The organism is Pseudohongiella sp. (assembly GCF_011050365.1).
In the GTDB taxonomy this organism is placed as follows: Bacteria; Pseudomonadota; Gammaproteobacteria; order Pseudomonadales; family Pseudohongiellaceae; genus Pseudohongiella.
Genome location: NZ_DRFV01000009.1, coordinates 1 through 115,343 on the forward strand (window position 1 = coordinate 1; position 115,343 = coordinate 115,343).

The window sequence follows — 115,343 nt, forward strand, 5'->3', positions numbered from 1 at the left end:
AAAAACACGTCAACGCCAGCAAACCCGCCGGCAAAACCCGGCACCCGAAAATGAAACAGCAGCACCGCCACCACGGCGATGGCGCGCAACGCGTTGATGTCGTGTCTGAAATCCTTGTCCACCACAGCTCCTTGGTTTTGTTAAAGGGGACGGAGGGATTTAGCACGCAAAATCCCTCCGTCCCCTTTAACAGCGCCTTTGCCGACCTTGCGTTATACTACCTTTATGAGACTGCTCCTGGCATCCACAATATTGCTCTTCCTCACCGCTTGCGTGAGCACGCGCCCGGCCAACCCCGGCAACGTGTGTGACATGTTTGAGGAGCGGCGCTCCTGGTATCGCGCGGCGGAGCGCACTGAGGAGCGCTGGGACGTGCCGGTGCCGGTGACCATGGCTTTTATCAACCAGGAGTCCGGATTTCAGGCTCGCGCCCGACCCCAGCGTACCCGCTTGCTGGGTTTTATCCCCTGGACCCGGCCATCCACGGCGCGCGGTTATGCCCAGGCGTTAAACACGACCTGGGATGAGTACCGGCGCGAGACGGGCAATATGCTGGCCCGGCGCAGCAATTTTGGTGACGCGGTCGACTTTGTCGGCTGGTACAACCAGCACAGTTACCGCCGCAACAGCATTCAGCGTGACGATGCCCGCAACCTGTACCTGGCCTATCATGAGGGTCATGCGGGTTTTAATCGGGGCACTTACCGCGACAAGGCCTGGCTGATGCCTGTGGCCGAGCGCGTGCAGCAAAACGCCAACCGCTACCAGCTGCAATATGCCAGCTGCCGCGAAGAGCTGGGGCGAAGCTGGATCCGCCGGGTACTGGGGTTCTAATCTGTAAAGGGGACGGAGGGATTTACGGATAAATCCCTCCGTCCCCTTTACGACAGCAGGTCGATCAGACCCTGTTCGTCGATGACCTTGACGCCCAGTTCATTGGCTTTGTCGAGCTTGGAGCCGGCGCCGGGGCCAGCCACCACACAACTGGTTTTTTTGGAGACGCTGCCTGACACTTTGGCGCCCAGCGCCTGCAGTGCCGCCCGGGCTTCGTCGCGGGTCATGGTTTCCAGCGTGCCGGTCAGTACCCAGGTTTGTCCGGCCAGTTCGTCCGAGACGCTCTGTGCCTGATGCTCGGGCCAGGTGACACCGCGCTCGCGCAGCTGGGCGATGACCTTGTCGTTTTCTTCATTGGCAAAGAAATGTGCAATATGTTCGGCCATGATCGGCCCGACATCGGCGACCTGCTCCAGCGCTTCCTGGTCGGCCTGCATCAGTTTTTCCAGGCTGCCGAAATGTGTGGCCAGCGACAGCGCTGTTGCCTCGCCCACTTCCCGGATGCCCAGTCCATACAACAATCGCGGCAAGGTGGTGGACCTGGATTTATCGATTGCGGCCAGCAAATTATCGGCAGATTTTTCCCCCATGCGCTCCAGGCTGAGCAGATCTTCTTTGTTCAGCGTGAACACATCGGCCACGGTTTTGACCATGTCGGCGTCCACCAGTTGCTCCACCAGTTTTTCGCCCAGACCTTCAATGTCCAGTGCCGCGCGTGAGCAGAAGTGCCGCAGAGACTCCTTGCGCTGTGCCGGGCAGATCAGGCCGCCGGTGCAGCGGTACAGCACGTCGCCGTCTTTTTCGACCGGGGAATCGCAGGCCGGACAGGTGCTGAGCATGGTTATTTCTGTAAAGGGGACGGAGGGATTTAGCTCGGTAAATCCCTCCGTCCCCTTTAACGACGTCCCCTTTACCACTGACACGATTTTGGGAATCACATCACCGGCGCGGCGCAGAATGACCCGATCACCGATGCGCAGGCCCAGGCGTTCGATCTCGTCCATATTGTGCAGGGTGGCATTGCTGACGGTAACGCCACCGACAAACACCGGTTCCAGGCGCGCCACCGGCGTGATGGTGCCCGTGCGACCAACCTGAAACTCCACATCGTTGACGGTGGTGGATGCTTCTTCGGCGGGAAATTTGTAAGCCATGGCCCAGCGCGGCGTGCGGGCGTTGCTGCCCAGCTCGTTCTGCAGCCGGATGTTGTCGACCTTGATCACCGCACCGTCGATTTCATAGTCAAGCTGGTCGCGCTTGGCGAGCAACTGGTTGGCGTAAGCCAGACAGGCCTGATAACCAGAGACCACGGCGCGTTCGGGGTTCAGCGGCAGGCCCCACTGCCCCAACAGTTCGAGGATACCACTGTGCGTAAAGGGGACGGAGGGATTTAGCTCGCTAAATCCCTCCGTCCCCTTTACCAGCGCTGAGTAGGTGAAGAAACGCAATGGCCGTTTGGCGGCAATGCGCGGATCCAGCTGACGCAAGGCACCGGAGGCAGCATTGCGGGGATTGACGAAAGTGCGTCCGTCTTCGCTGCGTTCGGCCTCTTCATTCATGGCGGCAAACCCGGAGCGGGTCATGTAAATCTCGCCGCGCACCTCCAACCGGTCCGGCACTTCCAGGCGCTCAGGGCTGTCGCCGGTGCCCAGCCTCAGCGGTATGCTGCCGATGGTTCGCACATTGTGCGTGATATCTTCACCGGTGACACCATCGCCGCGGGTAGCCGCGCGCACCAGCAGGCCCTGCTCATACAGCAGGCTGACCGCCACCCCGTCGATCTTCGGTTCGCAGCTGTAAACGGGAGGCTCAGCGTCTTCGTCCTCAATCTCCAGCCGCTTGAGGATGCGGGTTTCAAAGTCAGCCAGATCGCTGTCATTGAACACCTTGGCCAGTGACATCATTGGCACGTCATGCTTCACCTGGGTAAAACCGGCCAACGGCTTGTCTCCGACTCGTTGCGTGGGGGAGTCAGGTGTCAGCAATTGCGGGAACGCAGTTTCCAGCTCGACCAGCCGATCAAACAGCCTGTCGTAATCCACGTCCGGAATCTCCGGCGCGCTGAACTGGTGATACAGGGAATTATGGTGATTGATCTGGCGACGCAGGCTGTCTATTTCTTGCTTTGCGTGCTCGGGAGAGATGTCGGCCATGGCTGTGGACGCTTACCGTGCGTGGGCGTTTTTTAGTTCCTGCAATTCGAAGTCACGGATGCGCTGGCGATAGTGTTCTACCGTCTGCGCGGTCATGACCGAGCGGTTGTCGTCCTTGAGTTCGGCATCCAGCGCTGCCTGTACCTTGCGTGCGGTTGCCAGCATCTGTTCAAACGCCATCATATTGTTGACCACATTGGGCAGTGTCATGAAGAAACACACACCCAGGGTGGCGAACTCACTGATCCGGTTGAGATCAAAGGTGCCCGGATTGAGCGCATTGGCCACACTGAACATTACCGGGCCGTTTTTGCGGCCACCGATCTTGTCGGTATGACGATGGAAAATCGACATCTCGCCGAACTTCAGGCCGTTGCTCATCAGCACCGGCAGCAGGTCGTCACCGGCCAGTTCTGTGCCCGGACGTGCCAGCACATTGATCACCAGCACTTCGCTGTACTCGGGGGGTTCCTGGGCACGCGGTTCTTCTTCCTGCACTGACAGGTCTTCGTCATTGTCGCCGTCCAGATCCAGCTGACTTTGCCGCAATTGCTCTGCCCGCGCCCGTTCCGCAGCGCCAGGACGCTCTGTTTCACGAACCGACAGGATGCCGTCGTCAAAATCGTCATAGCTGTCATCATCCGCAACCGCTTCGCGTTGCGCCGCCTGGTTTTCTTCCAGCTCGCGCTGGGCTCGCTTTTTCTCGGCCTTGGCGAGTTTCTTGCGAGCTTTTTTATCAGCCTTGTCGGATTTCCCGGCTTTAGCCTGCTCTTCCTGATGCGCTTCTGCCTGCTCTTCCTGCGCCTGCTCACGCACCTTGCTGCTGCCAGCAGTCCGGCCGAAAGCACCGCCCACCCAGGACATGAAACGTTTGGGGGCGGAGTCCTGCTGTTCTTCCAGGGCGGCTATGCGACGTTCACGATCATCGTCGTCAAACAGCACGTCCATGTCATCATCCCGGCTGGCCGTGAAGGAATCATCTTCCTCGGGCTGTGGCTCCGGGTCGGCTATGTATTCATTGTCAAAATCGGGCATATCATCCTCGACCGGTAAGGGGTCGGACTGCGAGTCGTGGTGCGGGTGTTGTGTTGCCTGTTGCTGCTCTTCAGCTTCCATGTCATCCGCGGCATAGTCCAGCAGCGGATCAGCCTGGTACTCTGGCTCTGGCTCAAATTCCGGCTCGGGCTCAGGCGTTGGCTCAAATTCCGGTTTTGGCTCAGGCGTTGGCTCAACCTCGGGTTCCGGCTCATAGTCCGGGTCAATCTCTGGTTCTGGCTCGTAGTCCGGTTCGATCTCCGGCTCTGGCTCATAGTCCGGCTCGATTTCAGGCTCTGGTTCTGGCTCAGGCTCTGACATCGCATCCCAGGTCAGCGCAGGTTCCGAAAACTCTTCGGTATGAACCACGGTCGGGCGCAATGGCTCCACCGGTGTTGCCGATAGCAAAAGCTCGTCGAGCACGTCGTCGAGTTCTGCCTCTTCTTCATCCTCATCTTCGTCGGCGCCGACCTCGACACTGCGCTGCGCTGCGCCGGCGGTATCGTCTTTGACAGTGCGCTGAATCTTTTCCCCGAACACATCGGTATCGTCATCATCATCGGCCCACTCATCGTCAGATGCGTCACCGTCACCGTCATCGTCAGCATAGTCGCTGTCGAACGCTTCGATGTCCTCATGGTCGTCGCGTTCGGCGACAAAACTGAACACCGGCTCCTGAATCTCCGGCGTGTCACTGGTGACATCATCTGCAGGCCTGGTGTCCTCTCCCGGCTCTGACAACATTTCTTCGTCAAAATTGCCGTCGCCGACATTCACCAGCGGTTCTTCATCAAACAGCGGCTCTTCATCGCCGGCGTCCGCCTGCGGTTCGGAAAGTGCTGCCTCGTAATCTGCCGGATCGTCCTGATCCTCATGGCGCGGCTGTTCGGTGACGCCCTGCTCGGCATCCAGGCCTTCATCAATCAGCATGGGTTCGTCGGCCGGGGCAAAATCCAGTTCGGGTGCTGACTGCGCGTCGCGCGCCGCTGCTGACTCAGGCGCAGCTGTGGACTTGACCGCTTCATCGGCCCGGGGCTGGGCTGCCGCCGACATCGCCGCCGTGCGCGTGCCGGTGCGCGACAGATTGGTCTTCAGGCCTTTGGCGCCCCGTCGCAGGGTGGAGGGTTTGCCGGTGGCGGTGGCATTGGCCTTGGCGGCGTGTGCAGAATTCTGCCGCAATACCTCGGCAAAGGACCGCTCGACCTGACGCGCGCCACCGTTGGGCAGCTCGCGCATCTCCAGTTCGTCCAGGTCATATTCGGGGATGTTTTTTTCCAGGGCGATCTTGATCTGCCCGCGACGGGAGCGCAGCGCCACATACAGGCCTCGCAGTACCACGACCACGATAGCCAGAATCAGTATAAGAATCAGCAGTTCCCGTAAACCCATTGTTTACTGTTTCCTGAAAGTTTATTTGTTGATTGTAAGGGCTTGTAAAGGGGACGGAGGGATTTAGCCCGCTAAATCCCTCCGTCCCCTTTACAAGCCCTTACATCGCAGCCAGTTCTGCTGCTTCCTCAATATCTACCGCCACGATCCGCGACACGCCCGGTTCATGCATGGTAACACCCAACAGCTGATTGGCGATTTCCATGGTGAGTTTGTTGTGGGTAATAAACACAAACTGCACGGTGTCGGACATTTCTTTCACCAGTCGACCATAACGCCCTACGTTGGCATCATCAAGCGGCGCGTCAACCTCATCGAGCATACAGAACGGTGAGGGGTTGAGGCGGAAGATGGAGAATACCAGCGCAATCGCGGTCATCGCCTTCTCACCACCTGACAGCAAGTGAATGGTGCTGTTGCGCTTGCCCGGGGGCCGCGCCATGATTGCCACCCCGGTATCCAGCAGGTCGTCGCCGGTCATGTCCAGATAGGCGTGACCGCCACCGAACACTTTGGGGAACAGCTCCTGCAGGCCAGCGTTGATCTTGTCGAAGGTCTCTTTAAAACGCGTGCGGGTTTCCCGGTCGATCTTGCGGATGGCGTTTTCCAGGGTCAGCAGCGCGCGTTCCAGGTCGTCGTTCTGGGCATCCAGATACACCTTGCGCTCGGACTGCTGCTCGTATTCCTCGATTGCCGCCAGGTTGATGGCGCCCAGACGCTGGACGCGGTTGCCGATGGCTTCCAGTTCATCCTCGCAGCTTTGCTGGGTCAGATCATCGGGCAGATTGGCCAGCACCGTATCCAGGTCGTAGCGGGCGTCCTTTAACTGCTCGGACAGCGCTTCACGTTTGACCAGGTCACCTTCGGTCTTCAGGCGATGCTCCATGAGCTGCTCACGCAGGCCGCCGGCTTTGCGTTCGAACCCTGCTCTTTCTTGTTCCAGCGCGCGCAGCTGATGCTCGTTCTCATCGGCGGCGGCCTTGGCGGCATTCATTTTGTCTTCCACTTCCAGGCGGTTCTGCAGCAGCGTTTCCAGCTCGGTGCGTTTGCCTTCCAGCGGCATGTCGGATTCATTGAGCTGCTTTTCGATGGACTCGATGCGCTCTTTGGCCCGCAACACCTGGGTGTTCATGCGGGCCATGGTGTCGCGCATGGAGGTGATCTGCGAGCGTAACAACTGTTCGCGCACGCTCAACTGGTGGCTTTGATCCTTGTCATGGCGGGCCTGCTGACGGATCTGATCGAGGCTCCCGCGCAAAGAGTCGCGCTGCTGCATCAGGGTCTCGCGGCGCTCAATGTCCTGCTCCATGGCATCCAGCGCATTCTGCAGGTTTTCGCGCGAGCGGGCGATGTTCTCCTGCTCGACCTCAAGCTGCTTTTCCAGCTCTTCCAGCTCGTGCTGCAGACGCTGACGACGCTGGGTGGTCTGCTCTTCCTTCATGATCTTGGCGCTGAGCCGGGATTTCAGTTCGCTGTATTCGCGGCTGATCTGGGCGATTTCGCGCTGCACGTTTTCACGCTCGCCTTCCAGGTCACGGAGTGCCTCGCGGCTGGCCTGCTGGTTTTCCAGTAGCTCGTCAGCCTGCTGCTGCAGAATCTCCATCTGCTCGCTCAGGCGGCTCATCTCGCCCTTGCGTGCCAGCAGCCCTTCGCTGGCATCCACCGATTTACGCACCCGGATCCAGTTGCGACCCAGCCACAGACCCTGCGGCGTCACCACTGAATCGGCGCCGCTCAGCGATTTGCGTGCCGCCAGCGCCTGATCCAGCGTGTCGGCGGTGTAAATGCCCTGCAGCAAGGCGCTGATGTCGAAATCAGCGGTGATCTTGCCCGATAATGGGGACGGAGGAGATACTTTGGCCCCCGTCTCCTTTGACGCCGAAAGTATCTCCTCCGTCCCCATTAAAGGCCCCGTTTCCAGCAACGACAACACACCCGACGGCAGTTCAGCCATCGCACCTGCCACCGAATCCAGGTCGTCGACGCACACCGCTTGCAGGGTGTCGCCGAGCACAGCTTCCACCGCCGGTTCCCAGCCAGACGCTACTTTTATACGCTCGCCCAGACGACTGCGCTCGCTCAGGGATTTGTCCTTCAGCCAGCGGTTGAGTTTGTCGTCGGTCTGGCCAAGGGCGGATTTCTGCAGGGCATCCAGCGACGAGAACTGGCCCTTTTGGCGCTGCAGCTCGCTGCGCGCCTGATCAAGCTCGTGACCGAGCTGCTGACCCTGGCCGCGCTCCTGCTCAATCTGCGAGGCGAGCTCGGAGTTCCGTGTCTGTTTACTGTCGAGCTGATCTTCCATGGCAGTGATCTGCACGGATAGTTCGTCGATGGCATCCTGCTCGGGGTTTTCACCCAGTGTCTGGCGCTCTTCACGCAGCCGGCTGCGACGCTCAACGCCGCGCTCGACAATCTTCTCCAGCTGCTGGATGCGGGACTGCTCTACTTCGGCCAATTGCCGGGGCTCTTCCGAGCGCTGACTGAACTCATCCCAGGTCTGCTGCCAGCCCTGCATCTGCTCTTCAGCGTCTTCCAGCTTGATGGCGGATTCTTCCTGCGCATGCTCGGCCAGCTCCAGCTCCGGCTCAAGCACAGCAAGTTCTTCCTCCAGCGCCGCCATTTTCTGCACGTCGACCTGGGCTTCAGTTTGCGACTGCTGGAAGTTGCGCTGGTTCTCATCGAGATCCTGGCGCAACTGTTTCAGGCGCTCAATGTGATGCTCAATGGACTGTTCAATGCGGGCAATGTCGCCGCCCAGACTGTAATACCGGCCCTGCACTTCACTGAGCTCATCGTTGAGATCGGTGTGCTTGAGCAGCAGCTCTTCATGTTTGGCATCCAGACCGCGCTGTTCGGCAACGACCGACTCGATCTGCAGCTCCAGATCCTTGATCACCCCCTGCTTGGACTGCACTTCGGTGTCCAGCGCGCGCCAGCGCAGCGCGTCATATTGCGCCTTAAGATCACGCTCTTGAGCCTTGTATTCTTTGTACTTTTCAGCTGCCTGCGCCTGCCGGTGCAGGTGCGCCAACTGCCGCGTCAATTCATCACGGATGTCGGTCAGACGCTCCATGTTTTCGCGGGTACGCTTGATGCGGTTCTCGGTGTCGCGGCGGCGCTCCTTATACTTGGAGATGCCGGCGGCCTCTTCGATGAAGATGCGCAGCTCTTCCGGTTTGGACTCGATCAGGCGTGACACCATGCCCTGCTCAATAATGGAATAACTGCGCGGGCCCAGGCCGGTGCCGAGAAAAATATCGGTGATGTCACGACGGCGGCACTTGGTGCCGTTCAACATGTACATGTTGGTGCCGTCGCGGGAAACTTTGCGTTTGATGGAAATCTCGGCGAAGCTGGCGTATTCGCCTTTAATGCGGTTGTCGCTGTTATCAAACACCAGCTCAATGCTGGCCTGGCCGACCGGTTTGCGATTACCTGAGCCATTAAAAATGACATCGGTCATGTTCTCGCCGCGCAGGTTCTTGGCCGAGCTTTCGCCCATGACCCAGCGCACCGCGTCGATGATATTGGATTTGCCGCAGCCGTTGGGGCCGACGACCGCTGCCAGATTGCTGGGGAAGTTGACCGTTGTAGGGTCCACAAAGGATTTAAAGCCAGCGAGTTTGATACTTTTTAAACGCATTTAGAGGTCTGCCAACGATCCGTTGTTTGTTGTTCTGATCAAAGACGGAAGTGTAGCTGATTTTTGCCCGCAGCGTACACCCGCTTGAACAGGTAAAGGGCATGTCGCGGGCGCGCGGGAACTTACAGGTAAATCTCCCCGCCCCCTGGTACAGAAATGTGGTAGTCTTTTTTCCGCCAATAAACAGGGAGAATTTCATGCGCAAGGTGTCTGCTCTTTTGCTGAGTGCGTCAGCACTCCTGGCCAGTGGCGTAAACGCTGAGCAGCCTTTTGGCTGGATTGGCAACGGCCACACCAGTGCCTATACGCTGGGCCCGGGGGAGACAGAACTAAGTGGCAACCTGCTGCTGGTTGATGACACCATTGACGTGCTCAATTTCCGCGACGAATTTCTGGCAGGCAACAGCCGGCTTATCGATAACAGTGGCGACCTGGATGGCTGGCGTGGCGAACTGAGACTCGGTATCTGGCGCGGTCTGGAGCTGTTCTACCGGCAACAGGATCAGGACCTGACTCTCAAGGTAAACCAGCCGGCCAGCGTTAACATACTGGATCTCAGCCAGGGGCTCTCCACCCGAAGTACCGACTGGGGCGCCAAATGGGTGTTTTTTGAAAGCACCGCCATTGATCAGACCCGGCCCTGGACCAGCGCAGCGCTTGAGTTAACGCACACGGAGAATATCAGCGACGACTTTGATGGCTACCTTGAAAGCTTTCAATTCAATGCCAGTACCAATATCCGTTTTGAGCCGCCCCAGCGCTTTGCCATGGATCGCCTGCGTGACGAGGGCTGGCGCGCGCGCATCATCATGACCCGACCCATTCTGCCCAATGTCGCCCTGAGTGCCTGGGCCGGTTATGGCAAATCGGAGTCGTCGTCGGGGACCAGCACGGAGATCGATTTGCAATTTCTGCGCGATCAGTTTCTGCAGACCTTTGACCTGGAAGAGAACTATCTGCTGCTGGGCGCCAGTCTGAGCTGGCAATTGCTGCCGCGCCTGCCATTGCAGGCAGGTTATGAATACATACGCATCAACGCCCGGCGGCAGGATATAAACAGCAGCGACAGTAGCCTGATCCCCTCTTTTTTGCGTGGCAATGATCTGGGCAACTCTGCCACCACCAACCACACGGTGTACGCCAATATCAACTGGTGGGTAACCCCGCGAATCCATATCGGCCTGGGCGGCAAACTGTTTGCTAACCAATTTGTGGGTGTCATTCCACACTACAACAATCCACTGAGCGGCAGTTTTTCGGACATACCATATGGTTATGCCGAGCTGAAACTGGGCATACGCCTGTCTGTGGCGGACTTCGCGCGACGCTGATTAGCCAAATAGCTAATAGACCTGCACGGTGAAAATGCTAATATTTGGGCTCGAGTGGCTTTTATGTCACAAAAATCAGGCATTCGCGCGATAAAATTGACTTTACAACTATAAATTCTTGTGGTTTTAGTGCTAACCTACTGCCAAATACCTGCGCCGACAGGCCCAACACTATGCTTCATGGGCGAAACTCGCGACATTTTCTGCTTTATTTAAACCATCGCTGCTTCGAGAGGGATACGCAATGAAAAACAAGAGCCGTTACAAAACGCGCGTCGGCCAGCTGGTCGTCGCAGGTGTCATCTCCGGATTTGGTGTTTACGCCAACGCCAATGACTTCACCATCGAGTCATCAAGTGGCACTCAGGGGCAATTCACGCTCAGTAACGGCTCTGGCTTTTCCGCCACACCGGCAGTGGATAACACAGGCACGGTAGCAGCGATCAACAACGTGCCCCTGACTGCCAGTTTTGGTATTCCCAACTTCGCCTTTACGCTGGGCAATGCCGCGACGCCAACAGACACAACATATTCGTTCAGAGTGGGTGTCTCTATAACCGAGTTGAACACCAACCGCCGCCTGGAAGCCTATATTGGCACACTGAACCTGAACGTTAATAACACAACTGTAACGGGCTCTATTCCGGGATCGCAAGACATGACGGTTTTGGCGCGGGCAGGCTCACTGAACGCGACTACCACCTTAACCAACAATGCCAATAATGGCCCAATCACCATCAGCGGTGGCGGTGTCAGCTTCAGCGGCAGCAACCTGGTCAATCGCCTATCGCCAGATTCCCTCTTTGAAAACATTCTGGGTGAGTTCAACACCGGAGGCAACACATACGATTACAATATCGTCATTCAGCAATCCGGCAGTACAAATGGCGCGGCTCCCGCCGCCGAATTCGGCATCAACAATGGCGGATTTACCTCGTTCACCCCTGCAGCTCTGGGTGGTAGCGAATTCGACCTGAACAGCGATCAGATTCAGAACTTTTTTGGTGGCAATAACGTCTACAAAGTCAGCGGTCGTTTCACCACAGCGGCTACCTCCTCAGGTGGCGGCGGCGGCGGTGGCGGCACACCCGCCACTCAGGTGCCCGCCGAAACGGTTACCGGCACGGAGACTGCGGCCAACAACCTGAACAACGCCATCACCAGTGGCACACCCGCAGAGGCACAAACGGCGCTGGGCAATGTCGCCACTTCACTGGAAACCGTGGCCAATTCGGTCACCGGTGGCGCCACGCTTTCAGAGGAACAAACAGCACAGGTACAGACCAACGTACAAGCGGTGTTCAACAACATTACTACCCTGCTGAACAACGTGGGTAACGATGAAGCTGCGTTGACAACAGCGGTCACTACTTTGAACAACACGTTGGCGGCCATGCAGCGAGCCAACGTACCGGCAACAGCCGCCATCGTGAACAGCGTCGTGGCAGCGGGTCAGGCATCCGCGCGAATTGAGGCACGCCGTAAGGCAGGTCTGGGAGCTGACGCCACGCCAGCGCAGGTCGCCGCTGCACTGAGCACTGACCCTGACGCACTGGAAGCCTCCATCCGGCAATCCATTCGTATTCCGCCGACCACAGTCCGGACGCAGTCTCAACAGCAGACAACAGTCAATACGGCACTTTCTCTCCGCCCCCAAGGAGGAGGAGCTTCCAGTCAAAAAGTAACAATTGCAGTACCAAAATCGGAATTAGTTACCGTGAGCACAAGCGACTGTGCAACCCCGCAACCGGTTTTTAACGCCATCTTTGGCTTTGCCATAGGACCAGGTAGCGCATGTTTACTCCGCCAATCAGCCGAACTGTCTTTCTCTGACCACCGCATGGGGGGCACGCTGGCGCTGGCGACAGAAGGCACCGCTACGGTCACCACTGATGATGTGACCGGAATCCTGACTATTCAACTTCCCGGCGAAGCCTACGCCGGTTACATCACTGCCGCCCGAGCGGCGCCGGCTGAAGTACCCACCGGCATCCGGATTCTGCGCAATGGCACCGCCATCATGATAAACAATGGCTATTCAATGGAACTGGCCCCGGTACCGGTTGATACCCTTGGTTTCGCGCTGGCAGTCAGTCAGGCGGGCTACAGCGACATGAACTTCAGCGCAGATGACGGTGCCTACCGCATCGACTTTGGCGGCGGTCAACGCTTTGCCGGGGTGTTTGCCTACGACAACCTGAATGGCAAGACGCTGGATTTCAACTGTGGTGGCACATCAATTGTTGAGCCAACCATCGCCCCCACCGACGCTGATTATGGCTTTGCCATCGACTGCGCTAACGGCGTGCGCCAGCGTCTGTTGCCCTACATGGACAACACCAACTTCTTTGCCAGCCTGCAGGCGGCGCAGATCCCCTACCAGGTGGATCGCAGCACCGGCATTATTACTTCGGAAGGCAACGGCCGCTTCAAGCCCAGCTTCTTTATCAGCCCGCTGACCGCTGCTGAAACGGCTTTCCATGCAGCCAACAAGGATGCCAATGGCGTGGCCTTCCAGGCGATGGATGTCAACGGTGATGGCCGCATTGACTTCAAGGTAATAGCACCTAACGGGACACAGGTCCTCTACGGCGTCAATTAAGCAGGCTTAAAAGGGACGGAGAGATTTGCCGAGCAAATCCCTCCGTCCCTTTTAAATCGGCAACCGCGCCATATAACAACAATCACGCTCGAAACGCATGGATTCTGCGATCATGAGCCCAACTGTCTTACTTTTTACATTCTCGTTAACAGCTATGATGTTGCTGGCGTTGCGACCGGTCGCAACGTTAGTCGGTCTGGTAGACCTGCCGGGCGGACGCAAGACCCATAGCCTGCCAACACCTATGATCGGCGGCCTTGGCATTTACCTGGGCACTCTTGCCATTTGTATGCTGTCACCCGTGGTCATGGCAGACTACCAATTTCTGCTGGCGATAGCCGGCTTCGTACTGCTGGTTGGTATCCTTGACGACCTGTTTGAAATACGGGCTTCGCTGCGTATCGCCTGCCATGCGGCTGCGGCGCTGGCCATGGCCACGCTGGCGGGGGTCAAGCTGGATTCGCTTGGCAGCCTGTTGTATCTGGGACCAGTGGAGCTGGGGCTGTTAGCAGTGCCGGTAACGATGTTTGCAACGGTTGGCGTGATCAATGCTGTCAACATGAGCGACGGCCTGGACGGTCTGTCCGGCGGCCTCGTGGTTATTGCCCTGGTCTTCCTGTCGATCGCAGCACTGGTGGCTGGTCATAGCGCTATGCTCAGTTTCAATCAGATTCTTATCGTTGCTGTCCTCGCCTTTCTCGCGTTCAACTTCCGTATGTTGTGGAAAAAAAATGCACTGATTTATCTGGGCGATGCCGGCAGTACCCTGCTGGGCTTCATTCTTGCCTGGCTGGTGATAGCGGCTACACAAGGCACCGATGCATTCATTGCCCCAGTATATGCACTCTGGTTTCTGGCGGTGCCTTTGATGGACACCGTCAGCCTGATGATCAAGCGTCCGCTGCGGGGCCTGTCGCCGTTCACGCCAGGGCGTGATCATTTGCATCACCGACTGCTGAACGCTGGTTTCACACCTCGGCAGACCGTCTTGGGCATGCATGCGGCAGCCGTGCTGTTTGGCAGCATCGGCCTGAGCGGACACATCGCCGGCGTCCGGGAAGGCACCATGTTCCTGTTATTCATGAGCCTGTTTGCCATCTATCTGGTAGCGACCCGGCACCCGGTTGCTCTGGCGAACACCCACCATACTCAGCCGCGACGTTAGAGTAACTAGCCAACCAGCTAATAGTCCGAAGCAAACAAAGATGCTAGTCTAGCGTCAATCCAGTTATTTTCGTCACAAAAACCAAGCATTTGCATGGTAGTATTGACTTTGTAATTGTGAACAAATACAAACTTGGCACTAAAGCTCAACATCGACCTTCAGCCTGGCCCGGAGCACAGTATTGTACTTCGGACCAGGCTTGCCTTTGTTTTGCGGATTATGACCACCAATTTGGCTGCTCATTACATGACGGGCATTTATCAATCTATCGCTGCTTCGAAAGGGATTTACAATGAAAAACAACAGCCGCTACAAAACACGCGTCGGCCAGTTGGTCGTCGCCGGTGTCATCTCCGGATTTGGCGTTTACGCCAACGCCAATGACTTCACCATCACGTCAGGAGGCACTCAGGGGCAGTTCACCCTCAGTAACGGTTCTGGCTTTTCAAGCAGCGCTGCGGTGGACGCAACGGGCCAGGTCGGGGCAATCAACAGTATCCCATTGACCGACAGCTTTGGCATTCCCAATTTTGCCTTCACGCTGGGCAACTCTGCCACACCAACCAACAAGACACACACCTTTAAGGTCGGTGTCTCCATTTCAGAGGTGGGCACCAACCGTCGCCTGGAAGCCTACATTGGCACGCTGAACCTTGTCGTGAACGGGGCCACTGTGACCGGCGACATTCCAACCCAGAATCTGACCGTGCTGGCCCGCGCAGGCTCGCTCAATGCAACCACAACACTGAATAATACCAATGCGAATGGCCCCTACGCCATCAGCGGCGGCGGCATCAGCTTCAGTGGTTCCAATCTGGTCAATGGCCTGCTGCCCGACTCGCTGTTCTCAAACATTCTGGGCGAATTCAACACCGGCGGTAATACCTACGACTACAGTATCGTGATTGAGGAAACAACCGGCGCGCCCAAGGCCCGGTTCGGAATCGACACAGGTACCTTTACATCGTTCACTGCCGCGACGCCACCTACCACCGTGTTTGACCTGAACTCCGACCAGCTGCAAGCAAACTTCGGCGCCGGCTCCTACCGGGTTAACGGTCGCTTCACCACGGCGGCGGCCGGTTCGGGCGCCGGTGGTGGCGGCACTCCGGCAGGCCAGGTTGAGACAGCAACCGTTGAAGCCACAGGCACGGCTGCTGCGGCCGCCAATACCGCCATAACTAGCGGCACTGCCGAAGAAGCACAGAGCGCGCTGAACACGGCAGCAACCTCGCTGGAAACCCTGGCCACCTCCGTCACCAACGGCGACACACTGTCTGCCGAGCAGCAGGCAGCGGTGCAGACCAACGTGGCAACAATATTCAGCAATGTGGTGACGCTGATCAACAAGGTCAGTGGCGACCCGGTTCAGCTGAGCGCTGCTGTTGCCACCCTCAACAAGACGCTTGACGCCATGCAGAAAGCCAAAGTACCGGCCACTGCCGCCATGGTGAACAGCGTTGTCGCAGCCGGCCAGGCGTCGGCGCGCGGCGAGGCTATACGCCAAGCCGGATTGGGCGCTAATGCGACGCCCGAGGAGATTGCGGCGGCACTGGTCGCGAGCCCGGCTGCGCTGGAAGCAACCCTTCGCCAGTCCATTCGTATTCCGTCCAATGACGTGCTTACGGACGCGCAGATTGCCGCAAAGGCCGAGCTTATGCGCGATGGTCAAAATTACACAAACAACATCGTTAACGCAAACATAGCAGCGTTTGACGCAAGTAAAGCATCAGTCGAAGTTAACACTGAGCACCTCCGTGATGCACTCAGCTTCTTCTCCTTTGGTGATGACAGGACCGGCGGCACCTTCGCGCTTGAAAGTAATACCGGGGTCGTCAGGAAGGATGATTCCCTTAGTAAGATCCTGACCTTCGAGTTTCCAGGCGAAGCCTATGCGGCTTATTACATCGACGTCCGTGCAGTCCCGACAGAAGTACCCACCGGCACCCGAATTCTGCGTGATGGCACAGCGGTTATTGTCAATAGAGGGTACGCCATGAGGTTCGCACCCGTCCCCATCGATGTGCTTGGTTTTAGTTTCGCCGTGGTGCAGGCGGGCTACACCAATATGACCATTGGTGTCGACGATGCTGCCTACCGTATCGACTTCGGCGGCGGCCAGCGCTTTGCCGGGGTGTTTGCCTACGACAATCTGACGGGCAAGACACTGGACTTCAGGTGCGGTGGCACCACCATCGTTGAGCCAACCATCGCACCCACGGCTCCCGAGTACAGCTTTGGCGTCAACTGCGCCAACGGTGTGCAGCAGCGCATGGTGCCTTATATGGACAACACCAACTTCTTTGCCAGCCTGGAGGCCGCGCAGATCCCCTACCAGGTGGATCGCAGCACCGGCATTATCACCTCGGAAGGCAATGGCCGCTTCAAGCCCAGCTTCTTTATCAGCCCGCTGACTGCGGCTGAAACGGCGTTCCACGACGCCAATAAGGATGCCAACGGCGTGGCCTTCCAGGCCTTGGACGTCAATGGCGATGGCCGCATTGACTTCAAGGTGATTGCACCGAACGGGACTCAGGTTCTTTACGGCGTCAATTAAACGAGCTTAAAGATGTAAAGAGTACGGAGGATTAAAGGGGACGGAGGGATTTGCGTAGCAAATCTAACCTCCGTCCCCTTTAATCCTCCGTACCATTTACGTTGGCACCACCACCTCAAGTTCCCTGCCCGCCTCTGCCGCCATGGCCTGAAACGCTGCTTTTAAGGTTTCACGCGCCCGGCTCTCGCCATGCACAAGTCGAATCTGCTGCGGCCATGCCTGCATACCCGCCACAAAGTTCAACAAGTCCTGCTGATCTGCATGTGCGCTGTAGCCACCGATGCTGGTGATCGGACAGGCAACCTTCACCCTTTCGCCGTCAATCTCTACCGACGCTTCAGATCCGGCGGGCAGCTGCTGCAACTGATACCCCAGTGTGCCTCTGGCCTGGTAACCGACAAACAGTACATCGTGCACCGGATCAGGCAGCATGGCTTTCAGATAATTGACAATGCGCCCGCCGGCGGCCATGCCACTGGCGGCAATGACCACCGCCGGTTGCCGGGTTTTGGCCAGGTAAGCAACGGTTTGCAGATGCTCTTCATGACTATCAACCGTGTACAGGCTGTCAAAATCCAGCGGATGGCGGCCGGCCCGTAGCGTGTCCTGCGCCTCGTCGTCCCAGAACGGTTTGAGTTCGCGGTAGACGGTGGTGAATCTGGCCGCCAGCGGTGAGTCGACAATCACCTGTAAATCTGCCCAGCCCGAATCACCGTTGTGACGTCCTTGATAAATCAACCCTTCCAGCTCATACAGCAGCTCCTGCGTGCGGCCGATACTGAAAGCCGGGATCATCACCGTACCCCGGTTCTGCAGCGCGTGACTCAATACACTGTGTAAGCGCTGCCGGCGAGTTTCGCGATTTTCATGCACGCGGTTGCCGTAGGTGCTTTCAATCACCAGGGTATCAGCGTATTCGGGGGATTCGGGTGCGTGCAGCAGCGGCGCATGCGGTGCACCAAGATCACCGGAATAGACAGTGCGGTGCCGCCAATCATCAGCCTTGTAACAACTCTCAATTTCGATGTAGGCCGAACCCAGAATATGACCTGCACGCTGCAGGCGGATGCGAACGCTGGCGTCATCGGTTTCGGCAACGGTGTGCCACTGCCGATACGGCAATGCCACCAGCTGTTTGTCGACCGTATCCAGGAAACGCCGGATTAGCGCAGCATCGCGGGTAAACCCCACTTTCAGGGCATCTTCGATTACCAGCGGCAGCAAACGCGCCGAGGGCTCGCTGCAATAGATGGGACCATTGAACCCGGCCGCCAGCAGATACGGCAACCGCCCGATATGGTCAATGTGCACATGCGTCACCAGCAGCGCCCTGACCGCCGAAATATCAAACTCGATGCGATGAATGTCCAGCGTGTCGCCAATGGCATCACGGCCCTGGAACAGCCCGCAATCGATCAGAAAGTGCAGATCCGGCGCCGCCAGGTAGCGATGGCAGCTGCCGGTCACGCCCTGTGTCGCGCCATGATGTTCAAACCCGGGATAATTCTCCATACCCCAAGCTTAGACGACAATGGGGACGGAGGAGATACTTTTTGACCACTTCTCTGGCTCTAATGGGGACGGAGAAGTGGTTAAAAAGTATCTCCTCCGTCCCCATAAAAATTACAGGCTGATGGTGTAGCGCACGAAATAATCGACGTCGTGGCGCTTGCGCACGGCGGAACTTCGCTGGATCAGATCTTCGCGGTCACGCACGCGGATCTGGAACAGATGACCGGACAGGACTTCCCAGTTCCAGCGGATTTCGGTCAGTGACATGTTGTTGGTGAAGTCGGTGGACAGCAGCCAGCCGGCATCGTTTTCACCGTGCACCAGGCCGATGCTGTGACCCGGGGCCATATCCACGACGTTGACGGAGACCTGCCAGGCGTTGCCACCGCTATCACCCAGGCCTGGCAGACCCATGGCCGCCAGAGTCGGCGTGTCCAGCGCATGCGCTATTTCGGCGCCCGCGACAAATCGGCTCTCGCCGCGCAACGCCCACTGCATCGCCAGTCGGGCACCGAAAGTAACGTAATCAGTCTTGTCGCCGGCTGCCACCCCGTTGTAATACAGTGCGGATGGAATCACGGTGACATCGACCGAGCGCTGCAGGAACAGACCATCAGCGTCGGATTTATCAACCGATGCGTAGTAGGTGATCCTGCTGTCTGACGACTGGTAGTTCAGCGGCCCGCGACGCACCAGGCTGGCGCCATCCTCGGTGGAATAATCCAGAACAAAGTTGTATTGCCAACCGTTGGCGGCACGATAACGACTGTGCAGCCCATCGGTCCAGTGCACATTCCAGCTGTTGGAACTGGTGCGTGACATCGATTTTGGCGCCACCACATCCAGCCGGTTCTGGTACTGGAACCGGCCTACGCGATGATCCCAGTTGCCATAACGGGCGCGCACGAACAGCTCATCAAAGGTCATGTCGCCTGCATTGATATTGGAGGAACCGGCAGGTAATTCGGTGTAGAACTTCAGGTTGCCATTGAAGTCACTGTCATTGCCGGTCACGGCAACACGGGCTTTGGCACTGTAAATGTCGGAAATATTCCATTGTGCCCCGGCCCTGACCCGCAAATCCACTTCGGTGTCATCAACCTGTTGACCGTTGCGATCATCCCTGTCCAGTCCAACGACTCCGAGACGCAGGTCTCCGGAAAAATCGATATCCTGCGCGTACGCAGCCGTGCTGAGCATTGGCAGCAGTGCCAACCCCAGCCATGATTTTTGATTCACGTAAATTCTCCCCTTTAGCGTGAGATTTTGAACTGTATATTAATTGTCATGTGTCTGATTAAAGACAATAAAAAGACAACTGCGTGTTACTTGAACAACAGCTTGATGACATTAATGTGACAAAGATTAATCCGCCGAAGTAGGACAGAATTCTCTAAAACCCGAAAAACGTAAGCGAAGCAATGGCAACGACGGTAGTTTTTCAGATCAAACAGGGAAGACCACGAATCCCACAATACCCCTGCGGATTTTTCGCCAGATACTGCTGGTGATATTCCTCAGCGTAGTAGAAATCGGCCAGTGGCGCGATTTCTGTAGTAATAATTCCTGCCCCGGCCTCATCCAGCCGTTTCTGCGCCTCCGTCCGGCTGGCTTCCACCTGCAGACCTTGCTCTTCCGACAGCGTATAGATCGCCGACCGGTACTGTGTGCCCCGGTCGTTGCCCTGGCGCATGCCCTGGGTCGGATCATGCGAGCCCCAGAATACCTTCAACAGTGCTGCATAAGTCACTTTTGCCGGGTCAAAATACACTCGCACCGCTTCGGTATGCCCGGTGGAGCCGCTGCACACTTCCTCATAGGTCGGGTTCGGTGTAAAACCACCGGCGTAGCCGACTGCCGTGCTGTAAACCCCCGGGATTTTCCAGAACACGCGCTCTGCCCCCCAGAAACAGCCCAGGGCAAACACAGCTTCCTGCATATCCGCAGGCAACGGCGGCACCATGGGATTACCATTGACATGATGTTGACCGCTGATGCGTATGGCGGTGTCGCGCCCGCGCAATGCGCGATCTGCCGTTATCATTCTGTCTTTGTCGAATAAACCCATAAATCCTCACTCACGCCGATTGGCACTGTCAGCAAATTGCAGTCTTGCATGTACAAGATCAAACCTGCCGCCTAGAATAACACACCAACGTTTCCACCCATGTCAGGATTGATCAATGACTTCAGCACTAATGGCCAACTACGGTCACCCGGAACTTCAGTTCGCGCGCGGCCAGGGCGTCTACCTGTATACCGCCGACAATGAACGCTATGTGGACTTCACCATGGGCATCGCGGTGAACTGCCTGGGGCATTGCCACCCGCACCTGATCGCGGCCCTGAAGAAACAGGCCGACACGCTGTGGCACACCTCCAACCTGTTCAGCATTGAGCCCACCGAACGTCTGGCCAAGCGCCTGGTCGAGCTGACTTTCGCCGATCGCGTGTTCTTTGCCAATTCCGGCACCGAGGCCGTAGAGTGTGGCTTCAAGATGATGCGGCGATATCATTATCACCACGGCCGCAAGCAGCGCGTACGTATCATTTCACTGACCCAATCTTTTCACGGCCGCACCCTGGCACCCGTTGCCGCCTGCCTGAATCCGGTTCATATCGAGGGATTCCTGGTCGGTGATGCCGGTTTCGACCAGGTGCCCTTTGGCGACCTGGACGCTTTGCGCGCCGCCATCAGCGAAAACACCGCCGGCATCATTCTGGAACCGGTGCAAGGTGAAGGCGGGATTCGCGCGGTACCGGTGGAATATTTGCAGGCCGTTCGTCAGATTTGTGATGAACACGGCATTTTATTGATGTTTGACGAAGTACAATCAGGCGTAGGACGAACCGGTTATCTGTTTGCCCATGAAGTGCTGGGCGTTGAGCCCGACCTGCTGGCGTCAGCCAAAGGACTGGGCGGCGGCTTCCCGATTGGTGCCTGCCTGTCCAAAGAACATGTAGCTGAAGTGATGACCGCAGGCACCCACGGCAGCACCTTTGGCGGTAACCCGCTGGCAACCGCGGTGGCCAATGCGGTGCTGGATGTGCTGACAGCGCCGGGCTTTTTAGTGCAGGTGAACGAACGGGCGACACAGTTGCGGGCCGGCATTGATGAGCTGACCGCGCGTTACCCTGCCGTGCTGGCTGGCCATACCGGTCTGGGCCTGATGGTGGGATTGCGCTGCGCCGGCAGCAACGCCGACCTGCTGAAAGCAATGGCCAAATACAAACTGCTGGCGGTGAAGGCTGGTGGTAACTCGGTACGACTGTTGCCACCGCTGAACATCAGCGCCGCAGAAGTGGATGAAGGTCTTGAATTGCTGGCCGCGGCCTGTGCCGATTTGTCGTGAGCCCGTTACTCGGGGCAGGCTATAGCAGCTGGGAAAATTCGCGGGTTTGCCTCATTGTAACAAAACGTAATAAGCTACAACAAAAATCAGGTGCTTTCATGGAAAGCGCACTGCATAGAAAGCACACTGATAATAATAAAGTGTCGGATCCAAAGAGATCACGGCCAATTGTAGTTGGGAGACTATGCAAACCACAGACCACCTCACCCACCTGGGAGAATCTGACCTGCGCCACACCACACCTGAGGCATTGCAGCAGGTCGTGGAACTGTGCGCGGATTTAAGCTGGCAGGAAGATTCCGCTGGCGTGTGCACCAGTATCAGCAGTTACAGTGATAAGACCTCTGCGGCTGCACAGATACTGTTTCGACACAAATTGAGCGAGCTGGGCGAAGCCGACAGCGCGGCTACCGAAGACTGGCCCCGCTATCAGGCCAGTGTCAGCGCCAGACAGGCTTTCCGTCAGATCAAATGCCGCCTGACCGGTGCCGAACAAAACGTTTACCTGCAGGTCAGTGGCGTGCCTCAGTTCGATGCCCGGGGTACTTTCCTGGGTTATGACTGTGTCGCCATCGACATGAGCCGTGAGCATAACAGCGAGGCCAGCCTGCTGCGCTTCCGCGCAGCCATGGATATGTCCATGGACATGATCTATCTGGTCGATCCGGAGAATCTCACCTTTCTGGATGTCAACGACACCGCTGCCCGCGCCTACGGCTTCACCCGCGAAGAAGTGCTGGCCATGGGGCCATCGGAGGCGCTGGGGTTTACCCCGGAAGAACTCACCCAGCGATACACCCGCCTGATCAACCAGGGCGGCAGCAGCCGCATTGAGCGCCGTGTCACGCTGAAAGGTGACACACCCGGCATCATCGAAGTTTACAGCCGCGCCACCTGCCTGAACGGGCGCTGGATCATCATCGGCGTCAGCCGCGACATTTCAGATCGCAAGATGGCCGAAACCCGCGCCCTGCACCTGCAGCATATCTTCTCCACGCTCAGCCTCATCAACGAAGCCATTCTCCGTGCCGACAGTGTCGACACCCTATACCAGAATGTCTGCGCGGCTGCGGTTAATGCAAATCTGTTTGCCATGTCCATGATCGTAACCCCCGATGGCAACGGCAACTTTCGTGGCCTGGTGGTGATGGGTGATGAGACATTCGAGACTCAGCCGGTGCCGATCAGCACTGAAGCCAATACCCCGTTGGGTCAGGGCCTGGCAGGCGCTGCGTTGCGCGAGGGTGTCGCCATGATCAGCAATGACTACCCCAATGACGAGCGTTCCCTGCCCTGGCGCGATCACCTGCTGGAGCAAAACCTGAACAGTGCTGCTGCCTTCCCGCTGTTTCAGCGCAAGCAGGTGACTGCGGTGATGCTGTTCTTCAGCCACATCAAAGATGCCTTTGACAGCGAGACCCAGGCCGCCATGCAAAGCATGGCCGACAACATCTCCTTTGCCCTCGACAGCTTTGCCAACGCCGAAGAACAGGCCCGCGCCGCCGCCCTGATTCGCGAAAGCGAGGCCCGTTTTCGCAGCCTCACCAATCTGACCTCGGACTTTTACTGGGAGCAGGATGCCCACCTGCGCTTCACCAAGTATGAAGGCCGTGTGGTCGGTGGCAGCAATCAGAAGGCTGTATCAACCCTGTTAGGGCTGCATTTGTGGGAAGTGCCCGGCGTGCGGCCTGACTCGCACAACTGGCGCCAGATTCGTCGCCTGATGAAAAAAGGGCAAGCCTTCAAGGATCTTGAACTATCATTTACCAATGAAGACAAAAGTCGATATCACTTTTCCCTGGCCGGCGAACCCATTGTCGACAGCACCGGCGAATTTGCCGGCTACCGCGGCATATCGCGCGATATTACCGAGAAAAAACGCATTGCCGATCGCATCAAACACCTGGCCACCCATGACACCCTGACCGGGCTGCCCAATCGGGTGATGTTCAGCGAACTGTTACGCCATGCCATCCGCACCGCCAATCGCTACGCCGACCAGCGTTTTGCGGTGATGTTTATTGATCTGGACCGCTTCAAGGCGGTCAATGACACCTACGGCCATCACACCGGCGACGCCCTGCTCACGGAAGTTGCCAAGCGTCTGCGCCACCCTCTGCGTGACAGTGATATCGTGGCGCGACTGGGCGGTGACGAATTTGTTGTATTGCTGCACAAAGTCACCGAAAAACAGCAGGCCGGCCAGATAGCGGAGAATGTGCTGAAAATGCTGAAGCAGCCCATCGCACTGGATGAGCGTGAATTTGCCGTCAGCGGCAGTATTGGCATCAGCCTGTTCGGGCTTGATGCCCAGGATGAAGAAAGCCTGATGAAACACGCCGACACCGCCATGTATGCAGCCAAGGATGATGGTCGCAACAACTACCGCACCTATTCCGCAGACCTGCACCAGTACACGCAGGAACGTGCCAACCTGTCACTGCAGTTGCGGCACGCGCTGGAGCGCGGTGAGTTGAGTCTGCACTATCAGGCCAAAATGTGCACGACCAGCAATACCGTGGTCGGCGTTGAAGCGCTGCTGCGCTGGCATCATCCGGAGCTGGGTGACGTGTCGCCGGTGCAGTTTATTCCGATTGCCGAAGACAATGGCCTGATTATTCCCATTGGCGAATGGGTCATGGAAACCGCCTGTCAGCAGCTCGTAGCCTGGCAGGCACAGGGTCTGCCGGCCCTGACGCTGGCGGTCAACCTGTCCGCGCGCCAGTTCAATCACCCGGACTTGGCCAAACATATCAGCGACGTGCTCACGCGCACCGGCTTTGCCGCCGACATGCTGGAACTGGAGATCACCGAAAGCCTGGTGATGCAAAACCCGGAGCGCGCCATTGAGCTGATGAGCGCTATCAAGCGTCAAGGTGTGCGTTTTGCCATCGATGATTTTGGTACCGGTTATTCCTCACTGGGACAATTGCGCCACTACCCGATCGACACGCTGAAAATTGACCGCGCATTTGTCCGCGACCTGGATCACAGCAAGGAAGACCAGGCCATCAGCAAGGCCATCATTTCCATGGGCAAAACCCTGGGCCTGACCGTGGTCGCCGAAGGCGTGGAAAGCGCCCGGCAACTGGCATTCCTGCGTGAACACCGTTGCGACCAGATTCAGGGATTTTATTATCACCGCCCCTGTGATTCACAAGATTTTGTTGCCTGGTACCTGGGCCTCGGCATGCCATCAGGCGCTGCCTGACAATTTCTTGAACCGATTCCGATTCCGTCTCAAGTTCGTATGACCACCGCCGCTATGGTGTATGAATACCTTTACACGAAAGAGACCCGGTCATGTCACAACGCAAACAGTTCTCCGCCGCCGAAAAACTAGTGTCTACCACTGACCTGAAGAGCCATATCAGGTACGCCAATCCGGAATTCATCAACATCTCCGGGTTTACCGAGAAGGAATTAATGGGCGCGCCGCATAACCTTGTGCGCCATCCGGATATGCCCAAAGATGCCTTCAAGGCGCTGTGGGACACGGTACAGGCGGGCCAGCCGTGGATGGGCATGGTCAAGAACAAATGCAAAAATGGCGACTACTACTGGGTCGACGCCTATGTCACGCCGGTGATAGAAAATGGCAAGGTCACCGGATATCAATCGGTACGCTCCTGCCCGGATGAAAGGCATGTCGCCAATGCCGAATCCATGTACAGGAAACTGCGCGCCGGTGCGTCGATGCGCATGACATCACTATTGTCCTGGCGGCAATCCATGCTCGCTATTCAGGGTGTTGCGCTGGCCGCGGTCATTGCGGCGCTGAGCCTGTTGTCCGGACCACTGGCGTGGGTGCTGGCATTGGTGGCCGCGATCGCTGGCATCGGCGGTTGCGCGCGGCAACTGTCGCAGCTGAGCCCGCTGCTGCGAAGTTGTGAAAACATCAGCAATGATCCGATGGCCCGTGCAGTGTATACCGGTCGCAAGGACGAGCTGGGCAGCATTGAACTGGCGCTGAAATTCCGCAAATCCCAGGTCGACACCATTCTCAAACGCATTGATGAGTCGGCTACCCGTCTCACAGCGCTGGCCAAGCAGGCCACGGACTCGGTACATGTGACTGATCAGGCCATCAATCAGCAGCAGCATGAACTGGCATCGGTGTCATCAGCAGTTACCGAAATGTCCAGCGCCATTGTTGAGGTCTCCAGCAACACGGCACGCACGTCTACTGCTGCCGAGGAGGCCGACAACTCAGTGGAGCAAGGCCATCAATCCATTGAGGAAAGCCTGTCCGCAACCACCCGTCTGGCAGAAAATATCGACGATATCACCCAGCTTATCAACGGCCTGGGTGCTGACAGCAAGGCTATCGGCTCAGTGATTGAAGTGATCAACGCCATTGCCGAACAAACCAACCTGCTGGCCCTGAACGCGGCGATTGAAGCGGCACGCGCCGGTGAGCAAGGCCGCGGTTTTGCCGTGGTGGCCGACGAAGTGCGCACGCTGGCGCAGCGCACACAGAACTCCACAGTCGAGATCAAGGACATCGTATCGCGGATACAAAACAGCACCAACAGCTGCGTCGATAGCATTACCGACGCCCAGGGCAAGGCGCAGGAGTGTGTCAGCTACAACCAGCAGGCCGGCCAGTCCTACACGTCCATCAGTAAAGCGGTGTCGGATATCCGCAATATGACCTTCCAGGTGGCCACCGCCGTCGAGGAACAAAGTGCTGTTGCGGAAGAAGTGAACCGCAATATCGTCAATATCCAGGGCCAGTCCGAGAAGACCAGCGATGCTTCGCGCATCAATGCCGACAGCAGCAAACGCCTGGCCAAGGACATTGCCGACATGCGCGAGATGGTTAAACAATTCAGCGCGTAAGGGTCTGGTTGCCAGTTGCCATTCAGGGTTATCACATGATGTGAATCCATTCACATTTGGTTTAGAATCGGTCTATTGAATCACTCAACAGAGTAGCAAGAGACCGATACCATGCACTACCCGCAATTGAGTTTTGACCTGGACGAAACCCTGACCATGCTGCAACAGCAGGTCGCGCAATTTGCCGCCAGGGAAATTGCGCCGCGCGCCGCCGCAATCGACCAGAGCAACGAATTTCCCGCCGACCTGTGGCGTAAAATGGGCGACATGGGTTTGCTTGGCATTACGGTGTCGGACGAGTACGGCGGCTCAGGCCTGGGCTATCTGGCGCACGTTATTGTCGCGGAAGAAATCAGCCGCGCATCGGCCAGTGTCGGCCTGAGCTACGGCGCCCACTCCAACCTGTGTGTTAACCAGATCTACCGCAATGGCAGTGAGGCGCAAAAACAGCGCTATCTGCCCGGCCTGGTCAGTGGCGAAGCCATTGGCGCGCTGGCGATGAGCGAACACAATGCTGGCTCCGACGTCGTCAGCATGAAGCTCAGCGCGCGCAAGCAGGGTGATGTCTATGTGCTCAACGGCACCAAAATGTGGATTACCAACGGCCCTGATGCGCATGTTTATGTGATCTATGCCCGCACCGACGCCGATGCCGGTGCCCATGGCATCACCGCCTTTCTGGTAGAACGTGATTCCCCCGGCTTCAGCCACTCCCCCAAACTCGACAAGCTCGGTATGCGCGGCTCCAACACCTGCGAGCTGGTGTTTCAGGATTGTGAAGTGCCGGCAGAAAACATTCTGGGCGCGGAAAATGGCGGCGTGCGGGTGTTGATGAGCGGTCTGGACTATGAGCGTGTGGTGTTGTCCGGTGGTCCGCTGGGTATCATGCAGGCCTGTGTTGATGCTGTGCTGCCTTACATTCATGATCGCAAGCAGTTTGGTGAAGCCATCGGCAATTTCCAGTTCATTCAGGGCAAGGTCGCTGATATGTATACCAACCTGAACGCCGCCCGTGCTTATGTGTACGCGGTGGCGCGGGCCTGTGATCGCGGTGAGACCACGCGCAAGGACGCCGCCGGGGCCATTCTGTTCAGCTCGGACAAGGCCACGCAACTGGCGCTGGAAGCGATCCAGATACTGGGCGGCAACGGTTACATCAATGACTACCCTACCGGCCGTCTACTGCGCGATGCCAAGCTCTACGAGATCGGCGCCGGTACCCAGGAAATCCGCCGCATGCTGATTGGCCGTGAACTGTTCCGGGAAACGCGCCCATGACCAGTCTGACCTCCGCCATCAGCGCCCACAGCGAGGCATTTACGCACAATTACCAGCACCATTCAGCGCTGCGCGATGAGCTGCAGGCGCTGACGGCAACCCTGGCACTGGGCGGTGACGAGCGCTCACGACAACGCCATCAGCAACGTGGCAAACTGCTGCCCCGCGAACGGGTTGAGGCCTTGCTGGATACCGGCTCTCCATTTCTGGAATTTTCGGCGCTGGCCGCCTATCAGGTGTACGACGACGATATTCCCGGCGCCGGTCTGATCAGCGGACTGGGCATGGTCTCGGGCCAGTGCTGCGTGATTGTCGCCAATGACGCCACGGTCAAAGGTGGTACCTATTACCCGTTGACGGTGAAGAAGCATCTGCGCGCGCAACAGATTGCCGCCGAAAATCACCTGCCCTGTATTTACCTGGTGGACTCCGGCGGTGCCAACCTGCCCCACCAGGCTGAGGTGTTTCCGGATCGTGAACATTTTGGCCGCATTTTTTACAATCAGGCACGCATGTCAGCCGCAGGTATCCCACAAATAGCAGCGGTGATGGGTTCGTGCACGGCCGGCGGTGCCTATGTGCCGGCGATGGCTGATGAATCGATTATTGTGCGCGAACAGGGCACGATTTTTCTCGGCGGTCCGCCACTGGTGAAAGCGGCCACCGGTGAAGTGGTCAGCGCGGAAGAACTCGGTGGTGGCCACGTGCACAGTCAGATCTCCGGTGTTGCTGATCAGTTGGCCGATGATGACATGCACGCGCTGGCACTGATTCGCCGCAGCATTGCGCGCCTGAATCGTTCGACACCCACATTGAATCTGGCAGCGCCCCCGCCATTGTTTGACAGTGACGAGCTGCTGGGCATTGTGCCGGCGGATGTGCGTCAGCCCTATGATGTGCGCGAGGTGATTGCCCGAGTCGTTGACGGCTCGGTGTTTGACGAGTTCAAACCTTTGTATGGCGCCTCGCTGGTATGTGGTTTTGCCGATATTCTGGGACAGAGTGTCGGTATTATTGCCAACAACGGCATTCTGTTTTCCGAAAGCGCGTTAAAAGGCAGTCACTTTATTCAGCTTTGCTGCCAGCGCAATATTCCCCTGGTATTTCTGCAGAATATCACCGGTTTTATGGTGGGCAAAAAATACGAGCATGAAGGTATCGCCAAGAACGGCGCCAAACTGGTCAATGCCGTCGCCACTGCCAATGTACCCAAGGTCACCGTGCTCATCGGTGGCAGTTTTGGCGCCGGTAACTATGGCATGTGTGGCCGCGCTTACGATCCGCGCTTTCTGTGGACCTGGCCCAATGCCCGAATTTCGGTGATGGGTGGGGCTCAGGCCGCGGGGGTACTGTCCCAGATCAGGGCAGAAACACTGGCTGCCAAAAACCAGCCCTGGAGCGCAGAGGAAGAACAACAGTTCAAGAAACCCATTGAAGACAAGTATGAACGCGAAGGCCATCCCTATTATGCCAGTGCCCGGCTGTGGGACGACGGCGTGATTTCCCCTGCTGACACGCGTTCTGTGTTGGGGTTGTCGCTGTTTGCCGCACGGCACGCACCGCCGCAGGACACTCAGTTTGGCATTTTCAGGATGTAAGGCCTGACTACAGGCCTAAACCCATCTAAAGAAAAAGAATAAGGCATCGTTATGAACACACAAACCGACACCTCCCCCCTGGACATCAGCCGCCCGCACGAAGGCGTTACCGTTGTGTGGCTGAACCGGCCGCAGAAACACAATGCCATGACGCAGGCCCTGATCGCCGAGCTGCAAGAAACCTTTACCACGCTGGCCAAGGATGACAACACGCGGGTGCTGGTGCTGGCCGGACGTGGCAAAAGTTTTTGCTCCGGCGCTGATCTGAATTACATGAAGTCGATGGTGGAATTCAGTCACGAAGAAAATGTTTATGATGCCCAGTGTTTTGCCGCCATGCTGCAGGCCCTGCACCAGTTTCCCAAACCGGTCATCGCGGCCCTGCACGGCAATGTGTTTGCCGGTGCCACCGGACTGGCAGCCTGTTCGGATATCGTGATAGCCGCCGACGACGCCCGTTTCTGTATCAGTGAAGTGAAACTGGGACTGGTGCCGGCAGTGATCAGCCCCTATGTGGTTGCGCGCATCGGGGCACACCAGGCGCGGCGTTATTGCCTGACCGCCGAGGTGTTCAGCGCCGACGACGCCCGGCAGGCCGGGCTGGTGCATCGCTGCGTGCCCGCCGACGCGCTGATGAACGAGGTCATGGCTACGGCCATGCAACTGCTGAACAACGCGCCGCGTGCACTGGCCACCACCAAAAACCTGATCAGTTATCTGGTGCCGGTGCCTGCCGCGCGGGAAATTACCGATTATACCGCAGCACTGATTGCCCGCGTGCGGACCGGCCAGGAAGCCCAGAGCGGTTTGCAGGCGTTTCTGGATAAACAACCGGCACCATGGATACAGGGCACTGCATCGGAACCCAACAAACCATGATCAAACGCCTGTTAGTCATCAACCGCGGCGAGATCGCCTGCCGTATTTTGCGTACCGCACAAGCCCTGGGTATTGACTGCGCTGCCGTGTACTCACCGGCCGACCGCAACGCCCTGCACACCTTGCTGGCTGACCGGGCCTTTGCCCTGCGCGGCAATGCGGCCAGCGACAGCTACCTGGATCAGCAACAGATTCTTGCCATCGCAGCCGATTGGGGCGCCGATGCCATTCATCCCGGATACGGCTTTTTGTCGGAGAACAGTGACTTTGCGCGCGCCGTGGAGAATGCCGGCATTCGCTTTGTGGGTCCCGGCGCCGATGCCATTGCCGCCATGGGCTCCAAGGCCCGGGCCAAGCAGTTAATGGCTGAAGCCGGGGTGCCCATGTTGCCGGGCTACCATGGCGACGCCCAGGATGTGACGCTGTTGCGCGAGGCTGCGCAAAAAGTCGGTTATCCGGTGTTGCTGAAGGCGGTTTCGGGCGGTGGCGGTCGCGGTTTGCGAGTGGTTAACGCCGACGCTGAATTCGATGAGGCACTGGCGGCCGTGCAACGGGAGTCACAGGCAGCGTTTGGCGACCAGCGTGTGCTGCTGGAGAAATACCTGACGCAGGCGCGCCATGTCGAGATTCAGGTGTTCGCCGATGACCATGACAATTGTGTGCATTTACATGAACGTGACTGTTCGGTGCAACGTCGCCATCAAAAACTGATTGAAGAGGCACCTGCCCCCGGCCTTGCTGAACACACCCGCGAAGCCATGGGCGCTGCAGCCGTGCGGGCGGCCACCAGCATCGGATATTCAGGGGCCGGTACCGTGGAGTTCCTGTATCAGGGCGGCGAATTTTATTTTCTGGAAATGAATACCCGTCTGCAGGTAGAGCACCCGGTAACCGAGTGCATTACCGGCCTGGACCTGGTGGAGTGGCAGCTACGCGTTGCCAGTGGCGAAACCCTGCCACTGACGCAGGCGGATATTGCGCGGCGCGGCTGGGCCATTGAGGCGCGCATCAATGCCGAGTCAGGTGCCCCAGATTTCCTGCCTTCCACCGGACTGATTACGGCGCTGGTCTGGCCACAGGGCGAGGCGTTGCGGGTAGACGCCGGTTTCCGCAGTGGCGATCGCGTCAGTGTGTTTTATGACAGTATGCTGGGCAAACTGATCGCATCAGCGCCGACACGCGCCGAAGCGATAGAGGAATTGTCACAGGCACTGGCGCAATTGCGCATTACCGGCATCAGTCACAACGCTGATTTCCTAGGCGCCGTGCTCGATACATCGGCGTTTCGTGCGGCAGAGCTGCACACCGGATTTCTGACCCAGCATGAAGACGCTATTGCCGTGGCATTACGTCGACGCCGCAGCGGCGCCGCTGCCCCGCATGACAGCGGCTGGGCGGCGCTGGCCGGCTGGCGACAGAATCAGGGTCAGAGCAACACCTTCAGCCAGCAATACCACCTGCGCCCTCTGTACGCGGGGGCAGCGGCATCGGCTGCCACTGACATCAACACGTTGACTGGGACTGGTGCGCAGGGGCAGGCACAACAGGCATTAAAAGCCCCCCTGCCCGGTCGCATCATCAAGATCCATGTGGCTGCCGGCGACAGCGTCGTCGCTGGCCAGCCTTTGCTGGTGATGGAGGCGATGAAGATGGAACATACGCTAAAGGCCAGCGCCGACGCCAGCATCGAAGCGGTGCACTGTGACACGGATGACATGGTGCAACCCGATCAGTTGTTGATGGCATTTGTCGCCAGTGATGCGCCCTGATGCGCCAATACCCGAGGGAGAAGCAGCGACGATGAACATGGCAGAGTTGAAAGGTCATCCGGTGAGCATTGTTGAGATGGGGCCGCGTGACGGATTGCAAAATGAAAAAATGCAGCTCAGCACATCGGTCAAGGCCGGCCTGGTTGACCGGCTGGCGGCCTCCGGTTTGCAGCGCATTGAAACCGGCAGCTTTGTGTCACCCCGGTGGATTCCGCAGATGGCCGATTCGGCGGAGGTATTTGCCGGCATTACGCGCCTGCCCGGGGTGCGCTATAGCGCGTTGACCCCCAATATGCAGGGCTTTGACCGTGCCGTGCAGGCAGGCGTAGACGAAGTGGCAGTGTTTGCGGCGGCCTCGGAACTGTTCAGTCAGAAAAACATCAACTGCAGCATCAAAGAAAGTATCCGGCGCTTTACCGACGTCTGTGCTGCGGCCAACGCAGCCGGCATTCCGGTGCGCGGCTATGTGTCCTGTGCCATGGGTTGCCCTTATCAGGGCGACGTACCGGCCGCCGATGTCGCCATGGCGGTGCGCGAACTGATGGCCCTGGGGTGCTACGAGGTATCCATTGGCGATACCATCGGCACCGGCACACCACAGCATGTGCATGACGTGCTGTCACGCTGTCTGCAGGAAGCCAGTGCCGACAAGTTGGCCATGCATTTTCACGACACCTACGGGCAGGCGCTGGCAAACATCATGTCGGGGCTGCAACTGGGGCTGAGCACCATTGATGCCTCGGTCGCGGGTCTGGGCGGCTGTCCCTATGCGCAGGGCGCCAGTGGCAATGTTGCCACCGAAGATGTGATATTTATGCTGCACGGCCTGGGCATGGACACCGGTGTCGATTTGTCGCGGCTGATTGATACCAGCCACTGGATCTGTGCTCAGCTTGAGCGTCACAACCAGTCGCGGGTGGCGTTGGCCGGGTTGCCGGTGGCACGTGGCGCCTGATTTTTTCGCACCCTGTTTGTAAAACCCAAGAACGGAACCTGAACCCATGCCGACCACAACCGACGCATCCATCATGAGTCAGGCGCGTTTTGATCTCAAAACGGCAGCGCCAGGTGACTGCCACCTGGTCGACTTCATCAACTGGATCAACGAGACGCAACGCGTACAGCTTGCCAGCTACGCGGCACTGCATCGCTGGAGCGTGCAAAACCGGGAGACATTCTGGCAGGCGTGCATGACATTCACCAGCATGACGGTCGACGCAGCTGCCGATGCCAAAGTGCTGAAACATGGCCGCCGGTTCTGGCTGGACCAGTGGTTTCCCGAACATCATTTGAATTATGCGGAAAACCTGCTGCGGTTTCGCGATGAGCACACTGCACTGATATTCTGCGATGAGCACAATAACCGGCAGGCACTGAGTTATGCCGGGCTCTATCAACAGGTGTCGTTGCTGCAGCAATGGTTGTTGGCACAAGGCGTACAGGCCGGTGATCGCATTGCCGGTTTTGCCGCCAACCGCATTGAAACGGTGGTAGCCATGCTGGCCAGCGCCTCCCTGGGCGCCATCTGGTCGTCATGTTCCCCGGACTTTGGCGTTGGCGGCATACTGGACCGATTCACCCAGATTGAACCGAAGGTGTTGTTTGCAGTGCCCAGCCATTGTTACGCGGGGCGCGTCAATACCCATCAGGCGGTGCTGGAGAAACTGATGTCGGGACTGCCGTCCCTGCAAACCGTGGTGTTATTGCCCGATCTGTACGGCGCCGCGGGCGACGACCCCAAGGGCGATAGCACGGTCGTCCACTGGCATGACGCAGTGGCCGGTGACCAAAACACCGACATGACGTTTGCCAGCCTGCCGTTTTCACACCCGCTGTTTATCATGTACTCGTCCGGCACGACCGGTGTGCCCAAGTGCATCGTGCACAGTGCGGGCGGGACCTTGTTGCAGCATCGCAAGGAGCAGCATCTGCATCTGAACCTGCAGCGCGACGATGTGCTGTTTTATTTTACTACCTGTGGCTGGATGATGTGGAACTGGCTGGTTAGCGGTCTGGCCTCGGGCGCCACGCTGGTGCTGTACGATGGCTCACCTTTCCACCCGCAGTCGTCGGTGCTGTTTGATCTGGCGGCAGATACCGGTGTCACCATCTTTGGCACCTCCGCCAAGTACCTGTCGGCGGCGGAAAAAGCCGGTGTCCAACCACGGCAGACTCATGATTTGCCGAAGCTGCATACGCTGCTCTCCACCGGCTCGCCGCTGAGCGCAGAAGGTTTTGATTATGTCTATCAGCAGGTCAAAACCGACATCAGTCTGCAGTCGATTTCCGGGGGCACTGACATCATCTCCTGTTTTGTGCTGGGCAACCCGTTGTTGCCGGTGCACCGCGGCGAGATTCAGTGTGCCGGTCTGGGCATGGATGTGAAAGTCTATAACGAGGCGGGCCAGCCGGTGTCGCAGGAGAAAGGTGAGCTGGTGTGCCAGCACTCCTTCCCCTGCATGCCGACCGGTTTCTGGCATGACCCGGACCACAAAAAGTATCAGGCGGCTTATTTTGCGCGCTTCGACAATGTCTGGACTCACGGTGACTATGCCGAGCAGACTGTCCATGGTGGCTGGATTATTTACGGCCGCTCCGACACCGTGCTTAATCCGGGCGGTGTGCGCATCGGCACCGCAGAAATCTACCGCCAGGTAGAGCAGTTACCGCAGGTACTGGAAAGTGTGGCGGTCGGCCAGGAATGGGACAACGATGTACGTATTGTGCTATTCGTGCGCCTGCAGCCCGGCAGCACGCTGGATGAGAAACTGATCGGCGACATCAAACTCAGCATTCGCAATGGCGCCTCACCCCGCCATGTGCCAGCCATCATCCGCCAGGTCAGCGACATCCCCCGCACGCTTAACGGCAAAATCGCCGAAACCGCCGTGCGCGAAACCCTGCATGGCCGCCCTGTCAAAAACCAGGATGCGCTCGCCAATCCCGACTCCCTGACGTTTTTTAAAGGGGACGGAGGAGATACTTTTTGATCAAAGAGAATGGGCGAAAGAATGGGGACGGCGAAAGAATGGGGACGGAGGGAATAAAAAGTATCTCCTCCGTCCCCATTACGCTTTAGTCCAGCTTGATATCGGCGAAGCTGCTGACGATGGGGTGTTTGGACTTTTTCGGCGCCACGGTACCTTCCTGCGGGCGCACCACCCAGGTGGTGTTGATGCCGGCCTCGGCAGCGGCGTCGAGTTCGGCCTCAATATCGGACAGGAACAGGATGTCCCTGGCTGGCAGTGCGATCTGCTCGGCCAGATTGACATAGGACTGCACGTCCTGTTTGGCGCCGATGCTGGTATCGAAATAACCGGCGAACATCAGGCGCAGGTCACCGCAGTTTGAGTAGCGAAAGAACAGGCGCTGGGCTTTTTCTGAACCGGAGGAATACACATAAAGGTTAATGCCTTCGTCCAGCCACTCCTGCAGTTTGGGCGGCACATCGGCGTAGACGTGGGCCTGATACTCCCCACGCTGGTAGCCGCGCTCCCACACCATGCCCTGCAGCGCTTTCAGCTCGGTCACTTTTTTGTCTTCATGCATCCACAGACGTAACTGATCGATCAGCGCTTCGGTGTTCTTTAGCGGAATTCCGGTGCTTTCGCTCATGCTTCGCAGCTGACGTGCCACATCGCGCTCTTCCTTGTGTTTGCGGACAAACTCCGGCAGAAACCGCTCGGCATACACAAACAGGACATCTTTAACGAAGCGGATGGAACTGGTCGTTCCCTCAATATCCGTAACAATAGCAATCGGCTTCATTATGACTCCAGACGGGAAAACGATTCCGCGATCGGACTGCCGGTATAATTGGCAACCCAGCCTTCGGTGTTGTTGAAAAATCGGATCGCCACGAAGGACGGCTTCGGGCCCATGTCGAACCAGTGCGGCGTATTGGCCGGCACGGAAATCAGATCGCCTTTCTGACACAACACTTCGTAGACCTTGTCCTGCAAATGCAGGCTGAACAGGCCGCGTCCATCGACAAAGAAGCGTACCTCGTCTTCGCTGTGTCTGTGCTCGCTTAGAAACTTCTGACGCAACTCCGGCACTTTGGCTTCAACCTCGGGATTGGACGCATCCAGACTGATCACGTCCACGGTCTGGTAGCCCTCTTCCGCCACCAGCTTGTCAATGTCGGACTTGTACGCCGCCATCACCTGATCGCTGCTGTCACCGGCAGACACCGTTGCTGCTGTCTGCCACTGTTCAAAACGAATACCGGCGGCAGCCAGCTGCTCGGCAATTTTCAGCGGGTCGGTTGCCTGCCATTCGATATTGGCCGGGTCCGATTCCGAAAAAATTTTTAACGCGCTCATTTGTTATCCTCGTTCACACTGCTACGACGGCCGTACCGCCAGTCGTGCGTGCCAATAATAATCAAGCAGAAACTCCAGTGCCTCAAGATGGCGCAAGGATTCCGGCAAATCGCGCCCCCAGGTATAAAGGCCATGCCCCCTGATCAGGTATGCATGTCCGGTGCCATGTTGCTGCATCCAGCTTTCCACCTCGGCTGCCAGCGCGGCGATGTCCTGGGTGTTGTCAAACACCGGAATTTGCATCGGCACCTGATGGCTGGTGTTACCGGCAAAGGCTTTGAGAAGCTCCAGGCCGCTGAGTTCCACGGTATCCGGGGCAACCATCGACACCAGCGTCGCTTTCACCGAATGTGTATGCAGGACCGCGCCTATTTCCGGATCACGCCGGTAAAGCTGGGTGTGCAACAGGGTTTCCGCAGAAGGTTTTTTGCCGTCCAGCGCCTGCCCTGACAGATCCACCTGCATGATGTCGTCAGGCTGCAGACTGCCTTTGTCCCGACCCGACACTGTGATGGCACACCTGTCAGCATCCAGCCGCCGGGAAAAATTGCTGCTGGTCGCCGGACACCAGCCCTGTTGCCAGATACGTTGCCCGGCGGCGATCAGACCTGAGACGGCTTGCTGGTAGGATTGTGCTGGATTCATGGTGCGCAATTATAGCCCGAATTGGTCAGTCAAGCACACACACCAGGCCTTTAAGATACAGCGCCTCCGGAAACGGCAACGCCACCGGATGATCTTCTGCCTGATGCAAATAATGCGTGATTCGCCCTTCACGTCCGGCATCAAGCAGGGCGTCGGCGGTGATTTTCTGAAACAGCGCGGGGTCAATGGCACCAGAACAGGAAAAACTGACCAGCGTGCCGCCGGGACTGAGCAATTGAGCCGCCTGCAATGCAATATCCTTGTACGCCCGTGCAGCCTTTTTAAACTGGTGTTTGGTCTCTGCGAATTTGGGCGGATCGAGTACGATCAGATCATATAACGTGTTCTTGCTCTTCAACTCCCGCAGGTATTCAAACACATTGGCCTGCACCAGCTCAGCCTGATCCGTGTCAAAGCCGTTCAGCGCCAGATTCTGCCCGGCCAACTCCAGCGCCGGCCCGGAAGAATCCACATTGGTAACATGGGTGGCGCCGCCATTGAGCGCGGCGATGCCAAAGCCACCGGTGTAGGAAAAACAGTTAAGCACAGTTTTATCCGCGCTCAGACACTGCACCAGACTGCGGTTGTCAAACTGATCGAGATAATAGCCGGTTTTGTGGCCCTGCTGAATGCTCACCATAAACAGGCGATCCTGCTCCTGAATCTGCACCAGCTCCGGCGGCTCCTGCCCGTGAATCAGGCCCTGACGCTGTTCCAGCCCCTCATGTTTACGCACGCTGACGTCAGAGCGCTCATAAATGCCCAAGCAGGGTGAGAATTCGGCCAGCGCGGCAATGATGGCGTCACGCCAGAACTCGGCACCGGCACTGAGAAACTGGCAACTCAGATAGTCGCCGTAGCGATCCACGATCAGGCCGGGAAAACCATCGGCTTCGGCATACACCAGACGACAGGCGGTGCGGGTATCCGACAGCAAACCGGCACGCCGGGCAATGGCACGGCGCAGGCGTTCGCGGATAAAGCCCGCGTCAATCACCGCCTCCGGATCAAAGGACCACATGCGGGCACGAATTTGTGACGCTGGCGACCAGGCAGCAAAACCCAGGGTTTTGCCACTGCTATCGGCGATGGCAACGGTGTCGCCAACTGCCGGTTCGCCTTCGACGGACGCCACAGCGCCGGAGAAAATCCACGGATGACGCCGCAACAGCGAACTGTCACGGCCTTTACTCAATTTAACAACAGTCATGGCAGGGGTATGTGTTCCTTGTCATCCCCCGGCACTCGAGGGAATTCGCCATTGTCCCAGCGTTTGCGCGCGGCATCCAGTGTGTTGCGCTCATAGGCGACAAAATTCCAGTGAATATGGGGCACGCGGGTGAATTTTTCACCGCCCAGCAACAGCAGGCGGCTGTGCTCAAGACTTTCGAATTCCAGATCATCCGCATCCAGCCACACAAAGTCACCGGCGCCAAACTCGTCATCGCCTATTTTAACGCGACCGGTTTCAACAAACAGCGCCGCTTCATGCTTGGGATTGGGATGTTCCAGTTTCGCGTCGGGCTGCGCCAGCACATCCAGAAAAAACATCGGTGAAAACGTACGCACCGGCGAGCTGCGATCGTAAGCCTCACCTACGATCAGCCGCATCATCAGTCCGGGCCGGTTAATGGTCGGCAGCAGCGCCTTGTTGACGTGCTCAAAGTCGGGTTCCACCGTTTCATGTTCCGGCGGCAATGCCACCCACAATTGCAAGCCGTGCAAGGGATGACGCTGGGCCCGCACTTCATGGGTTTCGCGCTCCGAGTGCACAATGCCTTTGCCGGCGATCATCCAGTTCACATCACCGGGAAAAATCTCCTGCACCGAGCCCAGGCTGTCCCGGTGCAGAATGCTGCCTTGAAACAGGTAAGTCACGGTGGCCAGGCCAATATGCGGGTGCGGGCGGACATTGATGCCCTCGCCGGCGGGAAAATCGGCCGGACCGATGTGATCAAAGAAAATAAAGGGGCCGATCATTTTTTTATCGTGATGGGGCAGCACACGACTGACGGTGAAACCGCCCAGGTCTTTGTCGTCTGCTTTTAATATCTTCGCCATTGTGGCACTCCGAATCGGTAATTTAGCTTCCAAAAGGCTGTTAAAAAACGTATTCGAGGCATTGGCAACGCACGACTGCATGGATACAGGAGGCAGAGCGATGCAGGAAGCCAAAGCCGAGATAGTTTTTAAATAGTCTTTTATCTACGCAACACATCGCTCAAGGGTTTACGTGGCGATGGCTTTTCCTTCTCCGCCAACTCATCCGGCAAAGTATCGGGCGCTGCCGCCACTCCAATGGCAAAACCGCACACAACGCGGTGATCGTCATCAAGATTCAGATAGGCAGCGACGTCTTCATGTTTGATGCCGCCCATACCGTGGGTATACAAACCCATCTGTCGTGCCTGCACAGTCATGGCCATCCACGCGGCACCGGCATCGTATTCGGCGTAAATATTGGTTTTACCATTGTGGGGAAAGGTTTTTTTCACCACCACAAAACCCAACACGGACGCTTCGCGGGCCCAAGTCTGATTGCCTTCCAGCAGCAGATCCAGGTAGTCGTCGAAGGATTTTTCGGTGGATACATGAAACACCCAGGGCTGGGCGTTAAAACAGGATGGCGCCCAGCGCGCCGCTTCAAAAAGCAACGCCAGGTCGCTATCGCTGATATCCGTTTTAACAAAAGCACGCGGTGACCAACGATTGACCAGCAAAGGATCAACACCGTCCAGCGCGTCGCGGGCGGAAAAATCGGGTGAAATGGTATCGGGGTACTTCATCTGCAACTCCCTTATACGACACATTTAAGTGACAACAAAAGGATTGAGTGTACCGTCGATACCCCTGAGGTACCAGTTGTAGCGGGCACTGAGGTGGTTGGACAAAATGCACGTCCGTGTGCTCCCTGTCCCAAACCTGGCCAGGCCTTCCTGTCAACCAAGGCCGTCAACAATGGCTGTTAACCTTACCTGCCGCGGGGATCATAATGTGAAATCAGTTTTCACCCCGTTAACTGATACTGAGTAGTCACCGGCCGCCAGTCCGTCGGTCGGCAACGTGGCAATGACATAAAACCGGATCGCCTGTGCGACACAAACGTCGGATGTCGGCTCTGACTCGGGAATGGCAACCACGAAATCACCATTCTTGTAAGACACGGCCTCCGGCTCAATGCTGACACAGGCAGAACGCCAGCCTTTAGCCAGCACATCAACACGATCGGCTTCACGCAGAATCTCGACGGATTCAACACCGGCCAGGCTGCCTGCCTGCGATGCGGTAATGGCAAAAGTGCCGTTGGCGTCCTGGGTTAACTCAACGTTGCGAAAATGGCTGATGTCATCCCCGTCCACCACAACTGCCTGCGGCAGTTTCAGTACGTTGTCGCGCAGCACCATCGGCGTCTGGTCGGCCCATGCCGCGTGTCCGAAACACAGCAGCAGGGCCATGCCCAAATACGTCTTCAAACTCATAGCATTGGTGAAATATTTCATCGTTTTCCTCCATAAAATTACGACTTCCACTCTAGGGTAACAAGCCAAAATGGCAGCTTTAACCCCCCTTCCCCAATACGAGACAAATAATAGTGTGGGATTTATTCCCACGTCAATTGACAAAAAACGCAATCTGCATCCCGTGTGACGGCAATCACAAGCACATGCCGCTGGTGTACCGGGAAGTACCGGAATAGCAAAACAGTCCCCACAGATAACAACACACACAGTACAATCATCGCTGACAACATCATTTTTTGGACGCAACAATCGGGACGCAACACCATGCAAGATCAACCGACACTGGCTACTGAACGCCTGTTATTACGACCATTTCAGGGCACAGACGCCGCGCGCGTGCAATCGCTGGCCGGCAACCCTGCGGTGGCGCGGATGACCAGCAACATTCCGCATCCCTATACCGATGGTGAAGCGGAGAACTGGATCGCGGCACACGCGGATGACTGGCAACGTCGCAGTGCGGCCATTTTTGCCGTGTGTTTACGCTGTGATGCTGAGCTGATCGGTGCCGTCGGCCTGATGAATATCCACCATGGCGACACCGAACTGGGGTACTGGATAGGTGAGCCGCACTGGGGTCAGGGCTATGCCAGCGAAGCAGTCGACGCCGTAATAGGTTTTGGAATGACATCACTTGAACTTGCCCGCGTGCATGCCCATCACTTGTCACGCAATCCGGCATCTGGCAAGGTATTGAGAAATGCAGGCCTGACTCGCACCGGCAAAGGCACAGTGAACGCCCGCGATGGTGTGTCGCAGGAAGACGCCGAATTTTATGAACTGATTTTGATCGAATAACAGGATATTTTATTCACTGTAAGGAGGATCAATCATGTTGCAGCAAAAGACTCTTCTCAATCGTTTCACCCTACTGGCCTCCATACCGTTGGCCTTAGCTGCGTGTGCCTCGTCTGGCTCAGGCACCAACACAGCGATCCTCAACGGCATGCAGGGCGAGGAGGAAAACTCCCTCTGTTTTAATCGCGACATTCGAAGCTGGCATCAGCTGGATGACTCTGCCATCGTGGTTGAGGCGCGCAACGACGAATACTACAAGCTGGAACTGGCCGGCGGCTGTAATACCCGCAACGCCTTCATGCAGATTGCAGTGGAGTCACGCGGCAGCTCGTGTCTGACGCCGGGTGACCGTGTCACCTTTGATCGCGACCTGGGTCTGAGCTGTTCGGTAACACAGATTAATCGCTGGCATCTGGCTGACATGGATGAACGCTGAAGGTTCGTATCGTCAGTCATGGCGTTCGGCGTGAGCGCCTGGCTTGCGGCATCACCCCATGGCGCTCAGTATCACCCAGACTGTGATTGCGGTAGCGCTATATCCGAACAAGGCCAGCAAGCCGTCACGTGACACCAGCGCCACGCCGAACAACATCAGCACGGCGCCGGCGACCGAGGATGAAAACAGAATGAGTTCCATCACCGGTAACAGGCAGGCAATGCTCAGGCAAATCACGGCAATAATATAAATACTGGGTCCACGCACCAATACCCTCAATCGCGGCCTGGTAATGCGGTCAACGAATCGTGCCGACGGCTGCAGCCATCGGAGCGCAGTATGGAGTTTATCGCGGGGCACCCTCACGTTAAGCAGGCGAGCGGGCAACCAGAAGTGCTCACGGCCCAATAACATCTGTGACGTTACCAGTAACACGATGCCAGCCACCATACTGGGAAAGGTCGGCACGCCGCTCAGGGGCGACACCAGCAACATGCCCACCAGCATCAACAGTGGCGCAAACGAGCGATCACCAACAACGTGGATAATGTCACCGACACTGACCTTGCTGACGTCATGAGCTGCGGTGTCCTGGTCTGGGGTGTCCTGGTCTGGAGTATCATGGGCTGTGGAATCGTGCCCTGCGCTGTTATCAGCAGCTGCGTCGTCGCCACGCAGCTCACCCAGATGCTCCAGCAATATCTCCAGCGATACAGCGTCGTGCTGACCCCCCCTTGAATCGGAATTATCTGTGCTCACAAACGTGCAACCAGCACAGTCATCTGTGCCACCCCGGGCGGTAGTTGTAGCCGACGGATGAACGGATCAGGGCCTGACCTGCCTTGCAACACGATCCTTTCAACATTAAGGTAGTTACTATGAATATTAAACCTCTGGTCCTGATTACCGGTTCCAATGGCAATATTGGAACAGCTCTGCGGCGAAAACTCAAATCCGACTATGACGTTGTTGGTATCGACGTCGACGACGGCAAACATACGGATATCGTCGCTGACCTGACCTCGACAGACTCGATGACGCTTGCGTTTCGGGATCTGGCGGACAGGCACGGCAAAAAAATTGCGGCTGTCATTCACCTGGCCGCCTATTTCGATTTCACCGGTGTCAAATCTCCCTTGTACGACAAGGTGAATGTTGAAGGCACGCGAAACCTGCTGTCAGCGCTTACGGATTTTAACGTCGAGCGCTTTATCTATTCCGGCACCATGCTGGTCCACCAGGCAGGTTCACCTGGCGAACGCGTCAACGAAAGCACACCGATAGCGCCAAAATGGGCCTACCCCGAATCGAAGGCAGAAACCGAAGCGGTGATTCGTGAAAACAGCGGTGACATGCCCTTCACTCTGCTGCATCTGGCAGGTTTGTACGATGACAATACCGCTGTGCCCACGCTGGCGCACCAGATCGCACGCATTTACGAACGCGACATGAAAGCGCATCTGCATTCCGGTGACCAGGACGCCGGCCAGTCGTTTATTCATCTCGATGACATGCTTGACCTGTTCAAGCGCTGCATAGACCGCCGCAATGATTTGCCGGCCGACGCCACAGTGCTGGCTGGCGAGCCCGACGTCATGAGTTACCGGCAGTTGCAGGATGAACTGGGCCGGCTTATTCACGGCGCGGAAGTCTGGCGCACACTTTCCCTGCCCGAGCCGATTGCCAAGGCCGGTGCCTGGATGGAAGAAAAATCCGAACCGGTCGTACCCGACGCCATCGACCACGGCGAAAAACCCTTTATCCGCCCTTTCCTCATTGACCTGGCGTCCGATCACTATGCACTGGATATCACCCAGGCCAAACATCTGCTGGGCTGGGAGCCCAGCCATAGCATCGGCAAAAAACTGGAAATAATGGTCAAGAACCTGAAGAAAGATCCGGTGGCCTGGTACAGGAACAATGGCATTCGCCCGCCTGACTGGCTGGTAAATGCGGAAGAGAAAACCGATAAACCTGAAGTCATGCGCCAGCGGCACGAGACCTGGTACCGCGACGAACATGCCCGCAACATCTGGGGCGCGCTGTTCAATATCGCACTGGGTTTCTGGCTGATCGCATCCATACCTCGCCTGGGTTATGAATCCCAGGCGATGGCGGTCAGCGACATTGTGTCAGGCATCGCCATTGTCATCCTGGCTTCATTGTCTTTGTCATGGCGCCTGCCGTTGGCGCGTTGGGCGACGGCCGCCGTCGGTTTATGGGTGATGACAGCGCCGTTGGTGTTCTGGTCGCCGAGCGCAGCGGTTTATCTTAACGGCTCGGTGGTGGGTTTCCTGGTAGTCGCCCTGTCGGTTGCGCTGCGGCCGGCGCCGGGACTGTCACCGCTGGCAGTGATGACCGGCCCCACCGTCCCCCCCGGCTGGAAGTACTCGCCCTCCTCCTGGCTGCAGCGACTGCCGATTATTATTCTGGCGTTTATCGGTTTTTTTATCTCCGCCTACATGGCCGCATACCAGTTGGGTCACGTTGACACCATCTGGGAGCCGTTTTTTGCCGGGGCACTGCCTGGTGATGGTAAAAATGGCACCGGCGAAATCATCACCTCCTCGATCTCCGAAGCCTGGCCGGTGCCCGATGCCGGCGCCGGGGCGATGGTCTATCTGCTGGAGATACTGGTCGGTGTGATCGGCTCATCACAGCGCTGGCGCACCATGCCCTGGCTCACCATCCTGTTTGGCATTCTGATCGTGCCGTTGGGTGCTGTCTCCATTACTTTCATTATCATCCAGCCTATTCTGCTGGATACCTGGTGCACACTGTGTCTGATGGCGGCTGCGGCCATGTTGCTGCAGATTCCGTTTTCGGTTGATGAGCTGGTGGCGACCGGACAGTTTCTGCTGCGCCGCAAACGCGAGGGACACTCGGTGCTGCGCGCGTTCATTTTCGGTGATACGGACGAGGGCAAAAAGGGCCGGCAGGACGACGCGGTGGATGATTTCCAGCGCTCGCCCATCGCCATCATCAAGGACATGTTCACCGGCGGTGTGCGGCTGTGTTATGGCCTGATAGCCTGTATCGCGGTCGGCGCTCTGCTGATGCTCACGCGTTTATTGCTGGGGGCACAAGGGGGCATGGCCGACGCACATCACCTGATCGGTGCATTGATAATGACCGTATCGGTGACCGCTTTGGCCGAGGTGGCCCGTCCACTGCGTTTCCTGAACCTGTTCCTGGCACTGGGCCTGATGATTTGTGCGCTGGTGCTGGAAGGCAGCCTGCTGGTCACTATTGCGACCCTGGTGGCAGGCGTTATCGTCATGGCCGCCAGTATTCCCCGCGGACCGGTTAACGGGGTTTATGGCAGCTGGTCGCGGTTGATTGTCTGACTCTCACCATTACCCTCACCCTGACTCTGCGTTGGCTTTGGCGTTGGCGTTAACAGCCCCAGGCGCTTAAACCAGATCTCCAGGGGTAGCGTGACTAACGGCGGAATGGCGGCAAGAACGGCCAGCGCGGTCGCCCACAGCGGCCAGCGCAGGCGCCAGGCGGCAATAACAGTGACGACCACATAAAACATGAAGGCGGCGCCATGCAGGCGACCGAACAGCCAGACCCCCAACTCAGTGGTTTCGGTGACGTATTTAAGGAACATGCCGATAAGCAATCCGGCCCAGGTAAGCGCCTCAATCAATGCGGCCATGGCGAAGATACGGCCAATCATTTGACGTTCTTGTCCTTCATGCCTTGCCGGCGCAGTTTGATCCTGCTTTTCAGATCCGCCAGGCCGTGCAGGCTATCGCCCTCGCGTGCCAGATGGATGCCAGACAGGTAGCCGGCATAGGCAATACCCACCCAGATAACCACCGACGAACCACCAGCATCAGGCCAGTAGCCAAACCACAGCAATGCGGTGACAATATTGCCCAGTTGCGACACCACCAGATTAACGAACAGAGCAACAATGCCATTGGCCAGCAGTGCCGCCAGATCGAAATTGAGGATGAAACTGAACATCTCACCCACCTCGATCACCAGCAGGGTCCACAGCACCGTCAGACCATAAAAGCCGCCACCAAAAAACAGCCATTGTTTGTACAGGTAGTTGCCGTGTTTGCTTTTGTTGGTTTTGTGCTGCTTTCTGAGTTCGGCAAGACGTTGGCGAATGGCCTGGTGTCCGTCGTCACGCGACAGCTGCCCTGCCCCGTAGAGCCAGTTGAACATGAGCCCGCCCAATACCGCCATGGGTAAACCGAGTTTGATGATGGCCTCTAGCCAGTCAAGAATGGACACGCCTGACGATTCCTTAATTGTGTATTAACCAGTTTGGATGAATCACGGTAATCACATGATAATCCAGAAGGATAACGCTATAACACTGTATTTATGCACAGAATATATTTTTCCTTCAGTGCCTGGAAATGTACGCGAATATTCCCTTTCCGGCTACTGCGCCGACAACTTTTTCGGGCACTGATTTATACCGTGACCCTTATCGTAGCCCGGACTCAACTCCAGACACTGACAATTGAACGCCAAAATCAACGCATGAGCACGTCTATCGATGAATTCACGGCCGTCACCCGGTGGCAGCATGAGCGGATGGACTATTCAATGGCGGCGGCTGGGTTGCAGGACGCAGATTGACAGTGGGATCGGGGCGGGGTTTAACCCAAGGACTACTGGCATTTTTTTCTATTCGATATCATCATGGCAATTGTTCTGCCAATTATCGGCGGTGTAACCGGTAGTTACAGCCCTGAGTCGGGGCACGCTTACAAAAACCCTCTCTACACTGATGCGAAGTCGCTAAAGGAAAATAACATGACCAAGATATCAATCCTGCTGACAAGCCTGACCTCTGTAACGTTGCTAGTAGCCAGCCTGCATGCAACTGCACAGGAAACTCAGCCCGTTTTTATCAATAATGATGGCATAGGCTTCTCCCGCAAGAACGGTGATCTGACGGTGCCCTACGATCCGGTAGCGGCATATGATCAGCACACCATCGCTGTGGCCGACTGTTCCCAGTTCAGGATCGAACTGAATGGGCTAAGCTGGTGCTTTTCATCGGCAGAAAATGCCCAGGCTTTCAGCTCCGCGACAACGTCTGCGGGAGACAACCACTACCTGCCTTTTGGCGGTGGTCATTGCGCGCTGGGTCTGGTGTTTAATAATCTGACAGCACGCGGAGACCCCCGAACTGCCGTTCGCATCGGTGACCATTTGGTACTGAATGGAAACTTTGATGTGCGGGCCCGTTTTCTGACTGACACAGACACAAACATGACGCAGGCAGCCACGAACTTTCGGACTGCAATCAATGAGGGCAAACTGGTCGATTGATCGATGCCGGAAAAGCGGTTTTCGCACTGCCCGGAACTCTATTATCACGCGCCCAACAGAAGCGGTCCAACGGCTGTCAACGAACCGTAATTTGACATGAAGGCCCGAGGACCGATCGAATGTGAAAACCTGCATCGCCGCGCTGAACACTTTTTGAGCGCCGTGAATTGATGCACTATGATAAGCGACTATTCCTGAGCTTCCGGCGTGTCTAAGATGCCGGTATCGATAATCTCGTTGAAAAATCCAGTGAGTTGCAAACTGATAACCACTGGCGTGTCATTGTCATTGCGATAATACCAGCCATGCTGGCCCGACATCGGAGCGACCAGACTCCCCGATGAACTGATTGCAGCCTCGTCTTCGCGATAGCGCAGCCAGTAAGAATCATCGTCCGGCTCGTGCCCATGGAAATCCGCGTACACTGGACTTCCATCCGTAACCCAGTGATAGAGAATTACCTTGTCTTTATCCAGCGCCGCCGTTATCTCCGTTCTTTCCTGCGCCTGAAGAGTAATCTCAACTGAGTGTGTTTTAAAAACCGACTCACCGTGCTGATAGACTGCCGGATTATCCAGCGGACGAGGATCATCTGAACCACCCCCGCTGCACGCAGACAGCGCCAGCACGCAGATCACAACAACAATGGGTTGCGACTCAAATATTTTTCCAGGCATGTTGTTCTCCATTTAATTTTCTGACAACGATAACTTTGCATTTCCACGTACTGTTTTACGCTTTCTTAAACGACGTATGCCTAGCCAGGCGCCGGTGATGCAGACAATGCTGACTCCTAACAGCAGGGGCCAAAGCACCAAATCCCACACCGGACGTACCCGCAACCAATGAAACAGATCACCCCGATGCAAACCATAATGAAGCCATCGATACCACCGGGCATTTCTGTCTACTTTGCTGCGTATCACTCCAGTGAGCGGGTCCAGATAAAAACGCGTGGCCTGCTCGTCCGCTGCGATAACGCGGACGACTGGGAATTCACGGGCAACATGATGGCTGTAGTAATAAGCGTCATCGCTATTCAGCACGGTCACACTGGCGGGCGGACGACCTCTCTGCAGTCGACGAGCAGCCAGCTCCAGGTCCTGCCGACTGAGCGTCGCAGGTATAAAGTTCTGGTCATATCGTTGCCGCACAAACCTGATTTCTGTTTCTGATCGTGCGCCATCTACATTAGTTGGTTCCAGTGCTGTGGTAACGAGATAGGGAGTGCCATTAAACATCCCGCCTTCAATTTGTACGACCCCTTCGGGCAAGGATTGTTGCGGGATGATTGAAACGATTTCCGAGATATCATCCCAGGTAAAATCCCCTCTTCTGATCAGCTGCGATTCCGCCTGCGCACCGGTGCTGCGCAGCATTCCCCAAGGGTTCATGGAAAACAACCCGCTGACTACCCAGCTCAGAACCAACACGCCGAAAATCAAACCCGTGTAGTGGTGCCATAATGCCCAGCCACGATAGGGTGAGCGCCGCCCATTGCGTCGGCGACGAAACTGACGAATTCCTATTACCAGACCCGTCACGGTAAGAAAACAGCCGATTACTGAAAGCCAAATTACGGTCTGCGCCCAAGCGACGGTGTTTTTACGGACAAAAGTAGGATAGAGCCAATGCGTAATAGAACCGGGATAATTCCAGAAACGCTGCCGGGCGCTGGTTGCCTGCACCACCTCTCCGGTGAGACTTGATACGTACCACTGCGTGGCCTGCTCATCATTGGCACCATATTGATATAGAGGTCTATGCGAATTAAAGGATCCGTATACCGTCCACTGATCGACGTCTACCAGTCCCAGAAAGCGGACTTGACCCTTGATTTCTCTACGCTCGGCATAACGACGGGAGACCTGATCGGCAACATCCTGCGATACGCGCGAGAAGGTTCTGCCGTCAGCAAGATTGACAATATGACTGCCGTCTTCACCAGACAGTCGCAGAACCGGCGTATCTGCCATCATCTCAAGCCGAAAGCCGTCAAACTGATACGCCTGCAAGGCACTGCGTTCAGATAATGTGCAACACGATTCGGTTTGCAACTCCGACAGATTGGCAATTCTCTGCTGAGCGGTGATGTCCGGGAATTGCACATACATCATGACAAATCCCGACAAACACCAGAGTGCCATCACTACCCCGATAGCAATGCCCATATACCGGTGTAAAAGAAACAGATAGCGCATCAATTGCAACCAGTAAAACTAGAATTGATAGGTGTATCCCACATGCGCGGTTCTATGCATGCCAAGATTTCCGTACAGGTAAGTGCCACCGGTGTCCCGAGTCGCCCGATCTACCCGGGTGACATATTGCTCATCGGTGATATTTTCCAGTTTCAGCGTCAATCGGTGCTTGTCTCCGGCGCCAAAGTGGTAAAAACCGGAAATGTCCATTGCAGTGTAGTTGCCAGCCGTCGAAGCCTGCCGCTCGTTAATATCGCCTACATAGTTGGCAGCAAGCGTCATCCCCCATGCAGCACCCGACGGCTCGTAGTTCAGGCTCAATTTAGCCTCCCTATCGGGAATACTGGTGAGCTGCCCGCCAGCATTATTCAAACGCGCACGCGTATGGGTGAAACTGACGTTGCCGTGCCAGTCTTCACTGAGCAACATTGCGGCAATCAGCTCAGCGCCACGCACCCGTACCGTATCATCGGAATTTACGAAACTCTCTCCCGTGACACCACTGATAACAATTGGCACATACGAATCAATATAGTCAGTGATTTTTCTGTTGAAGCTTATCAACTCGTATTGCAAGTCGCCAAAAACGCCACCAATACCCACATTGATATTTCTGCTTTTCTCTGGCTTCAGATCGGGATTACCTACGGCGAACCAGCCATCATCAGGTATGCCGTTATTGTCTGCGTCATAGAGCTCATTGAGAAACAACTGCTCAGCATCGGGCAGGCGAAACGAGGTACCCAGATTGGTCGTCAGATACAGCGCATCGCTCAGCTGGTGGCGCGCGCTCAGATTCCAGACCGTAGAATTTTGCACATTGGATGGCCGGTTGCTGCGCACACCCACTGCGATGGAAGTGTTCTCAAGCAGTTGTTCCGTGGTTCGCAACTGCAGGAATGCAGCGTTTACTTTTTCGCGTTGATCGGCGATGCGCCATACGTCATCCTCGCCGGAAAAGCTTTGATGATCCAGACCAGCAATGTATTCCAGACCATTGCCATCGTTGAATTTCGCCACCGCCGTTAGACCGTAGTCATCATATCCCCAATAGGAGCCATCATTGAGCACCTGCAAACCACCGGTCATCTGCCCGCTGTCATCAAGCTCATTGTGTACGCGCGTGTAGCGCGTGTCCCAGGAATGGAAATAGCCTTTAACGTACAGGGAGACATTATCGCCGACATTCAAATCCACTTTTGCCGTTACGATATCCTCAATACGATCATTCACCGTCTCCGCATTTCGGAAAGGTCTTGAGAAATCCAGCTCACTTTCGCCATGCTGATACTGCAGCGACAAACGCGTATCCTGATTGATGGCCCAGCCGTATTTCAGACCCAGCACATTGACTTCGTAGCCACGGCGACGCTGGGTGGCGCTGGGTTGAGCGTCCGCGTCGCTGAAAGGTTGATAGCCTCGCGCCTGGTCGCGGGACGCATAGGCAACAAACTGATGATCACCGACACTGCTTCGGTGATACCCGTTGATATTGCCGCCCCCATTGGAATGGGCACCCACACCCACCGCACTGTCGCTGGAGCGGGTGAAACTTTTGGTGACAATATTGATGACACCACTGACGGCCTGAGTACCATAGAATATTCCCTGGCCGCCTTTGAGAACCTCTATACGCTCAATCATATGAGAGGGGATGGTATCCAGTGGACTGGTTCCATTGTAGAGTCGATTGGTGATCCGCACGCCATCAATCAACCAGAGAATTTCCTGCGCTCTGGACCCCTGCAGAGACGCATCGAAGTAGTCAAAAGGCCCATTTTTCGGCGCAATGTGCAGGCCAGGCACCAGCATCTGCAGGGCCTGGCTGACGTCAGTGAAGCTTTGGCGCTCCAGTTGCTCGGCGGTTATGATTTCAAGGCGACTGCCGTAGTTGCGCAAGTCCTGAGGAACGGTGTCCTCAATACTGTGACCGCGGACCGTAATTTCCTCAACAGACTGAGCCGCGGCCAATGGCGTTTGCAGTGCCAATCCCGGTGCCAATCCCAGTGCCATCGCCAATACCGTGCGCCGAGCTGTAATTCCGTTTTCCACCCTGACTCCCTTCTCTGCTCAGTTGCCAAATAACAATTTAGCGTAGACAATGTGCTGCGAATGCGGCCTGTACACTATGCATGCACAGTGGGCGCAAACACCTTAAGGCGCAAGCAAGCGGCTGTTATATAACTGTTTGTATAACGTTAACGCTAATGTTAACGGCAGCCAGCCCCATTTCCCCGGGCCCGTTAAGCACTGAGTCATCATGAACCGCGACAAGGACACACATATTCTGCCCAGCGACGTGTTTTCGCCTGAGCAACTACAGGATCTCTATCAACGCATCGTTGATAGCGGCGCTCTGGGACGGTCCAGAATTTATGCTGCGCTACTGGAGTACCTGCTGAAAAGTGCGGGAAACGGGCGCTCCCCTAAAGAGATTGAAATTGCTATCGATGTGCTGGGGCGCGGCAGTGATTTCGATGTCAGCAAGGATTCGGTGGTGAGGGTCTACATCCACCAACTACGCAAACGTCTGGACACTTACTATCGCAAACATGAGCGGGAAGCCTCGCATCACATCATCATTCCCAAAGGCGAGTACACGATAGCAGCCGTTCCTACGCAGGCAGCCGCGTCATCAGGGTCGCACTATGTGACTGATGACCACGGCTACTCCGGTCAGACTTCAGAAAACCGACCGCCACGTAGCCGCCTTGCTATAACACTGATGAGCGTGCTGATCGTCTTACTGGCACTCAACGTGATCATCATGAGTTGGCCACAGCCCGATTCAGACGCATCGCTGAGTACTGCAACCAGAATCGATCCGCAAGTTGCCGAACACCCTGTTTGGTCTACCATTCTCAATGATGAGCTACCGATACTGGTGGTCATGGGTGACTATTACATCTTTGGCGAACTGGATGAGTATGGGCGCATTGGCCGCATGGTGCGTGATTTCAATATCAATTCCAGGCGAGACCTGAACACTCTGTTTTTAAATGACAGTACGATGATTGATCAATACATTGATCTGGACATGACATATATGCCTGAAGGCAGTGCCTACGCGCTGGCTCAGATCACACCCATACTCCACAGCTCGGGCAAGCCGGTGGAAGTGACCATGATGTCTCGCTTGAGCACCCACGATCTGCGTAAAAATCACGTCATCTATATTGGCTACGTCAGTGCCATGGATAAGCTGCACAACCTTTACTTTGCAGCCTCGGGTCTGCAAGTTGGCAGAACATATGACGAATTGTACAACAAGGACTCTCAGGCGTTTTACACCAGCGATGCGGGGCTTCCCGAGCAAGGCCAGGCATTTCGTGACATGGGGCTTTTGGCGACTTTCCCGGCCGCCCAAGGGAATCAGTTCCTGATTGTCGCCGGCACGCGTGATGCGGGACTGATGCATGCCGCGCAGGCCGTTGCCAGCACCGAATCTTTGCAGCAGGTTGATAATGCGTTGTCGCTGTCGTCTGAACGCGGACAGGCCAGTCATGAAGCCTTATTCGAAGTGTTCGGAATGGATCGCATGAATTTCGATGCCAATTTGCTCTACACCCGTGAGATCGATCCACGCCAGGTCTGGGGTAACGCCCCCACTTCCACCCGTTAAGTTGGCCGGGGTTCTACATTTGGGAGAAAGTTCTTCGTCCCGTCCGCCAGAGCGAAGGTGCCGTTGCATTGGATCAGCAATGGCACCGCGCAATGGCGACAATAAGCAGCGACGTCAGAAGCTGTAGGCGGCGCGCATCAGGAAGATATTAACGTTCTCGTCGCCGAACCGGCCATCTGTTACATCGGAGAAGATCAGATTGGCCATGAAGCGCAGGTTGGACGAAACATAATAGTTCACACCCAAAGTGACGTTGTCCATCTCCCCGCCGACGATGCCGCTGTCATCCAGGTCCGCGCTGCTGTAACGGGCAGCCACTTCCCACGCGCCACTACTGCCCGACGGACTTATGCCGCCGAAAACACCGCCGCGGTAGCTGCGGGATTCACCGGTCAATACATAGCTGGCCTGCACGTGGTAACCACCGAAGCTTGGGCTGCTGGCACCGTCGCGATCCAGATTCACACTGAGGTACTCCGCCTCGGCTGAAAAAGGACCAGCCTGATAGGCCAGTTCCAGCCCCAACTTGGCCGTGGAACTGACATTGCTGATGGAGCCCGTGTCGATGACTCGGACGCCATTGGCAGGGCGAGACTCGGGACGTTCGCGCAAGCGAATACTGTTCTTCGTGCCCAGGTCCTCAACCGCACCCGACACACCCAAGTGGATCACGCTGCTACCATCATTGACCGGATTGAAGACCACGCGCCCGGCCACGCCTATCGGGTCGTTGCCAGTACTGGACTGGTTAATGGCATTGGTATAGACCATGCTCTGGAAGATGATCGGCCCCTGCGACATGTGATAACTGAGCCCCAGACGGCGTGAATCCACCACCAGATTGCTGGGGGCCGATCGCTCGATGAAGGTGATATTGTTGGAACTGGCAATTTCGCTCAGTCCCATCGGAACCTTCACCTGCCCGATAATCACACGGCCTGGCCCCAGCGATCGGCGCAAGCGCACGTCATTGGCCGAGGCGCTGCCGCCGGCAAAATCGTATTCGATCTGGAAATCCCAGTCATCAGTCAAGGTGCCATCGACGCCAAGACGGCCGCGACGGAGCAAAGTGCCGCTACCCAGTTCCGGGTTATTGTCGGCATCAACGAAGGCGGCATCGAAATGAGCCCGACCGCGGACATCGAACTCAGGCTGGGCCCAAGCAGTTCCGGTTGCCGCGACGCTAATTGCAGTCATAAGGGAAAGCTTTATCCAAGTAGGTTTCGTAGTCACATTAGTCTCCAGATCGCCGGTATCGCCCCGCGCATAGATTTCAGATTTCCGTCCTTTTTGTTAAGGACGGGCGCAGAATATTACCAAAACATGACGGTTTCGTGACAATAAGACATATTAGTGACAAAAAAAAGACTGTTTCGTGACAATGGGCCGTTTAGCGAGCCTGGAATCTAGCCAACCAGGAATTGGCATGCCTGACGGTTCTTTTTTATTTTTGACCCCTTTAACCAAATCACGATCAACACGTGATAATCCAAAGGGACAAGACTATAATACTGTATATATGTACAGTTATCATAATTCCTTCAGGAGGACCGACATGTACGTTGATACGACCATTGAGGCTACTGAACAGGCGAGTTATTCAGGCACTGATTCGGATACGGAAACATGCCCCGATTCATACAACTGTAGCGCGGATCCGACCCCTGTTGTGGCTGGCATAGACATTCCCGCTGACAATGATGCCCTGGTGGCAGCCATCACCACCCTCGCCGGCCACATCAACGCTGCCCAACATCGCTTCCTGAAACTGCTGGCCGCCCTGATCGAACGCAATGCCTGGGGTGCTGGCGGTGGCATCAAATCGCCGGCGCACTGGCTCAATTATTACTGCGGCATTGATCTCGGCGCCGCCCGGGAAAAAGTGCGGGTGGCAAAGTCCCTGGCAGACCTGCCACAGATAGACAGGGCCTTCGCCAGCGGCGCCATCAGCTATTCCAAGGTACGTGCCATGACCCGCAGCGCCACGCCGCAGAACGAGACCCAACTGCTGAATATTGCCCGCCATGGCACCGCCCAGCACATGGAGAATCTGGTACGCAAATATCAGCGCGCAGAACGTCTGGTGCAAGGCCAGAGCCATGCCGGAAGCAACAAGTCGGACGCCGCAGCCGCCCAGTTTGCCGGCCGGGAGCTGCGCTGGTATTTCGATGAAGATGGCATGCTGGTAGTCCGCGGGCGGCTGACACCGGAAGATGGCGCGATGTTCATCAAGGCCATCGACGCGGCATTTGCACAGCTGCAGCTGCCCGACGAGGACAGTGCCTCGCAGGTTGATGTTGATGCAGATGCTTGTGCAGACGCAGACAACGATCCGGCAGACGCGTGCAAAAACGTTTCCGCGGAAACGTTTTCCGACAGCCAGGCACCGGTACACCAGCAAGACGTTTCCGCAGAAACGCTTGATGATTCACAGCACACGGACACCTTCGCGCAGAAACGCGCCGACGCCCTGATGCTGTTAGCTGAGCAGAGCGTTGTATACAGCAAACAGGGACTGTCGCCACTGACCCCGCCACAACGCCATCAACTGATCATCCACATCGAAAAGGACACGCTCAACCAGAGCGCAGGGCATCACTGCAGTATCGAGCAGGGCCCCTTCCTGTCACCCGCCACCGCCCGACGTCTTGCCTGTGACACCGCGCTGACCACGGTGATGGAAGACAGCGACGGCAATGTGCTCAATGTCGGACGCAAGACCCGCAGCATCTCGCCGGCCATGCGCCGCGCTCTCACCCGCCGTGATTGTGGCTGTCGTTTCCCCGGCTGTACCGAAACTCGGTTTGTTGACGCGCACCACATTCACCACTGGTGCGATGGCGGCGAAACCCGGCTGGATAATCTGGTGCTGTTGTGCCGGCGTCACCACCGGCTGGTACACGAACAGAATTTTGCACTGATCAATCACGGTGCGGGCAACATCGAGTTGCGCCGCCCCGACCAGCAGATCCTGCCCAGGGCGCTGTTTCCCCAGTTCAACGAGCAGGCCTGCCAGCTCGAACGACTGGCAATCGAACGCCAGCATCAACACATGGGCATGGATATCGATGAACGCACTGCCGTGACCCGATGGCAAGGGGAGCGGATGGATTATTCCCGGGCGGTGGCGGCGTTGCAACGTGTGGCGGCAGATTGGGCATAGACCGAGCTCTGAAACGCCTGGCCGTAACGGTTAACTATTCAGAATCTTTGACACTTCGCCAAAGGGGCCTGAGAACAAGACGCGCAAACATAAACCCGGCGATTATGAGTGGAAGTATCAAGGACACAAAATAGGGTCCGCTGACCCCTTGATAACCAATGCCAAAGGTATTAGCCAGATTAAGACAAAAGAACAGGAGGCCACTCAGATAAAGCGCAGCGTAAGCTAACTTCGATGACAATTTCTTAACCTTGATTCGACGCATATTTCTAAAAATATAAGCGAAGAACACCACATAGTTCGCAGCCATGAGCGCACTGCTCATTTTCCAGGTCAAGACTTCGCTGAATCCCAAACCAAATAGCATGACTGGCAAAACGGAAAAAAATGCGTCAACCAGGCCAATATTGACCATCATTGCGATGCCCAGTGCATCACCACGCCTGACATGAGCTTCCTGTTTGTGTTGATATGCCGACACAACACCCGCAAACCCAGCCAATGCTACCGAAACCTGGGTAATTGTTAGCAGTTGATCTGTTCCATCCAAAACCTTAGCTCCTGAGACCGCCGAACTTCTGCTTCGCGTGGCCAACAGTTATTGGACAAGAAGTCATTTTTTTCGGATTTTTAATTTTGCCACGAGCGAGTATACCGTTTTCTCGCCAAATGTTTGCTTTTGCGCCAACCGCAGGCTGGGCATAGCTCGAGCGCCAGGATAGCCGCGCCTATCGAACCGGCACGGAGTTCACCTTGCCAGGTATGAGTATGAATCGGATTGTAAGTGGTGCCCGGGACCGGAATCGAACCGGTACGGAGTTTTCCCCGAGGGATTTTAAGTTATTTGCGTCATTTTTTGCTGTTTTTTTATATTGCTTTAAATACAGCAACTTAAGCTACTTTTAGACCTTCCCCTGTTTTAACAAATTTGCCAAAATACCCCGTTTTTTGAAATAATGCGCCTACACTGTGCCTACACGGCGCACACAAGGGACGGAGTCTAAGCGAAATGCCGCAGATAAAAATATCGAATTCCCGTGTAGGCAAGATAGTCCCGCCCACACCAAAACCGGACGGCAAACCCCAACATGTGTTCTATCGGGATGACCAGCTCCAGGGGTTCGGAATCAGGGTCACCAGCAATGGCACCATGTCCTATTTCGTGGAAAAACGGGTCAATGGCAAAAACAAACGCGTGACCATTGGTAAGCATGGCCCGATTACTCCCGAGCAAGCCCGAAAAGAGGCTCAGAAACTACTCGGCCAGATGAGCACCGGCACTGATCCGGTCGTCGAAAAACGGGAACGCAAAATCCAGGCTGTCACTCTTCGCGAAAGCTACAACGCCTACCTGCTCGCCCGCAAAGGACTGAAACCCAACACCCTGCATGACTATAAGCGCTGCATTGAAGGAGCACTTGGCGACTGGCTGGACAAACCCCTGACCAGTATCACCAAAGACATGGTGGAAAAGCGGCACAGTAAACTTGGGGCCAAAAGCCATGCCCGAGCCAACAACACAATGCGGGTGCTGCGAGCCCTGTTCAACTTTGCCAGCGAGAAGTACGAAAGCCAGGACGGAAAGCCAATACTGACCAGCAACCCTGTAGATCGACTCAGCAAAAGCCGCGCCTGGTATGAAGTCAGACGACGCCAGACCCTATTGACGCCTACCCAGCTAAAACCCTGGTACGAAGCCACCATGCTGCTCAACCAGGAGACTACACGCGATTTCCTGCACTTCATCCTGTTTACCGGTCTTAGACGCTCGGAGGCAACGCATCTAACCTGGGAGTATGTTGATTTTAAGGAGCGCACCTTCCTGATACCCGACACCAAAAACAAAGAGCCGCACCGCCTGCCCATGTCCGACTTCCTGGAAGATCTGTTAAAACGCAGATTTCTGATGGCAGAAAAGGTCTGGGTATTCCCCTCCCCTGTGACCAATGGGCCACTAAAGGAACCCCGTACCGCGTTAACCAGGGTAGCCGAGCTTTCCGGCGTCGAATTTCAGCTTCACGACCTGCGGCGAACCTTTATCACCATTGCTGAGAGTCTGGATATACCCGCCTTTGCCCTGAAGCGTCTACTCAATCATAAGTTTTCCAATGATGTGACGGCAGGGTATATAGTGCCGAATACCGAAAGGCTGCGCGAACCTATGCAAAGAATCACGGACTACATAAGGGAAAAGGTGGAAGCAGAAAATGATGATCTGGGATAAATCATACTTTGACAGCTTCGGCGTGACTGACGGTCAGACAGACACCCAGTTTCCGCATTTTGATCAGGCCGACCGGATCATAATCAGGTCTCGCGAAAACCTGGCCTCGCTCACGACCGACACCATACAGTCAGCCATTGAGAAGTTTGATGCCCTTTATACCGACTTTTATGGCGAAAGTTTTCACGAGCATATGGGCACTAGACTCCTTCGTGACGAAACCAGCGAGGACTATCAACGTTACCATCCTGAAGTGTTGGACCTATTATTGATTCAAGACGCCTACCCTATCAAAAACAAACCATTCAACTGGGGCCATTTAGACGCCATTATTGCCTTGAACGTCATTGCCAGGGCTGTCACGGAAGACCTCTCGGCGAGGGACGATCAATCCTCAACTATCCAGATTCGCAACCATGAGGCCAGCGAATACCTTTTGTTGGCAAATGAAGTCCTATCGCTTGCCGAACCAGCGGCCAGGCCAGTTACCGACAACACCCAAACCTTGAACGCCAGAAAGGCTGCTCGCGCCAAACATGCCCCGCGAGACGAATTAAAGCAGGAATTCTTCGATTGGTACGCGCGCCATGATGATAAACGCACCTTTACCAGCAAGAACCAGGCGGCTGAAAAGTTCTACAGAAGCCTACCTGAACACAAAAGAAACCTGATCGCCGAAAGCAATGCAAAGCGCTTCTTCACTGACGCACTTAGAGCATATCTGAAGTAGTTTTGCCCATAATTCGCTACGTCTGCACGCATAAGTAGTACTTCTGCGCGCAGCCGTAATTCCCAAACATAGCAGTTTCGCTCAATTTACGGCCAAGTCCCTCAACCGTAATCGGAGCTGTTATGACCAAACTACTCAATACCAAGCAGGCTGCCGCGTACCTCAATATAAGCGCTGCATTCCTGGAGCGAGACCGCTGGGCTGGCGCAAAAATACCGTTTATCCGGATTGGCACTCGCTCGATACGTTACCGCATCACTGACCTGGACGACTTCATTGAAAATCGGCTGCGACTAAGCACCTGTGACGAAGGCACTTCACATGCCTGATTACAAGCTTTCCGCTACCCTTGGCGAACAACTGACCTGGGATAATAGCGATCCGTCCGGGGATGACAGACGGTGGCGAGCCACTCAGTTCAGCAATTTACCCAGCCTGTTTCATTTCGCTGTCGCCAAACAGTACAACCATCTGTTTGCCACGAAAGGACGATATGAGGCGAACACATTCCTTCGCACGCTGGTAAAGCAGTTTTCCCAGATCAATTTCAAGCTCGCCACTGACAATGACTTTTTACGAAAATTTGCCGCAAATCGGGCAAAGGAGTTCACTCGGGCAATTCGATCAACTCCAGACTCTAAAGACCAATACGACACATTATCCAGGATGCTGATTAATTTCGGCGTCACAGCTCCGGAGGTTAAGCCTCCTGTTACCGTCAGTGGCGCGGCCAAACGAATGCTTGATGAAAGCTGGCTGGCAAGGCGACTCAGACAAGCCAACTTACCCCAGTTTGAAGCCGTAGCCATCAAAGCTGGCTTAGTTCACAAATTCGCCAGCCTCTATATCAGTGAAGAATCCCTGAAAGCATTCAAACAGCGGCAGTCTAACAATCGTCAAGTCATGGAAAGGATGCAACTGGAAAACGAAATCGGGCAAGTCTACGAACTGGCCGACCTGGTAGCTCTGTCAGTGGCAAACCCGAAGAATCGCCGCAATGAACTCATGGCCAGGCTATATGGATTTGATCAAATTGCTCAAAGTATGGGCCATGTCGGGCTTTTTATAACCCTTACCTGCCCTTCTCGCATGCACGCAAGATACGCAAAATCCGGTGACCCTGTCCCCAGCTACGATGGCACGACACCCAGACAGGCTCAGCATTACCTATGTAACGTCTGGGCAAGAGCACGGGCACTGTTTAAACATGCCTCAATCCACGTTTACGGTTTCCGCATGGCAGAGCCACAACATGACGGAACCCCTCACTGGCATATCCTGCTCTACACAGCGCCGCATAATGAATATGAAGTCGGTGACATTCTGACTCGGATGGCACTTGAAGACTCGCCTGATGAAAAAGGTGCGCGCAAACGACGTTGCGATATAAAAAGAATAGATTGGAGCAAGGGAAGCGGAGTTGCCTACGCAGCTAAGTACATCGCCAAAAATATTGACGGTGAACACATTGAGCAAGACTTGCATGGCAACCAGGCCAAAGACGCTGCTTCGCGAGTGGTTGCATGGGCATCAACACACCGAATACGACAGTTTCAACAATTTGGTGGTCCACCTGTTACCTGTTGGCGAGAGCTACGGCGAATCGGTTCGGCACCTGAAGGGATACTTAACAGTGCTCGAACTGCTGCCGACCAGGGGGATTGGAGTACATTTACAAATGTTCTGGGTGGTACAGACATTTGTCGCAAGGATCAGCCCGTCAAATTAGTTCGAGAGCACAAATCTGATCTGGGCCGTTATGGTGAGCCTAAAGGGAATCAGATTGCGGGGGTCAGTGACGGGTATACATGTATACAAACACGCATGCACACATGGACAGCTAAGCTAAAGAGCAAAAGCTTGCGGGTGCTTGACGAAGTCAGGCACCCGTAGGATTTTGCTCACTTGGAGTACTGTCAATAACTGTACGGGGACGAATAAATGAAAACTCTCGTTAGACTAGAGATAAGTCCTTTCGACTTTAAGAGTGACCAGATCAGCGTTGGATGAGTTGAGATCGCAGAAAGTTAAATTAACAGATTCTATTAACCGAAGAGCGGAACTTTCAGTTTTGATAAATTCATTTTGTTCATTTCTCGAAATCGAAACACCAATTTCAGAGAGCGAAGCAATAACTCTTCTTTGATGGTCAGAATTTGTAAATGTGTATCTCTTATCCCTAATGGGACTTTGGGATGAACCAACCAACTGCTTAATCTTTAGTCGAGAATTCCTGACAACCTCAGCGGCAATATTATACGCACTCTTACTCTCCACAACGGTGGGTACATAGTTGGCATTAGAGTTACTGATCGAATTTGATGATTTTTCAATTTCTGATCGTAGATTTTCAATAAGTTGGCCGTACTTTTTAGATACGTGCACATCTCCTTTCCTCGAATCAGGGAACATAGTTCGATACCATAAAAAGGTATCTACACTTTCTACAAAATTGATCCCGAATTTTAGAGATTCGGCTTCAATATAACTCTGAAAAAGTTTGAGATGGTTTATGTGCCCAGACAGAGCGGATGCTTTCACACTCGCTCGATAATTATCAAGAGCAATTATACTTCCGAATATAGCCGCCACAAAAGCTATTACAGCAACTCCTCCCGTTACGATATTTACTGATCCGGAAAAATATTTATAGAAATTATCTATGCAATCAGATGAAAAACATAGATCCCCAATGGTGTCTTTGTATATTTTGTAGTCACTAATGAATGAAATAAAAGCAAGCAGAAAGAGACCTAGCAAGGCAATATATACTGCCAAACTGTAAAAACTGATTTTCATTCCGACCTCATTAGTCAATTTTTGATACAGGCTTTTCCAATTTCTTTAGCTCCGAAAGCAATATCATTGACTTCCTATCAAAACTTCTCGATACGATCCCTATACGATAACGAGCAATATTATAAATTCTACGATAACTATCTGTTGTCTTGTCCTTAAGACTCTTAAGTCGATCGATCGCATTTTCTACTCTTTCGATATCTGTCTTACACGGTTTAGGACGAATTTTTTTAAGCTTATTTATCAAATATTCATGCTTATTGTGGTTTACTCTTGCCAATCGATTTACTCTGCCTAGGCACCTAAAATATTGCGCCCTAAATGAATATGTCGTTCGATAATTGTCCGTAGCCGAAGCTTTTACTAAATTATTGACGGAGGCTTTAATTCTAGATATTTCTGACGATGGCAGGCGGGGAGTTCTAAAATTAACAATGAGCCCATGAACAAGAAGAGGGGAAGACCCAGCTCTCATTATTTTTGTCTTGGAAAGATTCAGAGGAAAATCCTTCTTAAGCATCATGGCCCGTACATGAGATTCGGCGTTCCTAAAATCGTAGCCCCTGTGTTTTGAGGATATTGTTATGTCATCTACTAACCTAGTGTATACGAGATTTCGTCGACTCAATTTCTGAATTACTTTATATTCTGTGTCCCACATGCAAAGCGATGCTAAATAGCTAGAAGTAAGCGCCCCTTGTACAAGGGTGTCGCCGTAACAACAAACTTCGGTTAGGTAGTCAGATACATTTTCGGGATAGTGGAAAAATTTTCTGAATATTTTTTTTACAGTGTCACGATGTATGTTTTCAAAAAAGTTAGCGATATCCAACTTTAATATACTTTTCGCTCCACAGTGATTCTGGGCACACGCAATATAATCTCTTTGAACAGTGGTTTTTGTTTGCCCCCCGACCAATTCTTTGTCATTCGGGAGAGAGCCGTAAAGGTACGGCGGCCACTTGATTAGTTTCTTGAATATGCGAGTATTAATTCGATGCTGAATTTTTCGTAACAACGGGGTAGCGCTATAAACGATCCTTTCGCCCCCGACTCCCTTCGGGATCGTAATTTTTTTATAGCGATTTTCGGGCAGGATTTTTAGAATTGCGGATAAATCAGATTCTGGGATGCTCAATACAACAGATAACTTCGAAATAGAACCGATTGAGCTCTTTGTGATTTTCTCAGGACGAAGATCTGTCATTTCCACCGCCATCCTTGGAAGTTTGATATCATGCCCGACTCCCCCATAATCAAGGGCAGAATAACAAGGGGTGACCGTCACCAAACTTTCAATGATACAGGCCCCTTGCAATTCCGTCGGGCATAATCACGACCCCTAGGGGGCGAGTGTGGATCCTTCTCCGCCGCTTTAGCTTTATAAAAAGCGCCAGGCGAACTGGCTTTCCATCATTGAAGTTATAACGTTTGGCTGTGGCCAGCAGACGAAACGTCTGCTTGTGGTGAAATTATCTGCTCTGGAGCACCTTGTCAAGCACGTCTGATTTGGGGCAATTAATGAAGCAGCAGCAGCAAGGTCAATTATCTGCACTCACTATCGAGGAACCTCAAACACTGGCATCATCTCTAAACCGCTTGCACATTGCCTACACAGCGCCTACATAAAAAATAGACAAAGAAATGAAACGCCAGATATTTTAATAGGTCATTGATTTTATTGGTGCCCGGGACCGGAATCGAACCGGTACGGAGTTTCCCCCGAGGGATTTTAAGTCCCTTGCGTCTACCAATTTCGCCACCCGGGCATGGGGGGCTGTCTATCTTGTTGGGTGCCAGCCCTGAGGCTGTTCCTTAAATCCTGTTTCCCGTTACCAGTCAAACAGTTATCGCCAGTTCAGCACCAGCAGGATGGGTGCCTTTTTGCGAAGCTGCGCATTATATAGCAATCACCTGCCTAAACCTAGTTACGAACCGGCACGCGGGACCACCACCGCAAATCGCCCGCCCACAACAGCATCAATCCGCGGGAACCTCCTCGTCCGGGCCGATCTCATTCCATTTGCTGACTTTGCCTATAGGTGTGGCTATCAGCTTCAGTCTGATTTTAGGTTTCAGTAACTCATTGAACTGGGCGACATCCTGATTGGCGGGGTCCAGCCACGCGTCGACAGTCGGCTGGTCGTCGGGCAGCATCAGGGGTATGGATTTGGGATGGATCGCCTGCAGCCAGCGTTGGTTGTCGGGCGGTGGCAGCGTGATGATGCTGGCGGACAGTGCGGTTTCGCCGGTGTCGTGGTTGACCCATTCGCGGTACACGCCGCCAAAGGCGATGGCGTCGTTGGGGCGGCGCAGTTTGTGGTAGGTCTTGCCGTCGCCGAGGCCTTCGATGAAGGCCGATGCGGGGATTACGCAGCGCGATTCTCGGTAGGGTTTGTAGGCCAGGGCGCGGGCGGTGTCCAGTTTGTCGGAGCGGCTGTTGAAGGACGCGTATTTGTAGTTGGGCTTGAGGGTGGCAGGATCGAGCATCAGCCACCAGGTGGCGTCGCTGACCAGGCGTTCGTCGTGGGTCTGGCGGACGATGCTGATGGTGGACCCGGGCGCGGCATCGGGGGTAAAGCGGAAATCGGGATAGAGCGTGATGCCGAGATGACGCAGCAGCGCCATGACTTCGGCGCTATCAATGACGTTGAAGCGGCCGCACATGGAATCCTCCCGGGCTAGTGGCATTGTTCGGTTCTGCTGTTGCTGGACAATCAGCAGTACCAGCGCTACCTTTGGACTTTGAATCGTAACAGCAAACGCCAGAGAAACGCGAAACAATGACCACTCCCCCACCCGATGGCCTGATCGTCGTCGCCAAGGCCGACTGCCCGACCTGTCGCCTGGTCGAACCGCTGCTGGCTGAGCTGGCCGCCGCCGGCCCGCTGCGTGTGTATGTGCAGGATGACAGCGACTATGCCGACGCCCTGCCCGACACCCTTTATGACGAAACTCTGGAGCAGTCCTGGCGGCTGGAGACCGAGTTTGTTCCCACCCTGATACGCATGGAGCAAGGCCGGGAGGTGTCACGCACCTACGGCTGGGACAAGTCTGAGTGGCGCACCATCAGCGGTCTGAGCGGGCTGGGCGAGGAATTGCCGGCCATGCGCCCGGGATGCGGCTCCAAGACACTGGAGCCGGGTATTACAGAACGGCTGGAACTGGCATTTGGCGATGTGCAACTTCAGTCCCGGGAAATTGATGTCAGCGCCGAGGACGATGCGATTGAAGCCTGTTATACGCGCGGCTGGAGTGACGGCCTGCCGGTGGTGCCGCCGACGCCAGTGCGGGTGCTTCGTATGCTCAAGGGCACAACGCGCGACCCGCAAGAGTTGGTCGGCCTGATGCCGCCGGATCTGGTGCCCTGTACCGTGGAAAAAGTCGCTATCAACGCTGTCATGGCAGGCTGCAAACCGGAGTATATGCCGGTGCTGCTGGCGGCTCTGGAGGCGGCACTGGAGGACGATTTCGGTCTGCACGGGCTGATCTGTACCACCATGTTCGGCAGCCCGCTGATCATGGTCAATGGCCCCATCGCTAAAGCCATTGGCATGAACTCGGGCAACAATGCCCTGGGCCAGGGCAATCGCGCCAATGCGACTATCGGGCGGGCGCTGCAACTGATCATCCGTAATGTCGGCGGCGGGCGTCCCGGCGAGATTGATCGGGCGACGCTGGGTAATCCGGGCAAGTACAGTTTCTGTTTTGCCGAGGCCGAGGACAGTGAATGGCTGCCGCTGGCCCAGGAGCGTGGTATTGCCGCTGGCCGCTCTGCCGTGACCTTGTTCCCCGGTGAGGGTGTGCAGGGCATTATTGATCAGAAATCCCGTGATCCGGAATCACTGGCGCGCTCCATTGCGCAATCTTTGCGCGCCGTGGATAACGTCAAGCTGGCCATGGCCGGCGATGCCGTGTTGGTGGTGTCACCCGAGCATGCGCGTATTTTTATCGAGGCCGGCTGGTCAAAGCAGCACCTGCGCGACACGCTGGAGCAACTGCTGATGGCACCGGGCGAGGATCTGCTGGTGGGTGCAGGTGGCATCGCCGAGGGCATTCCGGCTCGCTTCAAGGATAAGCAGGTACCCAAATTCAGGCCGGGCGGCCTGCTGATTGTGCGGGCGGGTGGCACTGCCGGCATGTTTTCTGCGATTATCGCCGGCTGGGCCGCATCCGGTCCGGTTGGCTCGTCACCTGTCACACGAGAGATTATATGAGAGAGGAAACCTTATGAATGACTCTATCCTGCTGGATCCGACGGCGGAAAACGCGCCGACGCAGCGGGCCCGACTGCTCAGGCCCGACAGCCTGGATGGCAAAGTCGTCGGTCTGCTGGATATCTCCAAGCCGCGCGGCAATGTCTTTCTGGATCGCATCGAAGAGCAGCTGGCAGCACTGGGCATCACGGTCAAACGCTACAGCAAGCCCACCTTCACCCGCCCTGCCCCCACCGCGCTGAAGCAGCAGATTGCTGCCGAAGTGGATGTACTGGTGGAAGGTCTGGCTGACTGAGGATCGTGTACGTCGTGCTGTATGCATGACATAGCCGATCTGGAGTCACGACAGATTCCGGGAGTTGGAGTTGCCTCTACCGAGTTTATTGATGCGGCGGCAGCACAGTCCAGAACGCTGGGTTTCGACCCGGCCATGGTATTTGTGCCGCACCCGATTCAGAACCGCACCGACGCGGAAATGTGTACCCTGGCCGACGCGGCTTTGGGGGATATTCTGCGGCTGCTGCGTGCTGATCCGGACGCGGCCGATCACAAATCTGAAGACACCTGACACCTACGCGGAGAAACTGTCATGACGGGGATACAGTCATGACAGAGAGACGCACCCCCGACAACCGTCCGCCAGCGGTCGACAAAGCGCTGGCCTGGCCCGGCATGCAGGCCCTGATTGACTGCCATGGCCGCAGCCTGGTGCTGGACGCGCTGCGCGCCGCTTTACAACGGTGGCGCGACGGTGACATCGGGGATGAACAGACATTGCTCGCCGAGGTACAGGTCAGCGTCGAACGGCTGCTGGCCCCCGCCTTCAAGCCGGTGTTTAATCTCACCGGCACCGTCATTCACACCAATCTGGGACGTGCGCCCCTGCCGCCGGAAGCCATTGCTGCCATCGCCGCCGTGGCCAGTGGCGCAAGCAACCTGGAGTATGATCTGGACAGCGGTCAGCGTGGCGATCGTGATGCCCATGTCGAAGACTGGATCTGCCGGCTGACCGGTGCGGAAGCAGCCACGGTGGTCAACAACAATGCTGCTGCCGTGCTGCTGGTGCTGAATGCCCTGGCGCTGCGCCGGGAAGTGATTGTCTCGCGCGGTGAACTGATTGAAATCGGCGGCTCCTTCCGCCTGCCGGATATCATGGCACGCGCCGGCTGCAAACTGCATGAAGTCGGCAGCACCAATCGCACCCATGCCCATGATTACGCCGATGCCATCAGCACGCGCACCGCACTGCTGCTCAAAGCCCATACCAGCAATTATGCTGTTCAGGGGTTCACCAGCAGCCTGAGCGAAGCCGAGCTGGCTGCCATCGCGCAGCAACATGCCATCCCGCTGGTGGTCGATCTGGGCAGCGGCTCACTGATTGATATGCAGCGCCTGGGGTTGCCGGCGGAGCCGGTGGTGCGCGAGGTATTGGCCCAGGGTGTCGACGTTGTGACTTTCAGCGGTGACAAGCTGCTGGGCGGACCTCAGGCCGGCATCATTGCCGGACGCGCAGACCTCATCACGCGAATTCGAAAAAGTCCGTTAAAACGCGCACTGCGCTGTGACAAACTTACGCTGGCGGCGTTGTCCGCGGTGTTGCGACTGTATGCCAATCCGGACACATTGGCGCAGCGCATCCCCGCCCTGCGACTGTTAAGCCGGGCCCGGACTGATATCCAGCAGACAGTTACGGCGCTGCTACCCGCGTTAAAAACCTGGGCGGGTAACGATATTCAGGTTGATGGTTGCGAGGTGCTCAGCCAGATTGGTTCCGGTTCCCAACCGCTGGACCGGCTACCCAGCGCCGCGCTGCGCCTGCGCAGTGAGCACACCAGCAAACGCGCACGGAGCCGACAGCTACGCGACATGGCCAGACAGTTAAGACAGCTGCCGGTGCCGGTAATCGGCCGCATTGCCGACGACAGTCTGCTGCTGGACTGCCGCTGTGTGGAGGAGCCGCAGACGCTGGCAAAGCAGTGGCTTACGCATCGCTTTGACCCGGCGCTGCCGACATGATCTTTGCCACGGCCGGGCATGTGGACCATGGCAAAACCACGCTCATTCAGGCTCTGACCGGGAAAGACACCGATCAGCTTGCCGAAGAGCAGCGCCGCGGCCTGACCATTGACCTGGGATTCGCCTGGCTGCATGACAGCGAGGCCGGCACCCTTGGCTTCGTAGACGTGCCAGGTCATGCGCGGTTCATTCGCACCATGCTGGCTGGCCTGGCTGGCGTCGACGCCGCGCTGCTGGTGGTCGCCGCTGATGCGGGCCCCATGCCACAAACCCGTGAACATCTGGCCTTGCTGGAACTGTTGGGTATCCATCGTGGCATTGTGGTGATGAGCGCGGCGGATCGCGCGGATGCGCAGCAGCGCGCTGACTGTCATGTCGCCATCAAGGCGCTGCTAAAGAACAGTCCTCTGGCTGACTCACCGGTGATACCGGTGGACTCCATCAGCGGCCAGGGGCTGGCCGAGTTGCTGGCGGCAATCAGGGCTTTGTCTGCGAGCACGCCAGCGCGCAGCACTGAGGGCCATCCCCGCTTTCTGATAGACCGGCGCTTTACTGTGCCGGGCGCGGGTTGTGTGGTAACCGGCACCTTACTAAACGGGCGACTGAAGCTGGCACCACACACGCAGCTGCAACTGGCACCTTGTGACAGGACACTGCGGCTGCGCGGCATTCAGGTTAATGGCCAGGCGGTGACAGAAATTGTCAGCGGACAACGGGCAGCGTTGAATCTGACCGGGGAACTGGACAGCGAACATCCACAACGCGGTGACTGGCTATTGGCAACTGAACTGGCCCAGACCGCTGAACGACAGACCAGCCAGCGACTGGACGTACATCTGCGCGTGTTGCCTGAGCAACGTATTCATCGTGGCACGCTGCAGATACTGACCGGCGCCAGTGCCGTCAGCGGTCGTCTGGTCTGGCTGCAGGCGCCTGCCGGCCAGCAAGCGCCTGGCGGCCATGAAAAGCACGGCGGCCTGGCGCAGTTGCTGCTGGACAAACCCGTCCATGTCATTGTCGGCGACGCTGTTATTGTGCGGGAGCCAGCGACCAACACCACCCTGGGCGGCGGCCGGGTGCTGGACCCGCAGGGCCGCCAGCGTGGCCGCAGCAAACCCGAAGCGCTGGCGCGGCTGCAGGCATTGTGCACAGCCGATACCGCCTCGGCGGCTCTGGCTGCCGAGCTGAAACATAAGCTGGAGATTGATCTGCCATGCTTTGCCCGACGCTGGAATCTGACTGCGCCGGAAATGGATGCCCTGCAGGCACAACATGCGCTCGTCAGGCTGGGTGATCAGGGACTGAGCCACTCGCGCACTGCCAGCGCAACAGCGACCATTCTGCAGTGTGTGCGACTGGCCCATGCCGGGCAACCAGAACAACTGGGCATTCATCAGCAGGCATTGTTGCGCGCGGCAGAGTCGCGCCTTTCTCCGGAAACCCAAACCCGCCTTATTAGCCAGCTGGTGGCGAGCGGACATCTGCGCCGCCATGGCGTCATACTCGCCCTGCCCGATCATCAGGCGGTGCTGCCATCAAAGGACGCAGCGCTTTATCATCGGGTACGCGAGGCGCTGGCAAATGCCGGGCTGCGACCACCGATCGTGGGTGAACTGGGCGAGCGACTGGGACTGGAGCGTCAGGACATGCTGGCCGTCATGCACCGATTGCAAAGCTGGGGCTATGTGCTGGCGGTGGCGCCGAACCGTTTTTATCTGCCAGAGCAGCTGGATGATCTGGCTGCGGTGGCGCAGGCGCTGTGTGAGGAAAGCACAGACGGCGGATTTTCGGCAGCGGATTACCGGGATCGCTCCGACATTGGTCGTAATCTGACCATCAAGGCTCTGGAGTATCTGGATCGCGCCGGTGTCACGGTTTATCGGGACGAGCGGCGCTACATGCGGCCAGGATGGCAACGCGCGGCGGCGAACAAAATCACGTAAACTGCAGAATATGGAAGGACATCGTCTCCGGTGGGGCGCCCGGACTTCAACTCCGGTGAGATGCGCAGCGCGCGTCTGGTGGGTTCGACTCCCATGTCCTTCCGCCAGCTATGAGGTATCTGCTCAGACAGGGCAAGTCAGGCAAGAGAAGCTGCGGAATTGTAGTGGAAAACAGACCCATTTTCCCTGTGGGAAGCAAGCTACTGTTGTTCTGGGGAAAAATGGAGGCTGGGGTCGGAATCGAACCGGCGTACGCGGAGTTGCAGTCCGCTGCATGACCACTCTGCCACCCAGCCTTTACTGTTCCAAAGTTACCTGTCTGGTCGCAAAGTCCCGTGCAGGTAATTTCCGGACTGGCCAACGCTACCCCGAGGGGATGCTGCGCTGTGAATGGCCTGTGGCCGTAAGTTTGGAGCGGGAAACGAGACTCGAACTCGCGACCCCGACCTTGGCAAGGTCGTGCTCTACCAACTGAGCTATTCCCGCTTTACTTGGTATTACTGACTGTCTCTCAACAACCCCGGATCATGAGGTCTGTCAGCTCTTTTGCAGTGCGTTTTTGCTCACTCCGAAAGAGGCGCTTATTCTAATGCCATTCGGTGTGAAGTCAAGCGCAATTCGTCAAATATTTCACTGTTTTGACGTCAAAACCGGCAATGCCTTGATCAGGTATTGCGCCATTGACCAGATGCTCAACGCGGCGGAAAGATATATCAATCCGTAGCCCACTTGCAAGAAAATTTGCGGCCATTGTGGGGTATAAGCCAGCAGGACAATAATTGCGATCATCTGCACCGTGGTTTTGACCTTGCCGATGTACCCCACCGCCACCGCGTCGCGCTGGTTGTTGCTCGCCATCCACTCGCGCAGCGCCGACACAAAAACTTCCCGACCGATAATGATGGCAGTGGGCACCACAAACCAGGCACTGGGATAGATCGCGGTCAGCAGCACCAGCGCCATCACCACCAGCAACTTGTCTGCCACCGGGTCCAGGAACGCGCCAAAGGGCGACGTCTGGTTCAGACGTCGGGCCAGGTAGCCGTCCAGCCAGTCGCTGATACTGGCGATGGTGAACAGAAACGCCGCGATGAGCTGGCTGTGTTCGATTCCACTGTAATACACCAGCACTATCACCGGTACCAGCAGGACGCGACAATACGTCACCATATTGGCGGCATTCAGCATGCAATAATTCCCTGTTTCAACGGCTTTTCCTCGATAATTCGGTATTGCACGACATTCTACTCACTATGTAACGACTCATAAATAACGGCGGCCAGTTTTTTACTGATGCCCGGCGTGCGCGCCAGATCGGACTCGCTGGCGCGCATGATCTCCTGTTGCCCACCAAAGTACTTGAGCAGCTCGCGTCGCCGTGACGGGCCCAGGCCCGGAATCTGCTCCAGCGGTGACTGCTGCCGGGTCTTGGCGCGGCGTTGGCGATGCCCGGTGATGGCAAAGCGATGAGCTTCGTCGCGGACCTGTTGCAGCAGATGCAGCGCCGGAGAGTGGCCGGGAATCGCCAGTTCCTGCATGCCGTCAGCCGTAGCGACAAACAGTGTCTCCTGCCCGGCCCGCCGACTGATGCCCTTGGCAATACCAATCAGCATGATCTCGGGCAACTGACAGCCCTGCAGCACGTCGATAGCCTGGGCCAGCTGGCCTTTGCCGCCATCAATCAGCAGGATATCGGGCACCTTGCTGGCCAGCAGGGCCTGATCTTTGACACTGCCGATGTGGCTGCTGTCAGACGCTGCCGCAGTCTGCTCCTCCGCACTCTCGCCCGGTCCGGCGCTGGGCGCATCCTGCAGCGCCTGCAGCTGGCTGCTGAGCTTGCTGTAGCGCCGGGTCAGGGCCTGATCCATGGCGGCGTAGTCGTCGCCGCCCTGAATGCCTTCTATATTGTAACGCCGGTAGTCGGACTTGAGCGGGCCGTTATGATCAAACACCACGCAGGCCGCCACCGTACTTTCGCCCATGGTATGACTGATATCAAAGCACTCGATGCGCTGCGGCAGCGCGTCCAGGCCCAGAGACGTCTGTAACAGCTCAAAGCGTTTGAACATGCTCTGGCGGTTATTGATATGGCTTTGTATGGCCTGCTGCGCATTGGACAGCGCCAGATCACGCCAGCGGGCACGATGCCCGCGCACATTGCCGCGCAGTGATACGGCTTTACCGGCAGCGGCGGTGAGCGCTTCCTGCAGACCTTTCTGTTCCTTGAGCAACGGGAATACCACGACTTCGGCAGGAATGGCTGCTGCCGCCAGCTCACCGCCATCGCGCAAATAATATTGTGCGATAAACGCCGCCAGCAAATCCGCTGCAGTTTCCGCCAGCCTGTCCTTGGGGAAAAAATTGCGGCTGCCGATGATGCGGCCACCACGAATCACAATGACATGAACGCAGGTATACGCGCCATCGAGTACCGCCGCCAGTACATCCGCATCGCTGCCGTCACCGGAAATAACCTGCTGACTCTGAATGCGCCGCAGATCGGAAATCTTGTCGCGAATGCGCGCGGCCTGTTCGTATTCCAGTGCCGTGGCTTTCTGTTCCATACGCTGGCCCAGCGACTGAATCAGGGTATCGCTGCGCCCTTGCAGAAACAGGCTGGCGTCCTGCACATCCAGGGAATAATCCGACGGTGAAATCAGGCCAACACAGGGTGCTGTGCAGCGGCCGATCTGGTGCTGCAGACAGGGCCGGCTGCGATTGCGGAAATAGCTGTCTTCACACTGGCGCACGCGAAAGACTTTCTGCAACAGCGACAGACTCTCACGCACAGCGCTGGCACTGGGGTACGGTCCGAAAAAGGTGGCATCACGCCGGCGACTGCCACGATAAAACGCCAGCCGCGGGTAGGCGTCTTTGTGCGTGAGCATGATATAGGGATAGGTTTTGTCGTCACGCAGCTGAATATTGTACGGCGGTTTCAGCTTCTTGATCAGGTTCTGTTCCAGCAGCAAGGCTTCGGTTTCGCTGTTGGTGACCGTGACGTCGATAGCCGCGATGTGTGACACCAGCGCCATGGTCTTGGTGTCCAGGCCGCTGGCACGAAAGTAGTTGCTGACGCGTTTTTTCAGATTGCGCGCTTTACCAACGTAAAGCACTTCACCGTCGGCATCGAGCATGCGATACACGCCGGGGCGCTGGCTCATCACCGCCAGGACGGACGGGGCATCAAAAGCGGGCTCGGTGTTTTGGTTAGAGTCGGTCATAGTCCACCCGCCGGTGCTGGCACGATGCATACCTCCGGCTGCAAGCGCACACCAAACATCTGCTGCACGCTGTCGGCAATCTCGGTCGCCAGCGCCAGTATCTGTTGCCCGGTGCCACCACCGTGATTAACCAGCACCAGGGCCTGCCTGTCATGCACACCGACCGCACCACGTCGCACGCCCTTCCAGCCGGCCTGGTCAATCAGCCAGGCGGCAGCAATCTTGACATCGCTGGTGTGCGTGGCAAACGCAGGCATATCAGGCCAGCGCAATTGCAGCCCGGCATGGACATCGGCGCTGACAATCGGGTTGCGGAAAAAACTGCCGGCATTGCCGATCACCGCCGGGTCCGGCAACTTGCTGCGCCGGATGGCACACACGGCATCAAACACCCGCTGCGGAGTCATGTCGGCACCGGCGCCCGGGTATTGCAACAAAGCAGGATAGGTAACCACGGTGCGCGGCGTGCGGCTAAGCCGGAAGGTGCAAGACAGAATAATGGCCGTGTTTTTTAATGCCTGCTTAAAAATACTGTCGCGATAGGCAAACTGGCATGCGTCGCTGTCCAGCTCCGTCACCTGTACCGTCTGCGTATCAAAATAGCGCACAGACAACAGCCGATCGGACAATTCAACGCCGTAGGCGCCGATGTTCTGCACCGGCGCCGCGCCGACGCTGCCGGGAATCAGCGCCAGATTCTCCAGGCCATACCAGCCATTTTGTAAACAGTACGCCACCAGTTCGTGCCAGTTCTCCCCCGCCGCCGCGCTCACCAGCACAGCGTCCGGGTCAGCCGGATCCTGTCGGTGACGAATGCCCATCAGCTGCATGTGCAGCACAAGACCGGGGACATCCGCGAGCAACAACATATTGCTGCCACCCCCCAAAACAGTAACCGACAGATCTTTATGATCTGCCTGTTGCAGCGCCACCGGCAATTCATCTTCCTGGCCAATGCTGCACAGCCATTGCGCGCGCGCGGGCACACCCAGGGTGGTCAGGCCTTGCAGCGGCGCATCAGCCTGCCACGCCATCAATAATCACCTGTGGTGCGATGGCCCTGCAGATCCGCCTGCACTGTGACGAGCAAGGCATCACAGGCCTGCTCGATCAGATCGAGGACCTGCTCGAAACCATTGTCGCCACCGTGGTAGGGATCCGGCACATCGGTGGTCGACAGCGGCGCATGCGACAACAGCAGGCTGACTTTATCGGCGGTGGTGGCTGGCGCCATCTGCAGCAGATGATTGAGGTTGCTGCTGTCCATGGCCAGGATAAGGTCGAATTTATGAAAGTCTTCCACACTGACCTGGCGTGCGCGCTGCGCACTCATATCGTAACCGCGACGCAATGCCGCCGCCATTGAGCGCGGGTCCGGCGCCTTGCCAATGTGATAGCCGGCAGTGCCGGCGGATTCAACCCGTATACTGTCCTGCAGGCCGGCGTCCGCGATACGTGCTGCCATGACAGCCTGTGCCGTCGGCGAGCGACAGATATTACCCAGGCAGACCATCAGCAGATTCAGTTGCGTGTTCATCAGTATTCGCTTTCACTCAGGAAGGCGCGCACGGCGGCCAGATCTTCCGGGGTGTCGACGCCGGCCGGCACATGCTCGCACGCCTCCTCCATGATGATACGCACGCCATGGTGCATTGCCCGCAGCTGCTCCAGTCTTTCGCTGACTTCCAGCAGGGATCGGGGCCAGGACACAAACCGGTTCAGGGTCTCTACCCGGTAAGCGTAGATACCGATATGGCGTTTGCCGTGCACATCACCGGCGGTGGAATCCTGCCAGGGTAACGCTGAGCGACTGAAGTACAGCGCGTAGCCGTCGGCATCGGTCACCACTTTGACGGCACTGGGATTGATCAGCTCGGTGCCATCATGAATCGCATGAAAAAGACTGCTGATACCGGCGTCGGTGTGCTGTTCCAGATTTACCGCCACCTGATTGATGGTCGCCGGCGGAATCAGCGGTTCATCACCCTGTACATTGACCACAATCGCCGATTCGGGCAACGCCAAGGCCTGCGCCACTTCCTGGATACGGTCGGTGCCCGACTGATGATCGTTACGGGTCATGATAACGTCGGCGCCAAAATCACGCGCGGCACCGGCGATTCGCTCATCATCGGTCGCGATGTAAACCGCCGATGCCCCGCTTTCGCAGGCACGCTCATACACGTGCCGGATCATGGGTTTGCCAGCGATATCCTGCAACGGTTTGCCCGGCAGTCTGCTTGACGCGTAACGTGCCGGTATCACCACAATAAAACTCATTTTCGCTTCTCACGCTCATCAGAACTCAGGGTACGGGCTTCGTTTTCCAGCATCACCGGAATACCGTCACGCACCGGATAGGCCAGCGCATCGGCGTAGCAGATCATCTCGTTCTGCTCGCGCTGATAGGTCAGCGGGCCTTTACAGACCGGACATACCAGTATGCTGAGTAATTTTTTATCCACGTTTGCTCTCCGCTACTGCCGAATAAATTTCCAGATCACTTGTGTTAATTGCTGCTATTGCTGTTGTTGTGTTTGCTGCTGCCGGCCGCTGTGTTGACGACGTGCCAGGGTATTGGCCACCTGATCACAGAACGCCTCGCTGAATCCGGGCTCCAGCTCTGCCGAAACCACCAGGTACCACCAGTGCTCACCGGCAAATGCTTCACATTTGACCGCGTCTTTTTCTGTCATCAGCAAAACTTTATCACGGGCATAGGCCAGCTCGACAGCGCTGTACGCGTGATGATCACTGTAGGCATGGCAATCTGCCTGCACGCCCAGCTCACGCAGGGTAGCAAAGAAGCGCTGCGGGTTACCGATGCCGGCCAGCGCATGCACATCCCCAGTGCCTGCTGTTGGCAATGGCAGCTCCTGCAACGCCGCGCGCGCACCGGTTCTGACATTCACCCAGACCTCGGGCACCAGACGCATGGTGGTGACCGGCGTTTCACCGGCTGACAGCTCATCCTCGCTGAATACACGATTGGCGCCATTGATGACCACATAATCCACTTCGGCCAGGCGCGCCGGCGGCTCGCGCAAGGGGCCTGCCGGCAGACACCAGCCATTGCCCAGACCACGCGCCCCGTCCACCACCACAATTTCGATATCACGCCACAGACGGTAATGCTGCAGACCGTCATCGCTGATCACGACATCGCAGCCGCCATCGCTGATCAATGCCTGCAAACCGCGGTTGCGTTGCGGATCCACCATCATCGGCCCCTGCGTATGACGGCGCAGCAGGCGCGCCTCATCACCACTATGGGCCACATCGCTGTCCGGCGTCACCGCGAACGGATACTGCGGCGCGCTGCCCCCGTAACCCCGACTTAACACCCCGGCGGTGATGCCCCGGTCATGCAATGCTTTACACAGCGCCAGCACCAGTGGCGTTTTGCCGGTGCCACCGACGGCAATATTGCCTACCACAATGACCGGAACGGCGGCCTGCGTTTGCGCTGCCTCCTGCTGGCGGCGACGTCGGCCAGCCAGCCATTGAAACAGCAGACTCAGCGGGCGCAACACAATCAACCAGCCCGCTTTGTTGTACCAGGCGTTGACCAGAAACATCAATCTGCCTCGTTGTTGGCGTCGCCCGCGTGTGTGTCGTCCGGTTCCGCAGAAGCCAGTGAAGACTCGGCAAACTGCAGCCGATGCAGGCGCGCATAGTGCTTGTCCAGCGCCAGCAATTCGGCGTGAGTGCCAGACTCCACAATGCGGCCTTTGTCCATGACCAGAATCACATTTGCGTTCTCGATGGTCGACAGACGGTGCGCGATGACAAACGTGGTTCGACCCCGCATCAGCTCGTTCAACGCCTGTTGGATATGTTGCTCAGACTCGGTATCCAGCGCTGAGGTGGCTTCATCCAGAATCAGCACCGGCGCGTCTTTCAGAAACGCGCGGGCTATCGCCAGGCGCTGACGCTGACCGCCCGAGAGCAGCGTACCACCATCCCCCACCTGGGAATCAAAACCCTCTGGTAACTGGGCGGCAAACTCGGTGACATGGGCGTTGTCGGCGGCGCGCTGAATCTGTTCGGCGGTAACTTTTTCGCCGATACCGTAGGCGATATTCTCCGCCACACTGCCTTCGAACAGCACCACGTCCTGCGTCACGATAGCAATCTGTTCGCGCAGATTGCCTAACCTGTAATCCGGCAGCGACACATCGTCCAACCGGATATCACCGCTGCCGTATTCATAAAACCGCGGCAGCAAACTGACCAGGGTTGACTTGCCGCTGCCCGAGCGTCCCACCAGCGCCACGGTCATGCCCGGCTCAACGCGCAGATTGATGCCCTGCAACACCGGCTCATCCTTCTTGTAGGAGAACCCGACGTCACTGAATTCGATCAGGCCTTTGGCGCGCGAGGTTTCATGTGTGCCCAGGTCTTTTTCCGGCGGGGTGTCGAGCAATGCAAAAATACTGGTGGCGGCGGAGATACCACGCTGAATGACGGCGTTGACACCGGACAACTGACGAATGGGTTTGGCCAGCATGCCGGCCACGGTCAGGAACGACACCAGTTCGCCCGGTGTGGAGCTGGCCAACAGCTCCGGCGATAACGCAAACCAGATCAGTATGGCCATGGCGATGCTCACCAGCAACTGAATCAGCGGCGTCGCGGTTGACTCGGTGGCGACCATTTTCATGTTCTGGCGCCGGTTCTTTTCACTGGCACTACTGAAGCGGTTGGAGACGTAGTTGCCGGCATTAAAGGTACGGATGACGCGCTGACCCTTGATGGATTCGTTGGTGATCTGGGTGACATCACCCATGGAATCCTGCATTTGTCGGCTGTAACGGCGATAGCGCGTGGTCGCCAGATGCACAACAAAAGCCACACAGGGTGCCACCAGCAGAAACACCAGGCTAAGGCGCCAGTTCACCCAGAAAAGGTACAGCAACAGGCCAATGACGGTGAGACCCTCACGCATGATCACGGTAATGGCATTGGTGGCCGCGCCCTTGATCTGCGCAACATCGTAGGTGACCTTGGACACCAGCCTGCCAATGCTGTTCTGATCGTAGTAACGCACGGGCACCGCCAGCAGTTGATCGACAATCTGGCAGCGCAGCTTGTGCACCACATGATTGGCAACGTGTTCCAGGGCGAAGTGACCGAGGAAGCCACCGAGACCACGAAACAGAACGATCAGCACACAAAGAATCGGGGAGATGATGCGGGCATCCGCATTCTGGACAGCCACCTGGTCAATGGTCCAGCCCAGCCAGGCTGCTGTGGCCGGTGTGGTGGCAGCAAAAATAAGGTAACCCAGAAAGCTGATGCCCATGATGCCCAGGTACGGCAGGATGTGGGCCATCAGGCGTTTGTAGACCTGCCAGCCCGTCATTTGCGGCGCTGCAGCCGCAGGCTGCCCCGGCGTCCGTGCGGGTCGTGATGGTCCGCTTGCGCTATCACTCATGGCGTCGCTCCACCATCGGTATCAGATTCATCGTCCGCGCGGCGGGTGGCAATACTCAGCCGGCTGAAACCGGATTGTCCGATCGCATCCATGGCGGTGACCACAGACTGATGCGTGGCTTCGGCATCGGCGATCAGCAACACCGGAGTGCTACGATCACCTGCGGCGGCATCAATCAGGGCACGGCCCAACGTCATCAACTGAGTGTCAGATAGCACCTGGTCGTTGACGCTGTAGCGCCCGGACTGGCTGACCAGTACTTCAATCTGGTTGGGGACGGCCTCGGCCTGCTCGGCATTTGCCTCCGGCAGGTTGACGGCAATCCGGGTTTCCCGGGTAAAGGTGGTGGTGACCATAAAAAAGATCAGCAACAGAAACACCACATCAATCAACGGCGTCAGATTGATGGCGGGATCCTCAAGGGTGCGCCGGGGAAATTTCACGCCGCCTGCTCTTGTTCTGGTGTTGTGTTCTTGAGATCTCCCAGTTCCACCGGCACCTTGTCGAGCGCATCAACCAGCTTCGCCGATTCCTGCTCCAGCGCCAGCACCAGTGAATCCACCTTACGAATAAAATAGCGGTGACAGGCATAAGACGGGATTGCCACACACAGACCGGCGGCCGTGGTGATCAGCGCTTCGGAAATGCCTCCGGCCAGCGCACTGGCATTACCCGTGCCCTGTATCATGATTTCGGTGAACACCCGGATCATACCGATGACGGTGCCCAACAGGCCCAGCAGCGGCGTGATGGCAGCGATAGTGCCCAGTGTGCTGAGATAACGCTCCAGTTCGTGAATCACCACCGAGGCGCTGTGCGCAATGGCATCCTGCATCTGGGCGCGTCCCTGTCTGGCATGCAGCAGACCGGCGGCCAGAATCTGGCCCAGCGGCGATGACAGGCGCAATTCGCGCATGCGGGTGGAGTCCAGCTCATTGTTCTTGATCCAGGTCCACACCTGCCCCACCGCATAGCGTGGTGCAATCCGGTTCGCCGACAGGGACCAGGAGCGTTCAATGACAATCGCAATCGCCAGAATGGAACACAGAATTATCGGCAGCATCAACCAGCCACCCGCCATCACGATCTCTACCACAAATGTCGCCTCCTGCTGATACGGTCGCTACTTTACCATAATCATTCGGCGGGATGTTATGCCAGAAGCGGCGATAACGCTGGCGATGTGTTGCCGACAGGCGTGGCCCGTCCGCCGCGCCCAGCTCAATCTGCACGGCGCCGGTACGCGGGGTTTCGCAGACGACACTGCCATTGGCACGCAAACGCTGCACCACATCGGGCGCTGGATGATCAAAGCGGTTGCGATAACCTGCCGACACCACGGTCAGTGTCGGCTGCACCGTCTGCACAAATGCCGGCGAGGACGAGCTGGCACTGCCGTGATGTGCTGCCTGCAGGATGTCGGCACGCAACGCTGCCGGTTCGCGTGAATAACGGCGTAACAGGTCATGTTCGGCAGCCTGCTCAATGTCCCCGGTCAGCAACGCACGCTGGCTGCCGGCCGTGATCAACAACACGCAGGCATTGTTGTTTTCACCGCGATAGACGTCTGTCGCCGGGTGCAGGATCTCAAAATCGACCCCATCCCAGCGCCAGCGTTGACCTGCGCGGCAGCGCTCAAAGCCGGGTTCGGCCGCAGTCCCGGCCATAGCACTACCGGCCACAGCACCACCTGCCATAGCACCACCGGCCAGGCGTTGGCGCACAGGAAACTGCGCCATAACCGACGCCGCGCCGCCACTGTGATCCTGATGCCAGTGGCTGATGATCAGCATATCCAGTTGCCGCACGTCACGCATACGCAGATAAGGTGTGATCACGGCACGGCCGGTGTCGAATTGTGGTCCCAGCGCGGGCCCGGTATCGAACACCAGGTGATGATGGCGAGTGTGCACCACCACAGCCAGGCCCTGACCAACATCCAGGAACTGCAGTTGTGCCTCTCCCGGCGCGGGCCGTGGCCGGTCCGCCGGCCACAACAGCGGCGCAAACAGGCACAGGGGCAGCAGCCATGACGTGCGGCCAGGCACCAGCCCTCTGGGGGCCAGCATCAGCAGCACAGCCAACATGGCCAGCACCATGGTCAGCGCGGTGGGCGGTGCCGGTTGCCAGAGTGCGGGACCCAGCCCGGCGGCGATATCGAGGCCCGTGAACAGCCATGCCAGCAGCCGGTCCGCCAGCCACAGCGGTCCGCTGGCCAATGCCGGCAGCGATACCAGCAACAGTGCGCCCAGCAGCGCCAGCGGCACGATCAACAGACTGACCAGCGGGATCGCCAGTACATTGACCAGCGGCGAGATCAGCGATACCTGTCCGGTCCACAACAACAGCGGCAGCAGCAGACCCAGACTGACCGTCCACTGCGGTTGCAGCCATCTGAACCACACGTCGCGACCTGATTGCTGCCATGACCTGCCCCATGACCTGCTCCACAACCCGCGCCGCGAAAGGCCTGCCCCCTGCTCGGCCGGCGCCCGACGGTAGCCGGTGAAGGCAAACAACAGCGCGCCGACCGCGGTAAACGACAACCAGAAGCCGGCCTGCGTTACACTCATCGGCGCCAACAGCAGCACCAGTGTCGCGGCCAGCAGCAGGCTGTAGCTGGGCATAAAACGCCGCCCCAGCAATTGTCCGCTCATCAGCACCAGCACCATCACCAGCGCACGCTGGGTCGGCAGCGAAAACCCCGCCAGAGCGCTGTATACCAGTGCCGCCGTGATCGCGGCCAGCGCGCCGTAGTGTTGCGCCGGCAGCCATAACAGCAGCGCTGGCAGCAGACGCACCAGCAGATTGACCAGGGCGTAAGCGGTCATGGCGACAAAACCCACATGCAGCCCGGAAATGACCAGCAAATGATTGGTACCGGTTTGCGTCAGCAGTTGCCACTGAGCTGCGCTGACACCGTCCCGATCGCCCAGGATCAGCGCGCTTAACACCCCCCGGTGCGTCAGGGTCGCGGCCTGTTGATAGAGCCTGGCACGCAGCCCGGCGCGAGCGGACTGCAGGCCGGGACCCGCCGCTGTCAGGCGCTCATTGAACACCGTATCGCGGACATAACCGCGGGCAATGATGCCGCGCTGAAACAGTGCTGCCTCGAAATCGTAACCACCGGGATTGGCAAACCCATGCGGCCGGTTGAGGCGCACACGAAAACGCCAGTGCTCACCGGGCCACAATGTTAGACCGGTGTACTCGTTAAGCGTGATGCGGGCCCCGGCCATTTTTGCCGCCGCAGCACTTGTTGCCGCCGCAGCGCTTGTTGCCGCCACAGCGCTGTTGGCGGTTTCGGATCCGCCTGTCGACGGCGGACAATCACGCGGATGCAAGCGAAAGCAGACGCTTTTGAGGGTCAGCTCAAACTGCTGAAACTGACCGCGCGGCGATGGCAGACTGACAATTTGTCCGGCACCCCAGAAATCCACCCCCTCCAGTTCACGCGGCAACTGCTGTTCGAGCTGGCGTACCGCATGCAGCCAGCACCAAACCAGCCCCAGTATCAGCGCCAGGCCTGTCAACAACGGCAGGCGCCAACGGTTGACCGGCAGCCACCACCACAGTGACGGCAACAGCACTGCCACCAGCAACAACAGCCACACAACATTGCTCACCGGCCAGGGCGGCAACACCGGTACCCGGCTGAACAGCCAGATACCCAGACAAAATGCCAGCATCCCTGCGCGCATAACTTGTCACGGTCGTCGCAGGGACGGCCTCCGGGTCAGGATAGGTTTGGTTGCCTGAGGTTTAAAGCAACCGGTGGTTCAGGAGGTATAGCAGAAAAACCAGCCTGTCACTCACTTCTCAGAGCTTCAGCCGGCAACACGCGTGCGGCGCGCCAGGCGGGATACAGGCTGGCCAGCAGACACAGCACCAGCACGCCGGCACTGACACCGATCAGGTCGCCCGCACGCAGTTCCGAGGGCAGAAAGTCCACCGGGTAGACATCAGCGCTGAGCAGTTGCGCGCCCGACAGTTGTTCAACCCAGGCGAACAGATCACTGACACTCAGCGCCAGCGACACCCCCAGCAGCACACCAATCAGGGTGCCCAGCAGGCCGACAAGACAACCTTGCAAGACAAAAATGCGGCCGATCATGCCAGGACTTGCGCCCATTGTCCGTAAAATGGCGATATCACCGCGCTTGTCGCGCACAATCATGATCAGACTGACTACCAGGTTGAAAGCTGCCACCGCCACCAGCAACCACAACAAAAAGCCGACAATCGTGCGCGACAGGCGAATATTCTCGTAGATCGCGCCGAACCACTGGGTCCAGGTTTCCAGATAAAACCCCTGCGGCAGCAATGACTCAATATCGGCACGCACGGCATTCACCGCCAGCACATCATCGGTACGCAGTCGCAAACCAGTGAAACGATCCGGCTGCCGGTACAAGGCCTGGGCATCGGCCAGGGCAATCATCACCAGGCGCTCATCCAGCTCCTGCGTGCCCACCCGGTAAATACCGCCGACGTTAAAGCGCCGCTGCACCGGCAACGGCGCGACCGGGTTAATGGAGACATTCAGCGAATACAGCGAGATGCTGTCACCCAGCCCGACACCCAGGCGCTGGGCCAGGGTTTCTCCCAGCACCACCTGAAATCGCGACTCGCCCAGTGACGCCAGGCTGCCGGCGCGCATAAAGCGGGACAACCGCGAGATGTCTGCTTCGCGCTGCGGATCAACTCCGTTCACCAGCACGCCGACATTGTCATCAGGCCCGGCAATGACACCGTTGGCTTCCAGCACCGGCGCACTCAGGTTGACCCCGCGCACCGCCAGCACCGCCTCGCTCAACTGCGCCCAGCGCTCAGTGTTGATATTCTCCCGGGTCCTGATGGTGGCGTGCGGCAGGATGCCCAGCACATTCTCGCGGACCTCACGGTCAAAGCCGTTCATGACCGACAATACCGTGATCAGAATACACACGCTGAGCGCCAGGCCGCCGATGGTAAGCATGGACATAAAACTCACCAGCTCGCTACGCCGGCCAACGCTGACGTAGCGTAGCGCGATGAAAGCTGCCAGTGATCGCGTCATGCCTGCAGACACCCATTATTGAGCAGTAACACCCGATCCAGACTGGCAGCAAACTGCTCATCGTGGGTCACCACCACAAAACTGGTCGCCAGCCTTGTGTTCAATTCCTGCATCAGCTCGTGTATGCCGGTGGCCGTGCGCCGGTCCAGATTACCGGTGGGTTCATCCATCAGCACACAACTGGGCGATGCCACCAGCGCGCGCGCAATGGCCACGCGCTGCCGTTCGCCCCCCGACAGTTCGGCCGGTTTGTGAGTCAGCCGATGCGCCAGACCAACACTTTGCAGCAGGTCTGCCGCTTTATCGCGGGCATCACTCACCCTGGCGCCGCCGATCAGTAGCGGCATGGCAACATTCTCCAGCGCACTGAATTCACCCAGCAAATGATGAAACTGATAGACAAAACCCAGGTAGCGGTTGCGCAGCAGGCCCCGTTCTTTATCTGACAGTGTTGCCAGCGCCTGTCCCGCCACCCGGATGTCGCCACCGGAAGGCACATCGAGCCCGCCCAGCATATTGAGCAGCGTGGTTTTGCCGGAGCCGGAACTGCCGACTATGGCAATGCGCTCACCGGGCACCACGTCCAGATTGATATCACTGAGCACCTCCACCTGTTGTGGTCCCTGGGTATAGGTCTTGCTCAGGTGACGGCAACTGATAACAGCGTCCGTAGTCATAGGGCCTCCAGCGGATTCAAAGTAGCCTCCAGCGGATTCAAAGTAGCCTCCAGCGGATTCAAAGCAGCCTCCAGCGTGTTCAAAGCAGCCTCCAGTGTGGTCAATTCTGCCTCCAGCATCATCTACTCGTACCTCAACACATCGGCGGGCTGGATACGCGACGCCCGCCAGGCCGGATACAGCGTGGCCAGCAAACTGACCAGCAATGCGCTGGCACAGACCAGGCCGACATCGGCCCACTGCAACTCAGCCTGCAGGTGGGCAATCATGTAAGTATTGCCGGGCGCCAGGGCATTGTTCAACAGGTCCTGCACCACTTGCGTGAGATTACCGATACTGGCCGCCAGCGCAATGCCGCCCAGCGCGCCCAGCACGGTGCCAAACACACCTGCCGCCAGGCCCTGAATGACAAACACCGCCATCACCGTGCCACGTCCGGCCCCCATGGTGCGCAGGATGGCGATATCGGCGCTTTTGTCCGCCACCGTCATCACCAGCGTGGCGACAATATTGACGGCACCGATAATCACAATCATCAATAGCATGAAGCCGGTCAGCACCTTTTCCAGCCGCAGGGCGTCAAACAGGCTGCGACGGGTCTGATCCCAGCTGCTGACCTGATAACCCGCCCCGTCGCTGGTGGCAGGCAAGGCGCCTGCCGCAGCATTGCTGATGGCCGCAGCATTAAACACGTCATCGACACGAAGCCGCATTTGCAGGCGCCCGCCGCCCGGCGCACTGCCGGCAAACAGCGAGCGGCCAGCCGTCAGGTTGACCAGTGCGGTATCGGCATTGTCATAGAATCCGAAATCCGCCACGCCCAGCACCCGGAAGCTGCGCGCATCACCGGTATCGCGGCTGAGCAGACTGGACAACGGCGTCACTGATAATTGCATGCCGGAGAACAGCCCCAGGCGGGATGCCAGCCGTGTGCCCAGGATAATGCCATCGGGGTTGGCTGCCAGTTCGCCCAGCAGCTGCTGCATATTCAGGCTGTTCTGTTGCAGCACTGCAGGCTCGGATGCCGGATCAACACCGCGCACCGCGACAAATTCACCGCGCCCCTCATGACGCAACCAGGCCTCACCCTCTACAAAGGGGGCCGCAGCAACAACACCGCTCTGCTGCTGCAGTATCTGCGCCGCCTGTGGCCACTCAATGCCGCCGGCAGGCAGCATCAGGCCGGCATGCGGCACCGATTTCAGGGTTTCATCACGCATGGTGCTGGTGGAGGCGTTGATTACCGACATGACCGCAATCAGCGCCAGCACACCCAGCGCAATACCCAGCATCGAAATCAGCGACACAAAGGACATCAGCTGATTTTTCTTGCGGGCTCTGACAAAACGCAGCCCGACAAACAGGACCAGGGGTTGATACATGAATGACTTATCCGGATTGAACGGCAAGGGAGCGACGATTCTAGTCGAGCCACCGGCGTAAAACAAACATCCGCCACCGCCGGTGCGTTGCGCCGACAAAGTGGCGGCACAAACGGCTGTGAACAGGATGCACAGGTATTTGAATAGGAAAGGGTTTGCTGTTATAGTCGCGGGGCTGTGGCCTGTTTGATAGCCTAGCTTGGTCGCGAAACTGTGAAAACATGAACACAGGACATGTCGATTACATGTCAGCGCCAATAACAGCAGCAATGCAGTTTTAGCCACAGTAGAACCGAATTTTGCAGTACCGGATTTCTTAACAGCAGTACTTAACCGAGCAACCAGACTGAAGACTCGGGTGAATGATTTTTGCGCGGGGGCACACCAGGAGTGATTGCCCCGCTGCATCCCGCTCCAGCAGGATCTCAGCCACACAAGCTGAGCCGCTGAGCCGGAAAGCCGGGCACATAAACGGCGACAACAAACAAGCAAGGCGGCGCACAAACCCTGATTCACGGGCAGGCGCCACCATCGTAAGACCGTGACCTCGACACGACCGGGCATGATTCATCGACCCGATTCCGACACCGAACCACGGTTGCAGTGACAGCAGGATCCCCGGACCTTATCCATGGGCCCGGGTAGCAGGAGTGGCACTTACACGTCGACTGCCCCGTTCTTTTGCGGGCAGCAGGACACCGATACCGCCCTCATTGCGCCCCTGTCACCGGCACGTTTTACAGCCTTATTCCGGCTGTTCATACATGCACGCTGCTTGTCCTGTCCCGCCCCGCCTGCGCAAATCTGCACGTTGATCATGCCTTGTTATCAGGGCTGTCTCTGCGTTCGGATTCCCGTAAATCATCTCGCCCGGATTGGCTGATCTGGTTCAACAGAGATGTGTATCCACTATGAAAAGAATGTTGATTAATGCCACGCAGGAAGAAGAGTTGCGGGTTGCCCTCGTTGACGGCCAGAAACTCTACGACCTGGATATCGAAAACCGCACCCGCGTGCAAAAAAAGGCCAGTATATTTAAAGGCCGCATTACCCGCGTCGAGCCCAGCCTGGAAGCAGCCTTCGTTGACTTCGGCGCTGAGCGTCACGGCTTCCTGCCACTGAAAGAGATCTCCCCTTCCTACTTCCGCAAAGGCATCGACGGCGGTCGCGTCAATATCAAGGAAGCCGTTGCCGAAGGCACCGAAGTGATTGTTCAGGTAGAAAAGGAAGAGCGTGGCAACAAAGGCGCAGCGCTGACCACCTTCATCAGTCTGGCCGGCCGTTACCTGGTACTGATGCCGAACAATCCGCGCGCCGGTGGCATTTCCCGCCGCATTGAAGGCGATGAGCGCTCCGAGATTCGTGAAGCCATCAACGGACTTAACATCCCTGACGGTATGGGTATCATTGTGCGCACTGCCGGTGTCGGCAAACAGCAGGAAGAACTGCAGTGGGACCTGGATTACCTGTTGTCACTGTGGCAATCCATTACCGAAGCGGCAGAGAAAAAATCAGCCCCTTTCCTGATTTACCAGGAAAGCAATGTCATCATCCGTACCATTCGCGATCACCTGCGCCAGGATATCGGCGAGGTATTGTTTGATACTCAGGAGTCCTATAACGAAGCCATGGACTTTGTGCGCCAGGTCATGCCGCACTACGAATCACGTATCAAGCTGTACCAGGAGTCATTACCCCTGTTCAATCGCTTCCAGATCGAAGCGCAGATTGAATCGGCGTTTCAGCGCGAAGTGAAACTGCCTTCAGGCGGCTCCATCGTGATTGACCCGACCGAAGCGCTGATCTCCATCGACATCAACTCGTCACGCGCGACCCGTGGCTCTGACATTGAAGAGACAGCACTGAATACCAATCTGGAAGCGGCCGATGAAATCGCCCGTCAGTTGCGCCTGCGCGACATGGGTGGACTGGTCGTGATTGATTTCATCGACATGAGCGCTGCCAAGAATCAGAAAGAAGTGGAAAACCGCATGCGTGATGCACTGGAAGCTGACCGCGCGCGTGTGCAGGTCGGCCGCATTTCACGCTTTGGTCTGCTGGAAATGTCACGTCAGCGTCTGCGTCCTTCGCTGGAAGAAACCAGCGCCGTGGTTTGCCCGCGCTGTAATGGCCAGGGGGCGATCCGTGATGTGAAATCACTGTGCCTGTCCATCCTGCGTATTCTGCAGGAAGAAGCCAACAAAAAGAAAAGCGCCGAGATCCATGCCATCGTGCCCTTGTCAGTTGCCTCGTACCTGTTGAACGAAAAACGTCAGGCAGTTCTGGCAATTGAAGCGCAGAGCAAAACCCGCCTGCTGATCATTGCCAACCCGGCCATGGAAACACCGCACTACGAAATCCAGAGCATCAGCGCCCAGGATGGCACGACCACGCAGCGCGCCAGCTTTGAAATCGAAACCGGTGGCCCGGAAGACGATGTCATTCAGGCGAAAAAATCAGCTGTTCCGCAGCAGGCCGCCGTGCAGGCACCGACACTGGCACAGGCCCCCGCGCATATACCGACTGCCCGCACAGCGGCTCCGGAAGCCAGAAAAAAGGGTTTCCTGGGTTCACTGTTCTCGGTCTTCACCGACATGTTCTCCGGCGCCGCCAATGACGACGAGCAGGACAAGGAAGAAGACAACAAGAATCGCAACTCACGCAATCGTGAGCGTCGCCCGCAGAACAATCAGCAGCGCCATCAAAAGCAGGGTCGCGGCAATGAGCGCGGCAACCGCAATGAGCGTGGTGGTAATCGCGGTGAGAAAGCCGACAAGGGCAGCGACGACAAGTCAGAGCGTAACGAACGTTCCGAGTCCTCGCCAGGTCAGGGTCGTCGACGCGGCGGTCGCAACCGTTCACAAAATGATGATGACAACGCCCGCAAGGATAGCAACGCTGCCCAGTCGAACGACAACGCCAGTCAGGATTCGTCGGACGATAACAAAAGTGGTGATGGCCAGAGCCGTCGTCGTCGTGGGCAGAACCGCCCGCGCAACACTACCAAGCGTCAGCGCGGACCGCATCCCGATGCAGTAGAAAATGAAAATGCAGTGGCTGCAGGCGATGACCAGAACGACAACGCCGGCAACCAGGGCAATCAGGACGGCCAGGCCAATCAGGACAGCCAGGACAAAAAGCCCAAACAGCGCGCCAAAGCTGCGGACAATGACAATGCGGACGACAGCAACAATGCTGACAAGAACGCTGACAAGAACGCTGACAACGCATCTGACGCGTCGGCCGACAACACCAACGAAGACGGCACGCCCAAGCCCCGTCGTCGTCGCAGCCGTGGTGGCAGCCGTCGTCGTGGCCGTGGCAACAGTGCCGAGTCACAGGACAAGGATGGTAATACCAGTGACAACAACAGCGACGAAGCCAATGGCAACAAGCCTGAAAAGACCAGCGGTAACAATGCTGATCAGAAATCCGAGTCGTCAGACGACAACGCGGTAACTGAAAAAGCCGCCAAGGCCTCTGACGACGTGCCGGAAGTCGCCAAAGCCGTTCAGGAGTCGCAGGCCGCTGAAGCAGCCCTGAGCGAAAAAACAGCCCTGAGCGAAAAGGCAGCCCTGAGCGAAGAAGCAGCCGTGAGCGAAGAAGCAGCCGTGAGCGAAAAAGCAGCCGCAAACGAAGATACAACCTTGAGCGCGCAAATCGCCCAGGGCGAATCCACCGCCGAGAAGGCAGCAAGCAGTCCGGCTTCGGCTGAAGAAGCAGACAGCAGCACATCAGAAGAAGCCTCCGCGCAGACTGATCTCGACAAGTCTGCCGGCACACCGGAAGATGCAGACGCCGGCAAAAAGCCAGCACGCAAGCGCGCACCGGCTCGCAAACGTGCCAGCACCAAAGGCAAAAAAGCAGCAGACGCCGATGCGGACGCACCCGCTGCCGATAAATCTGCCGAAGCCAGTGCGCCATCGGATGCCGACGCTGCCACACCGGAAAAAGTGACAGCTGACACTGAAGCAACTGCCAAGGCAGCAGACGCCGAAACCAAACCGGCGGCAACGGCGCAAGCTGAAAAGCCCGCCCCGGCAACAGAAGAAGCCCAGCCAGTCGCTGCAGACAAGCCGGCGGACGCAGAAACGCCCGCCGCCATCCCTGCCGGTGGCCGTGCGCCTAACGACCCGCGAGAGATCAAACGTCGTCGCCTGGAAGAAGAAGCCCGCAAGAAAGCGGAAACTGACAGCGCCGACTGATAGCCAGGGTCGAAACGAATAAAGGGAACGGCGAATAAAGGGAACGACGAATAAAGGGGACGACGAATAAAGGGGACGGAGGCGTTTAGTTTGCTAAATGCCTCCGTCCCCTTTTTCGTTCTCTAATTAACGTAGTCAACCAATTGCCAAATCCGGCAAAATTGCGGAATATGGTGACTCGAACCATGCTGGGGAGCAATCATGACCCTGATCGCCTCGGACGCACAACCGGACTTTGCAGCCTTGCTGGAAGGCTTTGACGTGCCGGCGATTCTGGTAAGCGCGGACTACGAGATCCTGGCTACCAATCGTAATTACCGTGACAGTTTTGGCGACATTGATTACCGCCAGAGCCCCCGCTGCTTCCGTGTGTCGCATGGCTACGATGTACCCTGCGATCAGGCCGGTGAAAGTTGCCCGCTCAGTGCAGCGCGCGCATCCGGCAGCAAGGAACGGGTGCTGCACATCCACCAGACGCCGCGCGGGCGCGAACACGTCGATGTAGAGATGGTGCCCATCAAGGCCCCTGACGGCAGCCTGAAGTACTTTGTTGAACTGCTGAAACCGGTCGCCATTGCCAGTGCCGAAATCAGCAGCGACGACATGGTAGGCAGCAGTCCGGCGTTCAATACCATGCTGGAAAACATTACCCGGGTCGGCCCTACGGACGCCTCAGTGCTGTTATTGGGCAAATCGGGTACCGGCAAGGAACTGGCCGCCATCGCCATTCACCGCGCCAGTGCCCGCAGTGACAGTGCCATCGTTACCCTGGAGTGCTCCGGGCTGACCGAAAGTCTGTTTGAAAGTGAGCTTTTTGGTCATGTGAAAGGTGCCTTTACCGGCGCCAGTTTCAATTCGCCGGGCCTGGTGGAGGCCGCAGACGGTGGCACGCTGTTTCTGGACGAAATCGGCGATGTGCCACTGGAGATGCAGGTCAAGCTGCTGCGCCTGATCGAAACCGGCACTTACCGCCAGGTAGGTAGCCGTGAACTGAAACGGGCGGATTTTCGTCTGATCTGCGCCACACACAAGAATCTGTTTGACATGGTACGTCAGGGCCGTTTTCGCCAGGATCTGTACTACCGTATCAACGTCTTCCCGATACACATGCCATCTCTGCAGGAGCGCACCAGTGACATCCCGGTGCTGGCCAGGTCGATGCTGCAGAAGCTGGACAAAAGCGGGCGCTGCGTGATGACTGACTCGGCGGTAAAGGCGCTACAGGCACACCAGTTTCACGGTAATATCCGCGAGTTGCGCAACATTCTGGCGCGCGCCATGGTACTGAACAATACCCATGTAATCGATGGCAAAGTCATCAATAGCTGTTTGAGTATCGACGACAGCGCACACAGCGTTGACCTGACCCTACCGGACTTAAAAACCAACGAAGCCCTGTATCTGCAGCGTGTGCTGGCCGCCTGCGACAACAACAAGGAAAAGGCCGCCGACATTGCCGGTATCAGTGTAAGGTCGCTGTACCGCAAACTGGAGGAGTAAAAGAAAGGGGACGGAGGAGTTAAACTCCTCCGTCCCCTTTCTTTTTCGTTTTTGTTACAGCTTGTCGGCGAGTTCCGGCACGGCCTGGAACAGGTCAGCCACCAGGCCATAGTCAGCGACCTGGAAAATCGGCGCTTCCTCGTCCTTGTTGATGGCGACAATCACCTTGCTGTCCTTCATACCAGCCAGATGCTGAATGGCACCTGAGATACCGACCGCAATGTACAGTTCGGGCGCCACAATTTTACCGGTCTGACCGACCTGCATGTCATTGGGCACAAAACCTGCGTCAACCGCAGCGCGTGATGCACCGATGGCAGCGCCCAGTTTGTCTGCGACTTTTTCCAGCATGGCAAAGTTCTCACCGTTCTGCATGCCGCGGCCACCGGAGATGACAATCTTGGCACCGGTCAGTTCGGGGCGCTCGGACTGGGTCAGCTCTTCGCTAACGAAGGTGGCAATGTCCTGTGACTTGACGATATCGATTGCTTCAACCGTGCCGGAACCGCCTTCTTTGGCGGCCTCGTCAAATGCTGTTGCTCGCACGGTGATCACTTTAACGCTATCGCTGGACTGCACTGTTGCCAGCGCGTTACCCGCGTAAATCGGACGCACAAAGGTGTCGGCGCCTTTTACTGCGGTGATATCGGAAATCTGCGCCACGCCCAGCAGCGCCGCCACACGTGGCATCAGGTTCTTGCCGGACGTTGTTGCCGGTGCCAGGATATGTGAAGAATCCTTACCCACTTCGGCAATCAGCTCAGCCAGATTTTCCGGCATCTGATGCTCGTAGGCAGCATTGTCGGCAACCAGAACCTTGCTGACGCCGTTGACGGCAGCGGCAGCCTGCGCCACCGCATCACAGCCGGTGCCGGCAACCAGTACCGTGATGTCGCCGCCAATTTCGCTGGCTGCGGTGATAGTATGCAATGTCGCCGGTTTCAGGGCGGCATTATCGTGTTCTGCAATGACCAAAATACTCATATCTGCTCGTCCCCTTAAATCACTTTGGCTTCGGTTTTCAGTTTGCTGATCAGCTCGTCGATGCTTTCCACCTTGATACCGGCGGAGCGCGCGGGCGGCGCCTCAACAGAAACCACTTTCAGACCCGAACTGACATCCACGCCCAGTTCGTCCGGGGTGACTGTGTCGATGGTCTTTTTCTTGGCCTTCATGATGTTGGGCAGTGAGGCGTAACGTGGCTCGTTCAGACGCAGGTCAGTGGTGACCACCGCCGGCAATGTCAGTGAGACAGTCTGCTCGCCGCCGTCGATCTCACGTGTCACCATGGCTTTACCGTCGGCGACTTCCAGCTTGCAGGCAAAGGTGCCCTGCGGCATGCCGGTCAGTGCACCCAGCATCTGGCCTACCTGGTTGTTGTCCGAATCAATGGACTGCTTGCCCAGCAACACCAGATCGATGCCCTCTTTCTCGATCAGCTTCTGCAGCACACGAGCGACAGCCAGCGGCTGCACGTCGGCAGCGGCGTCAACGTGGATGCCACGGTCAGCACCCAGTGCCAGTGCGGTACGGATCTGTTCCTGGCAGCTCTTTTCGCCGATGGATACAGCAATGACTTCATCCGCCACGCCTTTCTCTTTCAGGCGAATGGCTTCTTCAATGGCGATTTCACAGAAAGGATTGACCGCCATTTTGGCATTTGCCAGGTCAACGCCACTGCCATCTGATTTGACACGGATTTTAACGTACGCATCAACAACACGTTTAACTGCTACCAGAATCTTCATGGATTCTCCAATTTTACTGTTTTAAATTAACTCTTTAAAACCCAGGGCCCATTGGGATCCAGAACTCTTGCCTGAACCTGAGTAAACGAAGCGGATGCGACAAAGCACCCAAAAAAGGCCGCCAATGATGCCGGTTTTAATCGCCCTCGTCAATAAAAAGGCTGCTTGTACGGCTTCTCAACGTTAGCCAAGCGAAAAAAAAACGCCTTCGCTGACAACCCCAACAACATCGTCAGATTTATTATTTTTCAATAACTTATCAGACGCTGCCAGGGGCACTTCGGTATCCGCCAGCGCCACCATCTGATAAAAAACCGAACGGCTGATCAGTGCCTTCAGACCATAGCGTACTTCAAGCACCGGATGAGGTTGTTGATCTTCATCAGTGCTTACTTCGATTGCATTGTCAGCGCCCGCAGTGACGGTTTCGCCGGTATTCAGGGTAAACGTCAGACGCTGCTTTGCGCCTTCTCCGCTGACATCCAGCAGTTGTGCCACAAAAGGACAATCGTCCACTTTGATCCGCACTTTTTCCACCGGCGTCACCAGATAGTGATGGCCATCATCGTCCAGTCGCAGGATGGAAGAAAACAGGCGCACCATGGCAATACGGCCGATGGGTGAGCCTTCGTGGTACCAGCGTCCGTCGGCAGCAATTCGCATGTCCATCTCGCCACAATACGGCGGATCCCAGTCGTGGACCGGAGCTGGTCCTCTCTGTTTGCCGATTTGCTGAAGCAGGTTATCAGGACTCGCTGTTTTGTTTGTCATGCTTCCCTCCCGTATCGCTGCAGGATCTGACCTACCCATATCTAAAAGTTGACCGCGTAAATGCCCGGCGCGTTCCTCCAGTAACCTTTGTAGTCCATGCCGTAGCCAAACAGGTACTTGTCTTCGGCAGTCAGCGCGGTAAAGTCGGCCTTTTTCAGTTCCGCCGTCTTTCTGTCATGTTGTTTGTCGATAAGCACTGCGGTGTACACTGCCTGTGCACCCTTGCCTTCACACCAGCTCTTGATGCCTGCCAGCGTTTCGCCCTCATCGAAAATATCATCCAGTATCAACAGGGTTCTTCCCTTTAGGCTGGTAGCAGGTGTCACTCGCCATTGCAGGTCACTGCCCTGCATTTGTTCACGATAACGCGTGGCATGGATGTAATCCATTTGCAGCAGAAAGTTCAGGCGCGGTGCCAGCCGTCCGGTCAGCACGATGCCGCCGTTCATCACACACAGAACCAGCGGATTGCGCCCGGCCAATACCTCAGTGATCTGAGTTGCCAGCGCATCCAGCGCGTGCTCAATGTCAGCCTCCGAATACAGACATTGCGCCTGGTCCATCACTTGCTGCAAATGTGTCATATCGGGTTGTAAATCAGGTGTTCGTTCACTCATGTTGCCGGATCCAGTTGCGCCAATTGTTTACGGGTCTGTTGCCAGCGTGGCGTAGCAATCAGAGCATCGAAAGTCAGGTGGTGTTTTCTCTGCATACGCAACAGACGCGCATTGGGTTCAATATCCATGGTTTCCAGTACAGCCAACGCCTGCAGCGCTGCACTGCGATCGTTGCACACCAGAAGCATATCGCAACCGGCGGCCAGAGCTTTTTTGACTCTGTCTTCCATATTGCCGGCTGCTGCGGCGGCGGCCATGACCAGATCGTCACTGAAGATGACACCGTCAAAACCCAGCTCCTGGCGCAGCACCGTCTGTAACCAGTAGCGGGAAAAGCCGGCACAGGCTGCATCAGCCTGTTCATAAATAACGTGCGCCGGCATCACCGCATCCATCACCGGCATGCAGCGCACAAAAGGCTGCATGTCTTGCTCGCGAATGCTCTGTACGGTACGCGTATCCACCGGCAAGGCATGGTGTGAATCCGCAGAGACACTGCCATGACCGGGAAAATGTTTACCGGTCGTTGCCATGCCAGCCTCGTGCATGCCCTGCATGAATTCGGTTGCCAGCGTGATCAGCGCCTCCTGATCGGCGGCAAAGGCGCGATCACCAATGACGTCGCTGACACCGGTGTGCAGATCCAGCACCGGCGCGAAACTGAAATCGAGTCCGCAGGCGAGAACTTCTGCCGCCATCAACCAGCCGCAATCACGCGCCAGTGCCCGCGCTGCCGATTGATCCTGCTGCCACAGTTCACCAAACCGCAGCATCGCGGGCAGCCGGGTGAAGCCCTCGCGCAAACGTTGCACCCGACCGCCTTCCTGATCGACGGCCAGCAGGATCTGCGGCCGGCAGCGGCGTATATCACTCACCAGCGCCTGCACCTGGGCCACATCGCGCACATTGCGGGCAAACAGGATGACACCGCCTACATGTGGCTGCATCAATAACTGCCGCTCCTCGTCGGTCAGTTCCAGTCCCTGCAAATCCAGCATCAATACGCCGGGTAAATCACTCATTTCCAGCTCCTGCCCTGTTCAGTCTGTCGGCACCAGGTACTCAATGTATTACCGGGGCCTCGTAAGTCGGGCATTATCACAGATTCAGGAAACGTTTGCGTCGGGGAAATAACTGGTTATAATTACAGTTATACGTTCAGCACACCAGATAGCACACGGAACCGTTATGCAAGCACTGACGCCCAGACAAGCAGAGATACTGGCATTCATCCGCCGCTACCAGCAGGACACCGGTTATCCACCGACCCGCTCGGAGATCGCGCAGGAAATGGGGTTCCGCTCACCCAATGCTGCCGAAGAGCACCTGAAGGCGCTGGCGCGCAAGAAAGCCATTGAAATCATTCCCGGCGCCTCACGCGGCATCAAACTGCCTGATCTGGAAGATAGCGGGCCCGCCGGTCTGCCGGTCATCGGCCAGGTCGCCGCCGGCAGCCCCATCCTGGCGCAGGAGTGCATTGATGAATACGTCAATGTGCCCGCCGGCCTGTTCAACCCCAAGGCCGACTATCTGCTGACCGTCAAAGGTACCAGTATGATCAATGTCGGTATCCACGAAGGCGACCTGCTGGCCGTGCACAAAACCGCCCAGGCCCGCGATGGCGATATTATCGTCGCCCGCCTGGACGAGGATGTCACCGTCAAACGCCTGCAGCACACCGCCGAAAAACACCGCCTTCTGCTGATTGCCGAAAACGATGATTTCGCCCCAATCGAGGTGGATCTTCGTTCACAGCAGTTTGTCATTGAGGGAATTAGCGTCGGGGTAATTCGAAGACACTGAGGTAGCCAACTGCATGCCGTCAGATCAGCCGGCGATACGGGGTCGGTCTCGTCACGGTCGCCTGCGGCGCCCTGATTGTTCCTCGACGGACGCCCGCACCACCGCCCGCTCTGACTACCTGTAAACTGAGCTGGAAACGTAGGCGAGGCAGTCGGGGCCAGGCGAAATCAAATTTTATGAGGGAGCTTACAGTCAGTAAGTGACCGATTAAAATTTTATTTCAACGCCGCCCCGGCAACGATGGTAGTTTCCAGACAGTTTACTTGTCCACGACCCACTTTTTGTTCCGATAGTACGCCTTCCAGCCAGTCGCCTTCTTATCCACTTCTGTCAGCAGATAATGTTCTTTCGCCTTCCGGCTGAAACGAATCACCGTCGGGTTGCCATCTTTATCGGCTACCGGGCCTTTCAGCAGATACTGGTACTTGTCCTCCAGCTCATCCTTGTGCGGAATGATCTCTGCCAGCAACGGCGCCCGCGTCTCCCGATTTTTCGGGAACTTGCTGGCGGCCAGGAACAGACCGGCAGCCCCGTCGCGCAACACATAATGATCTTCGACCTTGTCACAGGCCAGCTCGGGCATCGGGATCGGATCCATCTTGGGCGGTGCCGCTTCGCCGCTACGCAGCAGTTTGCGGGTGTTCTTGCACTCGGTATTGGTACAACCAAAATACTTGCCGAAGCGCCCGGTTTTTAACTGCATGTCCGAACCGCACTTGTCGCATTCAATGACCGGACCGTCATATCCCTTGATCTTGAAGCTGCCTTTTTCCACTTCAAAACCGGCGCAATCCGGGTTGTTACCGCAGACATGCAGCTTGCGTTCAGTGTCGATCAGGTAGCTGTCCATGGTGGCATTACAGATTTTGCAGCGTTTGCGCTCACGCAGACGACGGTTTTCAACTTCCTCAGCTTCCTCAGCGTTGTCAGTGTTGATCGCCTCTTCACCCGGCGTCAGATTGATGGTGCACTTGCAGCGCTCTTTCGGCGGCAAGGCATACCCGGAACAGCCCAGAAAGACCCCGGTGGACGCCGTGCGAATCTGCATGTTGCGGCCACAATCGGGACACGGAATGTCGGTCTCGGTCGGGTTGTTCTCCCGCATGCCATCGTCATCGGCCGACGCGCGCGCCAGCTGTTCGGAAAAGTCAGCGTAGAAATCGTCGAGCAATTTTTTCCAGTCTTTATCGCCGGCGGCGACCTTGTCCAGCGAGTCTTCCATCTTCGCAGTAAAATCATAATCCATCAGATCAGTGAAACTTTCCTGCAGACGTTCAACAACAATATCGCCCATCTTCTGGGCATAAAAACGACGGCTCTCAACCTTGACGTAACCGCGCTCCTGAATCGTGGAAATAATGGCGGCGTATGTCGAAGGACGACCAATGCCACGCTTCTCCAGCTCCTTGACCAGACTGGCTTCCGTGTACCGGGGTGACGGTTTGGTGAAATGCTGTTTCGGCTCCAGCTGTTGCAGCGCCAGCTCTTCGCCCTTGCTGACATCCGGCAGTACCACGTCTTCTTCTTTGGTGGGCAGTACCCGCAGGTAACCGTCGAACTGCATGATGCGACCTTTGGTGCTGAGCTCAAAATCACCGGCGGTGACTGAAATCTTGCTGCTCAGGTAGCGCGCTGGCGGCATCTGGCAGGCCACAAAGTGTGCCCAGATCAGGGCGTATAGGCGCTCGGCGTCGCGCTCCATGCCCGACAATGCGGTGGGCGAGGTATTCACATCAGTCGGGCGGATCGCCTCGTGTGCTTCCTGCGCGCCTTCGCGAGCGCTGTACTGGATGGCTTTTTCGGGCAGATATTTTTTGCCGAACTGGTCTTCGATATAGTCCCGGCACATCTGCAACGCATCGGCGCTTAAATGAGTGGAATCGGTACGCATGTAGGTGATGTAACCGGCCTCGTACAGACGCTGCGCCATCATCATGGTTTTCTTGACGCCGAATCCCAGTCGTGTGCTGGCCGCCTGCTGCAGGGTGGAGGTGATCAGGGGCGGACGCGGTTTCGAGCTGGTGGGTTTATCTTCGCGAGCACTGACGACAAAGGACGCATCTTTTAATGCTGCTTCTGCCCTGGCTGACTCATCAGCGCTGCCCGGCCGGTAGTTTTCGCCGTTCTGTTTGATCACCTGCAGGCGGATTGCGTCCTTTGCCTTGTTGGTGGTATCAGCAAACAGCTCCCAGTATTCTTCGGGAATAAAGGCGCGGATTTCTCGCTCGCGTTCGACAATCAGCAGCACCGCCACCGATTGCACTCGGCCGGCTGACAGGCCACGGGCGACTTTGGCCCACAACAGTGGCGACACCATGAAACCCACCACACGGTCGAGGAAACGACGCGCCTGCTGCGCTTCCACGTAGCGCATATCCAGGTCGCCGGGACGGGAAAATGCCTCGTTGATGGCTTTTTTGGTGATCTCGTTGAACACCACACGTCGGTAACGGCTCTCATCACCGCCGATGGCTTCTTTCAAATGCCAGGCAATCGCCTCCCCCTCTCTGTCCAAGTCCGTTGCCAGATAGATGGTGTCAGCGCTTTTGGCCAGACGCTGCAGCTCGGAGACGACTTTTTCTTTGCCAGGCAATATTTCGTAGCGGGCCGCCCAGTCATGCTCGGGGTCGACACCCATGCGGGCGATCAATTGTTGGCGGGCTTTCTTCTGTTTGTGTGCGGCCTTTTTCTCGGGGCTCAGCTTGCGGGTTTTGGCGGCTTCCTTGGCGCGCTGGGCCGGTGTTGTTGTCGAGCTCGATGCGCTGCCGGACACCGGCAGGTCGCGGATGTGACCCACGCTGGACTTGACCACGAACTCGTTGCCGAGGTACTTGTTGATGGTTTTGGCCTTTGCGGGAGACTCGACAATAACTAGGGATTTACTCATGTAAGCTGCTTGATTCCTGGTGTTTGTTCGTTGTATTTGCCGGGCTTTCTATGCCCGGCGCGACGACTATTGTCTGGGCCGCTACGCTTGGGGCGCAACAATATATCAGGGCGGCTTACCCTGACGAAGCCGTCATATATAAAGATTCACTGACTGAGGGTCAAGCGTTTGTTGATAAAGCCGGGCGGGAAGTTTGCCGCTTCCCGCCTCGATCGCCGGCTTAATCCATCGGGACTTCATGGGTCCAGCCGTAGCTGTCAGGCAGCTCCCCGCGCTGAATACCGACCAGCAATTCATACAGTTTCTGCATGATCGGACCGGCCTGTTCACCGCCACCGTAGAAGTTGTGCCACTTGCTGTCCAGCCAGATGCGACCGACCGGAGACACCACTGCCGCGGTACCACAGGCGGCCACTTCCTCGAAGTCTTCAATTTCCTTGCGCAGATCAATAGGCCGTTGCTCGATGGTCAGCCCCAGCTCTTTTTCCGCCAGCGTCATGATCGAGCGCCGGGTCACGCTGGGCAGCACCGCACTGGAGCTGGGCGTGACAAAACGTCTGCCGCGCATGGCGACCACGATGTTGGCAGAACCGGCCTCATCTATGTACCGACGCTGGGCCGCATCCAGAAACAGTGCTTCGTTGGCACCCAGTTGCTGGGCCAGGCGCGTGGCCAGCAAACCACCGGCGTAGTTGGCACCGATCTTGAAATTACCCGTACCCGATGGCGCGGCACGGTCCAGATCAGATACCGCCAGTGAAATCACCGCCAGACCAGCACTTTGATAGTAAGGCCCGACCGGCGACACAAACACCCGGAACTCGAACTCCTTGGCAGGTTTCAGGCCCAGGTTCTCGCCAACACCGATCAGCATGGGACGTATATATAACGCGGCACCGGAACCGTGAGGCGGAATCCATGGGTAGTTCGCCCGCACCGCCGCTTCCACGCCGCGGATAAACAACTCCGGTGGCACTTCCGGAATCAGCAGCCGGGTGGCCGCCTGACGCATGCGTTCGGCGTTGAGTTCGGGACGGAACAGCAGCACCCGGCCATCAGGCGCGGTCTGCGCTTTCAGACCTTCGAAGCATTGCTGCGCATAATGCAGCGCTGGCGCGCCTTCGTGCACCGAAATCATCTCCGAGGTGATCAGTTCACCTTCGGTCCACTGACCGTTGACAAACAGGGCGCGGAATCGATAATCCGTCGGCCGGTACTGGAAACCCAGTTCCGCCCAGTTCAGATCCTTTTTGGTTTTTGCCTGCTCGCTTTTATTCTGTTCCAACGTCGTTCACCCTGTTAAGTCTGCGGTCTTGATATGATTGCCCTGGTTTTCAGCGGCAGTATTATCCTTGATACGCGCTGAATCTACCACATCTCTGCTATAATCGCGCGCCATGACAAATCCCCTGATCGATATCGGCGCCAATCTTGGCCATGACTCTTTTGCCCACGACCTGCCCGACGTGCTGCAACGCGCCCGGGATGCGGGGCTTGTGCATCAGCTGGTGACCGGCACCACACTGCCAGCCTCAGCACATGCGCTGGAGATCTGTACACATTATCCGAACCTGTCCTGTACCGCCGGCATTCACCCGCATGAGGCTGCTCACGCCGATGCCGAGGTGCTCGCCGGCATTCGCGCACTGCTCGGTCAGCCGCAGGTGAAAGCCGTCGGTGAAACCGGACTCGACTTCAACCGGGATTTTTCGCCGCGCCCGGCACAGGAAAAGGTATTCCATGAACATCTGGCCATGGCAACGGCGACCGGCAAACCGGTATTTCTGCATCAGCGCGATGCCCATGAGCGTTTCCTGCCCATTCTGAAAGACCATCGCGACGCCCTGAGCGGCGGTGTTGTACATTGTTTCACCGACACCCGGGAAGCACTGTTCGATTACCTGGATCTGGACATGTATATCGGCATCACCGGCTGGATCTGCGATGAGCGCCGCGGCAAACATCTGCACGAGCTGATGACCAGTATTCCCGCCGACCGCCTGTTGCTGGAAACCGATGCCCCTTACCTGTTGCCGCGCAGCCTGCGCCCGAAACCGAAAACCCGGCGCAATGAGCCGGCCTGGTTAACCGAAGTGCTGGCAACCGTCGCACGCTGCTGTCAGCGCCCGGCCGCCGACATCGCGGCCGACACCACGGCCAATGCCGTGCGACTGTTTAATCTGGAGATCGGCCTGGCCGGTTAATCTGGAGATCGGTCCGGCCGGGCGCTAAATCGCAAAACGCGCCAGATAAGCCCGGACCGCACTTTCATCAAAAGGCCACCCCAGGTCTTCATCGTGCCCCTGCAGTCTGATCACCGGAATACGCAAACCGTATGCTTCCACCAGCCCGGGGTCGTCGCTGATTTCCACCGGCGTCCAGCTCAGCGCTGAATCGTCGGCGACCACGGCGCGCAGCACCGCTTCCGCCTGCTCGCACAAATGACAGCCCACCGTGGTGTATAACAGCAACTCACCTGTCATTAGCGCGTCTCCCTGTGACGTTCGTCGCGGGCTTCATCCCTGATCACCAGGCCTTCAACAACCTGTCGCACCAGCGGTGGTCCCTGATAAATGAAACCACTGTAGATCTGTACCAGGCTGGCACCGGCGTCGATTTTCTCCTGCGCCTGCGCCAGCGACGCAATGCCCCCGACACCAATGATGGGAATCTGACCGTCCAGGGCGCTGGCAAGCTGCGCCACCACCCGGGTAGAGGCCTGCCGCAAAGGGGCGCCGCTCAAACCGCCGGCTTCGACATGCAACGGATTGTCCTCGACACCCTCGCGCGACAATGTGGTGTTGGTGGCGGTGACGCCATCAATGCGGAATTCCAGCAGCGCCGAGGCAATCAGGCCCACTTCGTCTTCATTGAGATCGGGGGCAATCTTGATAACCAGTGGCACATGGCGCCCGTCAGCCTGCGCCAGCGTCAGTTGTTCCTGTTTCAGCAAGGTCAGCAGGCGCCGCAACTCCTCGCCGTACTGCAAGGTTCGCAGCCCCGGTGTATTGGGTGAAGACAGGTTGACGACGATATAACTGGCATATGGCCAGGCCTTGCGCAGGCCAATCAGATAGTCATCAGCGGCCTGCTCTACCGGCGTATCAAAGTTTTTACCGATATTGATACCCAGGACGCCGCCAAAAGCACTGCGTTTAATTTTTGTCAGCGCGTGATCAATGCCCTTGTTGTTGAAACCCATACGATTGATGATGGCCTGTTGTGCTGGCAGGCGGAACAGTCGTGGCTGCGGATTGCCCGGCTGCGGTCTTGGAGTCACCGTGCCGATTTCGATAAAACCAAACCCCAGGGCTGCCAGACCATCGATATGATCCGCGTTTTTGTCCAGCCCGGCCGCCAGCCCCACTGCATTGGGAAACTCGATACCCATGACTGTCAGCGCCTGTCCACGCCCCCGGCGGGCACCGCCCAGCGTGGAACTGAGTCCCAGGCTGTGAGCCAGATCCAGACTGCTCATGGCAACCGAGTGCGAAGCTTCGGTGGGCAAATTAAATAAAACGGAGCGCATCAGGCCGTACATGTGGGAGTCTCTTGTGGAATTTGATCACCATTATAAAGGACTGTGCCTGAGCCTGCTGCCACATTCTGCGACAAACTGACGACGGTGCCTGCTAGACATCAGCCCTAAATTGGTTACAATCGCTGACTTCCGGCCCAAACCTGACGACTAAAACAGGCCCGACACCTAATAACAGGCCCGACACTCAAAAACAGGCCCGACACCGATAACAGGGAAAACTATGAGTCACCACAACACCATCACAGCTCTCAAAACCTGGCTTACCCAGCAAATTATCGGCCAGGAACGTCTGGTTGACCGCCTGCTGATAGCACTGCTGGCCGATGGCCATCTGCTGGTTGAGGGCGCGCCGGGTCTTGCCAAAACCAAGGCCATCAAAGACCTGTCGCGCGCTGTTGAAGGTGACTTCCATCGTATCCAGTTTACCCCCGACCTGCTGCCCAGCGACATCACCGGTACCGAGATTTATCGCCCCGAAGATGGTTCTTTCCGCTTTCAGCCCGGTCCGATTTTCCACAACCTGGTACTGGCAGACGAGATCAACCGGGCGCCAGCCAAAGTGCAGTCAGCCTTGCTGGAAGCCATGGCCGAGCACCAGGTGTCCGTGGGCCGTGAATCCTTCAAGCTGCCGCCGCTGTTTCTGGTGATGGCAACGCAGAACCCGATTGAGCAGGAGGGTACCTACCCCCTGCCCGAGGCGCAGCTTGACCGCTTCCTGATGCATGTCTCCATTGGCTACCCGTCAGTCGAAGCCGAACGCGAAATTCTGCAACTGGTGCGGGACGAGGCGCGCAACATTGCGCAGACCGCGCCGGCCGTCGTCAGTCAGGAAGACCTGTTTGCCGCCCGTCAGGAAATCCTGGCCATGCACATGGCACCGGCGGTCGAGGAATACATCATTCAGCTGATCATGGCGACCCGGAACCCGGCGGTTTACGGCGATGATCTGGCCGCCTGGATCGATTTCGGTGCCAGCCCGCGTGGCACCATCTCGCTGGATCGCTGCGCACGCGCCCATGCCTGGATTCAGGGCAAGGATTTTGTCAGCCCTGATGACGTGCAGGCGGTGATGTTTGATGTGCTGCGCCACCGCGTGCTGCTGAGTTTTGAAGCAGAGGCCAGTGGTGTCACTCCGGATAAGGTGCTGAGCACAATCCTGGAACGTGTGCCATCAGCCTGACCATTCATGCTGAATGGGCTGAACACGACGTCGCTGCAGCAGTCTTTGCTTCGTTTCGTCACATCAGCCGGATTCAGACGCGCTGGCTCTCCCGTACTTGGCAGATATCATGAAGCAGTTTTCCGAAGAGACACACTATGAGTAAGCAGGCCCGCACACTCCCGCACCAGGCGCTATACCAGGCCACCGGTGCCGTGATCAGCCTGCAGGACCTGCTGTTGCAACGCTACGCTGCCCGTACCATAGAATACGCGTCGCACAAGCGCTCGGTGGCCGGCATCTCCGGCCTGCACCTGTCCAAAATCCGTGGCCGCGGCATTGATTTCGAAGAGTTCCGCCCGTATCAGGCCGGCGATGACATCCGCACCATCGATTGGCGCGTCACCGCCCGTACCGGCAAACCGTTCACCAAGGTGTTCCGTGAAGAGCGCGAACGCCCGGTGCTGATTGCGGTCGACCAGTCCAGCTCAATGTTTTTCGGCAGCCACGTTGCCTTTAAATCGGTCGTGGCCGCCCAGGCCGCAGCGATCTTCTGCTGGCTGGCTATCGACAACGGCGATCGCGTCGGCGGCCTGGTGTACAGCGACGACAATTTTGCCCTCGTGCGCCCCAAGCGCAGTCGCCGCTCGGCGCTGCATCTGCTGAACCAGATCCAGCTCGCCAACGCCGACCTCGCCACCGGCAGGTCACCACAAACGCGGGCACAGGATGAGGAGATCGGTAGCCTGGCCACGGCACTGGGGCGCATCCGACGAATCACCAAGCCCGGCAGTACGCTTTACGTGATCAGTGATTTCAGTACCATTGATGAGGCCGGTTTCCAGTATCTTTATCAACTGTCGCGCCACAACAACGTGGTGTGCTGTTTCATTCACGATGAATTGGAAGAGAACCTGCCTGTACCCGGTTACTACAGTATTACCGACGGGCGTGACAAAGGCACATTGAATACCTTCAGCAAAAAAGCCCGAGACAACTACCGTGGCGTATTTCAGCAACGACTGGACGCTTTGCGCGCCGAGTTGACCAAACTGCAGATACCGCTGCTGACAATCAGAACCGATGAACCGGTCGTGGAACGTATACACCAATGGACTTCGCAGATGCTTTAAGTGACATGGCAGATATTCATCTGCCTGCAGAACCCGGATTCTGGCCGCTGGCACCGGGCTGGTGGGTGCTGGCCGCGCTGCTGCTGGCGCTGCTGGTTTATGGTGCCTACCGCTTGCAGCAGCGCCTGCAGCTGCACCGGCGCTACCGCAGTGCACTGCGCGAACTGGACAAATGCCTGGCCACGCTGCAGGCCAATGCCGGCACGGATGGCCCGGACATGGAGCAACGCCTGGTTTATGTCAACGAGGTCAACAGCGTGCTGCGCCGGGTCGCCCTGTCGCACTTTGAACATAACCGTGTGGCAGGCCTGAGTGGCCAGGACTGGGTGGCCTTTATCAAACAACATGATCGCGCCGGACGCCTGACCCCTGAGCTGGCCAGCGCACTGGCGGAAGGCCGCTTTGCGCCGCGTTGTGATGTGGATACCGGGGCTCTGCATGGCATGGCCCGCGATTGGATTAAAAACCTGTATATGGCTAAAATCAAACCTGACGCAACACCGGAAACTGCGCCAGAATCATCCCCCCGGACAAAACCAACGGCTGATCATCATGCTTGAGTTTTCCTGGCCCTGGGCATTGCTCGCCCTGCCCCTGCCCCTGCTGATCTATTTTCTGATCCCGCGCGCGCCACGCCAGGAAGCTGCGCTGCGCGTGCCGTTTTATCGCCGTCTGGTGCAATTGCATACCGATTCCTCGCGCAGCTTCAACAAAAACATACTGATTCTGCTGGGCTGTACCATTATCTGGTTACTGGTGGTGATTGCCGGCAGTCGGCCCCAGTGGGTGGGCGAGCCGATCGAGATTCCCACCACGGGCCGCGACATGATGCTGACGCTGGACCTGTCCGGCAGCATGGAAGCGCGTGACATGTTTCTTAACAACACCCAGTTATCGCGCTTTCAGGTGATGAAAGCGGTGATCAGTGACTTTGTTGAAAAACGTCAGGGCGACCGTCTGGGCATTGGCCTGTTTGCCGCCCACGCCTATGTCATGACCCCGATGACCCGGGATCTGGAAACGGTGGGACGCCTGGTCGAGGAACTGGAAATCGGCATGATTGATGAATCTGCCACTGCCATCGGCGATGCCATTGGCCTGAGCGTGAAACATTTACGGGAGCAACCTGACAACAACCGGGTGTTGATCCTGCTGACCGATGGCATCAACAACGCTGGCGAACTGACCCCGTCGCAGGCGGCCCAGCTGGCGCGTACCGAAGGCATCAAAATGCACATTGTGGGTGTCGCCTCCGATCAGTTTGCCCAGCGCTCCCTGTTCGGCAACCGCGCCGGCGCGCTGGTGTCGGAAATCGACGATGAGGCCATGAGCGCCGCCGCCAACATGACCGGGGGTGAATACTTTCGCGCCCGCACCCTGGAAGACATGATACAGATCTATGATGATCTGGACGCCATGGAACCTATCGAGCAGGATGACCAGACCTATCGCCCGATCACGCAGCTGTTTCACTGGCCGCTGGGCAGTGCCCTGCTGCTGAGCTTCCTGCTGGCACTGGCGTCAATGCCGGCCACCGCCCGTGTTGCGGCCAGCACTGAGACGCCCGCCCGACCGGGGACACCCTCATGACCGAATCGCTGACTCTGATACAGGCCCTGGGCCAGTTCCATTTTCTGCGCCCGCTATGGCTGCTGGCGCTGATACCGGCATTATTCTTTTTCAGCCGCCTGTGGCGACTGGACGCCCAGGGCAGCGCCTGGCACAAAGTCATTGACCAGAGCCTGTTGCCCTATCTGCTCAACGCCAACAAGAGCACCTCACAGCGTTTGCCACTGATCCTGCTGATCGCCGCCTGGACGATCTCGGTGCTGGCGCTGGCCGGCCCCACCTGGTCCAAGCAGACGCAGCCGGTGCAGGAGCGCCAGGAAGCCCTGGTGATCGTGCTGGATCTGAGCCTGGGCATGTTTGCCAATGACCAGGACCCCAACCGCATTACCGTGGCCCGGCGCAAAATCATGGATCTGCTCGATGCCCGGCGCGAGGGTCAGACCGGGCTCGTGGTATACGCCGGCGAAGCGCATCTGGTGACCCCGCTGACCGATGATTCGGTCACCATCAGAGCCATGATTCCGGCGCTCAGCCCCAACATCATGCCTGTCATTGGTAACAATCCGGCCGAAGCCATTGCCATGGCCAACAGCCTGATGGACGACGCCTCGGCGGTCAACGGCCGTATTCTGCTGATCACTTCCAACGTGCCGCGCGATCAGAATGCCGCGATTGAAGAAGTACTCAGCCACAATCGCTATCCGTTGCACATCATCGGCGTGGGCACACCACAGGGCGCTGCCATTCCGGTCAGCAATGGCGAATTCCTGCGCGACAACAGTGGCCAGATGGTGGTCAGCGTGATGGACCGCGGCAATCTGCAGGCGCTTGCTGGCAGCCTCAATGGCCGCTACAGCGACATCACCATCAATGCCTCCGACCTGGAAACAGTGCTGTCCGACAGCCTGCTACGCGGCGATGATGACAGTTATCTGGAGTCGGAAGAAGAAGTCGAACTGTGGCAGGATGCCGGCCCCTGGCTGTTGATTCTGCTGCTGCCATTGTGCGCATTGTGTTTCCGTCGCGGCTGGGTCTTGCAGCTGGGCCTGAGCGCGGGTTTGACGCTGATGATGCTGCCCTCCCCGCCGGCGCAGGCGCAGGAGCCGTCAGGCCAGGATCCGCTGGAAGCCCAGCCCAATGCACCCACGCTGATCACTGAGGAAGACCTGCAGGAAATGGCCATCGGCCAGGGCCAGCCCGAGGCACCACCCGCCCCCAGACAGGGCTTTGATATCCGCAGTCTCTGGCTGAACCGGGATCAGCGCGGTGTCCACTATCTGGAAGAAGGCGACCCCTATACGGCTGCCACTCTGTTCGAAACCCCCGAGTGGCAAGGGGCTGCCACGTTCCGCGCCGGCGACTATCAGGCCGCGATCAATGCCTTCAGCCAGGGCGATGATATCGACTCCATCTACAACCTGGGCAACGCACTGGCATTTGCCGAACGTCTGGAGGAAGCCCTGGCCGCCTACGACCGTGTATTGGCGCAGGATCCGCAACACGCTGATGCGCTGAAAAACCGGCAGATCGTTGAGGACCTGCTGGAGGAACAGCAACAACAGGAGCAGGAGCAACAGGAACAGCAGGAGCAGGAAGAACAGCAACAGCAGGAATCGCAAAGCGAATCCGAAAGTGATGACAGCGAGCAGGACCAGCAGCAACAGGAACAGGAAGAGCAGCAACAGCAGGAACAGTCGCAGGAGCAGCAGGACGAACAGCAGCAGGAAAGTGAATCCGAGAATGCGGACCAGGGCCAGCAGCGCAGCGATGCCCAGGTCGAGCAGGAAGAGGACCAGGAGTCACTGGAACAGTTCCTGCGCCGTATCGAAGACGATCCGGGCGAGCTGCTGCAGCGAAAATTCCAGTTTGAGTCGCGCCGGCGTATGATAGAGCGCAGAACCAGCGGTCAGAACTCACAATGAACGGGGAATTATGAGACAGCACTTCAGAATTTCAGGATTGACGTTGTCGCTGACGCTGCTCGCCGTACTGACGCTTGCGTTGTTGACCGTAACTGACAGCGCACTGGCGCAGCAGCAAACGCGCGTTGAAACCGAGCTGGATCGCACCGAGCTTGCGCGTGGCGAAACCGTGACCTTGCGGGTGCGCGTGTACGGCCAGCAAGGTGGCGTCGCCATCGAGCTGGACCCGTTGCGCGAGCAATTTGAAATTGTCAGCACGCGTTCGGCCAGCCATCTGCGCTCGGTCAATAACCGCATCGAATCGTGGACCGATTACATGCTGGTCCTGTTCCCGCGCGAACTGGGCGAACAGCAGATTCCAGCCATCAGCGTTGCCGGCGAATTCACCGAACCCTACACCATCACTGTCACCGAACCCTCGGTCACCGGTCTGGCCAGCGGCCAGGATGTGCACATGGAAACCATCATCAGCAAAGACTCTGTCTACGTGCAGGAGCAGCTGCTGTTTACCATTCGTCTGTACTACACCATCGCTGGTATCCGGAATCCAAATTTCACTGAGGTTGCACCGGAGAATACCGTGGTGCAACTTCTCGGCCAGCCACATCAGTATGAGCAGCTCATTGATGGTCAACGCTACGGCGTGTATGAGATGAACTATGTGATCTTCCCGCAGCGCAGCGGCAACCTGGAGATTCCGGATATCGTCTTCCGCGGTGAACTGACTGACGGTTCCAGCAACTTTGTGTTCCGCAACCCCAATATGCGCCCGGTCACCGCCTTTGCGCCGGGTTACGACATTGATGTCAAGGGACGCCCGGACGCTTTTCCGGCCGACAACACCTGGCTGCCCGCCAGTGACATCCGGGTCGAAGAGCGCTGGAGTGATGACATTACCCGCCTGCAACCCGGACAGTCAGTGACCCGGACCCTGACCATCACTGCCAATGGTCTTGACGGCGCCGCGTTGCCGCCGCTGGGCCGGCCGGAAATTGACAAAATGAACGTGTATCCGGAGTCACCGGTGATTGAGCGCACCATCATAGACGGCAATGTCGTGGGTAGCCGCACCGAGACCTATGAACTGGTGGCGACCGACAACGGCTCCGTGGTGATACCGGAAATCAATCTGCCGTGGTGGGACGTTAACAGCGACAGCCTGCGCCGGGCAGTAGTGCCTGCCTCGTTTATCGTGGTAGAGGCACCAGGTGGCGCCGGCGCTGGCAGCGACAGCGAGACCGATATTGCCGGGGACGCCACGCCGGGCAACCTGCTGCAGCCGGACATTGCCGACGAGCTACTCAGCGGGCGTCAGACCCCTGCCTGGATACTCTATGGCCTGATCGCCGTACTTGGCCTGCTACTGATTGCCATGTGGTGGTATTGGCAACGGCGCCAGCGACCGGCGACTGACAAACCCGCCATCGTGCGCACACCGGTATACGAACGCGATATTGCCGATGGCCAGGAAAAACAGGCATTCAGACAACTTGAATCCAGCCTCGCAACAGCCGAACCATTGCAGATTCGTCAACACCTGATCGCCTGGGGGCGCCAGTACCACCGTGACGCCGGCCTGCACAACCTGGATGATCTGGCTGCCCGCTTTAACAATGCTGCACTCACTGACCTGTGCCAGGCCTTGCAGGCAGTGCTGTACAGCAGCGACAGTCAGCAGACATTCAGCAGCGGCGAACGCGAACAACTGACCAGCCTGCTAAAGGCAGAGCGCAGCGCGCACCTGAAAGACGATCAGCGTCTGCAGCAGGCACAGCAATTCGACCTGCCGCCGCTGTACCGGCAGTGACCAGCCTGACACATGAAGCAATTGCAATGACCCGTCTATAATGAGCAGCTCCCGTCCCGTTTACAGCACCGACAAAGGCAGGCTCTGCCCTGCCTGTCTCAATGCGCAAAGTGCCTGCAGCTGCAAAGCACAGGCGGCGGCAACGCCCGCCGGCGATGGCAATGTCAAAGTACGTCGGGAAACCAAAGGCAGAAAAGGCAAAGGCGTCAGCCTGATTGATGGGCTGGCGATGAATGCAGCAGAGCTGGACGCCCTGGCCAAACAGTTAAAAACCCGCTGTGGCAGCGGTGGCGCAGTGAAAAACGGTGTCATCGAAATACAGGGCGATCATCGCCCTGTCATTGTCGAATTCCTGAAAAGCAAAGGCATCACCGCCAAACTGGCTGGCGGCTGAGCCGTTTGTTGGCGGGCTGGCATAACGGCCTGTCAGGCTTCTTCGGCAGGTTCAGGGACCTTCCGCGCACGCTTCTTGGCGACATCGTTGCGCGCCTGTTCCAGCTCTCGCAGATACGTCGCGTCCACATCACCGGTGATGTATTTACCGTCGAATACGGCGCAGTCAAATTGCGTGATATTGGGGTTGCCTTCGTGCGACGCCGAGATCAGGTCTTCCAGGTCCTGAAAAATAAGCCAATCGGCACCTATCAGTGTTTCCACTTCTTTCTCGGTACGATTGTGGGCAATCAATTCCTCGGCTGCCGGCATATCAATGCCGTATACGTTGGGATAACGCACCGGCGGTGCAGCGGATGCAAAATACACCTTGCGCGCACCGGCATCACGAGCCATCTGAATAATCTGCCGACAGGTAGTGCCGCGCACAATCGAGTCATCCACCAGCAGCACATTCTTGCCGCGGAATTCCAGCTCGATGGCATTGAGTTTCTGCCGCACCGATTTACGGCGCTGACTTTGCCCGGGCATGATGAAGGTGCGGCCGATATAACGATTTTTTACGAAGCCTTCGCGGTATTTCACTCCCAGGCGGTTGGCCAGCTCCAGCGCGGACGTACGACTGGTATCGGGAATGGGAATGACCACATCGATATCGTGATCAGGCCGCAGCCGCTGTAATTTGTCAGCGAGTTTTTCGCCCATGCGCAGGCGTGCCTTGTACACGGAAATACCATCCATCAGTGAATCCGGACGCGCAAAATAGACGTGTTCGAAAATGCACGGGGTATACGGCGCCGGCTCTGCGCACAGCCGGGTATGCAGGTTGCCGTGCACATCGATATACACTGCTTCGCCGGGCGCCACATCACGCACCAGGGTAAAACCCTGTGAGTCCAGCGCGACGCTTTCCGATGCCAGCATGTATTCGCTATGACCGTCCCGTTCGCGCTTGCCGAAGACAAGAGGCCGGATGCCATTTTTATCGCGGAAACCGACAATGCCGTAACCGGTTATCATCACCAGCGCGACATAACCACCACGGCAGCGACGATGAACGCCTTCCACTGCAGCAAACACATCATCGGCGGTGGGCGCCATTTTGCCGACCTGCTGCAGTTCGTGGGCAAATACGTTGAGCAGCACCTCTGAGTCGGAATCCGTATTGATATGACGCAGGTCCTCAGAGAACAGCTCTTCACTGAGCTCGGCAGAGTTGGTCAGGTTGCCGTTGTGCGCCAGGCACAGACCGTATGGCGAATTCACATAGAACGGCTGCGCCAGCGCCGGACTGGAGCTGCCGGCGGTAGGATAGCGCACGTGGCCAATACCCATCTTGCCAGCCAGGCGTCGCATGTGACGGGTGCGGAACACATCCTTGACCAGCCCGTTGTCTTTGCGCAGGTTCAGAATGCCGTTGTCGTCCGTTGCGATACCTGCGGCATCCTGCCCACGATGCTGAAGCACCGTCAGGGTATCGTATAAACTCACTGCCACGTCAGATTGACCTACAACACCGACCAGACCACACATGCAAAATACTCCGTAAAGCGCGTCAACATTACGTTGCGCAAAAAATCAGACTTCTGTCGCAGGCTCGACAAAAAAGCCACTGCCCCAATCAATCACAATCTGGATGTAAGGCAACGTCTGCGCTTCCACCCACCAGGTTCGATCCGAGTAAAATTCGGCAGCAAAATACACCGCCACCGCCACAATCAATACACCTCGGGCGACACCAAACAGGGCGCCCAGCAAACGATCAGTCATCTGAAGACCGGCAATGCTGATCAATCGTGTCATAAAATGATTAATTAACGCGCCCAGCAGCAATGTAACAAAACACAGAATGGCAAAGGCCAGCACATAACGTGCGGTCTCGTTATCGGTAACACTGGTAAAAATCGGCGCCAGATGCGGGCTGTACAGACGGGCGACAACGATGGCGGCAATCCACGCCATCAGTGATAGTACTTCGCGCACAAAACCACGCCACAGACCAAAAATACTCGATAGCACTATCAACAGCACTATGCTGATATCCAGTAGGTTCATGCCGCACTCCCTCGTTGGTCATCGCCCGTTGGGGCACTAGCTGCTGGCATTGCCATTGGCAGGCGCGTCGCTGGCAATCTCAAAGCTCCTCGATTTCGTAACGCACGATCATGCCGTTCAGCGCAAACGCCTGCCGCAAGCTTTCCAGCAGTGCAGAGGCGGTGGTTCTGTCAACCACGGGGCCGACAAATACCGCGGTAAGCATGCCCTGACTGGATTCGATGCGGCGGGTGTAAGCGCGGTGCCCGGCGTCCTGCAATCGGGTCACCAGGTTGCTGGCATTGGTGGCATTGCCAAACGAACCCAGGCGCACGCTGAAGCCTTCCGGCAGTCCCTGGTTGTCCAGTGCTGGTGTAATTGTATTGGTGGCGGTGGCGGCAGTGTTGGCGGCCGGGGCCGGTTCGCTGGCAGGTGATGCTGGCGCCGGTGAGGAAGATTCTGTCACCGCTGGCGGTGCCTGCTCTGATGACTCCGCCACGAGCGGCGGTGCGTCATCTGCGTCCGGACTGGCAGAGGACTGCGCACCGGTATCCGGTACGTCGTTAAGGCGGATGGCATCGGTGTCTGCCGTGATCACCGGGCGTTGCGGATCGGTGCGGGCGGGCTCGGGCTGAATGGGACGGGACGGAATCTCGGTTTGCAGAACCGGCTGATAACTACCCTCTCCGTCAAAAATCAACGGCAGCAATATCAATGCAGCTACCGCCAGCACCAGCGTGCCAATCAATCTTTGCCGGGTGTTCTGATTCAAAGCGTATTTGCCTCTCTCAGTGTCTCTCGGTCCGATATGCTCGACATCGCATCAGACACTGTAATAAACGATCCAGTCACCACAATGATGTCGCCCTCCACGGCATCGCTGCACGCCGCGGCGAGTGCATCAGCCACCGTCACAAAAGGCGACAATGCTGCCATCCTACGCTTATCTGCGCCGAACTGAAGGAAACTTTCCGTTAGTGCCTGCGCCGGAAAACAACGCGGCAGATCGAAGTGCGCAATATACCAGAAGTCCGCCTGCTTTTCTAAGGCCTGATAAAATCCTTCATGATCTTTATCCGCCATCATCGCCAGCACCACCCGAACCGAGCCGATGCGGCCACACTGCAGCAATAATTGCTGGCGTTGTCGCTGGATTGCCGCCGCCAGTGACTGCCCTGCTTGGGGGTTGTGAGCCACGTCCATCACCATTGGCACCGGGACGCGTGGTGGCAGAAACCACTGTTGCCGACCTGGCAGCATCAGCGTCAACAGGATTGCAGGCAACTGAGACTGCAACCACTGTACCGATGGCACCAGGCCGGTCAGGCAGACTGCCTGCAAAGCCCCGGCAATATTGCCATGCGCCAGCGCCGCTGGTGGCAGGTCAGTCACTGTCCAGTGCTGCACGCGCCCGGGGTCAAGCGAATCACCCGGACGCCCCCGCCAATGCCACCTTTGGTCGACCAGCGATGGTGTGGCGATAAAATCCCGGCCGACGCGGTATAGCGGGCATGACTTTGCCGCTGCCGCCTCCAGCAAGGTATGAGGTGGATCGGATTCACTGCACACTACCGGTTTGCCGGGACGAAATATGCCGGCCTTTTCCAGCGCAATGCTCTCGCGCGAATCGCCCAGCCACTCCTGATGATCCAGCCCGATGCTGGTCACCACCGCGATATCGGCGTCCACGATATTGACCGCATCCAGCCGGCCGCCCAGACCCACTTCCAGCACCATGACATCGAGATTGGCGTGCTGGAAGATGAGCAAAGCGGCGAGCGTGCCGAACTCAAAGTAAGTCAGGGAAACCTCGCCGCGAGCCTGCTCGATGGCGACAAAAGCCTGCACGATGGCCGCGTCAGTCACCGGCTCGCCCTGAATACAGATGCGCTCGTTATAGTGCAGAAGATGGGGGGAGGTATAACGGCCAACGCGTTTGCCGGCGGCGCTCAGCACCGCGTCGATGACCGCTACATGACTGCCCTTGCCGTTGGTACCGGTCACCGTGATCACCAGCGGCCGCTTGTCTGCCGGCTTCAGGATCAACCCCAGTCGATCAGCAACAACCGCCAGACGCTCCAGCCCCATGTCGATTTCATTGGGGTGGAGTTGCTGAATGCGAGCCAGCCATCCGGTCAGATCCAGGCCAGGGTCGGCGGCTGCAGTCATGCTCAGGCTGCCGGCGGCAATTGCAGCAATTTACCAATCAGGCCGGAGATGGTATCGCGCATCTCTTTGCGGTGACAGATCATGTCGATGGCGCCATGTTCCAGCAGGAATTCGGCGCGCTGAAAGCCTTCCGGCAATTTCACCCGCACGGTCTGGCGAATGACATCCGGACCGGTGAAACCCACCAGTGCCCGCGGCTCTGCGATATTGATATCACCCAGCATGGCCAGACTCGCCGACACGCCGCCGTAAACCGGGTCGACCAGCACGGAAATAAACGGCAGACCGTGCTCACGCAGGCGCTCCAGTGCGGCCGAGGTTTTTGCCATCTGCATCAGGGAAATCAGTGCTTCCTGCATGCGCGCACCGCCACTGGTGGAGAAGCACACCAGAGGCAGACGCTGTTCGATGCAACTGTTGAC

General features: G+C 57.1%; 92 protein-coding genes and 4 tRNA genes (1 of these 96 running past the window's edge). 40 read left to right on the plus strand and 56 right to left on the minus strand.

Annotated features, from left to right (window positions below):
- Positions 1–225: 225 nt before the first annotated feature.
- Positions 226–834: a transglycosylase SLT domain-containing protein gene (locus ENH71_RS07780; protein WP_294132146.1), complete on the plus strand. Its 609-nt coding sequence runs from the start codon at positions 226–228 to the stop codon at positions 832–834.
- A gap of 47 nt (positions 835–881) precedes the next feature.
- On the opposite strand, the gene ligA is transcribed toward ENH71_RS07780, so the two are convergent.
- The 3 genes from ligA to smc all read right to left on the minus strand — a co-directional run bounded on the left by ligA (position 882) and on the right by smc (position 9,054).
- On the minus strand, positions 882–2,987 hold the full coding sequence (gene ligA, locus ENH71_RS07785; RefSeq protein ID WP_294132149.1) for an NAD-dependent DNA ligase LigA: 2,106 nt from the start codon (positions 2,985–2,987) through the stop codon (positions 882–884).
- 12 nt (positions 2,988–2,999) lie between these two features.
- A complete protein-coding gene (zipA, locus tag ENH71_RS07790) occupies positions 3,000–5,411 on the minus strand; it encodes a cell division protein ZipA (RefSeq protein WP_294132151.1) in 2,412 nt (803 codons plus the stop codon).
- Positions 5,412–5,511: 100 nt separating this feature from the next.
- Positions 5,512–9,054: a chromosome segregation protein SMC gene (gene smc, locus ENH71_RS07795; RefSeq protein ID WP_294132153.1), complete on the minus strand. Its 3,543-nt coding sequence runs from the start codon at positions 9,052–9,054 to the stop codon at positions 5,512–5,514.
- A 197-nt stretch (positions 9,055–9,251) separates the two neighbouring features.
- Here smc and ENH71_RS07800 point away from each other — a divergent pair, with 197 nt between their 5' ends.
- The 4 genes from ENH71_RS07800 to ENH71_RS07815 all read left to right on the plus strand — a co-directional run bounded on the left by ENH71_RS07800 (position 9,252) and on the right by ENH71_RS07815 (position 16,709).
- Entirely contained in the window at positions 9,252–10,385 is a 1,134-nt protein-coding gene (locus tag ENH71_RS07800) for a hypothetical protein (RefSeq protein WP_294132156.1), read from the plus strand.
- 244 nt (positions 10,386–10,629) lie between these two features.
- Positions 10,630–12,987: a hypothetical protein gene (locus ENH71_RS07805; protein WP_294132159.1), complete on the plus strand. Its 2,358-nt coding sequence runs from the start codon at positions 10,630–10,632 to the stop codon at positions 12,985–12,987.
- A 112-nt stretch (positions 12,988–13,099) separates the two neighbouring features.
- The gene (locus ENH71_RS07810; RefSeq protein ID WP_294132164.1) at positions 13,100–14,152 is read left to right on the plus strand and encodes an undecaprenyl/decaprenyl-phosphate alpha-N-acetylglucosaminyl 1-phosphate transferase; all 1,053 of its coding nucleotides are present in this window, start codon (positions 13,100–13,102) and stop codon (positions 14,150–14,152) included.
- Positions 14,153–14,444: 292 nt separating this feature from the next.
- The gene (locus ENH71_RS07815) at positions 14,445–16,709 is read left to right on the plus strand and encodes a hypothetical protein (protein WP_294132166.1); all 2,265 of its coding nucleotides are present in this window, start codon (positions 14,445–14,447) and stop codon (positions 16,707–16,709) included.
- A 96-nt stretch (positions 16,710–16,805) separates the two neighbouring features.
- Here ENH71_RS07815 and ENH71_RS07820 read toward each other — a convergent pair whose 3' ends face one another.
- From ENH71_RS07820 to msrA, 3 genes are all read right to left on the minus strand, one after another.
- Positions 16,806–18,221, minus strand: a complete 1,416-nt coding sequence (locus ENH71_RS07820) for an MBL fold metallo-hydrolase RNA specificity domain-containing protein (protein WP_294132169.1) — start codon at positions 18,219–18,221, stop codon at positions 16,806–16,808.
- 111 nt (positions 18,222–18,332) lie between these two features.
- The gene (locus ENH71_RS07825; RefSeq protein WP_294132172.1) at positions 18,333–19,460 is read right to left on the minus strand and encodes a hypothetical protein; all 1,128 of its coding nucleotides are present in this window, start codon (positions 19,458–19,460) and stop codon (positions 18,333–18,335) included.
- 202 nt (positions 19,461–19,662) lie between these two features.
- A complete protein-coding gene (msrA, locus tag ENH71_RS07830) occupies positions 19,663–20,289 on the minus strand; it encodes a peptide-methionine (S)-S-oxide reductase MsrA (RefSeq protein WP_294132175.1) in 627 nt (208 codons plus the stop codon).
- Between the two features lie 115 nt (positions 20,290–20,404).
- On the opposite strand from msrA, the gene ENH71_RS07835 reads away from it, so the two are divergent.
- The 9 genes from ENH71_RS07835 (at position 20,405) to ENH71_RS07875 (ending at position 34,930) form a co-directional block, all read left to right on the plus strand.
- A complete protein-coding gene (locus tag ENH71_RS07835; protein ID WP_294132177.1) occupies positions 20,405–21,574 on the plus strand; it encodes an aspartate aminotransferase family protein in 1,170 nt (389 codons plus the stop codon).
- A 184-nt stretch (positions 21,575–21,758) separates the two neighbouring features.
- On the plus strand, positions 21,759–24,785 hold the full coding sequence (locus tag ENH71_RS07840; RefSeq protein WP_294132179.1) for a bifunctional diguanylate cyclase/phosphodiesterase: 3,027 nt from the start codon (positions 21,759–21,761) through the stop codon (positions 24,783–24,785).
- Between the two features lie 92 nt (positions 24,786–24,877).
- Positions 24,878–26,416 (plus strand): methyl-accepting chemotaxis protein, encoded by a 1,539-nt coding sequence (locus tag ENH71_RS07845; RefSeq protein WP_294132182.1) that lies wholly within the window; start codon positions 24,878–24,880, stop codon positions 26,414–26,416.
- A gap of 111 nt (positions 26,417–26,527) precedes the next feature.
- Positions 26,528–27,694, plus strand: a complete 1,167-nt coding sequence (locus ENH71_RS07850) for an isovaleryl-CoA dehydrogenase (RefSeq protein ID WP_294132183.1) — start codon at positions 26,528–26,530, stop codon at positions 27,692–27,694.
- Positions 27,691–29,292: a carboxyl transferase domain-containing protein gene (locus ENH71_RS07855; RefSeq protein ID WP_294132186.1), complete on the plus strand. Its 1,602-nt coding sequence runs from the start codon at positions 27,691–27,693 to the stop codon at positions 29,290–29,292. Before ENH71_RS07850 ends, ENH71_RS07855 begins: the two co-directional genes overlap by 4 nt.
- A gap of 51 nt (positions 29,293–29,343) precedes the next feature.
- Positions 29,344–30,171, plus strand: coding sequence for an enoyl-CoA hydratase-related protein (locus ENH71_RS07860; RefSeq protein ID WP_294132188.1), 828 nt, complete (start codon positions 29,344–29,346; stop codon positions 30,169–30,171).
- Positions 30,168–31,940, plus strand: coding sequence for an acetyl/propionyl/methylcrotonyl-CoA carboxylase subunit alpha (locus ENH71_RS07865; protein ID WP_294137664.1), 1,773 nt, complete (start codon positions 30,168–30,170; stop codon positions 31,938–31,940). Before ENH71_RS07860 ends, ENH71_RS07865 begins: the two co-directional genes overlap by 4 nt.
- 31 nt (positions 31,941–31,971) lie before the next feature.
- The gene (locus ENH71_RS07870) at positions 31,972–32,895 is read left to right on the plus strand and encodes a hydroxymethylglutaryl-CoA lyase (protein ID WP_294132194.1); all 924 of its coding nucleotides are present in this window, start codon (positions 31,972–31,974) and stop codon (positions 32,893–32,895) included.
- A gap of 73 nt (positions 32,896–32,968) precedes the next feature.
- Complete coding sequence (locus ENH71_RS07875) at positions 32,969–34,930, plus strand: acetoacetate--CoA ligase (RefSeq protein ID WP_414704693.1); 1,962 nt, start codon at positions 32,969–32,971, stop codon at positions 34,928–34,930.
- Positions 34,931–35,015: 85 nt separating this feature from the next.
- Here ENH71_RS07875 and mtnC read toward each other — a convergent pair whose 3' ends face one another.
- From mtnC to ENH71_RS07910, 7 genes are all read right to left on the minus strand, one after another.
- Positions 35,016–35,708, minus strand: a complete 693-nt coding sequence (mtnC, locus tag ENH71_RS07880; protein WP_294132200.1) for an acireductone synthase — start codon at positions 35,706–35,708, stop codon at positions 35,016–35,018.
- Positions 35,708–36,265 (minus strand): 1,2-dihydroxy-3-keto-5-methylthiopentene dioxygenase, encoded by a 558-nt coding sequence (locus ENH71_RS07885; RefSeq protein ID WP_294132202.1) that lies wholly within the window; start codon positions 36,263–36,265, stop codon positions 35,708–35,710. Before ENH71_RS07885 ends, mtnC begins: the two co-directional genes overlap by 1 nt.
- 21 nt (positions 36,266–36,286) lie before the next feature.
- Entirely contained in the window at positions 36,287–36,910 is a 624-nt protein-coding gene (locus tag ENH71_RS07890) for a methylthioribulose 1-phosphate dehydratase (RefSeq protein ID WP_294132204.1), read from the minus strand.
- A gap of 25 nt (positions 36,911–36,935) precedes the next feature.
- Complete coding sequence (locus tag ENH71_RS07895) at positions 36,936–38,120, minus strand: class I SAM-dependent rRNA methyltransferase (RefSeq protein WP_294132207.1); 1,185 nt, start codon at positions 38,118–38,120, stop codon at positions 36,936–36,938.
- Positions 38,117–38,971 carry a pirin family protein gene (locus ENH71_RS07900; RefSeq protein WP_294132209.1) on the minus strand — a complete coding sequence of 285 codons (855 nt, stop codon included), beginning with the start codon at positions 38,969–38,971 and terminating at the stop codon, positions 38,117–38,119. Before ENH71_RS07900 ends, ENH71_RS07895 begins: the two co-directional genes overlap by 4 nt.
- Positions 38,972–39,111: 140 nt before the next feature.
- Positions 39,112–39,696 (minus strand): nitroreductase family protein, encoded by a 585-nt coding sequence (locus tag ENH71_RS07905; RefSeq protein WP_294132211.1) that lies wholly within the window; start codon positions 39,694–39,696, stop codon positions 39,112–39,114.
- Between the two features lie 201 nt (positions 39,697–39,897).
- Positions 39,898–40,410, minus strand: coding sequence for a hypothetical protein (locus tag ENH71_RS07910; RefSeq protein ID WP_294132212.1), 513 nt, complete (start codon positions 40,408–40,410; stop codon positions 39,898–39,900).
- Positions 40,411–40,695: 285 nt separating this feature from the next.
- Between ENH71_RS07910 and ENH71_RS07915 the strand changes: the two genes are divergently transcribed.
- The gene (locus ENH71_RS07915) at positions 40,696–41,229 is read left to right on the plus strand and encodes a GNAT family N-acetyltransferase (protein ID WP_294132215.1); all 534 of its coding nucleotides are present in this window, start codon (positions 40,696–40,698) and stop codon (positions 41,227–41,229) included.
- 34 nt (positions 41,230–41,263) lie between these two features.
- On the plus strand, positions 41,264–41,665 hold the full coding sequence (locus ENH71_RS07920; RefSeq protein ID WP_294132218.1) for a DUF6491 family protein: 402 nt from the start codon (positions 41,264–41,266) through the stop codon (positions 41,663–41,665).
- Positions 41,666–41,716: 51 nt separating this feature from the next.
- Here ENH71_RS07920 and ENH71_RS07925 read toward each other — a convergent pair whose 3' ends face one another.
- Entirely contained in the window at positions 41,717–42,424 is a 708-nt protein-coding gene (locus tag ENH71_RS07925; protein ID WP_294132220.1) for an exopolysaccharide biosynthesis protein, read from the minus strand.
- 119 nt (positions 42,425–42,543) lie between these two features.
- Here ENH71_RS07925 and ENH71_RS07930 point away from each other — a divergent pair, with 119 nt between their 5' ends.
- Positions 42,544–45,012: a vitamin K epoxide reductase family protein gene (locus ENH71_RS07930; protein ID WP_294132222.1), complete on the plus strand. Its 2,469-nt coding sequence runs from the start codon at positions 42,544–42,546 to the stop codon at positions 45,010–45,012.
- On the opposite strand, the gene ENH71_RS07935 is transcribed toward ENH71_RS07930, so the two are convergent.
- Both ENH71_RS07935 and ENH71_RS07940 read right to left on the minus strand, forming a co-directional pair.
- Positions 44,982–45,347 (minus strand): DUF3817 domain-containing protein, encoded by a 366-nt coding sequence (locus ENH71_RS07935; RefSeq protein ID WP_294132225.1) that lies wholly within the window; start codon positions 45,345–45,347, stop codon positions 44,982–44,984. The two genes, ENH71_RS07930 and ENH71_RS07935, sit on opposite strands and share 31 nt — an antisense overlap.
- Entirely contained in the window at positions 45,344–45,916 is a 573-nt protein-coding gene (locus tag ENH71_RS07940) for a hypothetical protein (RefSeq protein ID WP_294132227.1), read from the minus strand. The genes ENH71_RS07935 and ENH71_RS07940 overlap by 4 nt, the downstream gene beginning before the upstream one ends.
- Positions 45,917–46,447: 531 nt before the next feature.
- Between ENH71_RS07940 and ENH71_RS07945 the strand changes: the two genes are divergently transcribed.
- Entirely contained in the window at positions 46,448–46,969 is a 522-nt protein-coding gene (locus tag ENH71_RS07945) for a YHS domain-containing (seleno)protein (RefSeq protein WP_294132229.1), read from the plus strand.
- Between the two features lie 188 nt (positions 46,970–47,157).
- Here the strand turns inward: ENH71_RS07945 and ENH71_RS07950 are convergent, their stop codons facing one another.
- From ENH71_RS07950 to ENH71_RS07960, 3 genes are read right to left on the minus strand one after another with little or no spacing between them, the layout of a single operon-like run.
- On the minus strand, positions 47,158–47,658 hold the full coding sequence (locus ENH71_RS07950) for a hypothetical protein (protein WP_294132231.1): 501 nt from the start codon (positions 47,656–47,658) through the stop codon (positions 47,158–47,160).
- Positions 47,659–49,170, minus strand: a complete 1,512-nt coding sequence (locus tag ENH71_RS07955) for a PepSY domain-containing protein (RefSeq protein WP_294132234.1) — start codon at positions 49,168–49,170, stop codon at positions 47,659–47,661.
- Positions 49,171–49,188: 18 nt separating this feature from the next.
- Positions 49,189–51,222, minus strand: coding sequence for a TonB-dependent receptor plug domain-containing protein (locus tag ENH71_RS07960; RefSeq protein ID WP_294132237.1), 2,034 nt, complete (start codon positions 51,220–51,222; stop codon positions 49,189–49,191).
- Between the two features lie 208 nt (positions 51,223–51,430).
- On the opposite strand from ENH71_RS07960, the gene ENH71_RS07965 reads away from it, so the two are divergent.
- On the plus strand, positions 51,431–52,792 hold the full coding sequence (locus tag ENH71_RS07965; protein WP_294132239.1) for a helix-turn-helix domain-containing protein: 1,362 nt from the start codon (positions 51,431–51,433) through the stop codon (positions 52,790–52,792).
- A gap of 114 nt (positions 52,793–52,906) precedes the next feature.
- On the opposite strand, the gene ENH71_RS07970 is transcribed toward ENH71_RS07965, so the two are convergent.
- Positions 52,907–53,989 (minus strand): OprO/OprP family phosphate-selective porin, encoded by a 1,083-nt coding sequence (locus ENH71_RS07970; RefSeq protein WP_294132241.1) that lies wholly within the window; start codon positions 53,987–53,989, stop codon positions 52,907–52,909.
- A gap of 358 nt (positions 53,990–54,347) precedes the next feature.
- Here ENH71_RS07970 and ENH71_RS07975 point away from each other — a divergent pair, with 358 nt between their 5' ends.
- Positions 54,348–55,955 carry an HNH endonuclease signature motif containing protein gene (locus ENH71_RS07975; RefSeq protein WP_294132244.1) on the plus strand — a complete coding sequence of 536 codons (1,608 nt, stop codon included), beginning with the start codon at positions 54,348–54,350 and terminating at the stop codon, positions 55,953–55,955.
- A 34-nt stretch (positions 55,956–55,989) separates the two neighbouring features.
- Here the strand turns inward: ENH71_RS07975 and ENH71_RS07980 are convergent, their stop codons facing one another.
- Positions 55,990–56,505, minus strand: a complete 516-nt coding sequence (locus tag ENH71_RS07980; RefSeq protein ID WP_294132245.1) for a hypothetical protein — start codon at positions 56,503–56,505, stop codon at positions 55,990–55,992.
- A 459-nt stretch (positions 56,506–56,964) separates the two neighbouring features.
- Between ENH71_RS07980 and ENH71_RS07985 the strand changes: the two genes are divergently transcribed.
- The 4 genes from ENH71_RS07985 to ENH71_RS08000 all read left to right on the plus strand — a co-directional run bounded on the left by ENH71_RS07985 (position 56,965) and on the right by ENH71_RS08000 (position 60,802).
- Positions 56,965–58,179, plus strand: a complete 1,215-nt coding sequence (locus tag ENH71_RS07985) for a tyrosine-type recombinase/integrase (protein WP_294132247.1) — start codon at positions 56,965–56,967, stop codon at positions 58,177–58,179.
- A complete protein-coding gene (locus ENH71_RS07990) occupies positions 58,163–58,909 on the plus strand; it encodes a hypothetical protein (RefSeq protein ID WP_294132251.1) in 747 nt (248 codons plus the stop codon). The genes ENH71_RS07985 and ENH71_RS07990 overlap by 17 nt, the downstream gene beginning before the upstream one ends.
- 122 nt (positions 58,910–59,031) lie before the next feature.
- Entirely contained in the window at positions 59,032–59,238 is a 207-nt protein-coding gene (locus ENH71_RS07995; protein WP_294132254.1) for a helix-turn-helix transcriptional regulator, read from the plus strand.
- Positions 59,231–60,802 (plus strand): replication endonuclease, encoded by a 1,572-nt coding sequence (locus ENH71_RS08000; protein ID WP_294132256.1) that lies wholly within the window; start codon positions 59,231–59,233, stop codon positions 60,800–60,802. The genes ENH71_RS07995 and ENH71_RS08000 overlap by 8 nt, the downstream gene beginning before the upstream one ends.
- Before the next feature lie 66 nt (positions 60,803–60,868).
- Here the strand turns inward: ENH71_RS08000 and ENH71_RS08005 are convergent, their stop codons facing one another.
- From ENH71_RS08005 to ENH71_RS08020, 4 genes are all read right to left on the minus strand, one after another.
- Positions 60,869–61,708, minus strand: coding sequence for a retron Ec48 family effector membrane protein (locus tag ENH71_RS08005; RefSeq protein ID WP_294132259.1), 840 nt, complete (start codon positions 61,706–61,708; stop codon positions 60,869–60,871).
- Positions 61,709–61,718: 10 nt separating this feature from the next.
- Complete coding sequence (locus tag ENH71_RS08010) at positions 61,719–62,915, minus strand: reverse transcriptase family protein (RefSeq protein WP_294132261.1); 1,197 nt, start codon at positions 62,913–62,915, stop codon at positions 61,719–61,721.
- 475 nt (positions 62,916–63,390) lie between these two features.
- A tRNA-Leu gene (locus ENH71_RS08015) sits at positions 63,391–63,477 on the minus strand.
- A gap of 211 nt (positions 63,478–63,688) precedes the next feature.
- Positions 63,689–64,375: an SOS response-associated peptidase gene (locus tag ENH71_RS08020; protein WP_294132264.1), complete on the minus strand. Its 687-nt coding sequence runs from the start codon at positions 64,373–64,375 to the stop codon at positions 63,689–63,691.
- Between the two features lie 116 nt (positions 64,376–64,491).
- Between ENH71_RS08020 and ENH71_RS08025 the strand changes: the two genes are divergently transcribed.
- The 5 genes from ENH71_RS08025 (at position 64,492) to ENH71_RS08045 (ending at position 69,991) form a co-directional block, all read left to right on the plus strand.
- The gene (locus tag ENH71_RS08025) at positions 64,492–65,925 is read left to right on the plus strand and encodes a thioredoxin family protein (RefSeq protein WP_294132266.1); all 1,434 of its coding nucleotides are present in this window, start codon (positions 64,492–64,494) and stop codon (positions 65,923–65,925) included.
- Between the two features lie 13 nt (positions 65,926–65,938).
- The gene (locus tag ENH71_RS08030) at positions 65,939–66,493 is read left to right on the plus strand and encodes a UGSC family (seleno)protein (protein WP_294132268.1); all 555 of its coding nucleotides are present in this window, start codon (positions 65,939–65,941) and stop codon (positions 66,491–66,493) included.
- Positions 66,494–66,531: 38 nt separating this feature from the next.
- Entirely contained in the window at positions 66,532–67,941 is a 1,410-nt protein-coding gene (gene selA / locus ENH71_RS08035) for an L-seryl-tRNA(Sec) selenium transferase (protein WP_294132270.1), read from the plus strand.
- Positions 67,938–69,884 (plus strand): selenocysteine-specific translation elongation factor, encoded by a 1,947-nt coding sequence (gene selB / locus ENH71_RS08040; RefSeq protein WP_294132271.1) that lies wholly within the window; start codon positions 67,938–67,940, stop codon positions 69,882–69,884. The genes selA and selB overlap by 4 nt, the downstream gene beginning before the upstream one ends.
- A gap of 12 nt (positions 69,885–69,896) precedes the next feature.
- Positions 69,897–69,991 (plus strand) — tRNA-Sec (locus tag ENH71_RS08045).
- Positions 69,992–70,106: 115 nt separating this feature from the next.
- Here ENH71_RS08045 and ENH71_RS08050 read toward each other — a convergent pair.
- The 17 genes from ENH71_RS08050 to ENH71_RS08130 all read right to left on the minus strand — a co-directional run bounded on the left by ENH71_RS08050 (position 70,107) and on the right by ENH71_RS08130 (position 85,663).
- Positions 70,107–70,180 (minus strand) — tRNA-Cys (locus tag ENH71_RS08050).
- Positions 70,181–70,294: 114 nt separating this feature from the next.
- Positions 70,295–70,370 (minus strand) — tRNA-Gly (locus ENH71_RS08055).
- A 144-nt stretch (positions 70,371–70,514) separates the two neighbouring features.
- Positions 70,515–71,069 (minus strand): CDP-diacylglycerol--glycerol-3-phosphate 3-phosphatidyltransferase, encoded by a 555-nt coding sequence (gene pgsA, locus ENH71_RS08060; protein ID WP_294132404.1) that lies wholly within the window; start codon positions 71,067–71,069, stop codon positions 70,515–70,517.
- Positions 71,070–71,128: 59 nt separating this feature from the next.
- Positions 71,129–73,108, minus strand: coding sequence for an excinuclease ABC subunit UvrC (gene uvrC / locus ENH71_RS08065; protein WP_294132272.1), 1,980 nt, complete (start codon positions 73,106–73,108; stop codon positions 71,129–71,131).
- Positions 73,105–74,142 carry a UDP-N-acetylmuramate dehydrogenase gene (murB, locus tag ENH71_RS08070; RefSeq protein WP_294132273.1) on the minus strand — a complete coding sequence of 346 codons (1,038 nt, stop codon included), beginning with the start codon at positions 74,140–74,142 and terminating at the stop codon, positions 73,105–73,107. The genes uvrC and murB overlap by 4 nt, the downstream gene beginning before the upstream one ends.
- Positions 74,142–74,633, minus strand: a complete 492-nt coding sequence (locus tag ENH71_RS08075) for a low molecular weight protein-tyrosine-phosphatase (RefSeq protein ID WP_294132406.1) — start codon at positions 74,631–74,633, stop codon at positions 74,142–74,144. The genes murB and ENH71_RS08075 overlap by 1 nt, the downstream gene beginning before the upstream one ends.
- 11 nt (positions 74,634–74,644) lie before the next feature.
- Positions 74,645–75,388: a 3-deoxy-manno-octulosonate cytidylyltransferase gene (gene kdsB / locus ENH71_RS08080; protein WP_294132274.1), complete on the minus strand. Its 744-nt coding sequence runs from the start codon at positions 75,386–75,388 to the stop codon at positions 74,645–74,647.
- Entirely contained in the window at positions 75,385–75,573 is a 189-nt protein-coding gene (locus ENH71_RS08085) for a Trm112 family protein (RefSeq protein ID WP_294132276.1), read from the minus strand. The genes kdsB and ENH71_RS08085 overlap by 4 nt, the downstream gene beginning before the upstream one ends.
- 54 nt (positions 75,574–75,627) lie before the next feature.
- Positions 75,628–76,686 carry a tetraacyldisaccharide 4'-kinase gene (gene lpxK / locus ENH71_RS08090; protein ID WP_294132278.1) on the minus strand — a complete coding sequence of 353 codons (1,059 nt, stop codon included), beginning with the start codon at positions 76,684–76,686 and terminating at the stop codon, positions 75,628–75,630.
- Positions 76,686–78,545: a lipid A export permease/ATP-binding protein MsbA gene (msbA, locus tag ENH71_RS08095; RefSeq protein WP_294132280.1), complete on the minus strand. Its 1,860-nt coding sequence runs from the start codon at positions 78,543–78,545 to the stop codon at positions 76,686–76,688. The genes lpxK and msbA overlap by 1 nt, the downstream gene beginning before the upstream one ends.
- Complete coding sequence (locus tag ENH71_RS08100; RefSeq protein ID WP_294132282.1) at positions 78,542–78,988, minus strand: ExbD/TolR family protein; 447 nt, start codon at positions 78,986–78,988, stop codon at positions 78,542–78,544. The genes msbA and ENH71_RS08100 overlap by 4 nt, the downstream gene beginning before the upstream one ends.
- Entirely contained in the window at positions 78,985–79,641 is a 657-nt protein-coding gene (locus ENH71_RS08105) for a MotA/TolQ/ExbB proton channel family protein (protein ID WP_294132284.1), read from the minus strand. Before ENH71_RS08105 ends, ENH71_RS08100 begins: the two co-directional genes overlap by 4 nt.
- Complete coding sequence (locus ENH71_RS08110; RefSeq protein ID WP_294132286.1) at positions 79,559–82,246, minus strand: DNA internalization-related competence protein ComEC/Rec2; 2,688 nt, start codon at positions 82,244–82,246, stop codon at positions 79,559–79,561. Before ENH71_RS08110 ends, ENH71_RS08105 begins: the two co-directional genes overlap by 83 nt.
- Before the next feature lie 107 nt (positions 82,247–82,353).
- Positions 82,354–83,604, minus strand: coding sequence for a lipoprotein-releasing ABC transporter permease subunit (locus ENH71_RS08115; RefSeq protein ID WP_294132290.1), 1,251 nt, complete (start codon positions 83,602–83,604; stop codon positions 82,354–82,356).
- Complete coding sequence (gene lolD / locus ENH71_RS08120; protein ID WP_294132291.1) at positions 83,601–84,281, minus strand: lipoprotein-releasing ABC transporter ATP-binding protein LolD; 681 nt, start codon at positions 84,279–84,281, stop codon at positions 83,601–83,603. Before lolD ends, ENH71_RS08115 begins: the two co-directional genes overlap by 4 nt.
- On the minus strand, positions 84,278–84,403 hold the full coding sequence (locus tag ENH71_RS08125) for a hypothetical protein (RefSeq protein WP_294132294.1): 126 nt from the start codon (positions 84,401–84,403) through the stop codon (positions 84,278–84,280). The genes lolD and ENH71_RS08125 overlap by 4 nt, the downstream gene beginning before the upstream one ends.
- The gene (locus ENH71_RS08130) at positions 84,404–85,663 is read right to left on the minus strand and encodes an FtsX-like permease family protein (RefSeq protein ID WP_294132299.1); all 1,260 of its coding nucleotides are present in this window, start codon (positions 85,661–85,663) and stop codon (positions 84,404–84,406) included.
- Positions 85,664–86,583: 920 nt separating this feature from the next.
- Between ENH71_RS08130 and ENH71_RS08135 the strand changes: the two genes are divergently transcribed.
- Positions 86,584–89,868 carry an Rne/Rng family ribonuclease gene (locus ENH71_RS08135; RefSeq protein ID WP_414704694.1) on the plus strand — a complete coding sequence of 1,095 codons (3,285 nt, stop codon included), beginning with the start codon at positions 86,584–86,586 and terminating at the stop codon, positions 89,866–89,868.
- A gap of 201 nt (positions 89,869–90,069) precedes the next feature.
- Positions 90,070–91,368 carry a sigma-54 interaction domain-containing protein gene (locus ENH71_RS08140; RefSeq protein WP_294132305.1) on the plus strand — a complete coding sequence of 433 codons (1,299 nt, stop codon included), beginning with the start codon at positions 90,070–90,072 and terminating at the stop codon, positions 91,366–91,368.
- 54 nt (positions 91,369–91,422) lie between these two features.
- On the opposite strand, the gene ENH71_RS08145 is transcribed toward ENH71_RS08140, so the two are convergent.
- The 5 genes from ENH71_RS08145 to nagZ all read right to left on the minus strand — a co-directional run bounded on the left by ENH71_RS08145 (position 91,423) and on the right by nagZ (position 95,526).
- Positions 91,423–92,352: an electron transfer flavoprotein subunit alpha/FixB family protein gene (locus ENH71_RS08145; protein ID WP_294132307.1), complete on the minus strand. Its 930-nt coding sequence runs from the start codon at positions 92,350–92,352 to the stop codon at positions 91,423–91,425.
- A 14-nt stretch (positions 92,353–92,366) separates the two neighbouring features.
- Positions 92,367–93,116: an electron transfer flavoprotein subunit beta/FixA family protein gene (locus ENH71_RS08150; RefSeq protein WP_294132312.1), complete on the minus strand. Its 750-nt coding sequence runs from the start codon at positions 93,114–93,116 to the stop codon at positions 92,367–92,369.
- 183 nt (positions 93,117–93,299) lie between these two features.
- A complete protein-coding gene (locus ENH71_RS08155) occupies positions 93,300–93,887 on the minus strand; it encodes a DUF1285 domain-containing protein (protein WP_294132315.1) in 588 nt (195 codons plus the stop codon).
- A 41-nt stretch (positions 93,888–93,928) separates the two neighbouring features.
- Positions 93,929–94,504 (minus strand): hypoxanthine-guanine phosphoribosyltransferase, encoded by a 576-nt coding sequence (locus ENH71_RS08160; RefSeq protein ID WP_294132318.1) that lies wholly within the window; start codon positions 94,502–94,504, stop codon positions 93,929–93,931.
- Positions 94,501–95,526, minus strand: a complete 1,026-nt coding sequence (gene nagZ, locus ENH71_RS08165; protein WP_294132320.1) for a beta-N-acetylhexosaminidase — start codon at positions 95,524–95,526, stop codon at positions 94,501–94,503. The genes ENH71_RS08160 and nagZ overlap by 4 nt, the downstream gene beginning before the upstream one ends.
- A gap of 166 nt (positions 95,527–95,692) precedes the next feature.
- On the opposite strand from nagZ, the gene lexA reads away from it, so the two are divergent.
- Entirely contained in the window at positions 95,693–96,307 is a 615-nt protein-coding gene (lexA, locus tag ENH71_RS08170; protein WP_294132322.1) for a transcriptional repressor LexA, read from the plus strand.
- Positions 96,308–96,566: 259 nt separating this feature from the next.
- Here lexA and topA read toward each other — a convergent pair whose 3' ends face one another.
- Together topA and ENH71_RS08180 are read right to left on the minus strand one after the other, a co-directional pair.
- Entirely contained in the window at positions 96,567–99,194 is a 2,628-nt protein-coding gene (topA, locus tag ENH71_RS08175) for a type I DNA topoisomerase (RefSeq protein WP_294132324.1), read from the minus strand.
- 220 nt (positions 99,195–99,414) lie between these two features.
- On the minus strand, positions 99,415–100,479 hold the full coding sequence (locus tag ENH71_RS08180; protein WP_294132325.1) for a branched-chain amino acid aminotransferase: 1,065 nt from the start codon (positions 100,477–100,479) through the stop codon (positions 99,415–99,417).
- A gap of 112 nt (positions 100,480–100,591) precedes the next feature.
- Here ENH71_RS08180 and ENH71_RS08185 point away from each other — a divergent pair, with 112 nt between their 5' ends.
- Positions 100,592–101,398: a TatD family hydrolase gene (locus tag ENH71_RS08185; protein ID WP_294132327.1), complete on the plus strand. Its 807-nt coding sequence runs from the start codon at positions 100,592–100,594 to the stop codon at positions 101,396–101,398.
- A 24-nt stretch (positions 101,399–101,422) separates the two neighbouring features.
- On the opposite strand, the gene ENH71_RS08190 is transcribed toward ENH71_RS08185, so the two are convergent.
- Positions 101,423–101,677 carry a glutaredoxin family protein gene (locus ENH71_RS08190; protein WP_294132329.1) on the minus strand — a complete coding sequence of 85 codons (255 nt, stop codon included), beginning with the start codon at positions 101,675–101,677 and terminating at the stop codon, positions 101,423–101,425.
- Positions 101,677–102,735 (minus strand): quinone-dependent dihydroorotate dehydrogenase, encoded by a 1,059-nt coding sequence (locus ENH71_RS08195; RefSeq protein ID WP_294132331.1) that lies wholly within the window; start codon positions 102,733–102,735, stop codon positions 101,677–101,679. Before ENH71_RS08195 ends, ENH71_RS08190 begins: the two co-directional genes overlap by 1 nt.
- A gap of 220 nt (positions 102,736–102,955) precedes the next feature.
- Here ENH71_RS08195 and ENH71_RS08200 point away from each other — a divergent pair, with 220 nt between their 5' ends.
- The 7 genes from ENH71_RS08200 (at position 102,956) to ENH71_RS08230 (ending at position 110,719) form a co-directional block, all read left to right on the plus strand.
- Positions 102,956–103,915, plus strand: a complete 960-nt coding sequence (locus tag ENH71_RS08200) for an AAA family ATPase (protein ID WP_294132334.1) — start codon at positions 102,956–102,958, stop codon at positions 103,913–103,915.
- Positions 103,916–104,052: 137 nt separating this feature from the next.
- Positions 104,053–105,027, plus strand: a complete 975-nt coding sequence (locus tag ENH71_RS08205; protein WP_294132336.1) for a DUF58 domain-containing protein — start codon at positions 104,053–104,055, stop codon at positions 105,025–105,027.
- Entirely contained in the window at positions 105,006–105,587 is a 582-nt protein-coding gene (locus ENH71_RS08210) for a DUF4381 domain-containing protein (RefSeq protein ID WP_294132338.1), read from the plus strand. The genes ENH71_RS08205 and ENH71_RS08210 overlap by 22 nt, the downstream gene beginning before the upstream one ends.
- Positions 105,580–106,617 (plus strand): VWA domain-containing protein, encoded by a 1,038-nt coding sequence (locus tag ENH71_RS08215; protein WP_294132341.1) that lies wholly within the window; start codon positions 105,580–105,582, stop codon positions 106,615–106,617. Before ENH71_RS08210 ends, ENH71_RS08215 begins: the two co-directional genes overlap by 8 nt.
- Positions 106,614–108,518 (plus strand): VWA domain-containing protein, encoded by a 1,905-nt coding sequence (locus tag ENH71_RS08220; protein WP_294132344.1) that lies wholly within the window; start codon positions 106,614–106,616, stop codon positions 108,516–108,518. Before ENH71_RS08215 ends, ENH71_RS08220 begins: the two co-directional genes overlap by 4 nt.
- 10 nt (positions 108,519–108,528) lie before the next feature.
- Complete coding sequence (locus ENH71_RS08225) at positions 108,529–110,325, plus strand: BatD family protein (RefSeq protein WP_294132346.1); 1,797 nt, start codon at positions 108,529–108,531, stop codon at positions 110,323–110,325.
- Positions 110,326–110,365: 40 nt separating this feature from the next.
- Entirely contained in the window at positions 110,366–110,719 is a 354-nt protein-coding gene (locus tag ENH71_RS08230) for a translation initiation factor Sui1 (RefSeq protein WP_294132349.1), read from the plus strand.
- Between the two features lie 32 nt (positions 110,720–110,751).
- On the opposite strand, the gene purF is transcribed toward ENH71_RS08230, so the two are convergent.
- The 5 genes from purF to accD form a co-directional block, all read right to left on the minus strand.
- Positions 110,752–112,251, minus strand: a complete 1,500-nt coding sequence (gene purF, locus ENH71_RS08235; RefSeq protein WP_294132351.1) for an amidophosphoribosyltransferase — start codon at positions 112,249–112,251, stop codon at positions 110,752–110,754.
- 45 nt (positions 112,252–112,296) lie between these two features.
- Positions 112,297–112,773 carry a CvpA family protein gene (locus ENH71_RS08240; protein WP_294132354.1) on the minus strand — a complete coding sequence of 159 codons (477 nt, stop codon included), beginning with the start codon at positions 112,771–112,773 and terminating at the stop codon, positions 112,297–112,299.
- Positions 112,774–112,852: 79 nt separating this feature from the next.
- On the minus strand, positions 112,853–113,524 hold the full coding sequence (locus ENH71_RS08245) for an SPOR domain-containing protein (RefSeq protein WP_294132357.1): 672 nt from the start codon (positions 113,522–113,524) through the stop codon (positions 112,853–112,855).
- Complete coding sequence (gene folC, locus ENH71_RS08250) at positions 113,521–114,921, minus strand: bifunctional tetrahydrofolate synthase/dihydrofolate synthase (protein ID WP_294132371.1); 1,401 nt, start codon at positions 114,919–114,921, stop codon at positions 113,521–113,523. Before folC ends, ENH71_RS08245 begins: the two co-directional genes overlap by 4 nt.
- 2 nt (positions 114,922–114,923) lie before the next feature.
- Positions 114,924–115,343, minus strand: the end of a protein-coding gene (gene accD, locus ENH71_RS08255) for an acetyl-CoA carboxylase, carboxyltransferase subunit beta (protein WP_294132408.1). It continues 465 nt past the right edge of the window; the window shows 420 of its 885 coding nt (coding positions 466–885); the start codon falls outside the window, past its right edge — the gene reads right to left on this strand; it ends in the stop codon at positions 114,924–114,926.

What these genes read in the sequence shown, in the direction of transcription:
- ENH71_RS07780 (WP_294132146.1), top strand. Translation starts at nt 226, where the DNA reads ATGAGACTGCTCCTGGCATCCACAATATTGCTCTTCCTCACCGCTTGC.
- ligA (WP_294132149.1), bottom strand. Translation starts at nt 2,987, where the DNA reads ATGGCCGACATCTCTCCCGAGCACGCAAAGCAAGAAATAGACAGCCTG.
- zipA (WP_294132151.1), bottom strand. Translation starts at nt 5,411, where the DNA reads ATGGGTTTACGGGAACTGCTGATTCTTATACTGATTCTGGCTATCGTG.
- smc (WP_294132153.1), bottom strand. Translation starts at nt 9,054, where the DNA reads ATGCGTTTAAAAAGTATCAAACTCGCTGGCTTTAAATCCTTTGTGGAC.
- ENH71_RS07800 (WP_294132156.1), top strand. Translation starts at nt 9,252, where the DNA reads ATGCGCAAGGTGTCTGCTCTTTTGCTGAGTGCGTCAGCACTCCTGGCC.
- ENH71_RS07805 (WP_294132159.1), top strand. Translation starts at nt 10,630, where the DNA reads ATGAAAAACAAGAGCCGTTACAAAACGCGCGTCGGCCAGCTGGTCGTC.
- ENH71_RS07810 (WP_294132164.1), top strand. Translation starts at nt 13,100, where the DNA reads ATGAGCCCAACTGTCTTACTTTTTACATTCTCGTTAACAGCTATGATG.
- ENH71_RS07815 (WP_294132166.1), top strand. Translation starts at nt 14,445, where the DNA reads ATGAAAAACAACAGCCGCTACAAAACACGCGTCGGCCAGTTGGTCGTC.
- ENH71_RS07820 (WP_294132169.1), bottom strand. Translation starts at nt 18,221, where the DNA reads ATGGAGAATTATCCCGGGTTTGAACATCATGGCGCGACACAGGGCGTG.
- msrA (WP_294132175.1), bottom strand. Translation starts at nt 20,289, where the DNA reads ATGGGTTTATTCGACAAAGACAGAATGATAACGGCAGATCGCGCATTG.
- ENH71_RS07835 (WP_294132177.1), top strand. Translation starts at nt 20,405, where the DNA reads ATGACTTCAGCACTAATGGCCAACTACGGTCACCCGGAACTTCAGTTC.
- ENH71_RS07840 (WP_294132179.1), top strand. Translation starts at nt 21,759, where the DNA reads ATGCAAACCACAGACCACCTCACCCACCTGGGAGAATCTGACCTGCGC.
- ENH71_RS07845 (WP_294132182.1), top strand. Translation starts at nt 24,878, where the DNA reads ATGTCACAACGCAAACAGTTCTCCGCCGCCGAAAAACTAGTGTCTACC.
- ENH71_RS07850 (WP_294132183.1), top strand. Translation starts at nt 26,528, where the DNA reads ATGCACTACCCGCAATTGAGTTTTGACCTGGACGAAACCCTGACCATG.
- ENH71_RS07855 (WP_294132186.1), top strand. Translation starts at nt 27,691, where the DNA reads ATGACCAGTCTGACCTCCGCCATCAGCGCCCACAGCGAGGCATTTACG.
- ENH71_RS07860 (WP_294132188.1), top strand. Translation starts at nt 29,344, where the DNA reads ATGAACACACAAACCGACACCTCCCCCCTGGACATCAGCCGCCCGCAC.
- ENH71_RS07865 (WP_294137664.1), top strand. Translation starts at nt 30,168, where the DNA reads ATGATCAAACGCCTGTTAGTCATCAACCGCGGCGAGATCGCCTGCCGT.
- ENH71_RS07870 (WP_294132194.1), top strand. Translation starts at nt 31,972, where the DNA reads ATGAACATGGCAGAGTTGAAAGGTCATCCGGTGAGCATTGTTGAGATG.
- ENH71_RS07875 (WP_414704693.1), top strand. Translation starts at nt 32,969, where the DNA reads ATGAGTCAGGCGCGTTTTGATCTCAAAACGGCAGCGCCAGGTGACTGC.
- mtnC (WP_294132200.1), bottom strand. Translation starts at nt 35,708, where the DNA reads ATGAAGCCGATTGCTATTGTTACGGATATTGAGGGAACGACCAGTTCC.
- ENH71_RS07885 (WP_294132202.1), bottom strand. Translation starts at nt 36,265, where the DNA reads ATGAGCGCGTTAAAAATTTTTTCGGAATCGGACCCGGCCAATATCGAA.
- ENH71_RS07890 (WP_294132204.1), bottom strand. Translation starts at nt 36,910, where the DNA reads ATGAATCCAGCACAATCCTACCAGCAAGCCGTCTCAGGTCTGATCGCC.
- ENH71_RS07895 (WP_294132207.1), bottom strand. Translation starts at nt 38,120, where the DNA reads ATGACTGTTGTTAAATTGAGTAAAGGCCGTGACAGTTCGCTGTTGCGG.
- ENH71_RS07900 (WP_294132209.1), bottom strand. Translation starts at nt 38,971, where the DNA reads ATGGCGAAGATATTAAAAGCAGACGACAAAGACCTGGGCGGTTTCACC.
- ENH71_RS07905 (WP_294132211.1), bottom strand. Translation starts at nt 39,696, where the DNA reads ATGAAGTACCCCGATACCATTTCACCCGATTTTTCCGCCCGCGACGCG.
- ENH71_RS07910 (WP_294132212.1), bottom strand. Translation starts at nt 40,410, where the DNA reads ATGAAATATTTCACCAATGCTATGAGTTTGAAGACGTATTTGGGCATG.
- ENH71_RS07915 (WP_294132215.1), top strand. Translation starts at nt 40,696, where the DNA reads ATGCAAGATCAACCGACACTGGCTACTGAACGCCTGTTATTACGACCA.
- ENH71_RS07920 (WP_294132218.1), top strand. Translation starts at nt 41,264, where the DNA reads ATGTTGCAGCAAAAGACTCTTCTCAATCGTTTCACCCTACTGGCCTCC.
- ENH71_RS07930 (WP_294132222.1), top strand. Translation starts at nt 42,544, where the DNA reads ATGAATATTAAACCTCTGGTCCTGATTACCGGTTCCAATGGCAATATT.
- ENH71_RS07935 (WP_294132225.1), bottom strand. Translation starts at nt 45,347, where the DNA reads ATGATTGGCCGTATCTTCGCCATGGCCGCATTGATTGAGGCGCTTACC.
- ENH71_RS07945 (WP_294132229.1), top strand. Translation starts at nt 46,448, where the DNA reads ATGACCAAGATATCAATCCTGCTGACAAGCCTGACCTCTGTAACGTTG.
- ENH71_RS07950 (WP_294132231.1), bottom strand. Translation starts at nt 47,658, where the DNA reads ATGGAGAACAACATGCCTGGAAAAATATTTGAGTCGCAACCCATTGTT.
- ENH71_RS07955 (WP_294132234.1), bottom strand. Translation starts at nt 49,170, where the DNA reads ATGCGCTATCTGTTTCTTTTACACCGGTATATGGGCATTGCTATCGGG.
- ENH71_RS07965 (WP_294132239.1), top strand. Translation starts at nt 51,431, where the DNA reads ATGAACCGCGACAAGGACACACATATTCTGCCCAGCGACGTGTTTTCG.
- ENH71_RS07970 (WP_294132241.1), bottom strand. Translation starts at nt 53,989, where the DNA reads ATGACTGCAATTAGCGTCGCGGCAACCGGAACTGCTTGGGCCCAGCCT.
- ENH71_RS07975 (WP_294132244.1), top strand. Translation starts at nt 54,348, where the DNA reads ATGTACGTTGATACGACCATTGAGGCTACTGAACAGGCGAGTTATTCA.
- ENH71_RS07985 (WP_294132247.1), top strand. Translation starts at nt 56,965, where the DNA reads ATGCCGCAGATAAAAATATCGAATTCCCGTGTAGGCAAGATAGTCCCG.
- ENH71_RS07990 (WP_294132251.1), top strand. Translation starts at nt 58,163, where the DNA reads ATGATGATCTGGGATAAATCATACTTTGACAGCTTCGGCGTGACTGAC.
- ENH71_RS07995 (WP_294132254.1), top strand. Translation starts at nt 59,032, where the DNA reads ATGACCAAACTACTCAATACCAAGCAGGCTGCCGCGTACCTCAATATA.
- ENH71_RS08000 (WP_294132256.1), top strand. Translation starts at nt 59,231, where the DNA reads ATGCCTGATTACAAGCTTTCCGCTACCCTTGGCGAACAACTGACCTGG.
- ENH71_RS08005 (WP_294132259.1), bottom strand. Translation starts at nt 61,708, where the DNA reads ATGAAAATCAGTTTTTACAGTTTGGCAGTATATATTGCCTTGCTAGGT.
- ENH71_RS08010 (WP_294132261.1), bottom strand. Translation starts at nt 62,915, where the DNA reads ATGACAGATCTTCGTCCTGAGAAAATCACAAAGAGCTCAATCGGTTCT.
- ENH71_RS08020 (WP_294132264.1), bottom strand. Translation starts at nt 64,375, where the DNA reads ATGTGCGGCCGCTTCAACGTCATTGATAGCGCCGAAGTCATGGCGCTG.
- ENH71_RS08025 (WP_294132266.1), top strand. Translation starts at nt 64,492, where the DNA reads ATGACCACTCCCCCACCCGATGGCCTGATCGTCGTCGCCAAGGCCGAC.
- selA (WP_294132270.1), top strand. Translation starts at nt 66,532, where the DNA reads ATGACAGAGAGACGCACCCCCGACAACCGTCCGCCAGCGGTCGACAAA.
- selB (WP_294132271.1), top strand. Translation starts at nt 67,938, where the DNA reads ATGATCTTTGCCACGGCCGGGCATGTGGACCATGGCAAAACCACGCTC.
- uvrC (WP_294132272.1), bottom strand. Translation starts at nt 73,108, where the DNA reads ATGACCGACTCTAACCAAAACACCGAGCCCGCTTTTGATGCCCCGTCC.
- murB (WP_294132273.1), bottom strand. Translation starts at nt 74,142, where the DNA reads ATGGCGTGGCAGGCTGATGCGCCGCTGCAAGGCCTGACCACCCTGGGT.
- kdsB (WP_294132274.1), bottom strand. Translation starts at nt 75,388, where the DNA reads ATGAGTTTTATTGTGGTGATACCGGCACGTTACGCGTCAAGCAGACTG.
- lpxK (WP_294132278.1), bottom strand. Translation starts at nt 76,686, where the DNA reads ATGTTTCTGGTCAACGCCTGGTACAACAAAGCGGGCTGGTTGATTGTG.
- msbA (WP_294132280.1), bottom strand. Translation starts at nt 78,545, where the DNA reads ATGAGTGATAGCGCAAGCGGACCATCACGACCCGCACGGACGCCGGGG.
- ENH71_RS08110 (WP_294132286.1), bottom strand. Translation starts at nt 82,246, where the DNA reads ATGCGCGCAGGGATGCTGGCATTTTGTCTGGGTATCTGGCTGTTCAGC.
- ENH71_RS08115 (WP_294132290.1), bottom strand. Translation starts at nt 83,604, where the DNA reads ATGACGCGATCACTGGCAGCTTTCATCGCGCTACGCTACGTCAGCGTT.
- lolD (WP_294132291.1), bottom strand. Translation starts at nt 84,281, where the DNA reads ATGACTACGGACGCTGTTATCAGTTGCCGTCACCTGAGCAAGACCTAT.
- ENH71_RS08125 (WP_294132294.1), bottom strand. Translation starts at nt 84,403, where the DNA reads ATGATGCTGGAGGCAGAATTGACCACACTGGAGGCTGCTTTGAACACG.
- ENH71_RS08130 (WP_294132299.1), bottom strand. Translation starts at nt 85,663, where the DNA reads ATGTATCAACCCCTGGTCCTGTTTGTCGGGCTGCGTTTTGTCAGAGCC.
- ENH71_RS08135 (WP_414704694.1), top strand. Translation starts at nt 86,584, where the DNA reads ATGTTGATTAATGCCACGCAGGAAGAAGAGTTGCGGGTTGCCCTCGTT.
- ENH71_RS08140 (WP_294132305.1), top strand. Translation starts at nt 90,070, where the DNA reads ATGACCCTGATCGCCTCGGACGCACAACCGGACTTTGCAGCCTTGCTG.
- ENH71_RS08145 (WP_294132307.1), bottom strand. Translation starts at nt 92,352, where the DNA reads ATGAGTATTTTGGTCATTGCAGAACACGATAATGCCGCCCTGAAACCG.
- ENH71_RS08150 (WP_294132312.1), bottom strand. Translation starts at nt 93,116, where the DNA reads ATGAAGATTCTGGTAGCAGTTAAACGTGTTGTTGATGCGTACGTTAAA.
- ENH71_RS08155 (WP_294132315.1), bottom strand. Translation starts at nt 93,887, where the DNA reads ATGACAAACAAAACAGCGAGTCCTGATAACCTGCTTCAGCAAATCGGC.
- ENH71_RS08160 (WP_294132318.1), bottom strand. Translation starts at nt 94,504, where the DNA reads ATGAGTGAACGAACACCTGATTTACAACCCGATATGACACATTTGCAG.
- nagZ (WP_294132320.1), bottom strand. Translation starts at nt 95,526, where the DNA reads ATGAGTGATTTACCCGGCGTATTGATGCTGGATTTGCAGGGACTGGAA.
- lexA (WP_294132322.1), top strand. Translation starts at nt 95,693, where the DNA reads ATGCAAGCACTGACGCCCAGACAAGCAGAGATACTGGCATTCATCCGC.
- topA (WP_294132324.1), bottom strand. Translation starts at nt 99,194, where the DNA reads ATGAGTAAATCCCTAGTTATTGTCGAGTCTCCCGCAAAGGCCAAAACC.
- ENH71_RS08185 (WP_294132327.1), top strand. Translation starts at nt 100,592, where the DNA reads ATGACAAATCCCCTGATCGATATCGGCGCCAATCTTGGCCATGACTCT.
- ENH71_RS08190 (WP_294132329.1), bottom strand. Translation starts at nt 101,677, where the DNA reads ATGACAGGTGAGTTGCTGTTATACACCACGGTGGGCTGTCATTTGTGC.
- ENH71_RS08195 (WP_294132331.1), bottom strand. Translation starts at nt 102,735, where the DNA reads ATGTACGGCCTGATGCGCTCCGTTTTATTTAATTTGCCCACCGAAGCT.
- ENH71_RS08200 (WP_294132334.1), top strand. Translation starts at nt 102,956, where the DNA reads ATGAGTCACCACAACACCATCACAGCTCTCAAAACCTGGCTTACCCAG.
- ENH71_RS08205 (WP_294132336.1), top strand. Translation starts at nt 104,053, where the DNA reads ATGAGTAAGCAGGCCCGCACACTCCCGCACCAGGCGCTATACCAGGCC.
- ENH71_RS08210 (WP_294132338.1), top strand. Translation starts at nt 105,006, where the DNA reads ATGGACTTCGCAGATGCTTTAAGTGACATGGCAGATATTCATCTGCCT.
- ENH71_RS08215 (WP_294132341.1), top strand. Translation starts at nt 105,580, where the DNA reads ATGCTTGAGTTTTCCTGGCCCTGGGCATTGCTCGCCCTGCCCCTGCCC.
- ENH71_RS08220 (WP_294132344.1), top strand. Translation starts at nt 106,614, where the DNA reads ATGACCGAATCGCTGACTCTGATACAGGCCCTGGGCCAGTTCCATTTT.
- ENH71_RS08225 (WP_294132346.1), top strand. Translation starts at nt 108,529, where the DNA reads ATGAGACAGCACTTCAGAATTTCAGGATTGACGTTGTCGCTGACGCTG.
- ENH71_RS08230 (WP_294132349.1), top strand. Translation starts at nt 110,366, where the DNA reads ATGAGCAGCTCCCGTCCCGTTTACAGCACCGACAAAGGCAGGCTCTGC.
- purF (WP_294132351.1), bottom strand. Translation starts at nt 112,251, where the DNA reads ATGTGTGGTCTGGTCGGTGTTGTAGGTCAATCTGACGTGGCAGTGAGT.
- ENH71_RS08240 (WP_294132354.1), bottom strand. Translation starts at nt 112,773, where the DNA reads ATGAACCTACTGGATATCAGCATAGTGCTGTTGATAGTGCTATCGAGT.
- folC (WP_294132371.1), bottom strand. Translation starts at nt 114,921, where the DNA reads ATGACTGCAGCCGCCGACCCTGGCCTGGATCTGACCGGATGGCTGGCT.